This window comes from Leptospira stimsonii (genome assembly GCF_003545885.1).
Classification (GTDB): domain Bacteria; phylum Spirochaetota; class Leptospiria; order Leptospirales; family Leptospiraceae; genus Leptospira; species Leptospira stimsonii.
Genome location: NZ_QHCT01000003.1, coordinates 400,382 through 497,500, shown reverse-complemented (window position 1 = coordinate 497,500; position 97,119 = coordinate 400,382). Strand labels below are relative to the sequence as shown.

Genomic DNA, 97,119 nt, shown 5'->3' with positions numbered 1-97,119 from the left:
GGGAAAGTTCGATCGTAGTCGCACTTTTGGTCCTGGGAAGTTTTGTTCTTTCGTTCAACTCGTTTTTCGAAAGTATCTTTATCTGTTTCGGAAATTACATCTCCTTGTCGTTTTGGAATCCGCTTCCGAATCTGGTGAGGCTACTCGTATTGTATGCGGCCGATCATCTTTCCCAAAGGGCTCTCGGGCATTTGGACATACTCGCGATATTTACCGCGTCTCCAATGTTCGTCTTGGTTCTATTCTTCTTTGTGTTTCCGAGAAACCAACTCTACTGGAGCGGAGCGAAGGAGCAGGTGAAGGAGATGACATCGACCCTGACTTCGTTCAACGGATACGCGTTCTTGGCGTCCATTTTCGCGATGATTTCGGATCGGATGGAAATCTTTTTTTTGAAGTGGTATCATTCTCAGGAATCTGCGGCCGTGTATGGAACCGCCTTACAATTGTTCAGCGGGTTCGTGATCTTATTTTCGGTGATCAATTCTCTCATCTATCCAAAACTATCCCGGCTCGTTGACTCCGAGGAATTTCCGAAATTTCTCTGGAAGTCTATGCTCCTCGCGGTCGGGATGGCGGTGTTGTTGTCTCCGGGATTTTTTCTCGCGGAGTGGATTCTCAACTTATTGTTCCGAGGAAAATACGCGGATTCGATCGGGGTCTTTCAGATACTCTATCCGAATTATATGTTACAACTCGTTTTTTCTCCGTTAGGAATCGCGTTATTCGCGCTTGGACAACCTCGGATGCTCGCGTTTCTTGCGCTACTCAGATTGGTCTGCGGACTTGTGCTCGCGAACGTATTGATACCCGAGTATGGGCCGACGGGCGCCGCATCCTCTTACTTTTTGGGTCAGATCGTATCCTGGCTCATTCTGACCGGATATTTCCTTGCATTCTTCCGAAGATGAGATTCGAAACACTTCTCTGAGAGGGAAGGATCGGGGCGGTTCCGCTCCGCGGACCGGGCTCTCCGCTCCAGTCAATAAATTCAAAAATTCTAAATTAGAAAAATCAAAAGTAACACGCAATTTATTGACTCCGCGTCGATCCCTACCGCAGATCCGAAACGAAAAAACGAATTGGCGAAAATTCGGAATTCTGCTCTGGATCGTATTGCCGATGACAATGATCAACGCGGAATCCTTTCCGGAATATCGACTCGATGATCTTCTTCTTTTACAGGAAGGAAAAAGGGACCTCAAAGGAAAAGGACGGTTTTCGTATCCCACAAAAGACACGGAGAAGATTGAGAAAAACGAGGATGTTTCCTCGCGATTCAACCCGAATCCGTCGACGAATTCTTCTTCTGCGTCGAATTTGGAAAATGCAAAGGATCCATATCCAGCGATGGTCGAAACGAATCGACCGAATTCCACGTTCTATGCAAACGCGACCTTGCTCTATCGGGGGCTGACTCAAGACGGAGGAAAACGGGAAGAACAGGCGCAGAGAAGTTTTTCGAGAGGAATCATAAGTCCCGAGTTTGGCTGGGTCCAGAAAAAAACAAACTTCTATCAGCAGATTCTGGTTTCTCCGTTTTTACAATACGAGGAAAGTTTGATCGGAACCAAAACGGTGACAAGAGGAGCGGACGGAGAATTTTTGTATCTAAGCGGTTGGGAAACTCCTTCCTGGAAACTCGGAGCCGAAGCGGGAAGGGGTTATCAAAGGCTCGATCGAAACGGTTTTCTCTTTGTGGGATTTTTAAACTACGGAGAATTTTTCGCACAGTGGAAACCTTTGGGACTTTCCTTCTCCGCGATCGGCGCTCAGATACAGGATTCGATTTTGTATTCCGAAAGAAATCGAAACGAATCTCCTCGAAGGATTTCCGGAACCAGTTTTTCCCTCTCCGATCATTATGGAATTCAGAACATTAGAATATTCTACTATATTTATCAAGAATCGAGACAAGATCCGGTCAAAGGTGATTGGTTTTTGAAGGAAAATCCTCTCCGTCCTTACGGTCGTTATCAATACTACGGATTCGAGTTTTCTTCCGCACCAAAGGCGGGTTTGAGTTTGGACTTGGACGGAATCGTGGTCAGCGGATTGCGGGAATACGGCCTGAACGCGTTTCAGAGTGATCGGACTTCCGTGTCGACTTTCGGATCCATGTTTGGAACGAAGTTAAACTGGCAAAGGCCGGAAGCGACGTATTTTATAGGGGGTCTTTATTCTTCAAAGGATCCGAATCTCCGAACCGATTCCGATTCCAACGGTTATTCCGGAATTCGAACGGACCCGCGGGGATACGGAGGAAAGACTTCCTTTCTTTTGATGGAAAGTCTGCTTCTCCAGGAAGGGACTGTATTCCGAGAAGACGGGACCGCTTCTCGACCCAATTTCGAAAACAAAGGACTTCAGCTCTTCCAAGTCGGAGCTCGTAAAACTTGGGAGAAACGATGGACTGCCCAGGCGATGCTTCTTACTTCTTCTTCTCCGATGGGAAGAGGTTGGGAGGGCATCGGAACGGCTGGGTTTCAATCAGAACATTCTTATATTCTAATGAGCCTTTCGTATGCGCTTGTCGATCCGCAAAAGCAGGAGAAAATTTTGTTCGATGAATGGACGAAAAAAGCGGACAAAAAGGAATATTCGCGGATTTATCTTTCAGCCGGTGTTTACTTTTGATTGTTGGGTTTCCACGGCCTTTTTAAGGGTTTTGCTAAAACGAACCTCGTTTCCGACCTCGTTGTAGATCAATTCATCCACGTTCATACGGACTAAAAAAATTCCCCTTCCGGAAAGGTGGCTTGCGTTCGGATCGGTGACGGGATCGGGAACCTTTGCCGGATCGAAACCCGCTCCGTGGTCTCTTAACAAAACGTAAATTTTCTGATTTTCAAAGCGAACTTCGAGTTGAACGACCTCGTTCAAGGCGTCGCAGATCTTATCGACGTGATCGAAATAGTTTACGTCCGAGGAAAGAAGCGTAGATTTCTTTTCGTAGTTGATTCCCGCCGAACCGTGTTCGATCGAGTTTCCGAGGAGTTCATAGAGTGCGAGTTTGATCGCGAGAATATCGTCCGTATGAATTCCGGGGATCAACGAGATCGACCGCATCACGAGATTGACGTATTGGTTTAGGTTTTTAAGGCTCGGTTTGATCGCGAATTGTTGTTTCGATTCGGTGAGTTGAAAGTGATTCTTACTGATCAACTCTTGGCTGGAAATAAATAAATTTTCGAATTTCTGGAGGGAATGACGGATCGCGTCCATTCGAAACGGTTTTATAAAAAAATCCACGGCTCCAAGGCGAAGCGCTCGGATGGAAACTTCGATGTCCTGGTTTCCCGTGATCACGATGAACGGAGTGTTGACCCCCATATCTCTGAGTCTGGAAACGAAGTCGATCCCACTCATCTTAGGAAGACGAACGTCGGTTACGATCAGATCAAAAGTGTGGTTTTTACTGATTTCGAGGGCTTCTTCGGCGGTTCCGGCGAGGGTAAGATCATGCAAAGAACCGAATATTTCTCGGAACAAATCTCGAATTACTTCTTCGTCATCTAAGAATAAGATTCGCATGGGACCATTCCGGAATCAAAAATTACATTTTCGAAATGGATCCGTCAAGAGATTATCACTCTAAATTGTCGAGTTTATCAAGATTATAATTTACAAGAATCTTCTGATTTAAGGATCGCAATTGATCTTTTTCAAACGTCGCAATCCGATTTCCCGAAAAACGAAAGACTACATACTCTTCTTGATTCTCGATTAAGATTTCTTTTAAGTCGGAAAGGGAACGAACACGTTTGTCGTTCACGGATTCTAAGATTTGATCCTGAAAATCGTGAAATCCCTGATTTTCTCCGTCCGGAAAAACTCGGCTGATAAAGACGAGGCGATTCTTTTCGGGATGAGACTTTTTGTTATACGATTCGTAGAGGTAGAGAAGTTTTTTATCCGAGTTTTCACGGTATTTGTCTCCGGATTCCTTCAAATAAGCGCCCGTAAGTTCCGTGAAAAACAAACCACCGGAGATGAAATACGAAGGAGGTTTGGTTCCCGACTTCGAGGGAATAAAAAAGAATTCTTCCGAATACGGCTTTAGATTGTATGAGATTTCCTTTCTTTTACCCGCGCGAAAAACTCCGAGAGTAATCTGAGTTCCGGGAGGGGAATGGTGGTGATTGTGAGAAAGGATTCTCGAATAAATTTCCTGACGATTCGGAGCCGACGAAAATTTCTGTCCGTTGATGCTATAGATCGCGTCTCCAGGAAATAAATTGTGAACCGGACCGATTCCTGGAAGCACTTCCGAAACCACAATTCCGAAGGAAGAATCCGGAAAATAGAAGTTTTTCTCGGGAACCGTAAGAGCGTCGTCGAAATAAAATCCTGGATGAGTGATCGGATTACTCGAAGCGCTGTGAAGAAAGGAACTCAGATACTCCGAAGGAATGTTCCATCGACCGTCCGAATAACCGCAGATTCCATTTTTTGAATATAAGAATTTTCTTTCATTTGAATCTTCTCTTTGGTGTTTGCTCATCCGAAGAATGGAGTTCGAGAAGTCCGGATTGGACCATTCCAATTTCTGGAAAAAATGGGAACATCCGGCTTGGTGTGAACCTAAAAAATGTGCTCGTCTTTTTTCGGAAAACTTTCCCCTGTGAGAAAAAAGGGCGAGCCCCGTTTCCGGATCGTGTTTGAAAATATACAAACGGGTTCCCGGTCTTGTCTCCGGGTTCATTTCGGAGAAGAGTGGAAATTCTCCGGGAGGAAGTAGCGCGAGGATAAAATCCTGATTTGCGATGATCGCCGGAATTTTTTTCTCGTAGTGCGCACCTTTCTGCCAAGGGTTTTGATGGGAGAATTTTCGGAAGTGAACGAGAATCGTCTCCGCAAATAACGAATCGGAAAGCGCAAAGCTTAAGAAAAAAACGAAAAGAACTTTTGAAAAAAAGGACTTCGATACGAATTGAGATAGGATCATTCGTCCGCCTCCGCGTCGAAACGCTTCTTAATACGAACATTGATCTTATCGATCGTTTCTTGATCGAGGACGATAGGAAGATTCACTCCTCGAAATTTCAAACTGATCGTTCCGCCGTAGAATTTTTTCCAGAGAGATTTGAAATCTTCCAGACTGGAAGGCGCACGATCGTTGATGGACTCCAAAATCTTATAACGATAACCAGAATACTTTGAGTTCAGCGGATCCGGATAAATTCCCGAAAGGATGATATCCCGGTCCGTGAATCGATAGAGTTCGTCCTGAATATAATAACTGTAGTGATAACGAAGGGAACTTTCCAAACGTTTAGAATCCCCTCCAGCGAGTGCGCGGTTCACCGGTTGGAATAAAAATCCTCCCGAAAGAAAACTCACCCCGGTTCCCTGTTGTCTATAAAGATCGAGTGAGGGAACACGTTTGAGAGTACCTTCGATCTTATAATTCTTTCCGTTCCGATAAAAGAAGATCTTCACCGGATCACCGATGAACTTGTTTTCGATCATTTCTCCGATAAAAACCCCGCTCGGATCCATAATTCCGCCTTCGTCGTTGAGATAGGCTTCGTCGATTTTATAAACGAAGTCCTCCGGTTTCAAAAGATCCGAAAAGGAAGAATCCGGATAAACGGTGTTGATCAGAATTCCGTTCAAACCCTCCGGAATCTTGAGATATTTTTTTAAGGAGGAAGAATAACCGTTTTGAAAACTAAAACCCGGAAACGGAAATCCGTGATAGGTTTCGTCTTCCACATCCTTTAGAAAATGATTGATCACCTCGGGAGGAATCAGATACGCAACGTTTCCTTGGGATTGACTGACCTGAAACGTAACGCCGGAAACTTTTCCGTTTTGAATCGCAGGACCTCCGGAATAACCGGGAACGATGTTCGCGTTGACACGGATCGCCTTTCTATAATCCAAACCTGTAAAGGAATAACGAACCCTTTCGAATCGGGAAACATTCCCGTTTTCTAATGTGATATTGTCGTCTCCCCCCGGATAGCCGAGTATGAGAAGGTTACTTCCGAGAGCAGGAGAGGAATCGGAAATCTCCAGCGGTTCGACGCCGTTGAAAAATTCCTCGTCTTCTATTTTTAAGATCGCGAGGTCGCAGTCGAAACCTAGGTGTTGAACGCTCGCCTTATAAAATTTACTGGAATTGAAATGTTTTACTTTGAGATAACTCGAGTTGGAAACGACGTGTGCGTTGGTAAGAATCCGGTTTCCCGAGATGATCATACCCGTACCGGCGTCCCGGGTGATGGACTTTTCGGAATAGCCGGATTGTTCTTCCTTTTCGGAAAATGTGTCGCTCCGGATGATCACGACGCTGTCGAGAAGGGCTTTGAGATCGGCTGAATTTCCGTTTTGAGCGGAAAGCGAAGATCCCAAAACAATACTTAAGAAAAGTAGAATATTCTGAAATGTATTTTTATTCATTGTAGATTTCCGCGTCTTGCCAGACGATTTTATCCGGTTCGATGGAATGGATTTTCAATTTTCCGAGATACTTGGCGCCTTCCTGGATCTGATCCGTGTCCTTGTCGTCCAGACGAATCTTTCCTAAAAAGTCGGATTTGATCCGGATAAAAGAATAGGGGGAAGAGGGAAGACAGCTCGCCTGAAACGAATAATACGTCGCCTTGTCCCAATAAAAATCGGAATCCTTTTTTAGAAAGATCAAAGGACAGGATGAATCGAAGAAGATTTCTTTTCCGGAGTTTAAGGCCCTTTTTGCCGGGTGTTTGGCGATGCTTAAGAAATACTGAAGACCAAAATTGTCCTTCGGATCTTTTTGAGGGCGGGGTTTATCGGAATGGATTTCCTGATTCGGTTTCTTTTTCGGATCCCAAGAGGAATGTTCTTCGACGCCGAGATCGTAAGACGGTTTTACTTCGAGATACGTTTTCTTACCGATCTTCAGCACTTCTCCAAGAGCGATTCTTTCCGGATTGTTTTTCCAAGAACTCCACTGAGAACCGAGATAGATAAAACCGGGAAATTTTTCCTCCTTACAACTGTAAGAGAGATAGATCACTTTTTCAAAACGACCGGATTCTTCAAAAACGCAAGGAGTGACCGGAACGGATCCGTGTTTTCTCTGGAAGGATCGAGCAAGCGATTCGGAAGGATTCTTTTGGAATTCTCTCAGGAAGGATTTGAATTCTTCTTGTACACTTCGGGTTGGATCGGGTTCGGCGGAAGTGTTTCCGACGATCGAGACCATTAAAAGTAGAATCCAGACAAAGAAGAATCGCTTTCTACGAAACGGTTTCGAAGAATCGGTTCTTAGAGTACGGCCTTTCCTGAATTCTCTTATCATTGTTAAGAATATCGGTTTTTGCTCCCCCAGATATTAAATCCCCTCGAGCAAAGAGATCGTTGGAAACAAATTCCGAATCGTTTTTTAGAATGGAATTCAAAGATTCTTCCGAAATCTGCTCCGAGAGGAATCAAAGAGGAAGATGAATTTTATTCTTCTCTTATGTCCCAAATTTCTGATCTTTTTTAAAAAAAAGTACATCGGAAATCTCAGGCTAAAAATAATGGTTAAATCCAAAGAATAAGACTCATTTCGATAGATAGGGTAGGTTTGCTTGTCCAGCTGGAATTTTATTAAAACTGATCTCAACGATAAAGACTTTTTGATCGATTGCCGTTCGTCTGCGGCGTATCAAGAATCTACTCTGAGAGGAGCGTATAGCTTTCCTTTTATTAAGAAGGCGTTCGCGTCGGATCCGGAATCTCAAAAAAAGATGACCGGTCCCATTGACGAAATATTGAAACTCATACAGAAAGAGGGAGCGACCCGTGTCATCGCCTTTGATGAAGGAATGGGGATGTTCGCATCGAGAATGGTTTTTCTTTTGAGAGCCGCCGGATATCAGAACGTGTTTCTCTATGGAAATCGTTGGCCTTCGCAGGGAGTGGCTCTGGAAAAAGGTTCGAAAGAAATGGAACTCGGACCCGGAGACAAACCGAAAAAGCTCGAAGGAGTCGTAGACAAAGCCTTCTTAGAAAAAAATCTGACTCGCCTTCAGATCTTTGATACAAGAACCCAAGAAGAATACGAAGGAAAACTTCCGCGGCTTACCGCGCCGGAACCGGGTTCTTTGTGCGGTCGTCTCCCCGGAGCATTTTTATGGGATTGGAGAATTCTCTACGACGGTCAAGGGAACTTGATCGAAAAAACTCAGTTCAATAAAAAATTGAGATCCTTTCCGTTTATGCCGGAACGAACCACGGTGATTTATGATTACAACGGCGCGAGATCTTCACTCCTCGCCTTGATGTTACGCGAAGTCGGTTATCTCGACGTTCATACCTATCAAGGTTCTTGGTTCGAGTGGAGAAGATCCAGTCTTCCAAAACAAGCCGTTTCCGTTTATGGACAGAGCGGGTCCAGTGCGGCCGCACCGAGAGTGGGTGGAACCGATCGTAAATCATCTTAGATAAGAATTTCTAAGAATCTTTTCGAGGTAAACGAAAGTTCGTTTCGAAAGAAAGATTGTAAAACAAAAAAGGATTCGGTAAACGAATCCTTTTTTTATAGGAGAACCACAGATTTGTCGTTTGTGTTTCCATCGAAAATCTTCTCAAAATCAAAAAAGAAAATAAAAATCTTTTTTTGAGAATTTTAATCGTTGTGTGAGTTCCCACAAATTACTTTTGTCCGAACTTCAAATCTTTCGTAACATCGAAGATCGTGTGAGTTCCTACATTTTGGTTTCCTTCGGGGGATCAAAATAAAGTTCACTGAGTTGCGGATTCCCTCCGCCGATTTGCAAAACTTCAGATCTTTCGTAACATCGAAGATCGTGTGAGTTCCCACATTTTGGTTTCCTTCGGGGGATCAAAATAAAGTTCACTGAGTTGTGGACTTCCCTCCGCCGATTTGGAAAACTTCAGATCTTTCGTATCATCGAAGATCGTGTGAGTTCCCACATTTTGGTTTCCTTCGGGGGATCAAAATAAAGTTCACTGAGTTGCGGACTTCCCTATGCCGATTTGCAAAATTTCAGACCTGCCGTAACATCGAAGATCGTGTGAGTTCCCACATTTGGAGTTCTTTCGGAAAGAAGCTTGGAAATAAATTAGAACTGGATTTTTGAGAGATCCCTGATACTTCGGTAGTATCTTTTTACCGGGAGTTTCCATGTTCTTACGGTCGTTATCGATTCTTGCGCTTCTTTTTTGTTTTTCCTTTTGCAATCGTCCATTCACAAATTACACCAGGCTTTCGCTTCCGTCGGAGAAACAATTCCGTTTTGGAAAAGGATTCCAAGCCGTTCAAAAAGAGGAAGTCTTGGAGATTCGCTCCTCGCAGGGAATTTTTCTGGAACTCTCTTTGCGATCTCCTTTCTTATCCGCGGCCAAAGGAGAACAGAAAGTAAAATCGAAGTTCGCCTCTTTTCATATCGACGATCGGATTTTATCCCGCTGTAATTCCCAGAGTATAGATTCGATCCTCGCTTCTGAAAAAGAACTGAAAATTTCGGGAAAACTCGAAGGAGAAAATTGCAAGAGCGACTATGAAGTTCGGTTTCTACCGTTAGACGAAACCGCTATGGACTTCCATGTTGTTTTTTCCGATTCTTCATTGAATCGAACGTTTTTTCGAATCCTTTCCGAGGAATCCGAAAACATTTTCGGTCTCGGGGAACAATTCACACATTTCAATCTAAAAGGAAGAGCTCCGTTTTTGTTCACGGAAGAACAAGGACTGGGAAGGGGAGATCAGCCGATCACGGCGGGTGCGAATCTGACTGCGGGAGCGGGTGGAAACGAATATTCCACTTACACTCCGATACCGTTCTTTCTGACTTCCGGAAACCGTTCTCTCTTTTTTGAAAACAGTTCGTATTCCATCTTTGATTTTTCCAAACCGGAAGAGATCACGATCGAATTTCGAGAGAACGGTTTGAAAGGAACGATCTGGAAAGATGTTACCCCGACCAAACTCCTTCAGAAATTCACGCAGAAGACGGGGAGGGTTCCGATTCTTCCGGATTGGGCGTATGGAACTTGGTTCGGAATCCAAGGCGGAAAGGATGTCGTTTTAAAAAGAATCGAAGAAGCTAAGAAGGCGGGAAATCCGATCACGGCTCTTTGGATCCAGGATTGGGTGGGAAGGAGAAAAACGAGTTTCGGCTCCCAGCTTTGGTGGAGATGGATCTCTGACGAAAAATCATATCCCGATTTTAAAAAATTCTGCAAGGACTTAAACGCACAAGGGATTTCTGTATTAGGATATTTGAATCCTTTTCTAGCAAATGAAGGACCTCTTTTTGAAGAAGCGGTTAAAAAGAATTATATCGTAAAAGATAAGAACGGAAAAGACTACGAAATTGCGACCGCGGGTTTTCCGGCATATCTACTCGATCTTACAAATCCGGAAGCCGTGAAGTGGATCCAAGGAATCATCCAAAAAAATCTGATCGGCTCCGGTCTTTCGGGTTGGATGGCGGACTTTGGAGAATGGTTGCCTCTCGACGCCGTCCTTCATTCCGGAGTGAACGCCGAACTCTATCACAATGTGTATCCGGTCGAGTGGGCTCGTATCAATCGAGAAGCGATTCTACAAGCGGGAAAGGAAGGGGAGGTCGTATTTTTTACTCGGGCGGGTTATAGCGGATCGATGAAACATTCCACTCTTTTTTGGGAAGGGGACCAGATGGTGAGCTGGGGAGAACACGACGGTTTGACCTCGGCGCTCACGGGTCTTCTCTCCGGGGGCCTTAGTGGAATCTCTCTCAATCACAGCGACGTCGGCGGTTATACGACGATCAACAATCCGATCAGAGACTACCACCGTTCAAAGGAGTTGTTTCTACGTTGGGCGGAATTGAACGTATTCAGTCCCGTTTTTCGAACACACGAAGGAAATCGTCCCGAAAAAAATCATCAGGCTTACAGCGACGAAGAAACGATCCGAGAATTTGCGAGATACGGAAAGATGCACTTCGCATTGAAAGAATATCTGCAAAGCCTCGTCAAAGAAGCATCACTTACGGGTCTTCCCGTTGTTCGCCCCTTGTATCTGCACTACGGAAATGACCGCAGAACGCACGAGATCAAAACAGAATTTTTGTTAGGCGAAGATCTCTTGGTTCTTCCCGTTTTACAAAAAGGGGAAACGTCCGTAAGCGGATATCTTCCCGATGGAGAATGGGAGCATCTCTGGTCCGGAAAAAGTTACTCCGGAAAACAAGAGATCGAAGTGGAAAGTCCTTTGGGAAGTCCCGCGATCTTTGTAAGAAAGAATGGGGTCTGGTCGCAAAAGTTGAAAGCCGCCCTTTCCCCTTTCAAACGTTAAGCGAAGAAAAAAAAGTTTGCGGTTCCGAAATTGTAAAAGCCGCAAATAAGATAAATTGAATATTCTTGAGTGATGTAATGAAGCTTACTTTTTTTTTCCCAATATTTACGCTCTTCTTGATTTCTTGTAGTACGCGAGGAAGCGAGTCGCAAATTCATATCGATTCCGGAAACAAATTCGATAAAAAGGGAAGACTTGCGTTTCAAATCGAAAGATCGGAAGAACTAAATTCCGTGATACGGATCTCGATGATGAAAAAAGAATCCTATCTTTCCAACGGAAGAGTTTTTAAAGAAGAATTATCGATCACCGATCAGTTTCCGGAAAAAACGATGACGATCGATCTTCCGGAAGGGGATTATGTGGGTTCGATTCGGATCGAATCCAAAAATTCATACGCTCCTTTCAAAAATCGAATCTATTCGACGACCGTCCTCTACTTCGACGAAAAGAAGAGTTCCTCATTTCACGCATCCGAACCATCCGAGTTTCTCCCACTGGACGCACATCTCAAAATGAAACATCCGGGCTATAACGAATACTTTGGATATCAAAACCGGGAAACCTATTACGAATATTCTCCTTTGGAAATACGCCTCGGCTCCGAGAGAAAATTTTTCGTAAAAGAATTGAGGGAAGAAAAACTGAATCTGAAAAAAACAGGACTCATTTGGGCTTGGTTCGGATTGGCTGTCACCAACCCGGCCTTCTATCCCGGGATCTACGCCGCGGTCTACGGAAGTTTCTTCTTGGGACCGGTGATTTTCGGTGTCGCGATCTACGATCGTAAAACGGAAGTTGCGGATCGAGATGAAACGAAGGCTCAAAAAGAGGCTTTTCACCTGACCAAATCCGAAGGGCCGCGGTAAAAGAGACGTTTAAATATATTCACACGTTGATCGATTAGAAGCCCGCCTTTCGTTTGTGATCTCTCAATCCAGGACCGACGGTCCGGAACTCCTCTCTGTGACATCGAATCACTTTCAAGTTTATAGAAGTAAAGGCTTTTGAAACACGAGAACTGTTTCTCGATAAAGAATATCTTGGACATACGATTGAGAGCAATTTAAGAAAAAGAAAAATTCGATATAGGATTCCAAATAAAAAGAATACTAGAACATCCGAAATTATCCGCCCTTAAAAAGTTTCGATGGGTCGTTGAGAGAGTATTTGCTTGGATTCATTCTTTTCGGGCTTCTAAAACCGGCTGGGAATTGAAAGAAAATGATAATATAGCCATTCTCAAGAATGCCTTACTTTTTTTTAAGAATTGATTTAGAGAAGTTTTGCGACGAATTCTGACAAGAATTCAGGTTTTGTTCGTTAGGCGAAACAGCCTAAACTCAGTAGAATAATTTATTTACTAGAGTTGACTTCAGAGGGTGAATTAAAAAACTATAATTAAATAATATGATAGAAACGAAAAGGCTTCGTATAATGCCGTTAACTTACGACCAACTAGTAAAGTATACAAAGTGCGATAACTCTTTAGAAGATGAGTTGCAATTGAATGAAACTTCAAGGACAATTTCTCCTGAATTAAAAGAAGCTTTTGAAAAAACGATCCTCCCGAATGTAGCCAACAAGAGTAAAAACTATTTATTTTCCACACTTTGGACAGCAATTTCAAAAACAGAGAATAAAATGATCGGGGACTTGCTTATAGTTGGAGAACCGGACGCAGAAGGTCAGATTGAAATCGGTTACGGAACGTATGACGAATTTCAAAACAAAGGATTTATGACTGAAATTGTAAGTGGAATGATTGGATGGATTAGAATGCAACCAAGCGTGAAATCAGTCGTCGCTTCGACTGAGAAAACGAATGCGGCCTCTTATAAGGTCCTTGAAAAAAATAATTTCATAAAAATCGGAGAGACCGAAACTTTATCGAATTGGAAGTTGATTTTAGAAAAGTAACAGGCATTTAGGTTAGAAATAGAACGGCTTTTGGCTTGATCGCAAAAGGAAGTTTATCTCAATTTTTAATCTTGCGAAAAATATGGACGCTCTTTCCAAATTGAAAGCGGATCTCTAAAAATATAGACAGTAACGTATCTCATAGGGGCCGGTAATGTAAACACGGTGCGGAACGCGAAAAATGATTCTTTGGGATCGAGATCTAAATACGAAAAAAACGGAACAACGAGGTTTTTTCATTGAAAGCGATGGATAGTATATTCAAAAAGTTGCATCCATTTTGGAGGAACGATTTGATCGCGAGGTTTTGTTCCGGTTTTGGAAGGGTTCTCAATAAGAATCCGCTTTTTTTATCGATTCTTTTTTCTTCCGCATTGACCGCTCAGGAATTTAAAACCGGAGTGCACTTGATCAATCGGGACAAAGTATCTCATACGATCGTTTATACGGAAAGTATGAGTCCGTCTTCTAAGATTTGTTTCGTAAAGAAGTCTACAAAGGCAATGAAAAACGGAATCGTCCCGGTTTCTCAGAGGGAGAACGTAAAAGGTTTTCGGATTCTTTCCAGGGAAAACGATTCGAAGAAATTTCAGACGATCACAACGGCAGTGATTGAGGCGGGAACGACCCTTTCCTGTTTGAGTATGGAACTCGATTCTCTTACTTTCGGAAAAGAAGGATGGAATCAAAAAATTAAGGATCAAACTCTGATTATAGAAAACGGAAGTCTCATGTTTGGAAAAAAGTAGAAATTATATTTCACTCGTTTCGGAGATTGTTTCTTTTTAGGAAAACAAGAACGTCCAAAGTTGAGGTTCAAACGTTTTGAAATTCTTCAAAACAAATGACCCTTAAGAATTATCGAATTTTCCACTAAAAAGGTAAAAGGGTTTATCCAAGGGTATCATTATCCGAAGAACGAGCGGTTTGATTCTTCCATTGACAACGAAAGCGAGTTGCAAAGAGTCTAACGCATACATGGATTCGACTTTGGAAAAGCAAAAAACACCGATCGTCTTCTTTGACGGAGTTTGTAATCTCTGTAACGGAACCGTCCTATTCTTCTTGGATCATAACCCGGAAAAAAATCTTCGATTCGCGAGCCTACAATCTGCGTCTGCGGAGCGGATTCTTGGAAAAAAAGTTCTCCCGAACGATTCTCCATCCTCCGTTCTCTTTTTGGAGAATGGGGTTCTTTACGAAAAGTCGACGGCGGTTTTGAAAATCGCGATTCATCTTTCCTTTCCCTGGAGCCTGGCCCCAATGTTTCGATGGATTCCCGCGTCTTTACGGGACGTCGTTTATGATTGGATTGCAAAAAATCGATATCGGTGGTTTGGAAAGAGCGAAGCTTGTAGAATCCCGAGTCCGGAATACAAATCCCGCTTTTTAGAATCCGAATAACAGAACGATTGTCTCGTTCTTTTTGCAACGCATCAATTCAAAAAGAAGGAGGCGGCGTTTACCGCTTTCCTTTTTCTTCCGAAGAAGGTCGCGTCCGCAATTTTTGAACAATTCAGAAAAACCTTTGGAAAAGTAGGAACTCCTTCTTTCCCAAATAAGAATCAAATCTCAATAGCAAAGTCTGGAATCCTAAAAACGAACCAAATACTCTGAAATTTGAACTATACTTGTTAAAATTCATGAAATCTATATAGAATCATTCTGTATCGTTCATTCTTGCTCGGGGAATCCGGTCGAAAAATCCTTGAATGGAATCCCCAGACGGGAAGACTGACTTCAGAAGTTGTTTTCCGTTGCCGAACATGGAAATAGGCCCCGGACACCGAGGCTCTTGTTGGCGACATATTTGGGAATCTACAATATGAAAAGAAAAACTGGCTACATACTGGCGGGATTGCTTGTTCTTGGGCTCTTGTTCAGCATCAAATCCTTCGCCAATACGAATTTAGAAGAAATCAAATTGGACAATCAGTATCTTCAGACCTACAGAGGCACGGAAGGAATCTGGATTGTCCCCAATCGTGTGAAAGAATCTGTGAGCGACCTGGTCCACAACTTTGGAACCACGGAGCACGAGATCAAACGGGTCAACGGAATCCCGGACAACGAAAGAATTCCGGTCAACGAACCCGTATTCTTCCCTTATAACGAAAATTATACGAGAAGTCTCCTTCTCGAGGACAAAGGAAGAGAGATTCTTCGCACCGACCAGAGAGAATTTATCTGGCCGATCAGCTTCAAACATTCCTTCGTAACTTCTCGTCTGGGAAGAAGATGGAATGCGATGCATTCCGGAGTGGATATCGCCTGTCCTACCGGATCGATCGTCATCGCGGCGGCGGACGGAGTGGTTCTGGAATCCAAAAAGGACGGGGGATATGGAAATAAAATTCTTCTTTCCCATCCCGGAATCAATCAGATCAACACTCTCTACGCTCACAATTCTCTTCTTTATGTAAAAGAAGGGGACAAGGTTAAAAAAGGGCAGATCATCGCTCTTTCCGGAAACACGGGACATACGACCGGTCCTCATCTTCACTTCGAAGTCCGCTATCAAAACGTAGTTTTAAATCCGGAACACTACCTTCCGGTCTTTCAATCATCTTCCGAGGGTCGTGTTGCGATCGCGCGGGAGACCATCGAACCCTAAAGTGTCCATTCGCCGGGATTTTTGGAATCCGGATCTCTTCGAAACCCTTTCCCGGCTTTCTCCCGGGAAAGCCGCATTCGATTTTGATAATACTCTTGTAAGAAACGATTTTGGGGAAGCCGTAATGGAACTCTTCCTTTCGCAAGGAGTTCCGGCGTATCAAAAAGACATCGCTTCTTTCTTTTCGGAGAAGAATCGGGAACGAATTCTCTCTTCAAGATTCAAAGATCCTCTCTTGTTCCGTTCCCTCGTTTTAGAGGAATACGACTTGATCCAAAGAGAATCGGGTTTGGAAGCTTCCTATCGCTGGAGCTCCTGGATCTTTTCCGGACATTCTCCCGAGGAATTAAAGACGATTTCCAGGTCGGTCTGGAATCAGCACTCAGGCGATTCCGATTCACTTTCCGTAAAGATCTACGAACCGATGAAAGAATTGGTACATCACTTACAAACTTCCGGTTGGGACGTTTGGATCGTGACCGCTTCTCCTCAAGAAATCATCCAATCCGTTTCTACCCTTTTTGGAATTCCGGAAGAAAAGGTTTTAGGAATGCAACTTTCTCTTGAGGATGGAATTCATTCTTCTCAAATTTTAGAACCGTTTACGTATGGAAAGGGAAAGGTGGAACGTTTTCAAAACGCAGTCGGTGCGTTGCCCGTTCTCGCCTTCGGAGATTCCGTAAACGACTTTCCTCTTTTAGAATCAGCGAAACTCGGAGTTTTTTTGGATCGAGAAAAAGGAACCGTCCCTCCGCAGGGAACGAAGATCCAAAGTCTTCGAGGATGGAACGTTCTCGAAGGAGTTTCGATCTGAAGTATGAATACGGATCCGAAGGGAGTTTTGGTTCTTGTTTCCGTCTCTCTCGGAAATCCGGGTGACCTAACACAGAGAGCCAAAGAAATATTAGAACATTCTGATATACTCATAGGGGAAGAATCCAGAACGACTTCCACTCTTCTCAAATCGCTATCCATCGAAAAGGAATTCTTTCTCTGCAATGAACATTCCACTCCGGAAGACATTCGCGTTTTGGGAGAAAAGGTGATCGGTGCCGATTGCACCGCCTTGATTTCGGACGCCGGAACTCCGGGGATCGAAGACCCGGGCAGGGAACTCGTCCAAGAAGTTTTGAGAAGAGGAGGAACTGTCAAGAGCGCACCCGGTGCCATTGCTTTTGGGGCGGCTCTTAGCATTTCCGGATTCAAAATTTCTCCTTTCACATTCTGCGGTTTTCTTTCCAGGGAATCTCCGGATCGTAGAAAAGAATTGGGTCGATATTTGAAATTGGGACATACGCTCGTTTTTTATGAAACTCCGTATCGTTACAAGGCCGTCCTTCACGATCTTGACTTTGCTCTGAAAGAAGCAAAGGAAGACAGAAACGTTTTTCTTTGTTTGGATCTCACCCTAGAATCCGAATTTCAATTTCGCGGTAAAATTTCCGAACTTCTAAAAAATCTGGATTCTCTTCCGAAAGGAAATCCTGTAATCGTCGTTTCCCAGAGAAAGGGTGGACCGGTTTTTAGGAAGGACCCAAAAACGTTTCCTAAAAAGAATTCTCAAAAACCGAAAAACAAAAGATAGTTTTTGATTCAAGGGATTACTTTGTTTGAAATAGAATCGTATCCATCCAAGAAAATGTTAGAATAAGAATATTACATATCCGCCATGTCGATCGTTTTTAAGAATTGAGCTCTATTTTGGAATACGGATTCCTCGATCGGAAAGGTCGAAATTTCGGAAACTTTTTGACACTGCGGATTTTTTTCCGAAGAAAACGCTGTGCGTTCTTGTGTTCGAAAGATTGGAAGAAATCCGATTTCCCTTTTCGCATTCTTATTCTTTGGCGTAAACAAGGCGAAAATTTTCACATTCGAGTTTTTTAATACGTTGATTCTAAAAACACCCGAAGGTTCCACGTTGCCGTAGCTCGTTCCGAAATAATCGATTCCAACTCCTTGGATCAAAAATTCTTCCGGATTTTTTGATAGGATTCTTCCCGTGACACAGGTAAATTCCGGTTTCGGTTTGTCGAAGTTCCACCAGCCTGAGGAATCGATTTTGGAATAGATTTGAAAAGGAATCGTATCCGATCCTTCGATTTCGGATATCGCTGTGCTTTCCCGGTTTTGGGAAAGCAATTCCCAGTTTCCCTTCGTATAACGATATATGTTGGAACCGTTTGGATCCGATAAGGCTACCATTTCAACGGTTAGATTTTTTTTGGGTTCGATTCGTTTTCCTTCCTCGTCATAAAAAGCGAGATAAAACATCCCCGTTGATTCTAAAAGTAAATTTGGTCCAATTTGTGTGGGAACTCCCGCAAAAAGAAAATCGGAGTGTTTGTTTAAGATCGTGATCCTTGTTTCCACTTTTTTAGAATGGGAAAAGGCTCCGGCGGGGATTGTGAGTTTAAAATTTCCGGCGTCTATGACGGTTTCCCTATTAGAAAGGAAGGATTGTATGAACGGTTTTAGAATAGAAAATCCAAACGTGCTGGGGTTTGAAGTCGATTTGGAAATTTCCCAGCGCTCTTCTTGTTTTGTTAGTATTTTGTTTCGTTCCTCTTGGCTCAAGTTGGGATCACTCGGGTCTTGCGCATCCATCCCCGAGACAAGAAACAAGGATAAAAAGGATAAATACACTGTAAGTCGTTTCATACGTACGTTATCGATTTTTACAAAACAAACTTGAGAGGTGTTCTAATTTCTCGCGCGGATTTCGAACTCTCTTCATGCTCCGATCGGATTTTTTTTAAAAGAAAGGGTCGGTTGAAAGATCGCTCATAGCGTATTTCATTCGAATGGAAACGAATCAGGCGCAAAAAACCGAGCTTTTCCAAACCCTCTCGATAAGACGAAAAAGAAGGGCTTTGAGGTCTCAAAGGATCAAGGATTTGTTCTTAAATCGATCTAAAGAAGTCTATCAAAGCATTAGAATTTCTTTAAATACTCTGGCATTTCCGGTAAAGTGTTTTCCGTCCAAACCCAATCGCCCACGAGTGAAACGATAGGAGCCGATTCTCCATCCAAGATAGCGACTAATGCTTTTTTTAGATCGTTTTGAGACGTTAGGCGAAATGGAATATTCGGAAATTTGGAGGTAAAGGAGGATTCCTCTTGTTTTGCGACGTATTGAAGAAAAAAATCAGGAAAACTTAGACCCGATTCTTTTTGTTTTTTAAGAAGTTCCTGTAGATCTTTGTCTTGCGATTTTTTCCCCATTCTCTGGAGGATGATCGTAATTCCCCGAACACTCTGACTAAAAAACGAACCCGCGCGGATGATCTTTCGGTGAGGCGGATTTTGAATCGCCCATTCTTCCATCTTTCTTTTGATAAAAGCAAGAGAACCGTAGAACGGTTGAAGATGCGGCCTATAGTAGTAAGCGGAATAGCCTACGCTCAGATTCGGTTTCAATTTTTCTTCGATCGCAATCATCGGATCCAAACAAAATTTCGCGGCATCCTTGATATCGTTTTCCGGTGTTTCGGAAACGGGATAACCCAGGTTTCCCCTGGCGGGAGTGTATACAAAAAGGTCGATCTTCTCGATACCATTTTTTTTCAAACCATCATACAAAAGTTCAAGAGAAACTTTCGGATCGTCCAAGTTGATTTTTGTGATCGTTAGATCTGCTTCTGGAAGGGCCGAATCTTTGCTTGTAGTGGCGATGACCTTCCATTCTTCTTTGTTTTTTTCTGCGAATTCCCGAACCGCTTCGACCGCACTTTGTCCGGCGACTCCGCTCGTTCCGATGATGAGTGCATTTTTTAACATGAAAATTCTCCGTTCGCAGGAGATAGTTCTCAAGAAGTGTTCTTTGTCTTTCTATTTTAAGGAGAATTCGGAAAAAAGAGAAGCATCGATCGATATCCCTTCTAAGAATTTTTGGAAGTCTTGCGGAGGAGGACAGAGAATTTTTTCTTCGACTCCCTCCCTTTCAAAAAAGGAAACTCCTAAAGCGTGTAATAGCGAACGTTTGGCTTTCGGGAATCCTCGAAGATTCGGCTTTGTATTTTTGTTTTTTTCACCTAACGAAGATTTATCGGAAAATCCATAGACCTGATCCCCGACGATCGGAAACCCTTTTTCACTCAGATGAAACCGAATCTGGTGTCTTCTTCCGGTATGAAGTTTTGCAAGAAGGACGGAATAGTTTTCTTTCGAATTCCGTTTTAATACGACGAATTCGGTTACCGCCTTGTCTCCTCCGGAGAACACTTTTTTGACCCTTTTGTTTCCGTCCTTGAGATAACAGGTTTCCGTAAAACGATTCTCGGGAATGATTCCCGATGCAACGCAGAGATAAATTTTTACGGAAGTTCTTAGAATTTGATCGGCTTCCTTGTTTTTTTCAGGATTCTTACAAAAAAATACGAGACCACTCGTATCCAGATCGAGTCGATTTACGGTTCTTAAAAAAGGAAGAGCGAGTTGATTTTGAAGGAGATCGGAGAAGTTTTCTCTTTTGGAATCCTTGGTTGCGTGGACCGGAATCCCGGAAGGTTTTTCGGCGAAAAGAAAAAAATCCGATTGGTAGAATATTCTAAAATTGGAATGTTCTTTAGGCATTCTTCTGTCTTAGGTCCAAGAGAGAACTCCTGAAATTTTTTTCGTCTTTGAGAATGGAAAAGAATGTCCGGTCGGTCGTCTCCACGATGCGCACCGCCTTCCCGACGAGTTCTTTTCCTTCGGAGGTTAGGAACAAACAATTGGCCCTCGAATCCGCAGGATCCTGCTTTCGTGTCAGAAGTTTTTTGGATTCCAGACTACGAATCACTTTGGAGGTCATCATCACGTCGGTCTTCGCGTGTTCAGCGAGTCGGACTTGTGTCGCTTTTTGGCCCGCTTCTTCAAACCAAGCTAAACTCGCGAGAAGAACAAATTGAACGTGCGTTAGATCCAGGCTGAGCAAATTTTCCCGTATTTTCTTTTGCCAGAGATTTGTGATCTGCCAAAAGAGAAAGCCCGTGCTTTCTTCCGCTTTTTCTTCTTTGAATATGGATTTGGATTTCATAACCTTCTTCTCGAGCGTGTTTCATCCTAATTTTCGAACTCGGGTTGTAAAGTGGGATTGTTTTTCCATTTCTGCGAACCGGACGTTGGAACTCCGGCCGTGGTTTTCCCAGATGGAAATTGAAGGGAAACTTCCCCAGGGAGTATTTTTGGTGGTATTCGATCGATAAAATTGTCTCGTTTTTTTGCATTTCACACTTTTCCGATTTGAATTCTTGCCATAGAATTCTATCTATTTGGTATTGGCTTAATAGAATCCGCACAAACCACTTTATAAATATTTTTGAGAAAAAGAATCCTGTATGTTGTTATTTTATAAGAGGCGAATATGAAAAGGGCGTTACCGAGCATCATTCTGACTCTGTTTTTTTCCTCTTGCGCACAAGCAGATAAATTCAGTTTGGATTCTACAAATCCTCTTGCCATTTTAGTCCAAATTGGCTGGACGATTGCTTCCATTCCTTCCAATGCCGATTCCGAATTGCGCTTTGTCGCAGTCGGAAGCAATTGTTCTTCCTGGACGAGCTCGGACGGTAGCAATTGGAAATTCAGTAATTCCCGCTTTCCTGGATGTGTGGATGGGGCCGTTTCCAGCGTGACCTTTGGGAACGGGACCTGGGTCGCCGTAGGAGCTCTTACTGCCAATGGAGGTTGTTCGATTTGGTCGAGCAAAGACGGAGAGACATGGGCTAAAGCAAACTGTGCGGCGGGGACGGTTTCCGTCAGCGGTGCGCCGACCTCGGTCGTTCGAAACCTTTATACGGTCACCTTCGGGGGAGGTTTTTTCTTTGCCGCGGGAGAACATATCGCTTCTCAGACCGGCGTCGGTTTTTACGGACAGATTTCAAGCGACGGTTCTACATGGCAGTTTCTTTCGATTCCCGATGGATCCACTTATATCGGATCCGATTATTATTTTTCTAGTTCTTACAGTTCCGTCCATTCGGAAGTTTATTTTAGCGGCTTGCACAATGTGAATCACGAAGTAGTTCAGATGTCTGTGCCGTCAACAGCAAGTGCTTCGATTTCTATCGCCACTGCTTCTACTTTTAAGACGGGAATTCTCGCCCTCAAATCCGGGAAGATTTTGGTTTACGGAGGGAATGATGATACCAATCCCACCGCGAGTATTACAAAAATAGCAAATACGATCGCCGGGATCGGATCCAGTGCGACTTTGAATACGGGTGTTCCCGGTTTTATCCAATCGGCAGTCGAAGGAACGGATAAGATCATCGTCTTCGGAAATCAATGCACACTCGATTATTACGATCTGACCGCTCAAGTTTGGCACCCGCCGGTCGGAGTGCCTGCTCCGGAAATGTCCAACTGTTCCCGTTTGGATTGGTTGTCTTCCTCGTACAATTCTTCATTGAATTTGTTTGTCGCAGGGGCTCGGGTAACCGGAAGTATTCCAACCGCATTCAGTTATTCTAAAACGGGACTTCCCGGGGATTGGTCAGTCGTTTCGCAACCGGATGCGGGCTCTCCTGGACCAAGTATATTAGGAATTGCTACTAAATAGATAGAAACAAAGAATCTCGAGTAGAGTTCACAGTTTTTTATCTTCGCGATGGGAATGGTCACTGATTCAAAATGATTCGTAAAATGAACGTTTCGATTTCGATTTTTCTTCTTTGCTCTGTGTCTTGCGCCGAGGCGCACAAATTCAGTTTCGATTCTTCCAATCCTTCCGCGATCCTCGGGCAAATCATATGGAGCCTTGCATCTTCGAACACGGAAAAATATCCGTTTGTAGCCACCGGAGAATCCTGTGCGTCCTGGTATTCTTTGGACGGGAACGTTTGGTCTTATAGTTCGACTCGCTTTCCATCCTGCAACGGAGGTAGCATTCGTTCCGTGGCATACGGAAATAAGACATGGGTTGCGGTGGGTACGTTAAGCCCCGGTTCTGGGTGCGGACTTTGGTCAAGTCAGGATGGAGAATCTTGGACTCGTTGGACTTGCGCGAACAACGGGGGAGGGAATTCGAATTTTCAACTCTCCTCCGTGACTTTTGGAAACGGAACGTTTTGGGTGGGTGGAGAAAAAGAAGGAGCAGGAACGAGCGTTCCCTTTTACGGATTAAAATCCACGGACGGCGTTTCCTGGCAATACTTTCCGATCGATACCGGTGGGGCGAACAATACTCCGGACTCCGCGAATACGACATCGTTTGACGGTGTTCATTTGATGGTCTATTACGGTTTTACCAATTCCGTTACGGGGAATATTTCCAAGTACGACTCGGATAAGGGCACTTGGTCTCAGAACGGAGACGGTGACATTCTTCCGAATATACCGAGTAGTAAGAAGAAGGTATTCGCTCTAAAATCCGGAAACGTCATTTCCTACGGTGACGACGCGAACGGAGGAGGTGCCCTCAGTGTTTTTAACGGAACACTTTGGGGACCTCAAACCGCAACGACAACTTCTACGCGAATCAACACGATTGTTGAAGGTGAGGATCGAATATTCGTCTTCGGAAACGTATGCACGTTAGACTACACTTCCGATCCGAGCGGACTTTCGGGGTGGATCGGTTTTTCCGGTACACCGATTGAAGTCGGCGGTTGTCTCGGGTTACACTGGACAGCGGCGACTTACAATGTCGGATTAAAATTAATTGCGTTGGGATCCACTGGAACGGGCGCAAGTAATCCTTCCACGTTTGCCGTTTCCTCAACGGGAGCTCCGAATGATTGGAAATTGATTCCGATCACTCAGAGTGGAATCCCGGGTCCTTCCGTCTTGTCGATCGCGGCCAAAACAAACTAAAGATTTTTGGTTTGAAACCGAAAACCGCATTACGCGGCTTCGGCGAGTCTTGCGAGATACTTCATTGCACCCGGTAATTCTTCCCGAATCTTATTCCCGATCACTCTGGAAAACAAGAAGGAAAGCGGACCCGAAAAGGTAACCGTATGTACAAACTTGGTTCCGGAATTGGTAGGAATTAACTCGTGTCTGAATTCGAGTTTGCAGAGCGGAAGATGGGTGAGATCGGAAAAGAGTTCTTGATCTCTGACTTCCATCAAACGAAACCAAGTTTTTGGTCCGCCTTTCGGTTTGAGCATTCCCTTACTTCCGACTTTGAAATCCCCTTTTAAAAAGGATTCTTCGATTTCATGATCCCAGGTTTTCCAATTGGAAACGTCCTGATAGATTTTCCAAAGTTGGGTCGGACTTGCTTTCGTAATTTCTTCGTGTTGAATCCGTTTCATCGTTTGCCTCAAATTAATTATAAATAAAATTATTATAATCGCGATTATTAAAACAAGTCTATTTTTTTCCAGCGTGGAGTTTTGGATTGACAGATTTCTGCTATATTAGACAAAAATAAAGAAATGAACCCAGCAACGGAAGAATTGGAAGCAGGGAAAGACCTTCCCTCCAGCGAACACATCACGGAAGTCGTCAAAGAAAATCTAAAACTCATCCGCCATACAAAAGGATTTTCCTTAGATAAGCTGGCCTCTCGTTGTGGAGTCAGTAGAGCGATGCTTTCCCAAATCGAACAAGGGAAGAGTGTTCCTACAATTTCCGTTCTTTGGAAAATTGCGAATGGTCTGAATGTTCCGTTTAGTGAACTTCTGAAAGAAAAAGGCACCGAAGGTGTGATCGTGATGAAGGCGGAAAACACAAAGGTTTTGTTTTCCAGTTCGAAGGTTTTTTCCAGTCGGGCTCTTTTTCCTTATAATGGAAATCGGAAAACCGAATTCTACGAACTCATTCTAAAGCCGGGTGGAATCGAAGTCGCCGAATCGCATCAATCCGGAACCACCGAAAACATCGTAGTCGTTTCCGGAAAACTTCGTCTCCGAGTTGGAGAGAAAGTCGTAGAACTCGAACCAAAAGACTCCGTTTTTTTTAGAGCCGATATTCCTCATGAGTATTCCAATCCAACGGATCAGGAAACGCTGATGTATTTGGTGATGGATTACAGAGACGAAATCAACTGATTTCTTAAAAAAAAGATCTTTCCATTCTTTGTCTGAGAAGGAGAATTCTCCGGATAATTCCTTTTAGGACAAACAAAAGAATGCGTTATTCATTTCCTTCCAGGGCCATTTTTCTTTTCGTACTTCTTATTTTTCTCTTCTTCCAATCCTTCCTAGATGCGGAGAGTTTTCCGAATTCTTTGCCGAATGTAGATGCAGTCTATGAGGAACAAATTTCCTGTCACCCGAACGATTGTATTTCCCTGAAACTCGAAGACATTCTCGCGGAAGGTGTGAAGTCGAAAATCTCTCAATTGATGTCCGAGAATGCGGGGAAGATTCTAATCGATACTTCCGGCTCTGCTCGCAAAATCGATTCTTCGGATTTGGATGATATTCGTACGGTTCTGGAGGAGATTTCCAAAAGGGACGGGAAGGTTGCGATCGAAAGACTCCATATCGCGATTCGATCGTTTCAACTTCCCGAACCTCCCTTTTTAAAGGATCTCGGTCTCGTCGGTTGGGACGTTTTTAAGAGAGTGTATCGAAAGATTTATTATAGAAGGACTTCCGATTATCACGCGAAGGTTTTGTATCATCCCGAAACGTTGAATATATTTCTCGTCTACTTTGTTCACCGAAAATACGGAGATATTTGTGATACGGTTTTTTCGAATTGTAACGAGATCGAATATCTCGACGACGACACGTTCGACTTGCAACTCTCGCAAGCGCTAAGAGAATCGGGCGAAAAAAAGATTCCTGTGAAGGTTTCTTTTCGTCAGACCGAGGCAGTTCTTCCCGAAGTAAAATTGGATTTGGATCATTTGAAAGAGGTGAATCGTTCCACAAGAATCTACAAATGGATGGCCGCTGGAAAAGAAAGAGAAGTCAAACCCGTTACGAAATCCAGATTTCTCGTCTTCCAAGCCGTGGTCACGGCCGTGGATTATTCACTGACCGTCTATGATATGATATCCGCTTTGATTTTATACAAACCCGCATCGGAGAGAAAGATTGAGATCAATTATATTGACTCGGAAAAGGGAAAGAAGATCGATTCGGTGATTTTTCTTCCTGCGGACGAATCAAAAAAATGAAAAGTTCATTTTGTTCGATCCTTCACGGAAGAAATGATTTTTCGGACATGATTTTATCCATGGAAACTTTCGCCGTAAGCTTGCTCGGAACGGACTTGAAGTCCGATTTCAAGTTCTTTTCGGAAGATATGATTCTCATTTGAAAAAAAAAGAATCATATTATTTTAATATAGAATTTGCCGTTTCGTATGTGCAAAGAATGAGTAAAAAATAAATTGGAAGAATGAAACTCAAAGCCATTCTTTTTGATTACGATGATACTCTCGTGCAGACGAGAAAAATTCGTTATCGGACCTTGAAAAATCTCGCGAAAGAAAAGTTTCAATTCGATTTGACGGATGTGCAAATCGACGAGGCATGGGGTCTGCCGGGAGATGAATTTTTAAGGAGAATCTACAAAAAACATGCCGAAGATCTGGAGTCGCTCTGGGAAGAGTATCATTCTTTTTGCGAAAGAGATCCGAATCTTACGTTTCCGGGCGCCGAGGACTTCTTACAAAAATACAACTCGCATTTTCTTTTTGGAATTCTTTCCTCTTCCAGCGGAAGAAGAGTTTTGAAAGAAATCGAAGGTTTTTCGTTTTCGAAGAATTCTTTTTTCGCGATTCAAACGGCGGAAGATACAATCATCCACAAGCCCGATCCGAATGTGTTTCTTCCGATTATAGAAGAAGCGCGAAAGAGAAAATTAGATTCTTCTGAGATTCTCTATGTCGGAGATACGATCGGGGATGCGGTCGCTTCGACCGGCGCGGGCTTGCGATTTTTAGGGATGGCTCACGAAGAACATTCTGCAAAACTTTTTCAAAACGAAAATTTGGAATTTGTTTCTTCGTTCTTGGAGTTGGAACACTGGATCGAATCTTCCACTTTTTGAAAGTGAGGAATTTGCCATAAATTTTTCGGAAAACGGACTTAAAGAGCGAAGACAATCTTTTTTTGCGGGAATTTAATTTGTAGGAACTCCTACAGACTTGGTCGTGAAAGTCGCGCGCCCCACCCAAATCTTGGGTGGAGGGGTGGGGGGCGGAAAAATTTCAAGGTGACTTTTCTTTATCAGAAAAACCGAATGCTTGCAAGGAGAATTCTCTTTTTGATTCTCTGTAGGAACTCCTACGAAACCACTCTCGAAAACGCAAAACCTTGCCCCGAGGTCGAAGGGGCCCTAAAAAAACCATCGGAGCTACGACAATGCTCCATAAAAGTCGCGAGCCCCACCCAAATCTTGGGTGGAGGGGTGGGGGGCGGGAAAAATTCCGGAAACTTTCCTATATCACAAAATTCTAATTTTGCAAGAAAAAATTCCCGTGTAGGAACTCCTGCAACACCCCTCCCAAAAAGAGAGGGGCATCGAGAAAAAACTTATTTAACGGAAGAAGATAAACGTGAGAAGAATAAACGTTGGAATCAGAATCGAAAAGGAATACAGAACGTATCCTCCGAAACTCGGCATCTTTACGTTGTTTTCTTCCGCAACGGATTTTACCATGAAGTTAGGCGCATTCCCGATATAAGTCAGAGCTCCCATAAACACGGCTCCCACGGAAATCGATTTCAAAATACTCTCCGCGTGCGGGTCTGCTAAAATCTGAGCCACGTCCGTCATCCCCAAGGTTCCTTTCGCTAAGGATAAGAACGTGAGATACGTCGGTGCGTTGTCAAGAACCCCGGAGAACAAACCCGTTACCCAGAAGAATTGCCAAGTTTCCGTAACACCCAAATCTTTTCCGTGATGTTCCAAAAGAATCAGAGCCGGAATCATCGTAATGAAAATCCCGATAAAAAGATACGCGACTTCCTGAATCGGATGTAGCGTGAACTTGTTGTGTTCTCTTACGTGACCTCTCGTCGTGAGTTTGGATGCAACGATCAATCCGATCAGAACCGCTTCTCTGATAAAAGCGAGATAGGGATTCTCCGCAATTTCAGGAATGTAGTTCTGATTGATAAACGCAACGGACAACACAACTCCCAAGAGCCAGATAAAATTGACCTGACCTTCGAGACTGATCGGATGTTTGTGTTTTTGATCTTTCTTGAGATCTTTTGAGGCTTCTTTTTTATACGCGAACGTATCCCAGATAAAATACGTGATCAGAAGAAGAATTCCCGCAACGAGCAATTCCGGAAGAAGTTTAAACGTCCAGGTGAACGGAACACCGATCAAATAACCGAGGAAAAGAGGAGGATCTCCGAGTGGAGTCAAAGAACCTCCAATGTTCGAAACGAGAAAGATGAAGAAGATGACCGTGTGAACTACGTATTTTCTTTCCGAGTTCGTCTTTAAGATCGGGCGAATCAAAAGCATGGAAGCGCCCGTCGTTCCGATAAAGGAGGCGAGGAAAGTTCCTATGATTAGGAAGATCGTGTTGTTCACCGGAGTCGCTTCGATATCACCTTTCAAACGGATTCCGCCCGAAATATAAAAAAGGGCACCGAGTAAGATGATAAACGGAACATACTCGAAGACGAGTGTATGTACGATCTTACCAAACCAACCGTGAAGAACCAGAATCGCAAAGGAGATCGCACCCAGTGCCAACGCAAGGATCAGCTTATTGGTGTTACTTTCCCACCAGTGAGAAGTCGTGTGAGAAACGATCGGAAGAAGCGCGATGCTCAGAAGAATCAGAACAAAGGGAATCACACTCCAATACGGAAGGTCTTCTCCTTGGACTTCGTGGTGACCGCCAGTCGCCGCTTCGTCATGGGAAGAATCGTGATTCTCGGAAGACTGAACCTGAGGTTGTGTTTCACCAGTCGGTTCGTCGGCCAAGAGCGCCACTGCGGGCAGAGTAAGAAGGATCGCCAGAAGGACGGATGTAAGTTTTTGTTTCATAGCTCGTATCATCTGAAGAATTTTTAGACATTTTCAGGATTTAGAAGCAAGAGTAAAAGGAAAAAGAATCTCTTTGTCTTTTTTTTCCGATTTGTGGCATTCCATTTTGCGAACTTTTTTAGATTGCAGAATTTTTCAAGAAAGAGAATGGTTTCTTAAGCCGCTCCGCAAATAAATTGTGCAAAAACGGAATTTGCGGATGTCAGATGGATAGAAGGTCTTCCCTTAAGGGATTTCAAAAAGAATGGAAGCGTTGTTTACAAAAAAAGCCTGTCTGACCCCGACCGAGATCGAACAGAGATTGAAGTCTGTCTCCATCCAGCCAACGATGCAAAGAATTTCCATTTGCCAGTATGTGCTCTGCGAAGCGGACCACCCCACAGCCGAAGAAGTAAAAGAATGGGTGGACAGCCGTTCCTTTAAGATGAGCCTGGCGACTGTCTACAATACGTTAAACATTCTCGTAAGCGCCGGACTTTTGAGGGAATTCAAATTCTCCTGTCTGGGAAAATCGGTCTACGACAGCAATATCGTGGATCACTATCACTTTTTCGACGAGGCCTCGGGAAAGTTTCACGATATCGATCCATCTCTTCTTTCTCTCAGTTCTCATCTTCCCTCTCAGTTTCAAGTAAACAAGACGGACATCTTGCTTACCGGAAATCTAGATTCTAAACTCAAAGATTGATCGCATCTCCCAAGGCGACGCCGAACGATTCCATTACGGTTTCCGAAAGTGTGGGATGTGCAAAAATCGTAGAAGCGATTTCCTTTGCGGTCAATTCCTGAGTGATTCCGAGAGCGACCGCAGGAAGAAGTTCCGTCACACCGGGGCCGATCAGATGTGCGCCTAAGATTTCTCCCGAATTTTTATCCACGATTACCTTTGTAAAACCGCCGGCGTCTCCCATCGCTCGAGCGCGGCCGTTTCCGATAAACGGAAACTTTCCCACTCGAATGGAATGACCGAGATCGATCGCCTTTTGTTCGGTAAAACCGATCGAAGCGACTTCGGGATGACAATACGTACAACCGGGGATCGCATTGTAGTCGATGGGCGTATAACTTAGGTTATGCGGGTTTCCTGCGTGGATCGAAATCGCTTCCGCGGCCTTGATTCCTTCCATCGAAGCGACGTGCGCGAGAAGAGGTGGCCCATTGCAGTCTCCGATCGCGTAGATATGAGGAACGCTCGTTTTGTATTTTGTATCCGTTTTTACAAAACCTCTTTGTAAAAAAACTCCGATCTCTTCTAAGTTCATCGAATCGGTGTTAGGAACAAGACCGATCGAAACGAGAATCTTTTCAGCCCCTAAGATTTCTCCGGTTTCCGGAAGATTTTTTCCTTTGAGAAGAACCTTGACCTTTCCGTCTTTTAGTTCCGGATTCGAAACACTCACTCCCGTCAAAACGCGGATGCCTCTTTTTACAAAGGACTTTTCTAAGAATGTCGAAACCTCTTTATCCTCCACGGGAAGAATCTGGTCCAGCATTTCGACTAACGTGATTTTGGTTCCCATCGCCGCGTAAAAGTCGGCGAACTCCACTCCGATCGCACCGGCTCCGACGATTAAAAGGGACTCGGGAATTTTTTCGAGCACCATCGCGCTTCGGGAGGATAAGACCGTCTTTCCGTCGAAAGGAAGGCCCGGAAGTTCGCGGGCGCGTGCGCCGGTCGCGATGATAAAGTATTTGGAAACGATTTCTTCTTTGGAAGTATCGGGAAGCCAGATCGTATTCGAATCTTTGAATACGGCGGAACCTTTTTTACGTGTGATCTTATTCTTATTTAAAAGAAATTCCACACCCGAAGCCATCTGATCGGCGACCTCTCTGGAGCGTTGAATGATTTTTGGAAAATCGGGTTTTGCGTCGTTTAGGTCGATCCCGAATTCTTTTGCGGAATGGATTTTTTCCAAAAGATGAGCCGATTCCAAAAGAGCCTTGGTGGGAATACAACCCCAGTTCAGACAGATTCCGCCGGGTCTATCTTTTTCGATGACGCAAACGTTCATTCCCAATTGAGCGCCTCGAATGGCAGAAACATAACCGCCGGGCCCGGCGCCGATGACGGTGAGATCGTAGGATTCTGGCATAAAATTCTCCCGAGCTAATAGATGAGTCTTTCTTTACGTTGGGCAAGGACTTTTTGAAGGAATCGAATCCTCTTCTGCATTTTCGACCAGAAAGAGTTCCCTTTTTTTTGAGGGAACTCGGAAGATTTCCTTTTCGCGAAAAGATAAAAACAATGTTCAACCTCGGATCTCGACTTGTTGTTCCATTGGAATCCGATACGAGATCAAAACGGGAGAACCGATTGAAAACAAGTCACGATCCAAAAAAACGAAAAACACTCTCGATCTTAAGAATTGCCTTTGCGATTTCTCTCTTACTTTTAACAAACTGCGCCAGGACCGAATTTAAAATTCTTTCCGTAAAACTGGAGCGAAAAGAAGCGAACTCAGTTGTTCGGCCAAAAGTAGGAGCGAAAGAATTTTTTTCTTCGTATTTTTGAAAGTTTTGCAAAGAGGAAAATTTTTGTCTTCGAGTTTCGTATTTCCGCTTCGGTGGAATCAGTAAAACTAAAATGCAAAACCGGAATTTGTGTGAACGTTTCCTTCTGCAATCGAAGAAAAATTCTCACGGAAGACGAATGAATTCGTTCCTGTCAGAATTCTTACCATGTTTCGTTTCTATTTTATGGCTCAGACTCAAAAAAGAAAAAGGGTTTTGAGACGAAAAGAAAGAAGGACGATCGATTCTGGTAGGATCGAAAAAGAAAAAGACGCTACGCACTTTTTCGTTTTAAAACGAGAATCATTCTTCCGGCGGAATTCTTAAATTTGGTTTCGTTAAAACCCGAGTAGACGTGCATGATTTCGAATTTATGTCTGAGGATCATCTTTTCGATTTCGGGAAGATAGAAAACACGCATAACGTGTTTATCTCTGATTTCACGAGTGTTGATCTGGTAGATATAATTGACTTCCACCATTGTGGAGGTATCGGCCCTGACCAGACGAAAGCCCCTGTTTCTTTGGATCGTTGCGTTTTGAGATTTGATCTGAGCGACCGGAGTGATCGGTTTTCTTTTGATCGCCCTGAGAGGTTCCGCGTTCCAGACTTCCAAAATTGCAAGACCGGCGGGTTTCAAATTTTGTTCGATGAGTTTGAGAGTCGAGTCGATCTCTTCGTTCGTTAAGAGATAGTTAAACGAACCGAAAAGACTGATGACACAATCCAAAAGAAAACCGGATTGATATTTCTGCATCGGGGCGACGTCGAACTTACAATGAGAATATCTTTTTTTCGCGACGTCGATCATACGCGAGGAAGAATCGATTCCTTTCGGTCTATAACCGAGGGATTGGAAATAACGAACGTGTTCTCCCGTTCCACAACCCATATCCAGAATCGTCATGATTCTGTGTTTGCGGAAAAGACGATCCAAGAACTTGGCTTCGGAATCGATCTTGCGGGCCGGTTTTTCGATATCAAAGTAGAATTCTGCGAGTTCGTTGTACAACTTCATAAAAATTGGTTCAGAGGTATCGGAATCTGCCCGTTAACTATATTAACGGCACTCAGCTTATGAAAATCCAATATTTCGGAATCATTTTCGTTTTTTTTAATCGATCCCTATTCGCACAAACCAAGCAGATCGGTTTTACTCAGGAATTCTTAACCGGGGATACCTTGATTTTGGGAGGAATTTCGATTTCGCTTTTATTCCTTTTCGGTCTGGTTCTCAAAGAAAGTGTTCACAAACCGGTAAGAGAAAAGAGGAAAGAAGAATTTTCTGAAAACAAAAACGCAACTTTGAATCTTCCGGAAATAAAATCAGAAAGGGAGAATCCGGTTTCATCCGAACAATGGCCCAACCATTCTGTAAGACCGAATGAAAATTCTTTTCGACAAAACAGAACGCAGATCACTTGGAAAAGAGAGGTGCCTTCTCATCCGGAGCTGATTCTTGCTCATCAGAAATTTTTGGAACAGCTTGGATCCAAGATTCAAAACGCGGAGCTCTATTTTCTGAGCGGGAACGTTTCCCTCCTTCTGGCATCAAAACGAGGAAGGTTGTTTCATCTTCCCGAATCCGCGGAAGAATGGACTCCATCCGAAAAAACTTTGAAGGAAATCCTTCAAGGAAGGGTGGGTTTTCAGGAAGAATCTGCATTCATTCCTCTTTCCACCGGAATCCTTCCTTTCGGATATCTAAAACTTGCTACCAACGATTGGAAACTTTTGAATCCGAGGGAATTTCAATCCTGGAAGGAAGAATACGAGGAACAAGTATCGATTCAGTTCGAATCCTCGGATCCGGAAACCGGTTTTGGAAATATCCACGCGTTCGAAGTCGACAAAATTCGAGTGGATGAGAATATCCTAATATTTGCAAGTATCACCTCTGAGTCTTCGTTTCCTTATATTCTAAAATGGATGTCCCTCTGGACTTCGAAAATTCTTCGTAAACCGGTTCGTTATTATAGAATCCGTCAGGATCGGGTCGCGTTCTTTTTGTCTCCGGAAGAATGGGAAGTATTCAGTAAAAATCTTCGGGAACTGATCGAATCCTTACAAAAGGAAAGTCACCCGGTCGGTCTCAATCTTGGAGTCTCCATCTTGGAAGAAAGTAGGGAAGAATGGGTCGCCAATGCGAGAAAGGCACTTGGACTTTCGATCGAACAGGGACCGAATAGGTATATTTGTCTGTGAGTATCGATCCCTTACTCGACGAAAAATTCATTCTTACGATTTCGCAGATCTTTCCGGAATATCTGGATAAGACCTTAAACGTCGCCGCGATGAGAGAAGCCTTCGGTCCATCCAAAAACGAAGGTCTTTGTTATGAGAATTGTACGATGGTGGAATTCAAAGGGGAGATCGAAGGCAAATTGTTTCTTGCGATGGACGGATATACGAAACTGAAATTACTTCCTCTGATCGCGAGATCCTTCCATATCGATCCAACGGTGAGAGCCGATGCTCCTTCGATTCTTATGGAATTTGCAAATCAGATCTGCGGCGCTCTGATTTCGGAGATGAGACTCGGAAGATTTGAAACCGATCTTCTTCCTCCGGAGATTCTCAACCACAAACTCGTTCCGATCGATCTCGAAACCTATCGTCAATACATTCTGATCTATTTTCTAAAGGACGCGCGTGAAAAGCAGTATTTAGGAAGAATCTATCTCATTCTTCTTATGAAAAAGTTTTAGACGGTTCGAAATCTGCGATCCTTTCTTTCTACGAATTCGGATTTAGATTCCTTTGTTTGCAAGACCCGATTCTGATTCGAAACGAGAGGTTTGTATTCGATTCTTCTGATAATTCCTCTACGTTCAAAGGAACCTAAAAAAAATCATATTTCGGTCAAAAATTTTTGTAGAGATTTTTACCGCGCCTTAAACCTTACTTTGGAATGAATTCTTCACACCGCTGGAAAGGACTTCCGTTCTTACTCGATTATTCCGGTCTCAAAACTCCCAAGGAAGCGCGCATAACGGAAATTTCTCTGCCCCTTCCGAATTCGATTTCTCTACGAACCAAGGTTTTAGAAAAAGAAAACAATACTTCCGCGCCGATCATTTACCTTCAACACGGGATGAGTGCGCGGGGGATCGACGATCCTAGAATTCTTGCGCTCGGAACCAATCTCGCTAATCGAGGGTTTCGAGTATATCTTCCCGAACTCCCGGAAGTGAAATCTTTGATCATGACGGCCGAAACCGTTTCCAACATCCGATCCGCATTCTTACAAATTCATTCCTTGGAAAAAAGACCCGTTTCCTATCTTTCCGCGAGTTTTTCCGCCGGAATGGGCTTTGTCGCATTAGCAAATTCGGAATGTCAGAAGATTCTTTCTTCGATCCTTTTGATCGGTTCCTACGCGAACTTCGGACAAACTTTCTCTTATATTCTTAAGAATTACGAAAAGGAAAGTTATGCGGTCAACGTTATGATGTTCAATTACGTTCATCTGATCCGCTCCGATGTCGAACTCTTGAAGGAATACTTTTTCGAATCGGCTCTGGATAACGGACTTTCTAGGGAAGGTGATTTTGCGAAAGGACCTAAAATTTTGCGATCCATGAAAGAAGAAGATAAGAGGTTCGTAAAAGACTTTCTGGAGAATCCTGAGTTTCGAATCAGCGCTTCGAAACAGTTGAAGTCTCAAGTTCCCGATTCGTTTATTGAAGAGACCTCTCCCGCCTTTTTTGCAAATCGTTGTATCAAACCCTGCTTCTTACTCCATGGGGACGACGATCCCGTGATTTCTCCGCAGGAATCCAAGGATCTTCTCGAACTACTTCGGAACAATCAATCCTACCCGGCCGTCTTTTTAGAAACCAGTCTCTTAACTCACGGAGATCATCTTCCGTTTTACTCGCGTTTGACGGAGATTCTTCCCATGGCGGAATTTTGGGGAAGTTATCTTTTTTTAGCACATAATCAAATTTAGTCGTGGATTATTCTATCCCGTCTCGTCCTATACGCGGCCAAATCCGTTTCCGATTCTTGCACCGATTATATGAATACTTACTCGCAATGTTCGAGAAAGGTGTTATGATTTCTGGAAGAAAAGAGGATATGGTTTGTTGCTCTAATTGAGAGCTTCTTTTTATTTATGATTTCAGCCCGATATAAGTAAAAAAAAGTTTCAATTCAAGGGAACTTTATATACTACATTTAAGTTCCTTCTCCCTAAGCCGAGATTAGAGAGAGATGAACCTTGATCTTCGGATCAAAGATTGAAATAATATGAATGCGAACGACGAGCCTATGAACACACCTACTCCTGAATCTCAAATTTCACCCATTTCGGTGGAATCTGCAATCAGCATTGCGATTTCTCCGGATCAACTTTCCGCGGTTCTCACCGTAAGACCGTATAACCTCAAAGGGGAACCCGTTTCCAAGGATAAACTTTGGAGCATTATCATGGAGTGGGGAATTCATCGAGAAAGAATGTTAACTGATGAAATTCGGAGAATTCTTACTCTATTGGACGAAGCCGGTAAGAAGAATGATTTTACTCCGATCAAGGTGGAAGTCGCGAAAGGTGTGCCGCCTACGCCGGGTGAAAACGGTTGGGTTCGTTTTTATCATCCGATGGCGAAACGTGTCAAATTACTCGAAGATGGTAGAGCGGATTTTAGAAACATCGATCGATATATCAACGTAAAGATCGGAGAAAAACTCGCGACCAAGTTTGAAGGAACTCCGGGGATTCCGGGATTCGACGTCTTCGGAAACATCATTCCCCCTCCCGCGATCAAACGCCCCAAGTTAGTCGTCGGGAATCATATCGAAGAACGAAAGGTGATGGAGGAAGGAAAGGAACTTCAGGAATATCACGCGACGAGCAACGGTGTGATCTTCGTCACGGAATCTTCCATCAACGTTTCTCCTGAATTACAGATTGCGGGTAACGTAGGACTTTCTACGGGGAATATCCAATTCGACGGGAACGTAATCGTTCGAGGCGATATCGAACCCGGCTCGGTCGTCCAGTGTTCGGGCTCCTTGGTTATTTATGGAAACTTAGAAAGTAATACGATCAAAGTCGGTCAAGACTTGATCGTTCACGGTGGGATCAAAGGTGGGACCGATGATATCATCCAGGTGATCGGAAGGGTGCAAGCGAAGTTTATCGAAAACGCAAGACTCGAAACGGAAGGAGACATCATCATCGAAGGAGCGATTCTCAATTCTACGATCGATACTCTTGGTTCCATCATCTTAAACGGTTCGAACGGAAACCTGGTTTCGAGTAAGGTTCGTACAAACGAAGGAGTTTCCTTGAGTTCCTTAGGTTCGAGCGCGGAATTGGACGTGAACATAGAACTCGGTTTTCATTTTAAGAACGATCGTTCCTTTGAGGAAATCACCCGTAAGATTCAATTGGGAGAAAAGGAAATGGAAAAAATTCTCCCTAAAATCCAACAGATCAAACACTTGGTGCAACGTTCGCGAGGGAATCTTCCCGACGATAAGAAGGCCGCCTTTAAGGCGGTTTTCGAGGACTATAATAAGAAATTAAAAATTTTGAATATGCTCAAGTTCAAACAGGACACGCTCAAAGGCGCCCGATTTAATCCAGGTTCGGTTCGTTTGGCAGTTCAGAAAGGCGCCTATCCCGGCGCGGTGATTCATTATCGAAGGCAGATCGAAAAGATCACGAAGTTTCAATCCGCCTTTATGATGGTTTTTGAACCCGGCCAGGATAAGGCGATGATGGTTTCTCTGCAGAAATAATTCCGCACTTCGATTTAAAAAAAAGTTTTTTAAAAAGACAAATACCGGATTCGTTCAAGCGACCTCCGGTGTTTTGGGTTACGATTGTGTTTATGAATCGTAAAAAAGTCTTTTTTCTTTTCGTTCCCGTTCTTTTTGGAATCGTGTTCTGGAACTTTTGCAATCTCCCCGAAGATCATTTTAAAAAACAAATTCAAGAACCGATCGATTTCCCGATCAATGCGGAAATAGAAAAAGTAAAAGATTCTCAAGATCTCGGCGTCAAAGGGATTCAAACTTTGATTTCGGACGTTCCGGCTCAGGATGAGATCTTGTTGCAGGAAGATCGGGGAAGAGCCTTTGTCGCTTCGATGGACGGTTTTATTTGGATCGTGGATCTTAAGAAGAATCTGGCGGAACGTTTTGTAAAGACGCCCCTTTTGCCGGGAGGTATGGTTGCAAATCCGAAAAATCCGGACCTGATTTATTTTTGTTCTTCCAGAGGAAATAAAAACGATCCGATCGAACCGAACGGTCCGGGAATTTACGAATTAAGAATTTCTAATAAACAAATCCGAAAGATTGCAACCCGTGTTCCCAAAATTCCGGAAACCGTAGAAAAGAATCTGAAAAGTCTCATCGGAAAATTCTACACTCCCGAAAAACAACCGACTCTGCGTTTGACCGAAATGACGGAAAAAAATAGTCGTGCGGTGGAGAAAGCGGACGATCTTGCGATCAGCAACGACGGAGAAAGAATCTATTTCACCGAACCATACGATCACTCGGGGGCGATCCTAGGTGTTAGCGCACAATCGAGAAGCGAAGCGCTAACCTTGGGTAAAAACGGAAATCTTTGGATGATCGATTTGAAAAAGGAAGCCGCAAGTCTGGTAGCGCATAACTACGCTTATTTGGACGGAATCTTGTTGGAATATTCTGCCCGAGAAACAAAAGAAACGTCCATCTTGGTGAACGAACTTTCCAAATTTCGCCTACTTCGTTTGCATTTGATAGGTGATCGATCAGGCGAGGATGAAATTGTAATCGAGGGGTTGCCCGGTTTTCCGGACGGCATGGACCGTGATCCGCAAGGAAGAATCTGGATCGCATTGGCGGTCGAAAGATCCAAGCTGATCACCTGGTTACACAATCATCCTTTTTGGAAAAACGTAGTCTTGTATATACCCGAAAGACTCCAACCGGTCTCAAGGAAAACGGCTCTGCTTGTGTTATCAAAGGACGGTAAAAATCCTTTGTATTACGCCGTGCACGACGGTTCCCGGTTTTCGACTCTGATCGTCGTCGTTCCCGGGATAGATCGCGTCTATCTTTCCGTTTACGAAAAAGATTATAAGGGATTGAATGTGATTCCTTATCCGATCTAAAGTTCCGAGACCGAGACGGATGATACAACAGGAAGAACGGGGACATATCCTCATTCAATGAAGAGAAAACCGAAAGGTTCGGAAAATACAAAGATGAGAAAAAGATATCAACGTAGGAAGCATCCGTTTTTCTCTTGATCCTGTTCCATTGAGTGGAAGAATCATTCTTCCGAATGGGCAAAGAATCGATTTTAATAACCGACATTCACAGTCTGGTCAGAGTTTCGAATCCGAAAATCGAACTTCGATCTGGTAATCCTGAATTTCGGGAAGAGATTCTGCTTTGGGATCGGAAGTCGAAGTAAATGGACTCGTTTCACAAGGATATTCTTTATCTCTGGAATAGTAGGGTGATGTATGCGACAAACGCAATGCAGACGGATTTTCACGTTCACTACGCCGCGACGTTAGCGATCACCCTGGAGAGACCGATTCGGATCGAGACCGAACACGGGAAAGAAGAATACCGCGTTGCCTTGGTCGGTCCGAATACGTATCACCGAACGGTTTCACCCGGTGTGGAGATGATCGCCTTATTGATCGATCCCGAAACATACGAATACGGATCCATTTCCGATTTCATAAAAACGGGAGAGGTAAAACCTCTCGATATCGAAGCGTTTCTTCCGCTGATGGAAAGGTTACGAGATCTATACAACGGAATTCTAAACAATGAAGAAGCCTGGGATTTACATCTGGATCTGTTACAATCTGTGTTTCCCTTTCGAAGATTGGAAAAAAACATAGACGAAAGAATTCGAAAAATTGCATATAAGATCCGTACCGAACTTCCGGATAGTATTCGGATGAAGGAGATCGGTAAAGATTTTTCCATCTCCGAGGATCGTTTGATTCGTCTTTTTAAGGAGAATCTTGGAATTCCTCTCCGACGTTATTTGCTTTGGGTCCGAATACTTAGTACTGTGAAACTTCTAAAGGAAGGAAAAAATTTGACCGAAGCGGCGCACGCCGCGGGTTTTTCCGATTCTGCTCACTTTACAAGAACCTTTAAGGAGAATTTCGGCTTTGTTCCTTCTCTATTTTTCGGACATCTCAAGTCGATTGAGGTTCGATTCTGCGAGCCGGATTGATCTTCTTTTCGAAAAATTTCATTCACACCGGAATCATTCAATTCAAAGCTTTTCCTTTCTGTTAGTATTTTCCGTATCTCGAGTAGGGAACAAACTATGCCAGTGCAAACAAGAACGGGATTCGTATCGAAACTTTCCTCTAAACTTTCCAGATTCCATTCCGAATCGATCAAAACTCCGAGCGAAGACGAAAAAGAGGGTTTTAGAAACGCGCAAAAACTGGCGTATCGGTGTGTGACAGAGATTGAAAAGGAAATGCGGGAAGGTTGGACGGAGATTCAAACCGCAAAGAGGATGGAGGAATTTCTAAAAGACCACGGGGTTCGAGTTTTTCTTCATCGTCCTTTTGCGTGGTTCGGAGAACACGCTCGATTTGACGGTTATAAACGTTTTACCCAGTTTCATCCCGGAAAGAAGCGTCTAACGTCGGACGAATCGTTTATCTTGGACGTGTCTCCCGTCGTCGACGGATATATAGGCGATATCGGCTATTCTTCTTCTTTGAAACCGAATCCGGAATTGGAATTAGGAATGGAATATCTTTTAGAACTTCGAAAAAATATTCCGAAATACTTTGCTTCTTCGATGAGCGCTTCCGAGATTTGGTGGAAGATTGATCGGGATGCGAAAGAAAGAGGATTTGATAACGTTCATTCTTTGTATCCGTTCGCGGTCTTAGGCCATAGAGTTTATAAAATTCGTCTTCCTGAAGTTTCCTTTCCGTTGTTGCCGATCAGTTTTGCAAGTTGGTTTAGTTTACAAGGATCCTTTGAATTTCTTTCGCATAAGATATTGCCGGAACTCCTCACGCCGGATCACGAAGGAGATAAGACTGGCCTTTGGGCAATAGAACCACACCTTGGCAGAGGAAAGGTCGGCTTTAAATTCGAGGAAATCCTCGTTGTTGAAAAAGATACCGCGTATTGGTTGGACGAAGACGTTCCACACGTAAAGAGGGAAAGAAAATCGGAGGTATTGAAATGAAAGTAAATCATACTATTCTAATGGTTCCGATTTTAATTTTCGGATTCGGTTGTAATCCCGGGAAAATAAAGATCGGAGAAGGCGTTGTCTTAGGAGAAGTTCCTTCTCAAATTTCGGAAATAGAATCAAAGGAAGATCCATTTTTAAACGGTCTTAAAATTGAAATGGAAGAACTTCCCGGACACGACGATCTGATTTTCGATTCACAAAGAAGAATTGGCTACGCTTCCGGTATGGATGGCTGGATTTGGAAACTCGACGAAAAAACGGGAAAGGCTTCCCGATGGGTACGTCCCCCTGTCAATCCAGCGGGAATGCAGTTCTCGAACGGAGAGAAAAATAAAATTCTCGTTTGCGCTTCCCGTTTGGGAGGAGAATCCTACGAACCGAAAGATAGAGTCGGCCTGTATGAAATCGATATTGAACGTAAAGTAACAACTCCTTTGCTCTTAGATTTGCCCAAGACGGACACAGAAGAATTCCAAAAAGTTTATACGTTAGCCGAAAGACCCACGGTTTTCTTAAAAGATTTAAACGCGTCCAACAGCAGGCCCTTTTCCCTTTGTAACGATCTGGCGGTTTCCAAGGACGGAGATCGGATTTATATCAGCGAACCGTTTGAAAGAGAAAACGCGGCGATGGGAAGCGGAGCGGTACCCGAAGCGATCGGACTCTTTCCGCACGGTAAACTCTGGATGCTGGATCGAAAGCGAACATCCGTCTCTTTGCTGTTAAACGGCTTTACCTTTGTGGATGGAATTCTATTGGAAGAAGGAAAAACAAAAGGGGAAGAATCCGTGGTCATTACAGAGACCACTCGGTTTCGAATTCTAAGAGCTTTTGTATCCGGTAAGAACGAAGGAACGTTCGAGATTCTTTTTGAAAATTTACCCGGTTTGGCGGACGGATTGGAACGAGACGTGAAAGGAAACATCTGGGTGGGAATGATTAAGCGAAGATCGGGACTTGTCGATTTCGTTCACAAAAATCCCTGGCTAAAACCGTTTCTCTTATCTCTTCCTCAGGGAATTCTTCCCATTTCCAAAAAAACGGGAATCCTCGTTTTGAATGTCGACGGAAAAAGAGCGCTCTACTATTCGATGCACGACGGTTCTAAGATCAACGATATATCGGTTGCGGTTCCTTTTCAGGATCGGGTTTATTTTCCCACGTTTGACAAGAAGTCGAGGGGATTGTATTCGCTTCCGATCGACAAATTTTCGTTAGGTGAATGAGTCGTTTTCGAAACGAAGCGAACTCCTAAAAAAGGGATTGCGGAAATCTTTTTTTAAGGAGCGCTGATTTGTTCGAAGTTGTGCTTTTAAGAAGAAAACAATTTTTTTAGATTCTCTTCCGTAACCGGAGATATGATTCCTCTTTCGGTGATCATTCCTGTGATTAAGGAAGCGGGCGTTACGTCGAAAGACGGATTGAGAGCGGGCATTCCTTTCGGTGCGATGATTCCTTCATTTAGGAACGGTTTTCCGTTTTCGTCCTTGAGAAAACCGAAGGATGTCACTTCTTCTTCCTTTCTCATTTCGATCGGAATCTGGGATCCGTCCCGAATTCTAAAATCCATACTCTTCTCCGTCGCGGCCACGTAAAAAGGAACTCCGTGGTGTTTGGCGACGATTGCCAAAGGGTAGGTTCCGATCTTGTTTGCCGTATCTCCATTCGAAGCGATTCGATCGGCTCCCACGATGACTGCATCCACTTTGCGCGAAGACATCACCCAACCGGCCATACTATCCGTGATGAGATAGGCCGGTATTCCTTCTTCTTTGAGTTCCCAAGCAGTGAGTCTCGCTCCTTGAAGATAAGGTCTGGTTTCATCCGCGTACACCGTGAGTGAATGTCCCGCGTCTCTCAATGACCGTATAACACCTAACGCAGTCCCGTGTCCTGCGGTCGCAAGAGCCCCCGTGTTACAATGGGTGATGATATTCAAAGTCGAGGGAGTTTTTGGAAAAAGGGCGAGAGCGTTTTTGGAGAGAGCGAGGTTGTTGTTCAAATCTTCTTCGAGCATAAAAAGGGCGAACTTCTCGGCTCCTCTTTGTAAGTCTTCCAATGGAAAACGAGAATATTCCGTTTCCGGAAAGTGAGCTAAAAATTCTTCAATCGCGAGTCGGAGATTGACAGCGGTCGGTCTGGATTCTAAGAGTTCGCCGAGTTTTTTTTTGAGTTCGGAAAGGGAAGGTTTCTGAGAAAGTCCGTTGAGATAGAGAGTGATTCCGAACGCTCCTGTGATCGCGATTGCAGGTGCTCCTCGAACCACCATTTCTCGAATTGCAAAAATACAATCTTCCATGGTTTTTGCGATCAAAAAGGAGGTGGTGCCGGGAAGAACTCTCTGATCCAAAAGGGTGAGGGTCCCTTCTTTCCAAAGAATTGGTTTTAATCCTGATTCTTGCATTTTTTTGTTCCCAGCTATAAAGGATGAGGGTCTTTTTTTCGATTTAAAAAGAGTGATTGAAAATCATTCTCCTTCTCCCGGAGAATGGGGAAACCCGGGGTGAATTTTTGCCCCGGCTTTGCCTGCTTGACTCTCTGACCACAGTTCGTATTCTATCCTATATGGCAAAAAGAAAATACCGGAACGGAATCTCGCTTTTCGGTTATTCCATTTTTCATCCGATCAATCTGTTCCTCATTGCAAATGTTCTCATATACATTCTTCAACTTTTTGCCGGTGGTACCGGGATTCTCGAATACTACTTCGCTCTGACTCCTGCGCGTTTTTTTCACGGAGATTATTGGCAAATATTTTCTTACGGTTTTCTTCACGACGTTCACGGTACTCCTTTCATTCATCTTTTCCTAAACATGTATGTGTTGGTGATGTTCGGAGGTTTGATCTGTAAATACATTCCCGCTTGGAAATTTTCGGTCGTCTACGTCGTTTCGATTTTAATGGGGGGGCTTACCGTCGCTCTGGCTCCGGTGCTTTTACAGGTGATGGGAATTCCGTATCCGATGGATCTCTACCAAACGATGACGTTGGGTGCAAGCGGGGGGATCACCGGAATTTTGGTTCTTTTTGGAATTTTATTTCCGGAAACGGAAGTCTTTTTGATCTTCTTTCGTATGAAGGCCCGTTATGCTCCTTGGATCATCGTCGGAGTGGGTTACGCGGGAGATCTGATTTCCTTGTATTACTTTCATTCCCCGTTTTTTATCAGTAACTCCTGTCATTTAGGCGGAGCGATCGGCGCCACTTTGATCGCTCCATGGCTCCTGAAAGGAAACGTTTTCGATTCAGGAAAAATCTTTCCAAATCGGAATCGAAAAGAATCGAATCCGGAGCCGCCTACGGCTCGTTCGATGACCGAAGATTTGGATACCCAGACTCGTAAGAATCGAGAACTTTTATCCCAGCTTGCAAAGATCAATTCCTTCTCCGAGAAAGAAACATTTCTGACTCCCTTACAACAGACGAACGTAAATTTATGTCCACCTTCGACCTTTCAACCCGAGGATCCGTTTTGTCTTCGTTGCGAATGGTTACCGAACTGCGCTCTTCGAAAAAATCGCCTGGAACAAAATTCAGGGAATTAATTGTTTCCAATCTTGGAAAGATGTAGAATCGAGAAAAGGCTCATTTTTTATAAGAAAAATCGTCCCATAAGCTGTTAGTAATGGACGGGATACGAGTTTCTTCCGATAAGAATAATAGAATCTTTCCTTGAGTCCGGAATTCTAATCTTTGGTTATATCGAAGGTTCGTACCGATTCGGGATCGTTTGCAAGTTAAGTAAAGAAAGGGTTTGATCGTGACTCAGAATAAAAAGAGTGCCTTGTTCGATATCTTAAAACGAGAAAAACTTGAGAAGTTGGTCAAGGGAAACCGAAATGCCGCTTCCAAGGCCGCCGCCGGAACGAAAGAGACAAAGAAATCGGCTGGTTCGGAAAATCTCGAAGAGAAAACTGCTCCAACGGAAAAGAAAGAAGGGCAGGGAATGAAGATTTATAAGGCAATAGACGAAGTCAAATTGGATATTCGTTATTATTTCTTAGAAGATGAATACAAAGATAAAGTCGCCGGAATTTACAATAAGAACGAAGGTCATCTGGATCGACTCGGAATCGATCCGAGAAAATATCTGGACTACGCAAGAGAGAGTTTTGATCGTTTCAAACAACTCAATAAAAAAATGCCACTCGAACCTATGAATAAAAAATCCTGGGACTACGTGGAGAAGAGTTTGAACGAACTCATCGCGAAACTTTTAGAGAAGTTCGTAAAATAAGATTAGAATCAATTTCGATCCTCGTTTTTTGGAAACGAAATCGAAGTAAAAAAAAGCCGCAAACGTTTGCGGCTTTTTTTATTTTTGAAGTGGCGAAAGGTTCTTAGTTGAAGAATCTTTTGTTCGCTTCTTCTGGGATGGAAATTCCGGTCAGTTTCGCTTTTTGGATAATTTCCCAGAAATATCTGTACGTCGCACGGTCATGAAGATCTCCCGCATATTGAATCGGTCCCCATTCCGCGTTCTGAGCTTGAATCAGAATTTCAGCGGCGGTTTGTACTTCGCTGTAATCCGGAGCCATCGCGTCTAAGATCGCTTGGATCTGAGTTGGATAGATGGACCACATTCTTAAGAAACCGAAATCGTCATGGGCACGTTTTGCGTCTTTGTACGTTTGATACTGATTTTTCAAGTCGAGGGTTACGTTGTGCGCAGGGATGACTCCGTTTGCGAGAGCGGCCGCTACTAAGTTAGCCTTTCCTCTTCTTAAGAGTTCGTGGTCGAACTGACCCGGGCTTTTCATACAAGAAGCTGGGATCGCTCCGTGATGTCCCGAGATGAAGTCCATTAAACCGAAGTCAAGAACTTGCAACCAAGGAAGAGCCGCGATCTTTTCGATTTCCTGAAGCGCTCCGTTTGTTTCGATAAGAACGTGGATCGGAATTTCTCTTTTGATTCCCGCTTTTTGAACCGCTTTTTGGATATAAGTGATCATCTCTTCCACTTGAGCCGCGCGAGTCGGTTTTGGAATTGTGATGTATGCGATTTTTGCACCAGCGCCCGGAACGATGATGTCTACGTCTTGTTTCCAGTATGCGTTTGTATAATCGTGAATTCTCACGCCGCTCATGTTGTGTTTGTTGAGCTCGCTGTTCTGAAGGCGAACGATCAATTCCGCGTGTTCTTTTTCTTTCCCAGTCTGTGCTCCGTCTTCGCAATCCATGGTGATGTCGAAGAGACCGCCGAGTTTGTTCTGGAGTTCAAGGGCTTTTGTAATCAGCTTTTCGGAACCGGCGAAGTGTTCGCAGGCAGGAATGATAGGGAAAGGCTTTTCTCCTTCGAAGAGCGCCTCTCTTGGATGAGTCAATTTAGACATAGAGATACCTTTAATTCTTATTCGAGCCCGCAAGTGAGGGTGAAAAGGCTCTAAATACAGGTTTCGGAAGCGCAGGCCTCTGGTAAACCGATTTTCGGAGAGGTTACGCCTCGAGGAGTTTTAGGATGACCGCTTTTTGCGCGTCCAGACGATTCTCCGCCTGCTGAAAGATGATCGATCTCGGACTCAAGACGACGTCTCTTGTGATCTCGTATCCGGCGTGAATCGGCATATCGTGCATGACCTTCGCGTTTGTTTTTTCCATAAGAGAAGAATTGATCTGATACGGCATCATGAGTTCCATTCTTTCCTTTTTCTTATCCGCGTATGAAGGATCGTTGAAGAATTCCATGTCGAGCCAGGTATCCGTGTAGATATAATCCGCGTCTTTCACTGCCTTTTCGAGATTCTTCTCCCATGCGAGAGTTCCTTTCGACTTGGCTCTTTCGACTGTACCTTCATGGATGTTTTCTTTTTCCGCGATCGGCGTCGCGAGGGTAAGATGAATTCCCAGAGCGGCAGTGATCCCGATGAGAGAATTGACTACGTTGTTATGAACTCCGATGTAGGTAAGTTTTACTTGGTTTAAGGGGCGATCCGGTTTGTCCAAGGCGATCGTCATGACATCGGCGAGGGATTGACAAGGATGAAACATATTGTCGCATCCGTTGATGACAGGAACCTGAGATCCGTTTCTCATCGCCAAGAGGTCTTCGTGTTTTTTGAGACGAGCCATGATCACGGAGACGTTTCTAGAAAGATATCTCGCTTCCAAATCGATGTCGGAAAGTTGAAAGTTAGACGCCATCCAATCCAGATAGATTCCATGGCCTCCCATCTCGGTCATCGCGACTTCGAAAGAAACTCTGGTCCTTGTGGAAGTTTTCTGAAAAAGCATCGCGAGAGTTCTTCCGCTGAGATGACCCGCGTAGTTGACACGATTCTTTTTTACATGAATTGCAAAGTTGAGCAAATCGACGATTTCAGAATCCGACCAGTCTTCCCAGGAAATCAGATGTTTCACGTTACTTTCAGACATAAGAGATATGTACAGAAAACAAAACGGAAGTTGTTTCGTAAATGAAAATAGATCAGGAGCGCAGAAAGGCCGACCCAAGGGAGGACATTCTGCAAGTGGATGGAACTCTTATCTGGCGCCCATCAAACGACGAAAGTTGTCCTTTGGAAGGCTCCATTCTTTTAGTTCACAAGAGAAAACTTCCTTTTTCGCGGCGCGGTCCTCTCCACTCTAAAAAAAAAACGGGGCGAGAGCGCGCCACAAAAGAGTTAGGGAAAATCTTAAAGAGAAAAAAATTTAGAATCGGCTACTTCCATTCTTGGACCAGTGCCGTCGCTTTCTATGGATCGCAACGGCAGGGACAAATCTTAAAGAGAAAAAGATTTAGAGTCGGCTACTTCCATTCTTGAATCAGTGCCGTCGCTCTCTATGGATCGCAACGGCAGGGACAAATCTTAAAGAGAAAAAGATTTAGAATCGACTACTTCCATTCTTGGAGCAGTGCCGTCGCTCTCAATGGGTCGCAACGGCAGGGACAAATCTTAAAGAGAAAAAGACTTAGAATCGGCTACTTCCATTTTTGGAGCAGTGCCGTCGCTCTCTATGGATTGCAACGGCAGGGACAAATCCGAAACAAGAAAAAGCTCTGAGAGAATCTTCGAATACTAAAACGCGTGAGCCGCCGTTTTTAAGAACCGGATCGGATCCCGAAAAAATGCGGAAATAAATTCTTGAGAAGAATGTTTAAGAAGCGAGTTCCAGTGCGATGAGAAGATCCGGATACTTTGTGGTCTGATGAAATTGAATTCCTAAGATAAATCCATCTTGATCCGGTCTGCGAACCTGTCTTTGTAAACTTCCGTGAAATCGAAATTGGAGGTTTAAGTTGGGGGAAGCGATCTGGCCGCTCAAGGGAGATCCGACGAGGAGGTTCAACTCTTTCTGAGAAGAGATCGTGATTCCGTCTTCTCTGATTTTTAAGATATCAAAAGATTCTTCGAGTCCGTCGATATGAAGTTTCAATCCTTTGAGAACTCTGGATGGAGTGAGGGGAATCCCTTCCATAAAACACCTTTGTCTTTGTAAGATAAAAAAGAATGTAGTCGATTCCTGTTACAATCGATTTACCCGATCAATACGAACGTGAGAAAAAAAGAAAAGTCGGCATTGGAAATTTTTTTAAAGAATCGAGGAAGTTGAAATCGAAAAAGGCGAGGGGCTTCTAAGAATGGAAAAGCCCTGTTGGAGAATTTTGTCGGAGTTCCTACATTTTTTGAGGTTTGAAATTTGGTTGCAGAATTTGCTTTTTTGCGATAGAAGAAAGTCTCCCGAAATTTTCCCGCCACCTCTCCTCCTCCACCCAAAACTCAGCGCGGCACTCTCTACGGATCGCGCCGCAGGTGGGGCCCGCGTCTTTCACAGAGGAGCGTCGGAACTACGACGAGGCGCGCTCTTAAATTACAAGCTCTGGTTCTTTCTAACCTTCCATTCAATAAAAGTTCGCTCGTTCGAACCCCAGTTTAATTGCTGACAGTCGGCTTAGAACGAAAAATCTGGAATTGGGTAGGGCAAATTCTATGAGCGAGATCGTAACGCAGAAACACAATCAAACGATAGAAGAAGAAACCCGTCGAAGACGAACCTTTGCGATCATAGCCCACCCGGATGCGGGAAAAACTACACTCACTGAAAAACTTCTCCTCTACGGAGGCGCCATCCAACTCGCAGGTGCGGTAAAGGCTCGGAAGAATCGGAAGGCCGCCACTTCCGATTGGATGGAGATGGAAAAAGAAAAAGGAATTTCGATTACCTCTGCGGCGCTCCAGTTTGAATACAACGGACACGTCCTCAATCTCTTGGACACTCCGGGTCACGAAGATTTTTCCGAAGACACATATCGAACACTCATCGCGGCGGATACGGCAGTGATGGTTCTCGACGCCGGAAAGGGAGTTGAGCCACAGACGATCAAACTCTTCAAGGTCTGTCGAGATCGAGGAATCCCGATCGTAACCTTCATCAACAAAATGGACCGACCTACGAAGAACCTCTTTGTCCTTTTGGACGAGATCGAAAAGGTTCTCGGAATTTCCGCGGTTCCAATGGTTTGGCCGATCGGAACGGGCGTCGACTTCAGCGGAGTTTATTCCAGAAAAGACAAATCGATTCTTACCTATGTTAAAACTCCGGGAGGAAGTCAAAAGTCTTCCTTTCAAACATCGGGGATCAACGATCCGGAATTGGATTCTCGTTTTGAAGATTGGGTCATCAAGGCATTTCGAGAAGAATTGGAACTCGTAGAAGGTGGAATCTCCGAGTTTAGCGAAGAAGATTTTTTAGAATCCAAAATTACTCCTGTATTCTTCGGTTCCGCGGTAAACAACTTCGGAATCCAATTGTTTTTAGATGAATTTATAAAGATCGCACCACCGCCTATGTTCTTTCCTTTGAAAGACGGATCCAGACTCGATCCAATCCACACTCCCTTTAGCGGCTTTATCTTCAAGGTCCAAGCAAACATGAATCGTCAACATCGGGATCGAATCGCATTCTTAAGAGTCACTTCCGGTAAGTTTGAAAGAGGACTCAACGTCCTTCACGGAAGATTAGGAAAATCTGTTAAACTTTCTTCTTCTTTTGCTTTTTTCGGGCAGGATCGAAACACTGTGGATGAAGCGTATCCGGGAGATATCATCGGACTTGTAAATCCGGGAACCTATGCGATCGGAGATATCGTCGCTACTTCGAAGGTTCCCGATCTCAAAGGGCTTCCCGTGTTCGCACCGGAACTCTTTGCGACGATCTCTTCTTCCGATACCGCGAGTATGAAGAGTTTTCGAAAAGGAATCGATCAACTTGCGGAGGAAGGAATTCTGCATCTCTTTTCTTCTCAGACCGTCGGCGGAGGATTGCCGATCATCGGAGCGATGGGACAACTTCAGTTCGAGGTTTTCAAAAGGAGACTTATGGACGAATACAACGCGCCGTCCACGATCACGATTCTTCCGTATGCAATCTCTTGTTGGATTGCGCAGGAAGACCTTTCGAAAGTTCCCACTTCCGCAAATCTTGTTACGGATCGGGGAGGGCGCGCCGCACTTCTTTTCGACACCGAATGGGACAAGGGATACTTTCAAAAGAAGAATCCGGAGATAACTCTTTTGGATTATCCGCCTTCCGCCTAAAAGAATAAGAATCTTTTTCTTTGGGAAAAGAAGATCCCGTTTCCTCTGAAAGATCCCCTAAACACGGGATCTTTCTCTCACCTCTTCGCCAATCGGTGGCAGACTTTCCCTTATTTCTATAGAATGTAATATCCGAACCGTTTGTTTTCAAAGAATCTTCCGAATGAAAACGAAGTTTTCTTGGATTGCGCCGCCTTTCTTGACAAGAAGTCAGTCCATTCCATCGACAAAAATCAAAATTTTTGTTTTCTAAAAAACGGTTTTCGATTTTGAAAATCCACACATCGATCTTAAAAAAAAGAGAATTTTCAAAGTAAGAATCTGAATTTTTTCAGAGTCATACAATGTGTATTTGCACCAGATGTCTTTGAGGCGAAGCGGTCTTTGGCCACTTCGCCTATTTTTTTTTAAACCCATTTGTTCAAACGGGAAGTCCTTTTTTTAAAGGGCTTTTGCGGAATCGTCGACCGATTTCTTAAAAAGTCTTCATCCTCTTCCCAAAAACCCAATAAAAAGGAACCAAAATCCTTTCGGGATCTACGCCGTTTTTTTCAATTTTCGATCCACGTTATGCGCTTCCAAACGGTCGGCTCGATTTCGAATAAAGCGAAATGTTCAATGAAAGTCTTCATCTCCCACGGAAAAAACGGAATAACCTTCGGCCCAAAATTTTCTTTTACCTAAAATTCTGGAAGAATAACCTTTGAGATGACGAACTACCGTTGCAATTCCGATCGTCGGTGGAATGGAGAGAAGGGCATGGACCCGATTTTTAGTTCAGTTTACGAGATAAATTTTTAAGTTCAATTCTTCGCACTTTTCTCGAAAGAGATTTCGAATCTGAATCATCAAATGCGTATTTAACCAAGGATCCTTTTTTCTTGTTTCAAAGATCAAGTGGTAATCGTTTGCGTAGACGGAGTGGGCGAGTTTTGACTTTTTTCTGAGCGTTGTAATTTGAATGATTTTCATAGATTCTCCTGACTTTGTTGGAACTCCAGCGAATCTTTGATTCAACGTGAAAGTCAACCTTCCTATAAATCGAAGCAGGAAATTTTTTAGAAAATTATACATTTCGGCGAAATCTGAAAGAAAGGTGGAATGAAAGTTTCGATTGAAATGAGAACAAATTTGAATTTTAGAATATTCTAAAATATGCATTTTTTTTTGAAGTAGGTCGATTCTTGAAAGAAAATGTGGGAACTCTTACTTTCAAAGAGATTTCTAAAAAGGATTTATTATTTCCGACAAACAATCTCGTCCTGAAAAATACTTGAAATCGGACTTGAAGTCCCTCTCGAAGAAAATACGGATAAACCTTTTTTTAAGAATTCTAAAATGAAACGGCTTCTGAAAAAAAACCGAAGATCGTTTCGAAGGAAAATTCGATTCTTCTCAGTGAATATTCGAAGAAGAGAATAAAAAAAGCCGGCTTTTGAAGACCGGCTTTTTTAAAAGTAAATTCTAAGTTAGAATCGTTTAAGCAAGATTATCCGCGACCAATTCAGCGATATCTTTTACTTTTACTTCTTCTACTTTTCCTTCGTGTTTCACACCGTCGGTGATCATGGTCACGCAGAAAGGACAAGCCGTGGCGATGGTGGTCGCACCGGTATCCAGAAGTTGTTTTGTTCTCTTGATATTGACTCGATCGTTGTTTTGTTCTTCCATCCACATCTGAGCTCCACCGGCTCCACAACAAAGACCTTTTGTGTGGTGATCGGAAGGTTCGGCGAGCTTTCCACCGGCGACTTTTTTAACCACGTCTCTTGGGTTCTCGTAGTTATCATTGTAACGACCGATGTAGCAAGAATCGTGATAGGTGTATTTTCCGGAAGAAGCGTCTTCCGCTGTTTTTACATCCAGCTTTTTCTCTTTTACGAGGTCGTTGATAAACTCGGAATGGTGCACCACTTCGAAGTTTCCTCCGAACTGAGGATATTCGTTTTTGATTGTATTGTAGCAGTGTGGACAAGCGGTCACAACTTTTTTCACGTTGTATCCGTTCATCGTATCCACGTTTGTCTGTGCAAGAGTTTGGTAGAGATATTCATTTCCTCCTCTTCTTGCCGAATCTCCGGAACAGTTTTCTTCGGTTCCTAAGATTCCAAACTTCACGTCTGCTTTCTGGAGAATTTTTACGAAAGATTTCGCGATGCTCTTGTTTCTCTCGTCAAAAGCTCCGGCGCAACCGACCCAGTAGAGAACGTCTACGTTGGAATCTTCCGCCATGGTTTTTACACCAAGGCCGTCCGCCCAATCCGCTCTCGTGTGAGCTCCTACACCCCAAGGGTTGGAGTTGTTTTCCATGTTCACAAATGCGTTTTGAAGTTCTACAGGGAATTTGGATTCCGCAAGAACCAAGTGTCTTCTCATTTCCATGATAGCGTTGACTTGGTTGTTTCCAACGGGACAAGCTTCGACACAGGCGTAACAAGTCGTACAACCCCAAAGGGCTTCTTCGGAAAGACCTTCGTAGTTGTTGATCACGGCGGTATCCAGTGCGGCAACTTTTTCAGCGGCTACATTAGCGTCGGATTCTTCCAAACGAATCTTTGCAACTTCCGGCATTTTTTCAAGAAGTGCGTGTTTGAGTTCTACGATGATTGCTTTTGGGTTTAGAACTTTTCCGGTTCTGTTTGCGGGGCACTGAACTTGACAACGTCCGCACTCGATACAGGACATCCCGTCGAGAAGGTTCGGCCAAGGAAAGTCTTCCACACGATTTACACCCCAGACCACATTCTCATCTTCTAAATTGATTTTAGAAAGAGCTCCCTTCGGAGTATCGGATTGAAGGAAGTAGTTAAACGGTGCGAAGATCAAGTGCGCGTGTTTGGAAGTCGGCACGTAGAGCATGAATGCGAAGACGGAAAGAATGTGGATCCACCAAGTGATTTGAACAACCAAATCCGCAGTGGAATATTCCACACCGATCGATTTCCAAACCGCACCGATACCTGCCGCGATCAAAGAAGCGTTTTCAGTCGGACTGTCGTAAACTGCTCCCACTGCTTTGGCGCCTTCGCCCAAAAGTGTGGAGATCATAAGAATGGAAATCATCGAGATTACGATTGCAGAAGCAGGAGAATGGACATCGAGTCCTTTTGCTTTTTGAATCCATCTTCTCCAAGCAAAGAATCCGAGGCCGATCAAGACAAGAATGGAAACGACTTGTACGATCGATTCATACAAATGCCCCGCACTTTCTCCGAAAAGAAAACCGACGAGGGAGAACTTATAAGGGTCATCCATTCCGTAACCGATCAAACCCGAAATCATCTGGCTTGTGGTATGGATCGTATAAATTACGAAACCGTAAAAGATAAACGCATGCATGATTCCACGAAGAGGTTCTTTGAAGTTCTTCTTCTGAAGAATCACGTTCTGGAGAAAACTGTTGATTCGAAATCCCCAGTTCGGGTTTTCCAGAAAGTTCTCGGTCCCCGCGGCTTTTCTGGCGTTGAAGATCAGTTTAAGGCGATAAAGAATCGCACGAATAAAAACTACGTTCGCGATAACGAAGAGGATCGTAAAGATCACGTGAAAGGCGATTTGCGAAATTGCCATATTGATGAGTTACCCTTTCTTTTGGATTGGTGAATTGATTTACAGCGTAGGAATCGAGAACCTCCCTGTCGAGGAATTTTCAAATCTTGCATCTTCAGTAGAACGATCGTTCTTGAGATTGAAACTCAATGGTTTTCGAAGCAGATTCTCGTCCACGCTGTAAATCATCGAGTGTGGGAACTCTCACAGTTTTCGAAGCAGATTCTCGTCCACGCTGTGAAACATGGAGTGTGGGAACTCTCACAGTTTTCGAAGCAGATTCTCGTCCACGCTTTGAAACATCGAGTGTGGGAACTCTCACAGTTTTCACAAGGGCGGATTCACCTCCAAATTGAGACGAGGTCTCTTTGAATCAAAGAGTCTTGACAGACTCGATTTTCCTTTTAAAAAAGAAGATGCAAAATAAGGAATCAGTCCAAAGATTGAAGGACGTTCTTTTTTTTAGAATGCCTGAACAGGAGCAGAAGTGGCCTCAATTTTTTCATCGCATCCCACCGATCTTATCTTAGAAAAAGCCCTAGACGGGGTTCGCATTTCTCCCGAAGAAGCCTTGTCGCTTTATAAGGACGCAGACTATCTCAAGATCATGGCCACGGCTCGGACCTTGAGAGAAAAAATTCTCCCTCCCACGCAAGCAAGTTATACGATGTTTCGCGTCGTAAACTACACAAACTTCTGCAATGTGGAATGTAGTTTTTGTTCTTTTATGGATGAGATTGGAAGCGGGAAAGGTTACGTCCTAAGCGCCGAAGAAATTTTGGAAAAGATGGACTACGCAGTGAGCGAAGGCGCCGATCAGATGTTCCTCCAAGGTGGAGTTTACCCGGATCTTCCTTTTGATTATTATCTGAACGTCATCTCTTCCGTGAAAAAGAAATATCCGGACATGCACATTCGTGCGTTTTCTCCCGTGGAAATCATCAACTTAGAAAAAATCACGGGACTTCCTCTCAAAGAAGTATTACAAATTTTGAAACAAGCCGGCCTTGATTCCGTTCCCGGAGCGGGAGCCGAGATTCTTACGGATCGGATGCGCAATATCATTTCTCCTAAAAAGGCGACTACGGAAGAATGGGTTCGCGCGATGGAAACCTGTCACGAGGCTGGACTTCCGGGGAGCGCGAATATCGTCTTCGGTTCCGAGGAGACGAAAGAAGAAGTGATCGAACACCTAAGCGTCGTGCGAAATCTCCAGGACCGGTCCGGAGGATTCTTATCCTTTATTCCTTGGACGTTTCAACCGCAGACAAAACGTTTTAAAGTGCGCGCCGTTTCCACGCAAGAATATCTAAAGGTTCTCGGGATTTGTAGAATCTTCTTAGACAACATTCCTCATATCGAAACCTCCGTAATGGTTCTTGGAAAGGGAGTCGGACAACTTGCGTTGACGAGCGGAGCCGACGATATCTCTTCCGTCGTCATCGAAGAAAACGTCCTTCGTTCCTACGGACTCAAGACCGAAAAAGAAGCGATCAAGTTTTTGAAGGAAGGCGGATTTGTTCCAAAACGAAGAGACCTTCTCTACAACTACGATCGATACGGAAACGAATTGGCGCAGAGTCTTTAGAAATTTCTCTTCGAGGGAATCTTCTTTTTTTTCATCTTAAAAAAGAGGGAAATTTTTCTCCGAAGGACTGTTCTTCTAAAGGGACGTGGTCCGAAAATCTTCGTTTCGTTCTTTGAGATGGATCTCGCCAAATTCTGCTGGAGAAACGGACTTGAAGTCCGGATCAACCTATATTTACAAAAAATAGATTTGTCGGAACAAAGAATGGCTCTTCCCATACGATTCCGAGATAAGAATTAGAAAAGAGAAGAATCCGTTTTTCGAAGGAAAAAGGTCTTATAAAGAGAACGTCTTTCCAAACAAAAGGAAGATGAGGAGAAAGAGATGAAGATTTTGAATAGCATTCTGGTGTTTTCCTTGGCATTTACCTCCTGCACACACGAGGTAAAAGAGAGAATTCATGTGGATACGGGTGTCACCGTAAAAACCCTCGGACCTCATCAATACGAACTTGTCTCAATCGGTCAGGCGTCTTCTTCTTCTGTCGAAGAAAACGACAAGTTCAAAATGCAGAACACTTCCTGCACAGCGGCCAAGACGATCGCCACTCGAAAGCTGGAGGAACTCGAACCGGATCAAAAGAACAGACAGTTTTTTTTGGAACTCAAGAATACGAAGTATTTAGAAGAAGGCGTTTATTGCGAGATCACCTATCACTACGAACTTCCAACTCCTAAGAAGTAAAGGATTTCGGATTTTCTTTCGGAAAATAGCGAACAGGTTCGATAAACGAGACCCGATTTCTTCCCTTTTTTTTGGATTCGTAAAGAGCTGAGTCGATCGAGTGATAGATGTCGTCGAAACTGAATTCTCCTTCGGGGCCGAAGATGCAGGCTCCGATGGAAACTGTGATTTTTACGGGATCGCCTGTTTTTGTATGATACGATAGTTCCTTGGTGGAAACGTCCAATCTGAGTTTTTCACAGAGTTGGGAAAGGTCTTCTCTTTTGATCGCGTCGAGAAGAATACAAAATTCGTCCCCTCCGATTCGGGAACAGACGTCGGTGGCTCTGACTCTGTGTTTCATCACTTCCGAAATCGTTCTCAAAGCCTGATCTCCTGCAAGATGTCCGTAGGAATCGTTGATCTCTTTGAGATAGTCCATATCCAAGATGATCATCGCGAGAGAGAATCGATAACGTTGCGCTCTCTTTAAAAAAAGTTCAAACTGTTCGATCAGATATCTTCTATTGTAAAGACGAGTGAGTTCATCCACCTTCGAAATTTTTTCGATCTGAATGTTTTTGTCTCGGAGTTTGCTCACTGCCTTTTGTAATTTTTTCTTTGCACGATGATCCATCACTCTCCAGAAATTGATCAGAAGATTCCCGATCACACCTGTCGTAAGATAAATCAGAATGATCGCAAAGTCGTGTTGCAAAGGTATTGCAAAACCGGTGATCGTCGTACAAACTACGAGAGAAAAATAAAAGAGGGAGTTGAAAAAGATCACCGTGGTTCCCGTAAACCAGAGGAGAATGTTTCCGCTCACGACCAGGGCGGTAAAAAAATGGAAGTAAAGTCCCATTCTTTCCGAATCCAAAAAAACAAAGGGGAGCAAAGAGAATACGATGGTTCCTGAGGAGAGAATACTAAACCTTTCAATGCTCTTCCGAAAAAAATGCTTCCATTTTATAAGTAAGAATGCGAAAAACCCGGAAAGAAAAATCACCGTCAATCGAGAGAAAATCAAGAGACGATTTTCTTCACCAAAGGGATGGGCTCCATCGGGAACCAATGCGGAAAGAATACTGATCCCAATGCAGAGAAAAAAATAGATTACGGTCGCTCTTCGGATGTCCGGTTGATAGATTTTTAGATAATCATCCGGGAAGGGATTGAAAAAAACTCTTCGAGCGAGGAGTCTAATTTTTTGATTGTTTCCGAATGAATATCTCATTTCTCTTTAAATTGCAAAACAGGATCTCGCTCCCCATTTTAAAAATGGCTCTGTTTAAACAATCAGGATTTCTGCGAGTTCACCTACAAAGGAATTCGACCGAATTTGGAAAAAAATAACAGTGTCGAATTTTAAAAAACGACGATCTTTCGTGGATTTTTTGTCAGAACGGAAGGAAGGGGCATTCCTTCGCCACCGAGGGAGCGGACCGATTTACCGTTGATTCGAAGAGAAACTCCTCGAATCGGTAGATTCTCCATCAAACTATATGTGAGCTGGTCGATTCGATCCTTGAGAATTTCCGGACCCGCGTCTCGTTCTAAATCTGCGCTGAGAGAAATTTTTAGGATTCCGTCTTCGATTTTGTAATCGGAATCATACGCGAGACGAGAAGGAATCGAGTTGAGAATTCCTTTCTCTTTTTCCGCAAGGACGGGGCCTGCAATCAGGGAATTTAAGATCAGCTTCACGCGGTCCCCACCTTTGGAAAGACGAAGAACCTTCACCAGCCTCGAATGACTTTTACTTCCCTTTCCATAAAACTTGAGAAAGTAGAGGGCCAGTTCTCCTTTTTCGGTTGGGAGAACGGTTGTGGATTCTTTGCCCTGCGATTCTGAAATTTGAGGGTCCATCACAGGCACGAGATTCTCCTCGTTTAGGTCTTCTTCGACGGTGTTTGTATTTTCGGAAGACGAGGTCTGTACGTCTCCGTTTTGTAGGAGTTCTCCGAGGATTTCGTCTTCGGCTTGATCCATCATCTCTTTGTGATTGAGATTTCCACGATTGGAATTTTGGGATTCCGGATTCATCTTGCCGATGTTTCGAAAACCTTGAAAGCCGGTTCCCGAAAGAGAAAATCCGGAGCCGGTGCTTTTATCCAAAAGCACTAACGTAAAGATAATCCCTGTAAGAATGAAGATGAGATTTTTTCTTTTTTCAGAATCCGGCACTCTATCATTTTCGGAAAGAATTCGGATTCTATTCAGCCAAAATCAGAGGAGTTTTGCGAGATCGGAAAGGTTTTTGAGTTCCATCTCGAAGTCCGGAATTTCTCCCGGATTGGCGTGTCCGTAGGTGCAAAAAGCAAAAGGACAACCGTTTTGGCGAGCCGCTTCGTGGTCGGAAAGCCTGTCTCCGATCATAAGAATTTTCTCCGCTTCGAATCCGTAGAGTTTAACGTATTCTTTTAGAATTCCACCTTTGGTTTTGATCCTTTCGTTGTCGATGACTACGATCGGATCAAAGAAGGGAAGAGCTCCGGCTACATCCAGGATGGTTTCTACGTACTGCCTTCTTCCGTTGGACGCGGCTAAAATTCGAAAACCCTTCCGGGAAAGAGATTCGATCGTCTCTTTCACCTGAGGATAAAATTCTCCTTCTCCGTTTCGGATCCTCTGACAGAGAAAACGGAGGACGCTGTCCGAAATCGAGTCTCTTTGTTCTTCTTGAAGTTGGGGAAGAAGATTGAGGAAAATGGTTTTGACCGGCTTTCCGATCTCGTCCATAATTCTTTCTCGCGAAGGCAATTCTATGGGAATCCCCGAACTTTTGGAAAAATGTTCGATCGAATCCTTATAGACTTCGAGAATGATCTCCTCGGAGGAAAACAAGGTTCCGTCTACGTCGAAGGCGAGGGCCTGCAGAGAATCGCTGGAAAAAGAAGACATTTCTGAGGACACTTTCTGAAAACCGATCCTTTTGGCATTTTCTTTTTCCCTTTGCTTGATTTTCCCCGGACGCGGAGAAAATAGGAAGTATCTCCTCCATGAAAACCTCGGACCTCGGTCAAACTGGCGCTTCTTCTTCGAAAACGATTTTGCAAAATCGTGCGGAACTCTTTTCATCCTTTGTCTGGACCGATTATAAGGCGCAACTGCAGAATCGGGTCCAAGGTGAAAAATTGGAGCGTTACTTCGAGCTGAGTTCGAGCGAAAGAATCGGATTACAAGAGACGATTCGACTGAACGTTTCCGCGACCCCATATTACATTTCTCTTACGGACCCGAACGATCCGGAAGATCCGATTCGAAAGATGATTCTTCCGAGAGAAGCAGAATCGATTTTTTCTCCGGAAGAATCAAACGATCCTCTTCACGAAGAAAGACTTTCACCGGTGAGAGGTTTGACTCATATGTATCCGGACCGGGTACTTCTTTTTACCAATCACGAATGTTCGGTTTATTGCAGACATTGTATGAGAGGAAGAAAGGTTTCCGATTCCAAGGAGAGAATGACGACTGAAAACTTGGAATCGTGTTTTGAATACATAGAATCCCATCCTGAAATTAGGGACGTTGTTTTGTCCGGAGGAGATCCCCTGAACTTGAGCGATTCCAAGATCGATTGGATTTTGGAACGACTCGAAAGAATCGAACACGTAAAAATCTGCAGGTTAGGGACAAGAAATCCCGTGACACTGCCGTTTCGAATCACATACGAACTTTGTAATATAATAGATTCTCATAATAACGATCGATTGTCCGTCTTCTGCAACACGCAATTCAATCACGCCAAGGAATGTACTCCCGAAGCGAAAGAAGCGGTTCTAAAACTTCTCAAAGCCGGTGTGAGCGTCGGGAATCAGTGTGTGCTCCTAAAAGGGATCAACGATTCCGGAGAAACTATGTTAGAACTTCATAAAAAACTGTTGGAGTTACGAATCCGAGCGTATTATATGTACGATCCCGAATTGATTCCTGGTTCCAGAGGTTTTAGAACCCCCCTTGCGAAAGGAATCGAGATTGTAGGTTATCTTCGCGGAAAGATCGCCGGAATGGGAATCCCTCAATTTGTGAACGACCTACCTGGGGGAGGAGGAAAGATTACCCTGACTCCGGATTGGTATCTCGGTTATTACAAACCGGAGAGGACGCACGTCTTTCGATCCGCGTTACGCGGGACGTATCACTTGAGTCCGGAACCTCCCGATTCCACAATGGAAGAACAATATCCTGAAATCTCCCTCGAAACCTGGGAAAGAATTTTTCCAGGAAGTTTCGGCGCGAAAGAAAAACATTCGTATGAATGAGAAAATTCCGACCGTCCTTGCATATGCCGATCTTCACGAGTTTACGGGAGAATTTCCGGATTCTTACAAACAAGAATGGGAATCTTCCGCTTCCGTTGAGAGAATTCTTGAATTGTTAAACGAACTCGGAGAAACTACCGAACTCGTGGTTACTCCGAAAGATCTATTAGAAAAATTGAATTTATACTCATCGATTCCTTTTTCTAAACGGCCGGTGATCTTTCATTTGATGGAAGGGTTTCGTTCCAGAAATCGGGAAGCTTTGATTCCTGCGTCCGCCGAACTTTTCGGATTTCCACATACAGGTTCGGACGCCTTCGCCCAAAACGTTTCTTTGGATAAGAATCTAACGAAACTATTTGCCAAATCCTTGGGAATTCCCGTCCCAAATGGATTCTCCTTATCCTATGAAGATCGAAAGAATTTCGTTTTGCCGAAAGAGGTCCCGTATCCTTGTTTTTTGAAACCTTCCGGAGAAGGTTCAAGCCTCGGAATCGGAGAGGAGAGCCTGGTTTTGAACGAAGACGAACTCTTTACTCGTTTAAAGGATTTACCCGAGGAATACTTCCCTTACTTAGTGGAAGAATACTTAAAAGGTTCTGAATATACGATTTCCGTAATGGGATCTCCCGGTTATGGGTATCGTGTCAGCGGCGCGGGGAGATTGGTTTTGCGGGAGGATCTGAAAGTGGAAGACGTTTACGGAGAAAAAACGAAGTCGAAGGATAGGATGCCGGAGGCCTTGGTTTTTGATTGTCCGGAGAAAACGGAGTCGTTCCTCCAGGAGCAAAGCGTGCTGATTTGTAAATCTTTAGCCACTTCCGGTCCTGCACGTTTGGATTGGAAATGTAACGGGGAAGAAAAACCGTTTCTTTTGGAAGTCAATCTGACGCCCGGTCTGTCTCCGTTTTATTCCACTTTTCCGATTTGTTATCGTCAGGGCTTAGGGGACGAAAAAACCTTGTTTTCAGAGATTCTCAAGATCGCGAGATTGGAATCGGAATCTCCTCGGTTTTTATATTCCAAGTTCAAGACGACTCATTCCAGTCTCACGAAATCGTAGAAAAAGAATTTATGCAGACGTTTCATTCTTCTCAAACTTCCGTTTCTTTTCGAACTTCCCTGGAAGAATCGGTTCGTAAACATCCTGTTTTAACTTCTAATTTTTGGTTGGAATCCAAGGAAAGAAGAATGGAAAAGGAAGACCTTCTTCTTTGGTTGCGTCAGGAATATTTTGTGAGCGTGGATTTCGTAAACTGGTTTCTGAACACGGCGGCGATCAGCGAAAGTCTGGAAGCGAAGATTGTTCTCGTTCAAAATATCTGGGAAGAGTTGGGCGAAGGAACGGCGGCCGATTCTCATGTTTCGATTCTTAGGAAATTTCTTTCCGATATGGGAGAGGTGGTTTTTGAATCACACTGTCTTCCTGAAACCAAAGCCTATCTCGATTTAATGAGAAGAATAACGACTACGGATTTTTATTCGGCACTCGGCGCACTCGGCCCTGCCAACGAGTATTTGCTTAAATTAGAATATTCAAGAATGTTTATGTCTTACCGAGAGTTGAAAGGTCGATCGTCACTTCCGGAGGGGAAATTCTTCCAAGTCAACTTGGATGCGGACGAATCTCACGCGGAAAAACTTTTTCGTTTGATCGAATCCGTCGCAGATACTGAGGAAAAGAAGAATAGGGTGATGGAAGGAAATCGCCTGGCACTGGATGCGAGGCTCGTTTTTTACGAAGGGTTATCTGCTTTTCAAAGTCTTTAAGAGGTTCATTCCGATCATTCCAAAAATCGGTATCAGAGGAAGATAGAGAAGGGGCGCGATCCATCGAAATCCTCTGAGAGAATGGCTGAGTTTTCGGACCGCAAAAAAACCGGGGTAACGCCTTCCGTCTGCGATCATCTGAACGTTTCCTTCTGCAACTTGAATGTTTAGGTTCGGATGAATTTCTCTGAGTTCTTTTTCGGAAAATTCTCGGAATGATTGAAAACGGATCTTAGGGTTGAGGTTATACGATTGGAGCTTCTGGGCTAAATCCTTGCAGAAATTGCAATCCCCATCGTATAAAAAGACAAGTGCGTTCATGTGATTTCCCTTCTTGGTCCATTCTAAAAAATGAATGCGTTTTGTCGTAGTTCCGACTTTCACCGTGCAAGTTTCTCGGCCCCACCCTGACCTTGGGTGGAGGGGTGCGGTGGCGGGAAAACCTCCCTGAAATTTTCCCTTAACAGAGGAACCCACTTTTTGCAAGTTGGATTCTTCTTGTCGTAGTTCCGACTTTCACCGTGCAAGTTTCTCGGCCCCACCCTGACCTTGGGTGGAGGGGTGCGGTGGCGGGAAAACCTCCCGGCGATTTTCCCTTAACAGAAGAACCCACTTTTTGCAAGTTGGATTCTTCTCGTAGGAACTCCTACAAATCATCCATTTTAACATTTACAAAGTTCGTTTGTTCGGCAAGTAGACATCGGAGAAATTCGCCGACTACTTCGGATTGTTAGACGGTGCTTCCAAATCCTGAGGAAGATTTTTTAGAAAATTACAAATCGGTTGAATGTGTTCTTCCAAAACTCCGATCCAAAAATAAATCCAGATTCCTTCTTTTTGCATTCCGTCGCAGACCTTCATATACCACTTGGAGATGGAATTTTCCTTTCGTGCTCTCCAAAAAAGGACCGGAAATCTTTGAACCATTTGATCCCAGATATCCCTTCCCACTCCTTCTCCTCTTGCGATTTCGTCTACCGCGAACTTGGAAAGAAAAAAACCGTAAGGAGTCTTTTTTACCAGAGCACATCCCTTGTATTCGGATTCGAGAAGAATCCCTGCAAATTCCTGTTCCCAAAAATTCGGCTTCAAAGGTCTCTGAAATGCTCTTTCAATCAGGTGATTGATCTTTTCTTTCGGAACCGAATTGAGATCGGAAATAAAATCGATTCGATTCTTTTTTCGGATGAGAGTTCCGCTTCCTTTGATCGTGAATAATTCTTTCAAAATAGAAGAGGCGGACGTGATCGCGATCCCGAATTCGGGATCCATTACGTTTTTATAAAGTTCATTGCAGGCGTGAAAAAGGACTGAATCGATTGGGTCGGGTTCGATCGTGGAATCGACGTCGTAGATCGAAATTTTTTCTCCACCCGAATAAATTCCACCACGAGGATTCAAGTAGATGAGTTTTTTTGTCTTTAGAGAAGAACAAAGGTTGTTTAAGAATTCGAAAAGAGCCTTCCCTCTTTCTTCCGCGATGAATACGGGAAGTTTTTTTTCCGTCAGAGCTAACGCAACCGAACTTTCTATCTGATTGAAATGACGAAAGAGTTTTCCAGGTAGAGTCGAGTCCGCTTCCTCTTTGGATTGGTTTCTGTAAAAAAGATTTGTGTATGAAATTCCGTCCTTATCCAATACCACAACCGGATAGAGTTCCAATTTGTGAAGAAGTTTGAGGTTGTAGAGAAGCGCTTCCGCAGATTCCATCAAAGTTCCCGAGTCTGCATAGATTACGGCGAACTTTTCTGGTTCGATGGAACGAAAGAGTTTTAAAAATTGGAATGAATCCTTCGTGTTCTCAGTGACTTCTAAGAGTTTAAGAAGAATTTCCTGGTGTTTCATTCCAAATCGATTGGATTATTTGCCCAGAGTGTAGGCAACTAATTTTCCCTTAAGCTTCCCGATTGTAAGCGATTGTTCCTTGTCTTTCTTCAACTTCAGAAAACCCAAAAGGGACGTATCTCCGCAAACAAGCGCAAGCACATTCCCCGAGAAATGGTCCTTGAGTCGTTTTCCCCAGGCCAAATAGATTTCCTTTGCTTCTTCCTTGGTCCCAAGACGAACCCCGTAAGGTGGATTCGTAACGATATATCCGTTTTGAATTCCTTTTTCATTCTCCGAAACCGTTGCATCGGCAGTGAAAAACTCGATGAGATGATCGACGCCGGCGTTTTTCGCGTTTAACTTCGCGAGATTCAAAGCTTTTTCGTCCGCGTCCGAAGCGAATATCAGGGTTTTTGAAACCTTTCCCGCTGCTTCCTTGAGATTGGGTTCTCCAAAAAGTTTTTTAAACGGAAGGGAAGAATCCAAACTCCTGTAATTCGTATATCCGCCGTATAAAAGTTTCAAGGCCGCCTCGATCACGATCGTTCCCGAACCGCAGAATGGATCGTATAACACGGATTTGGTGTCCCAGCCCGAATATCGAACCAAAGCGGAGGCGAGAATTTCGCGAATCGGGGCTTCTCCACCGATTCTTCCATGACCTCTTTGTTGTAAAGGTCTCGTATTTAGACCGAGGGAAAGTTTTGCGTGATCGGAATGAGAGCGAAGATAGAATAAAAAATCGGGTTCGTCTCTGGAAACTTGCGGAGTATCCTTCCCCTTGGAACGGAAACGATCGAACATCGCGTCCTTGAGTTTGTAAGTCGCATAACGTGAATCTTTTAAGGAATCTTTCGTGGTGGAATCGATTCGGAAAGATTGTTCGGATGAGATGATTTTTTCAAAAGGAAATTGAAGCGCCTGATTATAAAGGTCTTCGGGACTATCGACTCTCCAATAACGTAAAGAAATGCTGATACCGGATGCGATTCCAGTGGTAAGAATAAAATCCTTTAACGCCTTCGCCGATCCCTGAAAGAAAACGCCTCCTCGATTTTCGGCGACCACCGTGAGTCCCGCTTCCAGGATTTCCTCTCGAAGTAAACCGGAAAGTCCGTCCGGACAAGAAGCGTGATATTCGAATGTGTCCGGTCTGGAAAAATCCCATTCCGTTTTGGATGGGATTTCTTTTTCTCTGGAACGGTCCGTAAAAGAAGATCTTCCCTCGGGTTTACGAACTTTTAACCTCAGGGATTTTTTGGGAGCAGGACCTCTAAAATTCGTCACTCGATTTGTTGCGCCAGATAGTTTTCAACGCCGATTTGACGAATGATTTCCTGTTGTGCTTCGATCCAATCGACGTGTTCTTCTTCCGAAACGAGAATTTTCTCAAAAAGTTCGCGGGTTCCGTTATCGTTGTTTTTCACCGCGATCGCAATCCCTCTGTTAAATCTTTCGACGGCCGCGTATTCCAGTTCCAGGTCCGCTTTGAGGATTTCCTGAATATTGTTTCCGACGTTGATCTTCATGTATCTCTGAAGATCGGGAACTCCGTCCAGATAAAGAATTCGATCGATGACTTCGTCGGCGTGTTTCATCTCGTCAATCGATTCGTGTTTCATAAAGTCTGCGAGTTTTTTGAAACCCCAATTCTTGTTCATCTTTGCGTGAATAAAATATTGATTGATAGCTGTGAGTTCGGCGGCAAGAACTTCGCCAAGAATTTCGAGAACTTCTTTGTTTCCTTTCATCTTTTTTCCCCTTCCATCCTTTCAGTATAAAAATCATTCTTAAATTTGCAAGGATAGTTTATAAAGTCTTCTGAAAAGTCGCTCGCCTCGTTTTGATTTATTTTTTTTGATTTTCAATCTCACAATTTTCAAAAAGATAGACCAAGTGTCTTCATCCGCTTTCATCATCGATTCACAACTCAGTCGCTTCGGTAAAACTGAACTTGATTATCATTCTCTTTCGTATCAAACCGCGATTCAACTTCTCAAAAGAAATTCTGATTTTGAACCTCAATTTCTTATCTTTGCGGCGATGGCTCCGGAACGTTATACAGGAGAGATTTTTCTTCCCGCAAGAATCAAAGAAAGTTTAGGCCTGAAGAATCTTTTCGTCATCCGCACGGAGACCGCATCCTCGAGTGGAGCGAGTGCGTTGCATACCGCGACCTATCTTCTGAGATCCGGTTCGTTTCAAAGAGGAATTGTGATCGCAACCGAAGTGATGAGCCGTCTTGAAAGAGAAGCAAACAATCTACTCTTGGGAAGTGTTTTGTCCGAGCGCCAAAGGGGATTTGCCATGTCCATGGCCCAGGGTGGGGGAATGATCGCGACTCGGTATCTCTACGAACACGGATACGATCGGAAGGATCTCTTTACACTTTCCAAAAAACTCCACGACAATGGACTTCAGAACCAAAACGCGCATATTCGAAAGAATATTACGGAAGAAGAATATTTTAAATCACCCCTTTTTACGAGTCCGCTCTGTTTGTATGATATTTCTCCTCTTTCGGATGGCAGTTGCGCTTTGCTCCTGAGCTCTGAAAAAACGAATTCTTCCAAGGAATTGAAGATCGCCGGTATGGGACACGGAATCGGAAACCTTTCTTCTCCTCCGGGAGACTTGAGTTTTCCTTCGAGTGTTTCTGCATTCGCCGGCGCCTACAAAGAAGCCTGCCTAAAACCGGAAGACATACATATCGCCGAACTTCACGATGCGTTTACTCCATTCGAGTTGATCGGAGCCGAGGACGCCGGACTTTTTCCTCGAGGAAAAGCGCTACGTTATGTGAAAGAGGGAAAGACCCATCCGGACGGACAACTTCCGATCAACGCTTCCGGAGGTTTGAAAACGAGAGGACATCCGGTCGGCGTTTCCGGTTTGGCTCAGATTGCGGAACTTCAAACCTGGATGTATAAGGAGGAACGTTTTCAAAACGGACTCGCTCTTTCCATCGGAGGATTGGGAGTGAACAACTTTGCAACGATTCTTTCCAAAGGATAAGAATGGAATTTTAACGTGAATGAAAAAATACTTTTGATTCAAACGGCGTTTCTCGGCGACCTAATCTTAACGACCGCATTCTTTCGAGAAGTAAAACGCAAGTATCCGAATTCTCATCTCACCGTTGTCGTCAACAAAGGCACGGACGGTGTTTTGGAAGCGAATCCTCATATCGATCGCCTGATTCCTCTGGATAAGAAAGAATTTAAAAAATCTCTTTGGAAATTTATTTCGTTTCTTTGGAACTTAAGAAAAGAAGAATATACCCTTTGCCTCCTTCCCCATTTTTCCTTTCGGTCCACATTGATGGGTTTTGCGAGCGGAGCGAAAGTAAGAATCGGATATGAAAGCGCCGGTTTTTCTTTCCTCTTAACAAAACGGATTCCGCGACCTTTGCGGGGAAAACACGAGGTGGAAAAATTATTCTCCTTAATCTACGATGAAAAGGAATACGCAAATCTTTCCAAACGACCGGAGTTGTTTTGGAAGGAAGAATCGATTTTTCGTGTGCGTGTATTGATGAAGGAGAACGGACTTGAACCGGGAAACTTTATTCTTCTGGCTCCGAGTTCGGTCTGGGAAACAAAGCGGATGCCGGCTCCCCAGTTTCGTGCGTTAGGTGAACGACTTTTCAAAGAATCAGGAAAGAAAATCGTTCTCATCGGATCCAAAGGGGATTTCGAACTCTGCGAGGAAGTCGGTTCCGGTTTCGGAATCAATCTCGCAGGAAAGACGAATCTTCAGGAACTTTCGTTTCTGGTTTCCAAAGCCTCCCTGATGGTCAGCAACGATTCTTCTCCGATTCATTTTGCCTCGGCCTTTAATATTCCTACGTTAGCCGTCTTTGGAGCGACCGTTCCGGATTTCGGTTATACTCCTTTGGCGGATCGTTCTTTTGTTTCCGGTATTTCCGGGCTTTCTTGTCGTCCCTGTGGAATTCACGGCGGAAGAGTTTGTCCGGAAGGACATTTTCGTTGTATGAGAGAACAGGATCCCGACAAATTATTTTCAATCGCAGTCCAATTAGAAAAGGGAATCCAACCATGACACATTCAATCTATCGGGAAAGAATCAAGGAAGTTCAAAAAAAACTCAAAGAAGGCGAGGTTCTGATCGTCTTTGCGGCTTCTCATTCCATCAGAAATCGGGATGTGGAGTATAAGTTTCGTCAGGATTCCGATTATTTCTATCTGACCGGCTTGGACGAAGCGGACGGAATTCTTATATTAAAGAATTCTTATAAATCGATCTTTATGCTTCCGAAGGATAAAGAAAAAGAAATTTGGACAGGTATTCGGATCGGAAAAGAAAATGCGAAGTCGCTCCTGGCTCTCGACGAGTCATTCGATACGAACGAATGGGAATCGAAGTTAGACGAAATTCTCGTCAATCAGCATACGCTCTATCATTTTTTCGGAAGGAACTTGGTTCGGGATTCTAAACTGATCCAGTGGATCTATTCCCTCAATCAACGTTCGAGAGAAGGGAAGTTCGGCCCGAGAAGAATCGAATCTCCCGATTTTTTACACTGGATGAGAATGTTCAAAACACCCGCGGAAATTTCAGCGCTACAAGAATCCGCAAGAATCACCGCGCTCGGTCACGAACGTCTGATGAAAGAATCCAAACCGGGAATGTTCGAATACGAACTGGAAGCCATCTTAGAATCCGAATATCTCAAACAAGGAGCTTGGGGAGGAGGATACGGACATATCGTAGCAACGGGTAGAAACGCGACGATCCTTCACTATACGTCTAACAACTGTCAGTTGAAAGAAGGCGAGCTCGTTTTAGTCGACAGCGGCGCTGAAAAAGGATATTACACAGCGGATGTTACGCGTAACTTTCCGGTCGGCAAAAAATTCTCACCCGAACAAAAGGCTGTCTACGAAGTCGTTCTCAAGGCTCAGAAGGAAGCGGTTTTACATACGAGAGAAGGTGTGGAATTTGTCGCGATTCATAATCAAGCGGTAAAAACTCTTATCGAAGGGTTGAAAGATTTGGGAATACTGCAAGGTTCTTTAGATTCCATTTTGGAACAAGGGACATTCAAAAAATATTATATGCATCGGACGAGTCATTATTTGGGTATGGATGTTCACGACGTTGGGACGTATTATCAAAGCGGGTCGTCGAAGAAGCTGGAAAACGGTCAGGTAATCACGATCGAACCCGGATTGTATTTTGATCCGGAAGATCCTGAAATTCCGGAACGTTTTCGCGGGATCGGCATCCGAATCGAGGACGACGTTTTGGTCGACGGTCAGAGTTCACGGAATTTGACGGAGATGATTCCGAAAGAAATCTCCGAAATAGAAGCCCTCAAACGTTAAACCGAAGTGGTTCAGGATATATCCAGGCCATCTCCGTTTTGATTGAGGAATTGTTTTATAAAAAGAAATTCTTCATTCCTAAAAAAGCCAATTTTTCCTTGTCTTAACCGTTAGAAGAACGTTCGTTGTATTGTTTTTCAATACACAAAGAAAGTTCTGAATTCGGAACCAAATAAGAACTAAGGAAGAGTTGTTTTTATGTTTTTAAACAAACATGTCCTCGATCCGGATTCTATAGAGAAGCGCCTTTCCTTTTCTTATCCTTGTTTCGTCCAAAACCGGTATGTGCAAAAAAAGTATGTTCCCTTTTTGATTCTTACTCTTTTGGTAAGTCTCATCCTCTTTCCTTTTTCGGTTTTTCCGGAAGCGATTCAAAAAATTTCATCCTTTGATACGATCACGAGTTTGGACTCCGGTTCCCAACATCATTGGGAGATTACGACTTCACCGCTGGATCCAGTTTCTTTTTCTAAATCCTATCTCGAAGGTAAGAAGAATTCCACTCCATTCGAAATCTATAATGCTCCCGGCGTTCATAAATTAAAAGATGAATCCGTTCAGACGGTTTATATCGTAAAAAAATTCATCGCTCCGAAAGAATGGAATGCGCCGAGCCTTTCCGTTCGTCTGGGGACAATCAATGATAAGGACAGGACATACCTCAACGGAACTCTGATCGGAGCCACGGGAGATTTCGACGAAAAATATCCGCAAGCTTACGATAAGATTCGTGTCTATTCGATTTCCAACGATCTGATCCGAAAGGGTGAAAAGAATATTATAGTGATTCAGGTGAAAAAGTTCTTTGATCGAGAAGTGGGAATCGAGCAGGATCGAACCGAAATCGGGGATACATCCTTAATTCTGAAAGACCTTCTTCGTGCGGAGTATATTAAAACATTCTTATTGATGATTTATCTGACCGTGGGTGGATATTTTCTTTTTTTATACGTCAGACGTCGTTCGGACCAGGAGAACTTATATTACGGTCTTTTTACGATTCTTTTCTTTCTTTATCAATTTTTAAGAAATCAGATCAAATACGACCTTGGAATCGAATTCATTTATATGAAGAAAGTGGAATATTTGATTCTCACCATATTGATTCCGATGTTTTCCAATTTTGTTCGCGTCTATTTTAAGTATTCTCGCAATCTGTTCTTGAACGTCTTAGACGGAAGTTACGCAACCTTTGCCGTGTTCTATCTTTTTTCCAATAACGTAATTCACTACAATCTCCTCAACAAACACGTGGTTCAATACGGCTGGATTCTTTACGTAGGTCTGATTTCGTATTATCTCGTCCGGAGAATCGCGCAGAAGGATCGGGACGCACTTTTTATTCTTTTCGGCGTTTTGGTCGTTGTGGTAGCGGGTGTTTTGGATACACTCGGAGCTCGCAATGTGATCGTTTTTCCGAGGGTCGTCGGATACGCGTTTCTATTTTTTATTTTGAGCATCGCAACGATTCTTGCAAATAAGTTTGTACGTTTGAACGAGGAAGTGGAAGAATTAAACGAAGACCTTGAAAAAAAAGTCGAACAAAGAACCGAAGAGCTCAAACTGTCTTTAGAGCAAGTCAATCGTCTGAAAATACAACAGGATGCGGATTACTTTCTTACTTCTCTTTTGATCAATCCTCTTTCATCCAATAAAAATACGAGCGAGGTCGTTAAGACCGAGTTTTATACAAAGCAGAAAAAATCCTTCGAATTCAAGGGGAAAACCTACGAGATCGGAGGAGATATTTTGATTTCGGGTAACGTGGAACTCAGTGGAAAACGTTATGTGGTCTTCGTGAACGGGGATGCGATGGGAAAATCCATCCAGGGAGCCGGCGGAGCTTTGGTTATGGGAACCGTTTTTAATACGATCCTGACTCGATCCGGGATCAGTTCTCAGAAAGATAAGTCTCCGGAACGTTGGTTGAAAGAGGCGTTTTTAGAACTTCAGAAAATTTTTGAATCCTTCGACGGTTCCATGTATATCTCGATCGTATTGGGATTAGTGGAAGAATCCTCCGGGTTGTTGTATTATATCAATGCGGAACATCCATGGACGGTTTTATACAGGGATGGAATCGCTTCTTACATAGAGGATGAACTCACACTTCGAAAAATCGGAATCCCCGAAAATGAAGAACACCTCACGATCAAGACGTTCCGGATGTTGCCAGGTGATACGATCGTAATCGGATCCGACGGACGAGACGACCTTTTGATCGGTAAAGCGGAAGATCGGATCATCAACGAAGATCAAGATCAGTTTTTAAGAAGGGTAGAGGAGGGATACGGAGACCTAAGGGAAGTATATGAAAAAATTCTAAAGTTCGGAACTCTTGTGGATGACTTTACTCTTCTGAAAATCACCTTTCATCCGAAGACAGAACTACCTTCTAATTCCAACCTGCCGACGGCGTCTTTTCAGGAAACCTTGGATCGAGGTAGGAATCTACTCGAAAATAATAGAATCGAAGAAGGGTTAGACACGTTTGAAAAGGCGCTTGAGCTGTATCCGAAAAACGAAACGATTCTAAAATTGCTTGGGAGATTCTATCTTAAAGAAAAAGATTATGCGAAGTCGATCGGATACTGGGAAACACTTCTGGATCAAAATGCGGATTCGAGCGATTATTTATATCACGCATCTCTTTGTTATAAAATGTTGAAGTTTTACCAAAAAGCGGCGGATCTTGGGGAAAGGGCCTTTTTGCAAGATCCATCGTTTCTTAGGAATTTAATCAATCTCGCCGATATATACAGAATATTGAATATTCTTCCTCGCGCGAATGAATTGATCGAAAGGGCTTTGCTGATCGATCCGAAAAATGGAAAAGCTCTTCAGTTGAAAAATTCGCTCGGAACCGCGTGATCGTATTTATTCTCGCGATTCGAAGCGAAGGCACCGAGTTAAAATCCGCGATTCGATTTCTCGCGGAAGTTGGGTGTTCAATGGAGAGGAATTCTAATTTTCCTCAAGATAGATCCGAATCGCCTCTTTTAAGACGGAAAGTCCGATGGAAAGAGAATCCTCGTCGATATCGAATTTAGAACTGTGATGCGGATGAATGAGTCCTTTGGATTCGTTCATCGATCCTATAAAAAAATAACAGCCGGGAACTTTCATGAGGAAGGCGGAAAAGTCCTCTCCTCCCATCGACTTCGTGTGTTCTTCCGTTATGCTGTTCTCTCCGAGAATGTTAAGCGAAGCCTTACGAACGATATTCGCCATAAAAGGATCGTTGATCGTCGGGTGATTGGTTCTCTCGTAGTGGATGGAAACCTTGGCTCCGAGCGCGGACGAGATTCCGTTGACAACACGTTCTAACTTTTCGGGAACTTCTTCAAACATCTTCTTGGAATATGTTCTAACAGTCCCTTTGAGTTCTGCGGTTTCCGGAATCACGTTAAACGCGTTTCCAGCGTGAAAACTTCCAACCGTAACGACGCAAGAATCCAACGGATCCGTGTTTCGAGAAACAATCGTTTGAAGAGCCGTCACGATCTGAGCTCCTACGACGATCGGGTCTACAGTATGTTGCGGCATCGCTCCGTGTCCGCTGATTCCCGTGATCGTAATCGTAAATTCGTCCACGGCGGCCATCATCGGACCGTCGACGACGCCGACCTTTCCCACTGGGATATGATTCCAGACGTGAAGCGCGAGCGCCGCATCTACGTTATAATTTTCTAATATTCCTTCATCGATCATCTTGTCAGCGCCTTGTCCGCCTTCCTCGGCGGGTTGAAAGACGAGAAGAACTCTTCCTTTGGGAAGAATCGAACGAATGTCCTCTTTGATATCGGAGGCGAGTCCCATAAGAATGGAAGTATGTGCGTCGTGACCGCAGGCGTGCATAACCCCGTCGTGAACGGATTTGTATTCCGCTTTGGATTCCTCAAAGATTGGGAGCGCGTCCATGTCCGCTCGGACGAGAAGCGTTTTTCCCGGTTTACCGGAATCGACTAACGCGACCACTCCGGTCTTTGCGATCTTATCCTGAAAGGAAAGTCCGAGAGACTTGAGATGATCGATCACAAATCCGGCGGTTTGATTTTCCTCGTAACGGAGCTCGGGATGTTTGTGGATCTGTCTTCTGTAACGAATGAGTTCTTGGGTTCGGCTGTCGGTCACTGTGAGTTTCATACTTCTTCGACCATTCTACAGCGTAGAATCGTTTTCGGAAAGAATTTTAGATCACTCGGGAATACTCAGACAATTCTCTTTTCCAGACTTGGGTTCCGCAGTAGTGGTCGCCTTCCGGACAATAGGGTTTTACTTCGCCTTGAAGTCGAATCCAACAAGGGGCCTTGATCCACTTTGCGATCTCGGGATGCACTTTCATGACGTCCGTGAGTTCGTCCACGGATGCTTGGAAGATTTCTTCTTGGGCGTTGTAACAAGTTCTGGATCTCCATTTGTGATGGAGGTTGAGAAGATCTCCGCTTTCGTAAAAACGGATCGGGAATGCGTTCGGCAAAAGATAGGTCGCGTATTCGGGAGAACCGCCCGCGTCTAAGAATCGGTTTACCTTTTCGAAAATTTGATTCATATCGGAATCGTATTTTTCTTTGAGCTGTGGATATTTTTGAACCACAAAAGGAGTGATGTAGTCGGGAGTTCCCGCATACTGGGACATGAGGACCGGTCTTCCGCCGGGAACCATTCTGTGTCTCTGATCTTGACTGTCTGCGGTGTGCGAGATTCTTTTTTGAAAAGAATACTGAACGTTAAAGAGGGCCCTCGTGATCGGACTCAGGGAACTTTCGTTCAGAGTGGAAGTTAAGTGTTTATTCTTTGAAGGATTTAAAACGAGATCGATTGCGTCTTGATCTCCGAGAGAAGATTTAGGAATTCCTAATATAGATCGAACCGATTGTGCAAGAATTTCAGGTCCATTGGAAGAATGGGATACAAGTTTCGAATACCTTCCTCCGAGTTCGGAGTCATATTCTTTTATAAATGCTTTTGCGGCTTCCGGATGAAATTCTCTCTTTGCGGTGCCGAACATAGAATCAAAAAAACGATACTCGGTCGTTTCTTCGAGAGGAAGGGGATCGTCCATTTCGTCCGCGTAGAGAGGATCCACCGCACGGACTTGGTTGACCATTTCGGTGACGACGGCTCTTTGTTCTTCGGGAACGTCGTAAGAATTCATCAATCGATAGTAACGATGAAGCGTAAGTCCGTTGATGGAATGATAGAGATACGTAAAAGTCCCGAGAGGTAGCAGATAACGTGCCACTTCGAGACATTTTTTCTTGATCGGTCCCTGCCATTTGTCCGGATAGTTGGCGCGTGCTTTGTAGATATTGAAATATTCTTCCTGGATAAAAGGATGAAGAATTTCGTTATAAGAAAAATAAGCCTGGCTTGCAAAGTCGACTGCGTCGAGGTAGAGTTCTAAAAGTTTTCCACTGAGTCCTGGAGGAACGTAGTAATTCTCCTTTTTGACTTCTACATATCTTTGAGATACTTGTTCCGAGTTATAAAATGGATGAGAGTGTAAGAAGGACCAGACGAATTGTCGGGAGACTTTGTCGAGAGTGAAGATAAATTGAGGATGTTGTCTTGTGGTCAAGTGACCGGCTTTTTTGGTAGACTTTGCGACACGATCTCGGATCTCGATCGATTTTTCCGAAGAAACCATATCGGAAGGGAGAAGAATTCCTTTAGAAGAATAGCAGGTTCTTGCAGTAGCGATCGCAAGATTGAATGGGTCCTTACTGTGATCAAGTAGTGAAACGATTGGTTTTTGGGTTAGCATCGAAACTCCGGACGGGACTTGGGATCCCCGGTAGAACAATCCTGAGGGGAGAAACCTGACCGGAAACTCTTTTTTTGGACATAATTCGCGATCCATAGAGAGCGAATTAGCCAAAAGGCCGCGGAGCGTAGCCGTTGGCTCTTTGTAAAACACAAAGACCGCGATCCATAGAGAGCGAATTAGCCAAAAGGCCGCGGAGCGTAGCCGTTGGCTCTTTGTAACACACAAAGACCGCGATCCATAGAGAGCGAGGTTTGTCGGAGTTCCGACAAAACTGGGAAGAGACGGATTCTTCTTGTTAAAAGTGATTTTCTGTGATAGAGGAATTCTGCCCGATTTTTTCCCGCGAGCCCACCACCTCCACCCAATCAGGGTGGGGGCGCGCACTTTTCACGGAAGAGCCGTCGTAGTTCCGACAAAACCCTTTTTCTAAGAAGCCTTCCTCATTTTTTCTTCTTTGTCTTTTTCGACTTTGTCGGACGAGATTTGGATTCCGTTTCGGAATCTTCTTCTTCAGTTATAATTTCAGTAGCTTCCGCCTGAGAATGCATCCACTCGTTGTTGTCCTCTCCAAAACTCGCGTTGGCTCCGAAGGTCTGTTTTTCTAAAAGCCTTCTCTTCGCCGATTTTTTCTTCTCTTGAGATTCGTAAACGTTCAACAGATATTCCATCACGATCGGAAGAAGAACACGAGAGAAAACGGTCGCGACGATGACCCCGAAGATAACGACGGTTGCCAGAGGTCTCTGAACTTCGGCGCCGGCCATCGTCGAAATCGCCATCGGAATAAACCCAACCGCCGCGATGACCTCGGTTGTCATAACGGGACGAAGAGAATGGATTCCCGCGAGATAAACCGCATCCGCAATCGAAGCTCCCTTTTCCAATTCTTCACGTAGAGTCGAAGCGTAGACGACCCCGTTTAAAACGGCGATCCCGCTCACGGCGATAAAGCCGACCCCCGCAGGAATACTGAACGGAAGACCTCTCAAAACAAGACCGATGATCCCGCCGGAAACGGCGAGCGGAACGACGATAAAGACGCCTAACGCGTAGTAGATGCTCCCGAACGCGGCCATCAACATAAAGAAAATAATTGCAAGCGCGATCGGAACGACCATTGCGAGTCTTTCTTTTGCACGAGTGAAGTTCTCGAACTGACCACCCCAATCCGTTCTATAACCGGGAGGAAGATTTTTTTCGATCTCTTCGGTGACTTTCTGCGCTTCGTTTACGAAACCTACGAGGTCTCTTCCTCGAATGTTCGTTTCCACCATAATTCTTCTCTTCAAAGATTCTCTATAGATCGCGGCCGGACCTTCCACAAGTCTGATTTCTGCAACTTGAGCGAGAGGAACCGTGGAACCCGAAGAAGTAAAGACCGGAATATTCTCCACCTGCTCCAAATCGGTCGCGTCGATTTTCAAACGAACCACAAGATCAAAACGTTTAAAACCCTCGAATACCTTTCCGGTGTTTCTTCCCAAACGAAGCGCTTCCACGGTCGCGAGAATTTCATCGGCTTGTACACCGTAACGCGCCATGTTCTCTCGATCCACTTTGATCTCGACAAGAGGAAGACCCAAAACTCTCTGCACTCTTAAGTCGGCGACACCTTTGACACCTTTTAATTTTTCCGCGAACTGGCCGGCGATGTCCTTGAGTTTGACTAAGTCATCTCCGTAGATCTTGATCACGACGTCCGCTTTAGAACCGGAAAGAAGAGCGTTCACACGGTTCTCGATCGGTTGAGACAAACTCACAGTACTCGAAGGGATGTATTTTAGAATTTCATCCTTCATCTTTGTCATGAGTTCTTCTCTGTCGTCTGCGCTCACCCATTCCTTGCGGGGTTTGAGTTTTACCATCGCCTCGCCTTCGTCCGTTCCAATCGGCTCTGCTGCCGATTCACCTCGACCCATCTTCGAAACGACGCTGATCACTTCCGGAAATTTTTTGAGAACGGCTTCCATGTCCGTGTTCGTATCTCTCGAATAGTTGAGAGAAGTGGAAGGAAGACGTTTGATATCGACTGCAATTTCCCCTTCGTCGATTCTTGGTAAGAATTCGGAACCAAGAGTCGAACCCAGAAGAAGAGAAAAGACGACCACACCGACGCCCGAGTATAGGAATTCCTTCTTTCGAGACATTCCAAAATCCAAAAGCTCTTTGTATTTTTCCGTTATGATGTCCCAATACTTGCTGTGATGAAAAACGGGCTCTTTAAAAAGAATACTCGCGGCCGCAGGAAACGTTGTCAGTGAGAATAAGAGGGCGGCTCCGAGGGCGAGAGCGACCGTGATCGCCATCGGCTTGAACATTCTTCCTTCCACACCTTCCAAACTCATCAGAGGAAGATAGACGAGCATGATGATCGCGACTGAAAATGTGGCGGCCCGACCGACTCGAACACAGGCGTCCGTGATGATCTCCTCCGCGGCGAGTTCTCTGTCTTCGAGTTTTGTCTGCATCTCATAGAAGGATCGTTTTAAAATAAACCCATGAAGAATGGATTCTAACATCACGATCGTTCCGTCCACGAGAAGACCGAAGTCCAAGGCTCCCAACGACATGAGGTTTCCCACGATTCCAAAAGCGTTCATAAAAATAGTCGCGACGAGCATCGGAATCGGAATCGCCAAAGCGACGAGTAACGCGCCCTTTACGGTTCCAAGCGCGATGATCAAAACGATGATAACGAGTACTGCGGCTTCCGCCAAATTCGTAAAGATGGTGCCTAACGTTCTTCCGATAAATTCGGAACGATCGTAAAAAGTTTCGATTCTCATTCCGGGAGGAAGTCTTTCTCGGATCTCTTCGATTCTTACCTTTACTTTCTTAACGACCTCGAGAGAATTCTGACCCATGAGCATCATCGCGGTCGCGCCAACAACTTCACCTTTCGCATCCTTCGTCACGAGACCGAAACGAAGAGCCGGACCGATTTCGATCTCCGCAATCTGACCGAGCAAGAGAGGTATTCCGTCCCCTGCCGTGGTTACGGCCGTGTTTCGTAAGTCCTCGATGGATTTGTACTGACTTTCTCCTCGAATCACGATCTGTTCCGCGCCCTTGGATATATAACCGCCCCCGATGTTCTGGTTGGCGGATTCTAACTTATCGTAGATTTGCGAAAGGGTGAGGTTGTGAACCGCGAGCCTTCTCGGATCGATCTTCACTTGATACTGACGAACCTGACCACCGATGATGTTCACGTCGATCACACCTTCGACCGACTTCACTTCTCTTGCGAGTTCCCATTCCATATATGTTCTGAGTTCTTCGGGAGAATGTCGATCCGATGTTAATACGAACTCGTAAATATCACCAAGACCCGTTGCGATCGGAGAGAGCTCCGGTCTTCCGTATCCGGGAGGAATGATGGCTTCCGCTTGTTTGATTCTTTCGTTTACGAGTTGTCTCGCAAAGTAGATATCGGTTCCGTCCTTGAAGATGACCGTAACCGAGCTCACACCGGTTCTGGAAATGGACCGAATCTCCGTGACGTTCGGAAGACCGGTAAATTCCATCTCGATCGGATATGTGATGAACTGTTCCACTTCGAGAGGGGAAAGCCCCGGCGAAGCGGTGACCGCGGAAACTTGAACGTTCGTTACGTCCGGGATCGCGTCGATGGAAAGATGATATGCGTTGTAGATCCCAACGAGTGTGATCATAAAGGTGAGAACCAATACCAAGGCTCTGTTCTTAATGGAGGCGCGGATCAGTTTATCAATCATGTGTGTTGAAGAACTCTCAAAAAGACGTTATGGACAGAAAACCCCCTCAAGGTCAGAGTTGAAAGGTTTTTTTAGAAAGAATCTTTCGGAAGAACGGAGTTTGGAGCGAATTAAAAAAAGAACCTTTTTCGATTCCTTCAGGTCACTGTCGAACTTCGTGTAGACGGATTCAGCGATGAGATGACTTTGTAATCAATATGCAAAAAGAAGAATAGAATTCCGTATTCTAAGAAGATCCATAAAAAAGAATCCCGATACGGAACCACGGAGTAAGTAGAATACGAAACGAGCACCAAAGCAGACCAAACGACGGGTGAGACGTTTTTTGAAAATACGGAAAAAACGATCAGAGGAAGAATATACCAAGGATGAACCGTCGTGGAGAGAAAAAGAAAAATCCAATAGATCGATTCCGCTGTAAAAAAGAAATCACGAAGACTTTTATCTTTTCTTCTTTGATAAGAATACGCGAGAAGAATGACTAACGTCGCCAGGCCGCAGATTTTTCCGGCGAGATAGAAATTTCCGCCGGTGGCTCTTAAAAATTCCCGCAAGAGATAGTAAACACCTCCGTTGAATTCGAAAAGTTGAAAGAAAACGCCGATTCCGGATTCACTCTGTTTTTCAAAAAGATCCTCCCAGAAAAAGAAAAGAGCGGCTAACGTGACAACGATCGTCGAAAAAGAAGTCCGAAAAAGGAGTAAGAATTTTTTTCTTTCCCAAATGATAAAGCCGACCCAAGGCAAAAGAATCAAAGGTGTGATTTTACTTAGGATTCCAAAACCCAGAAAAAAAATGTGTAGAAGAAAATCTTTTATTTTTTGTTCCTCATTCCATTTCCAAAAAAAATAGACCGCACCGATCAAAAAGAAAAGAAGAACCGGTTCCGGGTGTGCATTCCCCGCAATTTCTAAGATCGGGAGAGGGTTCATCCAATAAATCAAACTTCTTCGAAGCGGAAGTCCGTTTCTTTTTAGGATCAGACAAAGAAATGAAAGGACCCCGCATTCCGAAACAATCAAGACGGATTTCCAGATCAGAATTCCTGCCGAAATGTTCTGAAACCATAACATTCCTTTGGCGCTGATAAAATAAAAAAATTGAAGGAGGGGAGGATAAACCGAATAGAATTTCGCTGAGTTCATGTCGCTTAACAATTGTGTCGCAATGATTCTCTTCGAACCGTCGAAAACGTAAAGATCCAAATCTTTGGGAAGAACGGAAAACGGAGAGATTCCTTCCTGGATCAGAAGACCGTCCCACAAAAACCGAAGAACGTCTTCGGAAAGAATCGGATCCGAAAAAAACATCACAAACCGCAAAACGAATCCGAAAACGATCCAGGTTCGAAGCGAAAATCGGAAATTCGAAAGTTCGGAAAAGAACATTCGAATTTTAGAAACCGATTTAAAAGACTTGGAGAAAAATTCTTCGATTTCCTGAGAAAATACGATCCAAACATAGGCGACAAAAGCCGGAAGATTTGCCAGGAGCAAAAGATAAAAATCTTTTCTTTCTCCTAAGAATTGAAAAGCGAGACTCGGAAGAAAGAATAAAAAGAGAACGAGGTTTGAAATCATTTCGTAAATTGAAGTTTTGCGATCGTATAAAGAATTTTCCAACCGGCTTTGATCGATCCGGAGATCGTTCCGCTTACTTTAGAAACGCCGATTCTTCTTTTATAACTGACCGGAACCTCGACACAATTCATTCCGAGTTTCGCGGCCTTGATCTGCATTTCCACAGTCCATCCGAAATTCCGATCTTGCATATTCAATTTTTTGAGGGAATCGAAACGGATCACACGAAACGGTCCGAGATCGGTAAACTTCACCCCGTATAAGACGCCGATCAAAAACGTAGACAACCAATTTCCGAACTTCTGAACCGGCAAAAGGGAACCCTTTTCCGCTTTGCCCAAGGCTCTGGAACCAATCACGAGTTCTCTATTCGGATTCTGGAATTCGTTTAACAAATCGGTGAGTTCGATTGGAGAATCCGAATAATCCGCGTCCACGAACGCCACAAGATCCGGAGGATTGGATGATCCGAAAATTCTGTCCAGCCCTTTGAGGCAGGCCGCACCATATCCTTTTTCCGACTCTTGTAGAACGACCGCGCCGTTTTCTGAGGCGATCCGTGAAGTATCGTCCTTAGAACCGTTGTCCACCACTATGATTTCTAAAATATTCGCCTTCTCCGTCTTTTGCAGATCGTTTAGAACTAAGGCGATCGATTTTTCTTCGTTTAACGCCGGTATGACGACGGTAACCGTATTGTGGATCACAGATTTCCCCGTTTGGATGCGGAAAGTAAATCCGTCTTGGAAGTAAGCCGGATCTTGCCCGTTTTCAGATCCGTTTTGGACTCGTAAAAAACGTTCGAATACGGATAGTGTTTTTCGATCTGTTTCAGTTTTTCTCCGATTTCCGAGGGCGCGTTTTTTGCGTTTATCCTCATGTGTTCTGCGTTATCTTTTGTTAAACGGACATGCAGAATTCTTAAAATTCCAAAAGCAGGAAGGGAGTCACGGTCGATTTTCAGATCTAAGACCAGTTTTCTTTTTTCACCGGAAAGAATTCGATTGTCGTTCACGAGTTTTGCCTCCGGATACCATTCCCAACTCTGTCCGATTTTTTGGACTTCTCTAGCAATTTCTTTCCCATTCGAGTTTTGAAGAACGGCTTCGATTAAAAGATGTCTTTCCGGATCTCCCGTAGGAACGCTATGACCTGCGAACGAGTTCTCTATCGTTAGATTCAATCGGGCGTTTTCGTTTTTGATAAACGACCATCGTGGCTCTTCTACCTTGAGTCCGCTCTGATATCCTTTCCATTGCGCGTCAAATAGTTCGAAGGTTTTCGGAACCCCGCTACCGATAAACGTATGTCGGTGAGAATTTCGTTTTTCTTTGTTAAAAGAGGGAAGGACGACGCTTCGATTGATCGAAGGCATGTGACAACTAACGCAATCTTCTTTCGGAAAGTGAATACTTTCCTTATATTCGTCACCCGTCTTGAAATAGCATACGAGGGACATATTGAGTTTATAATCTTGGTTGTGACAATCGTTGCAACGCGCGTGTAATGCCTCCCTGTTTTTTTCCACGGGATGAGGAGCGTTCGCTCCGGTCGGTCCGATGAGGATCGTATTTCCTTGGGAATCGGATTTGAGATGACAGGTCCCACAACTGATTCCTTCTTTCTCCCATTGAGCGTTGAACTTCTTATTGGGAACGAGAACCGGTTGGAATACGTCCCCATCTTTAAGGTGGGTTGCGATTTCCTTTCTCTGACCGGAAAGTGGAATATGGCAATTCAAACAAAGCCACTGCGGAGAATTCGGTTTGGAAAGTTCCGCTTGAAATTGAAGATCGGTGAACGCGTTCGCGTGCGTGGAAGTTTTCCATTCTTGATAATGGTCTTCGTGACAGCTTCCGCAATCTTTTGCTGTGAGTCCGGCGATGCCGGGAAGTGGTTGTTCCACTTTCGCTGGCTCCGCCCATGCGCGGTTCTGGAAACGAACCTTTACCGAGACGAGATCGGAATCGTTTTTGCAGACAAAAAAGGAACAGAGTGTGACAGAGATTCCGATGACGATCCAAATATATCTCCATGAATCTTGAATATTCAAGAATCTGTATTTTCTCTGAAAAATCATTTTACGGTGAGAGGAAAATCCTTTTCGTTTCCCGCCGACCATTCCCACATGGATCCGGCGTAATTTTTCGCGTTATAACCTTCGTTTCGAAGAACCGCGGTCATCCATGCCGAACGGATCCCTCCAGTGCAATACGTAACAATCGTGGTTTCTCTTCCGATTCCGAGCTCCTTGATTTTGGCCGAAATTTCCTCCGAAGATAAAAGAGAACCGTCTTCGTGTAACAGATTTTTATAATAGAGGTGTTTCGCACCGGGAATATGTCCTCCTCTGGATTCTCCGTAAGGAGTTTCACCAAGGAATTCCCTTTCTTCTCTTGTATCTAAAAAAATATAATTCCGATTCTTGAGATTGGATTTGATTTCAGTAGAAGTAGCAGTGAGTTTCGGATCCGCTTTGATTTGAAAAGAACCGAAATTTTTCGGTTCGCCTTGGTTGGAGACGGGTGCTCCGAGTTGTTTGAGGCTGGAGTAACCTCCGTCCACCAAAAAGGCGGATCGATGTCCAAGGGATCGAAGCATCCAGACGATTCTTCCGTCTTCTCCCCAATTATTTTTGGATTCGCTGACGACGAGTACGGGATGTCCATTATCAATTCCGTAAGATTCCAATTTTTTCTTGAGTATGTCCATCGGAAGAAGGTTACCTCGGAACGGAAGCTTGGGCACGGAAAACTCTTCCCAGGAAACCGAACGAGAGCCGTTGATATGCTCTCTATAAAAAACGGAACGTGATCTCGTATCCAAGACGACGCTATTCGGTAGAAGTGCTCTCGCCTCTCCGGGAGTCAGAATCCAAGATTCCGATTTTTGTGCGAAGAGGAAACTTGGAACTAAAAGAAAGAGAGCTAAGAATACAGATTGAATTTTCATCGTTCTTTCCTATCGGTTCGAGGATCTTTTCATCCTATCATTTAGAATGTTCTCAAACCTGGATTTCTTTTTTTGTCAGAAGAATTCGGCATTTCTTAGGCGACAAGCTTGATTTCGTTATAACAGAAATTTTAATGTTATAGCAAAATATTTAAAATTATTGCGGAAATGAAGGTGACTCTTTTACGTGAAAAATAGGTCCAAGAATCGGACCTGTCGTTATCCAAGAGGATAGGAGGAACGGATGATACGCATTGGAAATTTCCCGGATTCGGTCAATGAATACGCCGCCCGATCGGTGGCCGGTTTAGTATTGATTCTCACTTTAGCTACGTTATTCACACAATCGATTTGGTTGAATCTTGCGTTGTTCTACGGATTTACAGCTCGCGTTTTATATGGGCCGAAGTTTTCCCTCTTTGCAAAACTCGCCATCCATGGTATTGTACCCTTGTTTCGTTTAGGAGAAAGACCCACACCCGGACCTCCGAAACGATTCGCCCAGACGATCGGGTTTGGGTTTAGCCTAACGTCTCTCGTTTTGTTGAGCCAAGGCCAGATTTTTGAATTTCAAATCGTGCTCGGGATATTGGCCTTTTTTGCGGCTCTCGAATCGATCGTTGGTTTTTGTGCCGGTTGTTTTGTTTTCGGATATTTGATGCAATGGGGAGTCATTCCACAGGAAGTCTGTGAGAAGTGTAACAATCTAACCTTCAAACCGAAGAACTGATTTTATAAACAAGAGGAAAGGTTCTTTCAAACGATCCTTTCCTAATTCTATTTCTCCTGAATACTTATGAAAGAAAGGAAATACTATGTCTAAAGAAAGTTACTACGTACCGGACGATCTCAAGAAATTCGGAAATATCGGAGAATTCCAACCGAACCTTGCGAAAAAATTTTTTGATTATTACGGAGACGTCTTTGCGGAAGGGGCCTTGACGGCTCGGGAAAAATCCTTGATCGCACTCGCTGTTTCGCATGCGATTCAATGTCCATATTGTATCGATGCTTATACGACGGACACCTTAGAAAAAGGTGTAAGTGAAGCCGGATTGATGGAAGCGGTTCACGTTGCCGCGGCGATTCGCGGAGGCGCGAGCCTCGTTCATTCCGTCCAGATGATGAACAAGGTCAAAGAACTCGGAATGTAATCTTTCGAAGAGATATTAGGAAAAAGAAGAATGAAATCCTTAAAATCACGCGGAAGTGAACTCGCTTCGCCCGAACGACAATTTCGTATCTTGAAAGAGGTCCTGGATCGGAAGAATCTTCCTTCTTTTTCTGAAAAACTAGAACAGTCAAAAGTGGGATCGTTGTATCCGATTCCTACCGAGATTTTTCAGATGAACCTTGGTAAACTCTGCAATCAAACATGCAAACATTGTCATGTGGACGCGGGTCCGGATCGAAAGGAGAATATGAGCAAGGAAATGATGCTTCATTGTTTGAGCGTTCTTGCTACGAGTTCGATCCCGATCGTCGATATCACGGGTGGAGCGCCCGAGATGAATCCTGAGTTTCGTTGGCTCGTACAGGAGCTTCGAAAGCTCGAAAAAAAAGTGATGGTCCGTTGTAATCTCACGATCCTTCTCGCGGGAGCACGTTATGCGGATCTTCCCGATTTTTATGCTGAGAATCGAGTAGAAGTGGTTTCCAGTCTTCCATACTTTGAAAAAAGAAGAACGGATTCGCAAAGAGGAGAAGGGGTGTTCGATCGATCGATCGAAGCGCTAAAACGTTTGAATTCGGTTGGTTACGGAATACCCGATTCGGGTCTGATACTCAATCTGGTTTACAATCCTGCAGGCGCCTTTTTACCCGGGGCACAAATCTCCTTAGAGAAAGAATTTAAGAATTCTCTTTATAAGGAACACGGAATTCATTTTAATTCTCTATTCACGATTACGAATATGCCGATTTCTAGATATTTGGAATATCTACAGGAAAGCGGCAATCTCGAAAACTATTTCGAAAAACTCGTGAGTTCTTTTAATCCCTCGGCGGCATTCGGTGTTATGTGCAAGAATACGCTGAGTGTGGGATATGACGGTTCTCTCTACGACTGCGATTTCAATCAGATGTTGGAGATGAAGGTGGAAGGAACGATCCAGAACATCCGTGATTATGACGGAGCGAGTTTATTACAAAGAACGATCCGAGTTGGAGAACATTGTTACGGTTGTACGGCAGGAGCTGGTTCGAGTTGCGGCGGTGCGACCGCTTGAAAAAGGGGAGAGTAATCTACAAGAATTTTGTCCTCTGCGTTTTTTTCGATTCGAGTGATTCTATCTAAAGTCAAAAACTTTTCCTGATTGGTGACGACCGGGGTTTGCAGATTTTGATTGAAGTGAAGAAACGGTTTTCCTTCCTCGAGCCTCGATTTGACAAAGAGGTCGTGATTCGTTTTTCTTTTTTCAGTGATTCGATTGAGTTCTTCGGGAAGAGAAGCGAGGTTTTGGAACGGATTTTGGAGAAGATTGGAATCCAGATCAAAACCGATGGAGTTCCTACAATTTCCAATGGAGGCAAGGGTAGTCGTACCAGTTCCGAGAAAAGGATCCAAAACCAGATCACCTTTGAGGGAATACATTTGTACGATTCGATTTGCGAGTTCCAGAGGATATGCCGCGCTTCTTTCCCTTCCCGCGAGCGAATCCAGACCTTGTTTTTTACCTTTAAAATCCCAGAGATCGGAGAACCAAAGATTGCGTTCTTCCCAAAAAAACGCGCTCTGTGCCCTGGCCAATTTCTCGGGCTTGGACGTGAATCTGCGTTTATTTCCTTTTCTGAATATTAGAATATGCTCATGCTCCAAGGTTACATACGCACCTGCGGGCAACATTCCCGAACCCATAAATTTATTGGGAGAATTAGTCTGTTTTCTCCAGAGGATTCCGGGAAGGCTTTGAAAGCCGATGGAATTACAACTCTGAATCACACGGGCGTGGTTCATAAAAATTTGAAAACCGGAATCGGTTTTCCGAGTCGCGTCTCCGATATTGACTATAAAAAAGCCGCCTTCTTTCAAAACACGAAAGGATTCTTTCCAAACCTTATCCAACTCCAAGTGCATTTTTTCAAACGAAAGACTGGGATGAGTAAGGAGGTTCTCTCGGATCTCATTCGAAAAACCGAAAAAGAGTTCGTCCCACATTTCGATCATCGGATAAGGTGGAGAGGTGAGAATCAGATCCACAGTCTGAGAATCGATGGGAAACGTTTCTCTCGAATCTCGATTCAGAATCTGGTGGCTTGTTCTCTTCATAATCCAATCCGTAGAATTCTTCCGATCCGTTTCTTTGTCCACTCAAAACGTCAAGACCTCCAGTGATAAAACGACCACTTTTGATTTCGAATTTTGCCTCGACTCACATCGCGGGATCGATTGCGCTCTTGTTGTATATATCTCTTTTTCTTTTTTGGAAACGACTTCCCGGAACTCAGGGGTTAGTCCTTTATCTAAGCATCTATTTGATTCTTTTTGGAATCGTTCTTCTTCCGTTCTTAAAGAAAGCGGACGACTCGGATAACCTTGCGGGGACATGGTTTTGGGGAATCCTGTTTCGTCTAACTGCGATTCTAACTTTCCCCGTTTGGGAAGACGACTGGGCTCGATTTCTATGGGACGGATATCAAACCCTGGAAACCGGAACTCCGTATGGAAAACCTCCCGTAACTTTTTTTTCTCAGGAGAATCTTCCTGCATGGAGTACGGAAATTTTAAGTAGAATCAATCACCCAGAAGTGCCCACGATATACGGACCGTGTTTGCAGATCCTTTTCTGGATCTCCGCTTTTTTGTTTCCCGGTTCTCTATTGGGTCTCAAGTGCATTTATTTTCTAATCGAGATTCTCGGGTGGTCTTGGATGCAAAAGCACCTAACAAAAAAAGACTTTCGAATCGTATTCTGGTTTCCATTGCTCATCATCGAAACCTACATCCAAGCTCATCCCGATTTTCTTGGGCTCATCTTACTCAGCGGCGTATATATACTAAACAAAGAGAAGAAGTGGTTCTGGATTGCAGGAATATTGTTAGGAATCGCTTGCTCCGTCAAAGTCTTCGCCTGGATCTTATTCCCTTTTTGTCTTCTCCGAACAAAACGAGTTCCATTTTTGCTCGGATTTGTGACCGCTTTTTTATCACTATATTTATTCTTTCGGATCCAAGGAGGAGTCGGTGGTGATGGGCTTTCGATTTTTCTGGAAAGCTGGGAATTCAATTCATCACTTTACGCTTTTCTAAAGTGGATTTTGGGAAGAATTGTCTTTGATACCATCGCGCCGTGGATGATCGGATTGATATGCCTCGGTCTTTGGGGACTCGTCGGTTTGTATTTTCTAAACCGCTCGGATTCGGATGAGGAAAGAAGGATCGGTGATTCTTTTCTCTGGTTCTTTCTTTTCAGTCCGGTCGTAAATCCGTGGTATCTCCTGTGGTCACTTTTCTTTTGGATTCGAAGCAGAGACCTTTCCGGAATCGTTTTTTCCGGCGTAGTGGTTCTTTCGTACGTTTCCGGAAAGACGCTTTCGTTCGCGTCGGGGCTTCAGCTGTACGAAAATCCACTCTGGATTCTCATTTTGGAATACACTTTGGTGGGACTTACCTTCTTTATTCCAAGATTTTCGCCAAAAACGCCATAATTTTTAGCAATAATTCCACTATATAAATCTAACTTGTATGTTATATTGAAATACCTATTGACTTTCTAATATATTAGAAGAATTCTCTGCTTGGCGGGTTCTTTAGTGGATCCGTCCTAACTCTAACTTTCTCTGAAAAAGACCCTTTTCTACCCCGGGATTCCCGGGTTTTTTTTAAGGGTTGGAGCGATGCGAAATTTCAAAGCGAGATCGAACGAAACGAGAAAAGAGGTGGCTTCCTTTGCAAACAATTATGGCTCGCAGTGTAGATAATTCAGATACGACTTCTTCGGAAAAAGTTCCCGATGATTTTTTGACCAGTTTTCTCGGAGATAAGATTCGAAAGCGAAGGTTGGAGTTAGGTCTGTCTATGGAGAAAGTCGCCCAGATCGCACAAGTCAGTCGGGGAATGCTGGGGTTGATCGAGACGGGTAAGACAACCCCGAGCATCGCGATTCTTTGGAAATTGTCCAAGGCTCTGCGAACCCAGGTCGCGGAATTTTTACCCGACGTTTCGATGCACAGTCCTAAAATCCTTCGCAAAGAAGAATCCAAGCTTTTGACTCTTCATAAAGAACGACTGAGCGCGCGCGTATTGTACAGAGATTCGGAAAATCACCTCGAGTTTTTGGAAGTAGAATTGTCCCAGGGAAGTTTTCCCCTGCCGATCTGGTTTCAAAAACAAAAATCGCAGACGGTTTCTTTGGTAAACGGGGAGATCGGGCTCGTTTTCGGAGGAAAGAAGAATCTTCTCTCACCCGGAGATACCGCCGTCTTTCTCGCTCAAGATCTGCAGGAAATTTTCAATCCATCTTCCTCCAAAGCTCTTCTGTTTTGGATCAGTTCTTCCGTAAATCTATAAAATTTGGATCCCTCGCGGATCCAAATTTCTCCTTCTTCCCTAAAGCTATCAAATTATAAATCAGTTCGGTTTAAACAATTTCGCATTAACGTTAGACGTTAAGCGAAATGTCCGGAAATATATTTAGCAAATTGTAAAAAGGTGTGTTTAATATAGTAAATAATTAATCTGTTAAAGCAGAAAACTATTGGAATTTCAAACCTCCGCTTCGAATGTTGGAAAAACTTCCTTTTGGGAATGAAACCCCGCTGGAAGGAAACAAACGTAAGGAAAAACACCATGAAACGCAAACTTGGTAAATTTGGAATTGTGCTGGCTCTTGCGGGGTTTCTGGGAACCTGCAAACCATCGGAAAAAAAAGACGATACACTTCTTCTCGCGATCGCCGGAATCATTGCCAACGGAGTTAAGGTCAATACTGCCGCAGAACTCGCTGTGGAATCCAATGATAACTATGATAATAACGAATTCGGTCTCGTAACCGCCACGACGATCAACCGTTGGCGATCGGATTGGGCGACGCAGAAACCTGCATCGATCACGGGGAATCTAATCATTCTTCAATCCAATGTAGGCACCGCAGGTCAGGAGTTTATCAAACCGACCAGCGGAGTTTATGTTTATTCTTGGCCAAACGGTGGCGGAACCGATATCAACTTCAGACAAAAAAGAAACAACGGTCTCTTTGAAAACGTCCAAACAGGTCTTCCGGATGGAGCCAGAACGGATGCGTTTTTGAAACTCTATCGGATCGATCTTTCAAAAGATCTCGTGGTTTTTGCGGCGGGTGCGGATTCCGGTGCGGGTACTTCGGCGTCTCCAAAGGGCGGAAACTACCAAACCCTGGGTAGAGGTTTGTATTGGCTTAGATATTGGGGAGCGGATTCGAAACACGTCGCTGTCTTAGACGGACCGATCAACACACAATTCTCCGCGTCGGACTTGACCGCTTCCGGCACGGAAAGTTCTCCTCCGAACGACGGAACGTATTCCGTAAAAAATCTGCGTACTGTGGACAACTCCGTGCTCGTTCAGCCGGTAGAGAACGTCATCAAGATCGTTAGAAATCCGAATTCTCACGGAGTGACCGGTCTGACTTCTTCCGTTTTTATTGCCGATGCGAGACACAACACTACTTCCACCGAACGCGAGTTTGTTGGAACCGCCGACGGAACTAACGCCGCCGAGGTAGAAGCGGCGAAAAAAGCGCTCACCGAAGGACATTTGAAAGGCGCGTTCTTTGCTCCTTGGTTACAAGTAGTTGATCAAACCACGGGCCGATTTAAATCGAAGGCGACGATCGCGGCTCTTTGGTCCAATCCTGCCGGATGGGGGCATGCAGAAAACGGTTCCGTGAGCGGTTATCAGCAAGGGCAAACGTATCTTCATTATTGCAGAACGAACGCGAGATCGATGGTCACAGGACTTTCCACTTTCGTAATTCTGGGAAGACCAACGGTGTTCTATGAAAATTCCTTTATCGAATGGAACGGACTCTCCGCAAACCATCCCGATCCGACGAAAAGAACACTTCCTTCCGGATCTCCTTTTGCGACGGATACTGCGGATCTAACTGTGAGTACGGGAGGCGCAGGAGGCGGACCGACGTTCAACGCCGCCAACGCCGCAAACTACAAAACCGTCATCAATCCGAACGCGACTACTTCGCGTCAGACGCTCATTGACGATTGGAATTATAAGATTCAGTAGAATGGAATAACGAAGAATCTTTTTTGAAACGTCGCGGCTTCACGGCGCGACGTTTTTTACACTTTTTAATAAATACATTTCGGAGAAGTTGCAGTGAGACGAACTCTTATATTCGGCATTCTTATCAATCTATTTGGTCTTTTTGTTTTTCCTTCCTTTGCTTCGGGAGGATTTAGCGGAGGTGGAGTCGCTCAGATTCCTAAAGGAAAAGACCGCGAAAAATATCATCTGGGTAAATCAGTTTACAATCGTGAAATAGAAATCACGGCAACCGCAGATCCGGCTAAAGTATCGGCTCAAAAGATCCGCCTTGAATACCTACAAGGTTCTTTGCCCAACAGCGAAAAACAGAGGATCAATCTTGAAGAATTCGCAGGTAAATTGACGCCCGAACAGTTGGATTCTCTTGAATACTTCGTGAGCGTTCGATTTAACGTAAAGCTCGAAGACAAAAAGGAATAGTCCTTTCTTTTTCGAAGTCGATGAATTCGGGGTTAATACACCCGATTCTTATAAATTAAAGAATTTAGAATATTAGGTATATATCATGAAACATAGAATCAGAATTCTATGCGGTTTATTATTTTTTACCGCGTTCGGAATTCAAGCCCAGCAGGCGTGGTCCCCGTATCAGAGACAATTGTGGGTGAGGACCGTTTTTATTCATTCGGAATACGATTCTGCATATCTTGCCAATACGAAGGCGAATTACGACGACAATATCAGAATTAGTACCGGAAATATCGTTTTGGAATATGGAATTACGGATCGTCTTACGGTCGATTTCGGAACCGGATTCGGTAAATTAGGGAGAGCTAAATTAGTAGACCGTTATGGAGGTCTTATGCAGATTCCCGAAAGCCCGGATAAATACGGTTATCTCGATACGAGAATCGGGATTCGTTATAAGATTCTCGACGAATTCGATTACGACAAGTGGTGGATTCCCACAATCTCTGTGAGAGCGGGCGCCATCAAAAAGGGAGACTATGACCGAAACCCGCAATCCTTAGGGGACGGTGCGAACGGAGGGGAAGCTAATTTATATCTCGCAAAGGATTTTGATTTCTACGGCATAGGCGCTCTGGGAGAACTCAGCTATCGAAGAAGGGAGAATCCAGTTCCGGACGATATTCTTTATTACTCCGGACTCTACTTAAGATTTTTTGAAAGTTTCTTTTTTACGATCGGAGCACGAGGACAAAAAGGGCAAGGAGGTTATGCGTTTGCGGATCCCAGACAAGCTCCTCCGTTGAACTATCTCAACCTAACGGTTCCAGATACGATTCCCGGGGTCAATCTCTATGATCTTTGGGTTCAAAAGGAACGCCCTGCTTGGGGAAGACGGGAAGACTATCATAACGTGGAAGCCTCTCTCGGTTTTACCGATTCCTACGGGAATTTTTATAACCTTTATTATTCTCAGACGTACGCGGGATATAACACCGCTAAGTTGCAGACGATCGGTTTTATCGTTAACTTTCCGTTTAACCTTTAGGAGTAGAACACAGATGAAATATACAAAACTCATTCTTTTTTCATTATTAATCTTCGGTTTTGTCTGGAGTTGCGGGAACAAATCCGGCAATTACGATTTTATTCCGGCCGCGTTTAAGATTCGCCTTCCTTTGATCATAAAGATCAATTCGGCCGAAGAAATCGCAAACGCTTCGGCGGACGATTATAATCAGAATAATTTCGGTTTGATTACTTATTCCAAGCTCAACTCTTGGGTTCAAGATTGGCCGAATCGAAAACCGCTCGGGATTTACGGAAAACTATTTATCTTTCAGGTTCAAACGGGGACACCGTCCGGACAATACGTGTTTCCAAAAACGGGTAGCGGAGTGTATGTGCACTTGTTAACCGATGCGGATACGACGTTCGGACAAACTCGAAACAACGGGGTGATCGATACGGAAACGATGGTTCCACAAGGTTCACAAATCGACGGATTCTTAAAAAAATACGGTATCGATCTTCAGAACGATCTTGTTGTCTTTTCCGCGGACACTCCTACTACGGCGAATCTGCAACAGGCTTTGAGAGGATGGTATGCTCTTCGTTACTGGGGTGCTCCCGCAAAGAGTTTAGCAATCTTGAATGGAGCCGTTTCTTATCACGCTTCACAAGGGAATCTATTTACGACTCTTTTTCTTTCTCCTCTAAATCCCGCGGGAGGAAAGGGTGTTCAATCCCTGCTTACGGACAATACAATTCTGCAGGCGACTTTGGGTGATGTGATTCATATTTTAAAAAATGGGAACTCTAACTTTTTGAAGGTCACTCCCGTTCCAGTCAAAGGAGTTTTCTTTTTGGACGCGCGGTCCGTCGCGGAATATACGGGAACCGCATCCAGTACAACGGGGCCAAGCGGAAAAACCTGTGCGACCCCGCCTTGTGTTACCGGGATCGAAGGTCATATCAAAGGAGCAGTCAATATTCCATTTGCCAATCTATTAGAAGATACGAATATTACGGTTCAATTTAAGACAAAGGCACAGATTCTGAACTTGTTTTCTGCGGCGGGGTTCGTGTCCGGTCAGACGATTATCACCTATTGTAGAACTAACGTGCGTTCAACGGTAACCGGCTTTGCTTCCGTTGCCATCCTCGGAATTCCAACGCGCTATTACGACGGTTCTTGGGTCGAATGGGGATCGCTCGCGACGGACAATCGTGCGATCAGCGATGATCTGAAATGGTCCAATCTCCCGGCGGTTTCTCCTTGGAAAACAAATCTGAGTATCCTTACGGACAATCTCACCGCCAATCCGGATACGAACGTTGCGAAATCGAGTTTTACTACCGCTCAAGCTTTTTCCCGAAGTTCCAATCAATTGATCGACGAGGATAAATCGTATTTGAGCAACACGAGTGGCAGTAGCGGAAGCGGCTCCGGAGGTAGTTCTGGCGGCGGGGGGGGAGGAGGCGGCAACGCTTGCGGCGGTTGATTTCCATTCTTCTTAAAATTCAAAATGAAGTCGGAGTGATCTGGCTTCTCTTTTTTTGTTTAGGAAATTGCGAAAAGACGTTTTTAGAATCGCACTGGTCCACACCGATCGCCTTGCAAGGAAAGGCGCCTTCTCTTTATGGAGAGTCGGAAAAAAGTCTCGACCCGGAAGATTGTGGAACCTGCCACAGGGAACAATTTGAAAAATGGAACGAGAGTTTTCATTCGAAAGCGGGAGGTGCGGGTCTGCAATGGCAGTTAAAACGTCTTGGAGTGGAAAAAGCAGAGGATTGTTTCTCTTGTCATTCTCCGTTAGCCGAAACTCAAGCGTATTTTAAAGAATCGAAATTTGCAATATCGAAACCTTCCGAAGAAATCACTTCCTATCTGAGTAAAGGAAAGGAGGAAAGGGGAATCCTTTGCGCTTCCTGTCACGTGAGAAAACACGTTCGATACGGACCACCTCCTCGCTCGGGTATCGATCAGCATCGATCTTCACCTCACGGTGGTTATGTGATCCGAAATGAATTTGAAACGTCCGAATTTTGCGCGCCCTGCCACGTGAGAAAACACGTTCGATACGGACCACCTCCTCGCTCGGGTATCGATCAGCATCGATCTTCACCTCACGGTGGTTATGTGATCCGAAATGAATTTGAAACGTCCGAATTTTGCGCGCCCTGCCACGAGTCACCCGAGACGGGAAAACGACTCAATGGCAAACGTTTGATGGAGACGTTCACCGAATGGAAGAAAAGCGAATACGCAACCAAGGGAATCACATGCCAAAATTGTCATATGGAAAATCGGTCCCACGATTGGAAGGGGATACACGATCCTGAGACGACAAAAAAAGCGATCGGTTCTTCGTTCGAAGTCAAATTGGAAAAAGAAAGAATCGTCGTTCTCGCTTCTTTAAAAAATACGGGCGCAGGTCATAAGTTTCCTACGTATTCCGTACCCAAATTGTTTCTTTCCGTGACCTGGATTCGGAACGGAAACGTGTATCGCTCTCTTTCGGAAAAAACGATCGGGCGAGTGACGGATATCGATCTGGAAACGGAATTCGAAGATACAAGGCTCGCGCCAGGAGAAGAAGCCGTTTTAACGGCTGATATCGACCGGTCCGAGTGGAAGAAGGGAGACAAAATTCGATTTCAGGCGATCGTCGAACCAGACGAGTTTTATGCGAGAATGTTTCAGGATAACTACGATCAAAGAAAGAAATATCTGATTTCCGGTCCGGAAGAACTTCAACTTTTGGATGCTTTGCGAAAGGTAAAGAATACGCGTTATGTGCTCTTTGAACACGAAAAAACCATGGATCGACTATCCTTCCAGTAAAAATCCGTCCACCGAACGAATCAAAAGAAGACCGCCTCCTTTCGGAAGTTCGTTCACTCGAAACTCGGGATGATTTTCCCAAATGTCCAAATCGCAGAGGATGAGATCAAACTGTTTCCAGTCGGAAACGCTCGATCCCGGCTGAAGAATTTTCACCTTCTCCCGTTTGAGACTTTGTTTGATCTTCGAGGGAATCCGATCTACGGACCCGTTTAAGTCAACGATCGAAAGTTTGGAATTGTAATTCGAGGCGAGTCTTCTTGCGATTTGTAAAAGATTCAGATCTTTTTCGGCGCCGAAAAGAACGTGGATATTCTTCACGTCTTCCAATTGGGATGAGAATAAAATTCCGGTATTACACTTCGTTTCGTTGAGAATGGTTCTGATTTTTCCGCCGAGAATATCGTCCGAGAAAAAAGAGCGAGCGGCGCCGATGAGAAGAAGTTTGTAGTTTCCGTCTTCTACGATACGAATGATATCTTTCGTGATATTGGTCGAGGTTTTGTAGATCGTTTGGAGATGAATATCCAAATCCTTGGAAAGTTCTTTCAAAGGAGTGAAACTGGAAGCCTCGTATTTTTCGGCGTGCGATTCGGAAATGTTTGAATCGGGAGAAAGATGGACGGCGGTGACTTCTCTTTCCTTTTTCTTTTCGGGAAAAAGTCCATAAGCGATCTTTAATAGTTCCAGACCTCTGGAATGTTGCGCGAAGGATATTAGAATTCCCTTACCCGCTCTGTAGCGCGAAAACGTTTCCTCTTTGGAAAAAAACCAATCTACGATCTTAAGCGCGGGTCCGGTCATAATCGTCGTCGTCAATGCCATCAGAACCATCATGGAAAAAATTTCTTCCGATAAAACTCCAAGGTCGTAACCGATGTTGAGGACGATCAGCTCCATCAATCCTCTTGTATTCATCAGAATTCCGATGGAGAGGGAATCCTTCCAATTCTTACCGGATAATCTGGATGCGATCGCACTTCCGCCTAACTTTCCTAAGATGGCGACAAAAAGAATCAAAAAGAAAATCGGCCAAAGGCCGGAACTCGAAAGGAGACCGAATTTTGTCCTGAGCCCAGTAAACGCGAAGAAGAGTGGGAGTAGAACCGTGAGACTGAAATCTTCGATTTTGTCCACAAGATTGCTACGAAGTTCCTTTTTGTCGGGCATGACGACACCCGCAAGAAAAGCTCCGAATAACGCGTGTATGCCGATTGCCTCCGTGATCCATGCGGAAATAAAGATAAAGAGAAAAAAGAATGCGGAGATCGTTTTGGTCATCGATTCTTTCGTCGTGTATAGATTTCCAGCCCTTCGCATAAGCGGAAGAATCGCCTTCCACATCACGACCATATACGTGCCCGACATAAGAATGGTAAGAAAGCCGGAAGAAAAAGATCCCGCATTGACGATCGTCACCACGACCGCGAGCACGCACCATGCGGTTACGTCATCGGCCGCGGCCGCAGTTATGGCAAGACTGCCTAACGTGGTTTTGGTCCATCCTTTTTCCAAGATGATTCTTGCAAGGACCGGAAACGCCGTGATGCTCATTCCGATTCCCATAAAAAGACAGAAAGCGATAAAATCCACGTTCTCGGGCGCCAAAGGAATATAGATAAAATAAGCAAGTCCCGCTCCGAGGAGAAAGGGAAACATGATGCTCGAGTGTGAAATCACGATCGCTGACTCGGCTTGATTCTTCAAAATTTTGAGATCGAGTTCCATTCCGATCACAAACATAAAAAGGAGAAGTCCCAGTTGACTGAGAATCTGAAGCGTCGCCAAGGAATCTTTCGGAAAAAGAAGGAGGAAACCTTCGGGAAACAACAATCCAAGCAGGGAAGGCCCTAATAGAATTCCGGCGAGAATTTCACCGATCACCGCGGGTTGTCCCACGAGAGTGGCGACTTTCCCAAAAAAACGCGCCGCGAGCATGATTACGATCAATTGAAGAAGTAATCGGGAAAGCGGTTGTTTGAGATGTCCTGAAAAAATCTGAGCGACGGATTCGAAGTCGAGAAGTCCAGGTCTTTCTATTCCGTTTTGAATCGGAGTTCTTTTTTGCTTATCCTTTGGATTTTCCACGTCCTGTGAAGAATGAAAACTCTCCTTTTTGACTTCCAGATTTTTTCCGGACTGAAGAATGAAGGCGAGGCATAATACAAAAGAGAAAATTAGAAAAATATAAAATACCGATATTTTTTTCATACGGGGAATCCTCGTCTGGGAGCAGTTTCTTCCCGAATTCTGGATTCGTCATTCAGATTTTAGCCGGGAGGAGGACGTTTCTACTTTGATATTTTTCGCTTTTAAGATAAAAACCTTCAGAGAAAAAAGGGAAGGATTCGGACCGGAAACCGTGAAACTTTTTTGTCTTTTCAAGAGTGGATTTTTTCTCGAATCGACTTCGCTTAACAAATTCGATTTACGGAAGAGGGGAAAGCAGAAGTGATTCTTCTTGAAGAACCTTCGATGCGAGTTTGGCCGCTTCCAGAGGAGCCGCGGGTTGACCCGTCGTGCGAACCCGAGTGAATATCAACCACTGCGCGCCTTCTTTTTGGAAGAGGGCCCAGAACCAGGAGTT

General features: G+C 44.1%; 84 protein-coding genes and 1 pseudogene (2 of these 85 only partly in view). 49 read left to right on the top strand and 36 right to left on the bottom strand.

Features of this window, described 5'->3' with window-relative positions; translation table 11 throughout:
• Together DLM75_RS13720 and DLM75_RS13715 are read left to right on the top strand one after the other, a co-directional pair.
• Positions 1 to 911 carry the 3' portion of an oligosaccharide flippase family protein gene (locus tag DLM75_RS13720; RefSeq protein ID WP_118969054.1) on the top strand. The gene continues 376 nt to the left of window position 1, outside the view, so the window shows 911 of its 1,287 coding nt (coding positions 377-1,287); its start codon lies beyond the left edge, outside the window; its stop codon occupies positions 909 to 911.
• Positions 912 to 927: 16 nt separating this feature from the next.
• Entirely contained in the window at positions 928 to 2,637 is a 1,710-nt protein-coding gene (locus DLM75_RS13715) for a hypothetical protein (protein ID WP_118969187.1), read from the top strand.
• Here DLM75_RS13715 and DLM75_RS13710 read toward each other — a convergent pair.
• From DLM75_RS13710 to DLM75_RS13695, 4 genes are read right to left on the bottom strand one after another with little or no spacing between them, the layout of a single operon-like run.
• Positions 2,617 to 3,534 (bottom strand): ATP-binding response regulator, encoded by a 918-nt coding sequence (locus DLM75_RS13710; RefSeq protein ID WP_118969053.1) that lies wholly within the window; start codon positions 3,532 to 3,534, stop codon positions 2,617 to 2,619. The genes DLM75_RS13715 and DLM75_RS13710 overlap by 21 nt on opposite strands.
• Positions 3,535 to 3,589: 55 nt before the next feature.
• Positions 3,590 to 4,948, bottom strand: coding sequence for a PDZ domain-containing protein (locus DLM75_RS13705; RefSeq protein WP_158586475.1), 1,359 nt, complete (start codon positions 4,946 to 4,948; stop codon positions 3,590 to 3,592).
• The gene (locus DLM75_RS13700; RefSeq protein ID WP_118969052.1) at positions 4,945 to 6,408 is read right to left on the bottom strand and encodes a S1C family serine protease; all 1,464 of its coding nucleotides are present in this window, start codon (positions 6,406 to 6,408) and stop codon (positions 4,945 to 4,947) included. Before DLM75_RS13700 ends, DLM75_RS13705 begins: the two co-directional genes overlap by 4 nt.
• Positions 6,401 to 7,291 (bottom strand): LIC11113 family protein, encoded by an 891-nt coding sequence (locus DLM75_RS13695; protein ID WP_118969051.1) that lies wholly within the window; start codon positions 7,289 to 7,291, stop codon positions 6,401 to 6,403. Before DLM75_RS13695 ends, DLM75_RS13700 begins: the two co-directional genes overlap by 8 nt.
• A 274-nt stretch (positions 7,292 to 7,565) precedes the next feature.
• On the opposite strand from DLM75_RS13695, the gene DLM75_RS13690 reads away from it, so the two are divergent.
• From DLM75_RS13690 to rsmI, 10 genes are all read left to right on the top strand, one after another.
• Complete coding sequence (locus DLM75_RS13690; RefSeq protein ID WP_118969050.1) at positions 7,566 to 8,420, top strand: sulfurtransferase; 855 nt, start codon at positions 7,566 to 7,568, stop codon at positions 8,418 to 8,420.
• 704 nt (positions 8,421 to 9,124) lie between these two features.
• Positions 9,125 to 11,284, top strand: coding sequence for an alpha-glucosidase (locus tag DLM75_RS13680; RefSeq protein ID WP_118969048.1), 2,160 nt, complete (start codon positions 9,125 to 9,127; stop codon positions 11,282 to 11,284).
• A 77-nt stretch (positions 11,285 to 11,361) separates the two neighbouring features.
• The gene (locus DLM75_RS13670; protein WP_147456639.1) at positions 11,362 to 12,153 is read left to right on the top strand and encodes a hypothetical protein; all 792 of its coding nucleotides are present in this window, start codon (positions 11,362 to 11,364) and stop codon (positions 12,151 to 12,153) included.
• A gap of 219 nt (positions 12,154 to 12,372) precedes the next feature.
• Positions 12,373 to 12,558, top strand: a complete 186-nt coding sequence (locus DLM75_RS25030; RefSeq protein WP_429945474.1) for a transposase — start codon at positions 12,373 to 12,375, stop codon at positions 12,556 to 12,558.
• Positions 12,559 to 12,694: 136 nt separating this feature from the next.
• Entirely contained in the window at positions 12,695 to 13,204 is a 510-nt protein-coding gene (locus DLM75_RS13665) for a GNAT family N-acetyltransferase (protein WP_118969045.1), read from the top strand.
• Between the two features lie 293 nt (positions 13,205 to 13,497).
• Positions 13,498 to 13,953 carry a hypothetical protein gene (locus DLM75_RS13660; protein ID WP_158586474.1) on the top strand — a complete coding sequence of 152 codons (456 nt, stop codon included), beginning with the start codon at positions 13,498 to 13,500 and terminating at the stop codon, positions 13,951 to 13,953.
• A gap of 229 nt (positions 13,954 to 14,182) precedes the next feature.
• On the top strand, positions 14,183 to 14,608 hold the full coding sequence (locus DLM75_RS13655) for a thiol-disulfide oxidoreductase DCC family protein (RefSeq protein WP_118969043.1): 426 nt from the start codon (positions 14,183 to 14,185) through the stop codon (positions 14,606 to 14,608).
• A gap of 421 nt (positions 14,609 to 15,029) precedes the next feature.
• Positions 15,030 to 15,818 carry a M23 family metallopeptidase gene (locus tag DLM75_RS13645; RefSeq protein WP_118969041.1) on the top strand — a complete coding sequence of 263 codons (789 nt, stop codon included), beginning with the start codon at positions 15,030 to 15,032 and terminating at the stop codon, positions 15,816 to 15,818.
• 1 nt (position 15,819) lies between these two features.
• Positions 15,820 to 16,632 (top strand): HAD family hydrolase, encoded by an 813-nt coding sequence (locus tag DLM75_RS13640; protein ID WP_118969040.1) that lies wholly within the window; start codon positions 15,820 to 15,822, stop codon positions 16,630 to 16,632.
• A gap of 3 nt (positions 16,633 to 16,635) precedes the next feature.
• Entirely contained in the window at positions 16,636 to 17,403 is a 768-nt protein-coding gene (rsmI, locus tag DLM75_RS13635) for a 16S rRNA (cytidine(1402)-2'-O)-methyltransferase (protein ID WP_118969039.1), read from the top strand.
• A 71-nt stretch (positions 17,404 to 17,474) separates the two neighbouring features.
• Here rsmI and DLM75_RS24695 read toward each other — a convergent pair whose 3' ends face one another.
• The 4 genes from DLM75_RS24695 to DLM75_RS13615 all read right to left on the bottom strand — a co-directional run bounded on the left by DLM75_RS24695 (position 17,475) and on the right by DLM75_RS13615 (position 20,838).
• Positions 17,475 to 18,479 (bottom strand): hypothetical protein, encoded by a 1,005-nt coding sequence (locus tag DLM75_RS24695; protein ID WP_241547919.1) that lies wholly within the window; start codon positions 18,477 to 18,479, stop codon positions 17,475 to 17,477.
• Positions 18,480 to 18,752: 273 nt separating this feature from the next.
• Positions 18,753 to 19,598 carry an SDR family NAD(P)-dependent oxidoreductase gene (locus DLM75_RS13625; protein ID WP_118969038.1) on the bottom strand — a complete coding sequence of 282 codons (846 nt, stop codon included), beginning with the start codon at positions 19,596 to 19,598 and terminating at the stop codon, positions 18,753 to 18,755.
• A gap of 51 nt (positions 19,599 to 19,649) precedes the next feature.
• Entirely contained in the window at positions 19,650 to 20,393 is a 744-nt protein-coding gene (locus tag DLM75_RS13620) for an RluA family pseudouridine synthase (protein WP_118969037.1), read from the bottom strand.
• A complete protein-coding gene (locus tag DLM75_RS13615; RefSeq protein WP_118969036.1) occupies positions 20,386 to 20,838 on the bottom strand; it encodes a MarR family winged helix-turn-helix transcriptional regulator in 453 nt (150 codons plus the stop codon). The genes DLM75_RS13620 and DLM75_RS13615 overlap by 8 nt, the downstream gene beginning before the upstream one ends.
• 327 nt (positions 20,839 to 21,165) lie before the next feature.
• Here DLM75_RS13615 and DLM75_RS13610 point away from each other — a divergent pair, with 327 nt between their 5' ends.
• Together DLM75_RS13610 and DLM75_RS13605 are read left to right on the top strand one after the other, a co-directional pair.
• Complete coding sequence (locus DLM75_RS13610) at positions 21,166 to 22,362, top strand: hypothetical protein (protein WP_118969035.1); 1,197 nt, start codon at positions 21,166 to 21,168, stop codon at positions 22,360 to 22,362.
• Between the two features lie 71 nt (positions 22,363 to 22,433).
• Positions 22,434 to 23,615: a hypothetical protein gene (locus DLM75_RS13605; protein WP_118969034.1), complete on the top strand. Its 1,182-nt coding sequence runs from the start codon at positions 22,434 to 22,436 to the stop codon at positions 23,613 to 23,615.
• Between the two features lie 29 nt (positions 23,616 to 23,644).
• On the opposite strand, the gene DLM75_RS13600 is transcribed toward DLM75_RS13605, so the two are convergent.
• Positions 23,645 to 24,061: an SRPBCC family protein gene (locus DLM75_RS13600; RefSeq protein ID WP_118969033.1), complete on the bottom strand. Its 417-nt coding sequence runs from the start codon at positions 24,059 to 24,061 to the stop codon at positions 23,645 to 23,647.
• A 123-nt stretch (positions 24,062 to 24,184) separates the two neighbouring features.
• On the opposite strand from DLM75_RS13600, the gene DLM75_RS13595 reads away from it, so the two are divergent.
• The 3 genes from DLM75_RS13595 to DLM75_RS13585 all read left to right on the top strand — a co-directional run bounded on the left by DLM75_RS13595 (position 24,185) and on the right by DLM75_RS13585 (position 26,755).
• Positions 24,185 to 24,799: a helix-turn-helix domain-containing protein gene (locus DLM75_RS13595; protein ID WP_118969032.1), complete on the top strand. Its 615-nt coding sequence runs from the start codon at positions 24,185 to 24,187 to the stop codon at positions 24,797 to 24,799.
• Between the two features lie 80 nt (positions 24,800 to 24,879).
• Positions 24,880 to 25,878: a hypothetical protein gene (locus DLM75_RS13590; RefSeq protein ID WP_118969031.1), complete on the top strand. Its 999-nt coding sequence runs from the start codon at positions 24,880 to 24,882 to the stop codon at positions 25,876 to 25,878.
• A gap of 223 nt (positions 25,879 to 26,101) precedes the next feature.
• On the top strand, positions 26,102 to 26,755 hold the full coding sequence (locus tag DLM75_RS13585) for an HAD family hydrolase (protein ID WP_118969030.1): 654 nt from the start codon (positions 26,102 to 26,104) through the stop codon (positions 26,753 to 26,755).
• A gap of 489 nt (positions 26,756 to 27,244) precedes the next feature.
• Here the strand turns inward: DLM75_RS13585 and DLM75_RS13580 are convergent, their stop codons facing one another.
• A complete protein-coding gene (locus DLM75_RS13580; protein WP_118969029.1) occupies positions 27,245 to 28,717 on the bottom strand; it encodes a sodium:proton antiporter in 1,473 nt (490 codons plus the stop codon).
• Between the two features lie 244 nt (positions 28,718 to 28,961).
• Here DLM75_RS13580 and perRB point away from each other — a divergent pair, with 244 nt between their 5' ends.
• Positions 28,962 to 29,405: a peroxide-responsive transcriptional repressor PerRB gene (gene perRB / locus DLM75_RS13575; protein ID WP_118969028.1), complete on the top strand. Its 444-nt coding sequence runs from the start codon at positions 28,962 to 28,964 to the stop codon at positions 29,403 to 29,405.
• Here the strand turns inward: perRB and lpdA are convergent.
• Together lpdA and DLM75_RS13560 are read right to left on the bottom strand one after the other, a co-directional pair.
• Positions 29,395 to 30,813: a dihydrolipoyl dehydrogenase gene (lpdA, locus tag DLM75_RS13570; RefSeq protein WP_118969027.1), complete on the bottom strand. Its 1,419-nt coding sequence runs from the start codon at positions 30,811 to 30,813 to the stop codon at positions 29,395 to 29,397. The genes perRB and lpdA overlap by 11 nt on opposite strands.
• Before the next feature lie 692 nt (positions 30,814 to 31,505).
• Entirely contained in the window at positions 31,506 to 32,249 is a 744-nt protein-coding gene (locus DLM75_RS13560) for a class I SAM-dependent DNA methyltransferase (protein WP_069607759.1), read from the bottom strand.
• 59 nt (positions 32,250 to 32,308) lie between these two features.
• On the opposite strand from DLM75_RS13560, the gene DLM75_RS13555 reads away from it, so the two are divergent.
• The 8 genes from DLM75_RS13555 to DLM75_RS13520 all read left to right on the top strand — a co-directional run bounded on the left by DLM75_RS13555 (position 32,309) and on the right by DLM75_RS13520 (position 41,656).
• Complete coding sequence (locus DLM75_RS13555) at positions 32,309 to 33,436, top strand: hypothetical protein (RefSeq protein WP_118969025.1); 1,128 nt, start codon at positions 32,309 to 32,311, stop codon at positions 33,434 to 33,436.
• Positions 33,427 to 33,939: a chemotaxis protein CheX gene (locus DLM75_RS13550; protein ID WP_118969024.1), complete on the top strand. Its 513-nt coding sequence runs from the start codon at positions 33,427 to 33,429 to the stop codon at positions 33,937 to 33,939. Before DLM75_RS13555 ends, DLM75_RS13550 begins: the two co-directional genes overlap by 10 nt.
• Positions 33,940 to 34,142: 203 nt before the next feature.
• Positions 34,143 to 35,183 carry an alpha/beta hydrolase family protein gene (locus tag DLM75_RS13545; protein ID WP_118969023.1) on the top strand — a complete coding sequence of 347 codons (1,041 nt, stop codon included), beginning with the start codon at positions 34,143 to 34,145 and terminating at the stop codon, positions 35,181 to 35,183.
• A gap of 299 nt (positions 35,184 to 35,482) precedes the next feature.
• Positions 35,483 to 36,979: a FapA family protein gene (locus DLM75_RS13540; RefSeq protein WP_118969022.1), complete on the top strand. Its 1,497-nt coding sequence runs from the start codon at positions 35,483 to 35,485 to the stop codon at positions 36,977 to 36,979.
• 92 nt (positions 36,980 to 37,071) lie between these two features.
• Entirely contained in the window at positions 37,072 to 38,346 is a 1,275-nt protein-coding gene (locus tag DLM75_RS13535) for an SMP-30/gluconolactonase/LRE family protein (protein ID WP_118969021.1), read from the top strand.
• 305 nt (positions 38,347 to 38,651) lie between these two features.
• A complete protein-coding gene (locus tag DLM75_RS13530) occupies positions 38,652 to 39,437 on the top strand; it encodes a helix-turn-helix transcriptional regulator (protein WP_429945468.1) in 786 nt (261 codons plus the stop codon).
• 96 nt (positions 39,438 to 39,533) lie between these two features.
• Entirely contained in the window at positions 39,534 to 40,421 is an 888-nt protein-coding gene (locus tag DLM75_RS13525; protein ID WP_118969020.1) for a M24 family metallopeptidase, read from the top strand.
• Positions 40,418 to 41,656, top strand: coding sequence for an SMP-30/gluconolactonase/LRE family protein (locus DLM75_RS13520; RefSeq protein ID WP_118969019.1), 1,239 nt, complete (start codon positions 40,418 to 40,420; stop codon positions 41,654 to 41,656). The genes DLM75_RS13525 and DLM75_RS13520 overlap by 4 nt, the downstream gene beginning before the upstream one ends.
• A gap of 86 nt (positions 41,657 to 41,742) precedes the next feature.
• Here DLM75_RS13520 and mtnA read toward each other — a convergent pair whose 3' ends face one another.
• Positions 41,743 to 42,834, bottom strand: a complete 1,092-nt coding sequence (gene mtnA, locus DLM75_RS13515) for an S-methyl-5-thioribose-1-phosphate isomerase (RefSeq protein WP_118969018.1) — start codon at positions 42,832 to 42,834, stop codon at positions 41,743 to 41,745.
• 161 nt (positions 42,835 to 42,995) lie between these two features.
• Here mtnA and DLM75_RS13510 point away from each other — a divergent pair, with 161 nt between their 5' ends.
• Positions 42,996 to 43,976 carry a rhomboid family intramembrane serine protease gene (locus tag DLM75_RS13510; RefSeq protein ID WP_241547918.1) on the top strand — a complete coding sequence of 327 codons (981 nt, stop codon included), beginning with the start codon at positions 42,996 to 42,998 and terminating at the stop codon, positions 43,974 to 43,976.
• Positions 43,977 to 44,191: 215 nt separating this feature from the next.
• Entirely contained in the window at positions 44,192 to 44,668 is a 477-nt protein-coding gene (locus DLM75_RS13505) for an LIC11177 family protein (RefSeq protein WP_118969184.1), read from the top strand.
• Between the two features lie 103 nt (positions 44,669 to 44,771).
• Here the strand turns inward: DLM75_RS13505 and DLM75_RS13500 are convergent, their stop codons facing one another.
• Together DLM75_RS13500 and DLM75_RS13495 are read right to left on the bottom strand one after the other, a co-directional pair.
• Complete coding sequence (locus DLM75_RS13500; protein ID WP_118969017.1) at positions 44,772 to 45,764, bottom strand: HpcH/HpaI aldolase/citrate lyase family protein; 993 nt, start codon at positions 45,762 to 45,764, stop codon at positions 44,772 to 44,774.
• A gap of 103 nt (positions 45,765 to 45,867) precedes the next feature.
• Positions 45,868 to 46,803, bottom strand: a complete 936-nt coding sequence (locus DLM75_RS13495) for an ornithine carbamoyltransferase (RefSeq protein WP_069607748.1) — start codon at positions 46,801 to 46,803, stop codon at positions 45,868 to 45,870.
• Positions 46,804 to 46,844: 41 nt separating this feature from the next.
• Between DLM75_RS13495 and DLM75_RS13490 the strand changes: the two genes are divergently transcribed.
• Complete coding sequence (locus DLM75_RS13490) at positions 46,845 to 47,192, top strand: hypothetical protein (RefSeq protein WP_118969016.1); 348 nt, start codon at positions 46,845 to 46,847, stop codon at positions 47,190 to 47,192.
• Between the two features lie 334 nt (positions 47,193 to 47,526).
• On the opposite strand, the gene DLM75_RS13485 is transcribed toward DLM75_RS13490, so the two are convergent.
• Complete coding sequence (locus DLM75_RS13485) at positions 47,527 to 47,847, bottom strand: hypothetical protein (protein WP_118969015.1); 321 nt, start codon at positions 47,845 to 47,847, stop codon at positions 47,527 to 47,529.
• Positions 47,848 to 48,359: 512 nt separating this feature from the next.
• Between DLM75_RS13485 and DLM75_RS13475 the strand changes: the two genes are divergently transcribed.
• Positions 48,360 to 49,967 carry a peptide chain release factor 3 gene (locus DLM75_RS13475; protein ID WP_118969013.1) on the top strand — a complete coding sequence of 536 codons (1,608 nt, stop codon included), beginning with the start codon at positions 48,360 to 48,362 and terminating at the stop codon, positions 49,965 to 49,967.
• A gap of 615 nt (positions 49,968 to 50,582) precedes the next feature.
• Here the strand turns inward: DLM75_RS13475 and DLM75_RS25025 are convergent.
• The 3 genes and pseudogenes from DLM75_RS25025 to DLM75_RS13460 form a co-directional block, all read right to left on the bottom strand.
• Positions 50,583 to 50,729: pseudogene (locus DLM75_RS25025) on the bottom strand (transposase); the annotation flags it as partial.
• Positions 50,730 to 50,744: 15 nt separating this feature from the next.
• Positions 50,745 to 50,939, bottom strand: a complete 195-nt coding sequence (locus DLM75_RS24120) for a hypothetical protein (RefSeq protein ID WP_147456638.1) — start codon at positions 50,937 to 50,939, stop codon at positions 50,745 to 50,747.
• Positions 50,940 to 51,446: 507 nt separating this feature from the next.
• Positions 51,447 to 53,537, bottom strand: coding sequence for a heterodisulfide reductase-related iron-sulfur binding cluster (locus DLM75_RS13460; RefSeq protein ID WP_118969011.1), 2,091 nt, complete (start codon positions 53,535 to 53,537; stop codon positions 51,447 to 51,449).
• A gap of 466 nt (positions 53,538 to 54,003) precedes the next feature.
• On the opposite strand from DLM75_RS13460, the gene mqnC reads away from it, so the two are divergent.
• Positions 54,004 to 55,104: a cyclic dehypoxanthinyl futalosine synthase gene (mqnC, locus tag DLM75_RS13455; RefSeq protein WP_118969010.1), complete on the top strand. Its 1,101-nt coding sequence runs from the start codon at positions 54,004 to 54,006 to the stop codon at positions 55,102 to 55,104.
• A 324-nt stretch (positions 55,105 to 55,428) separates the two neighbouring features.
• Complete coding sequence (locus DLM75_RS13445; RefSeq protein WP_118969008.1) at positions 55,429 to 55,788, top strand: LIC11299 family lipoprotein; 360 nt, start codon at positions 55,429 to 55,431, stop codon at positions 55,786 to 55,788.
• Here the strand turns inward: DLM75_RS13445 and DLM75_RS13440 are convergent.
• The 3 genes from DLM75_RS13440 to DLM75_RS13430 form a co-directional block, all read right to left on the bottom strand.
• Entirely contained in the window at positions 55,778 to 57,004 is a 1,227-nt protein-coding gene (locus DLM75_RS13440) for a GGDEF domain-containing protein (RefSeq protein WP_118969007.1), read from the bottom strand. The genes DLM75_RS13445 and DLM75_RS13440 overlap by 11 nt on opposite strands.
• A gap of 131 nt (positions 57,005 to 57,135) precedes the next feature.
• Positions 57,136 to 57,954, bottom strand: a complete 819-nt coding sequence (locus DLM75_RS13435; protein WP_118969006.1) for a GerMN domain-containing protein — start codon at positions 57,952 to 57,954, stop codon at positions 57,136 to 57,138.
• Positions 57,955 to 57,996: 42 nt separating this feature from the next.
• A complete protein-coding gene (locus DLM75_RS13430; RefSeq protein WP_118969005.1) occupies positions 57,997 to 58,671 on the bottom strand; it encodes an HAD family hydrolase in 675 nt (224 codons plus the stop codon).
• A gap of 98 nt (positions 58,672 to 58,769) precedes the next feature.
• On the opposite strand from DLM75_RS13430, the gene DLM75_RS13425 reads away from it, so the two are divergent.
• Genes DLM75_RS13425 through DLM75_RS13415 form a run of 3 tightly spaced genes read left to right on the top strand, consistent with a single transcriptional unit; the run spans position 58,770 to position 61,802 of the window.
• Positions 58,770 to 60,032: a KamA family radical SAM protein gene (locus DLM75_RS13425; protein WP_118969004.1), complete on the top strand. Its 1,263-nt coding sequence runs from the start codon at positions 58,770 to 58,772 to the stop codon at positions 60,030 to 60,032.
• Positions 60,025 to 61,095: a D-alanine--D-alanine ligase family protein gene (locus tag DLM75_RS13420; protein WP_118969003.1), complete on the top strand. Its 1,071-nt coding sequence runs from the start codon at positions 60,025 to 60,027 to the stop codon at positions 61,093 to 61,095. Before DLM75_RS13425 ends, DLM75_RS13420 begins: the two co-directional genes overlap by 8 nt.
• An 11-nt stretch (positions 61,096 to 61,106) precedes the next feature.
• Positions 61,107 to 61,802: an iron-containing redox enzyme family protein gene (locus tag DLM75_RS13415; RefSeq protein ID WP_118969002.1), complete on the top strand. Its 696-nt coding sequence runs from the start codon at positions 61,107 to 61,109 to the stop codon at positions 61,800 to 61,802.
• Here the strand turns inward: DLM75_RS13415 and DLM75_RS13410 are convergent.
• The 4 genes from DLM75_RS13410 to bfr form a co-directional block, all read right to left on the bottom strand.
• On the bottom strand, positions 61,779 to 62,123 hold the full coding sequence (locus DLM75_RS13410) for a DCC1-like thiol-disulfide oxidoreductase family protein (protein ID WP_118969182.1): 345 nt from the start codon (positions 62,121 to 62,123) through the stop codon (positions 61,779 to 61,781). The genes DLM75_RS13415 and DLM75_RS13410 overlap by 24 nt on opposite strands.
• Before the next feature lie 396 nt (positions 62,124 to 62,519).
• Positions 62,520 to 63,647: an acetylglutamate kinase gene (locus tag DLM75_RS13405; RefSeq protein ID WP_118969001.1), complete on the bottom strand. Its 1,128-nt coding sequence runs from the start codon at positions 63,645 to 63,647 to the stop codon at positions 62,520 to 62,522.
• 15 nt (positions 63,648 to 63,662) lie between these two features.
• Entirely contained in the window at positions 63,663 to 64,916 is a 1,254-nt protein-coding gene (locus tag DLM75_RS13400; protein WP_118969000.1) for a THUMP domain-containing class I SAM-dependent RNA methyltransferase, read from the bottom strand.
• Positions 64,913 to 65,380: a bacterioferritin gene (gene bfr, locus DLM75_RS13395; RefSeq protein WP_118968999.1), complete on the bottom strand. Its 468-nt coding sequence runs from the start codon at positions 65,378 to 65,380 to the stop codon at positions 64,913 to 64,915. Before bfr ends, DLM75_RS13400 begins: the two co-directional genes overlap by 4 nt.
• Positions 65,381 to 65,486: 106 nt before the next feature.
• On the opposite strand from bfr, the gene DLM75_RS13390 reads away from it, so the two are divergent.
• From DLM75_RS13390 to DLM75_RS13375, 4 genes are all read left to right on the top strand, one after another.
• Positions 65,487 to 66,644 (top strand): thiolase family protein, encoded by a 1,158-nt coding sequence (locus DLM75_RS13390; RefSeq protein ID WP_118968998.1) that lies wholly within the window; start codon positions 65,487 to 65,489, stop codon positions 66,642 to 66,644.
• Between the two features lie 15 nt (positions 66,645 to 66,659).
• Positions 66,660 to 67,691, top strand: a complete 1,032-nt coding sequence (locus DLM75_RS13385) for a glycosyltransferase family 9 protein (protein ID WP_118968997.1) — start codon at positions 66,660 to 66,662, stop codon at positions 67,689 to 67,691.
• Positions 67,688 to 68,977, top strand: coding sequence for an aminopeptidase P N-terminal domain-containing protein (locus DLM75_RS13380; RefSeq protein ID WP_118968996.1), 1,290 nt, complete (start codon positions 67,688 to 67,690; stop codon positions 68,975 to 68,977). Before DLM75_RS13385 ends, DLM75_RS13380 begins: the two co-directional genes overlap by 4 nt.
• 198 nt (positions 68,978 to 69,175) lie before the next feature.
• Complete coding sequence (locus DLM75_RS13375; protein WP_118968995.1) at positions 69,176 to 71,848, top strand: SpoIIE family protein phosphatase; 2,673 nt, start codon at positions 69,176 to 69,178, stop codon at positions 71,846 to 71,848.
• Positions 71,849 to 71,941: 93 nt separating this feature from the next.
• Here DLM75_RS13375 and DLM75_RS13370 read toward each other — a convergent pair whose 3' ends face one another.
• The 7 genes from DLM75_RS13370 to DLM75_RS13340 all read right to left on the bottom strand — a co-directional run bounded on the left by DLM75_RS13370 (position 71,942) and on the right by DLM75_RS13340 (position 83,016).
• Positions 71,942 to 73,123 (bottom strand): M20 metallopeptidase family protein, encoded by a 1,182-nt coding sequence (locus DLM75_RS13370; protein WP_118968994.1) that lies wholly within the window; start codon positions 73,121 to 73,123, stop codon positions 71,942 to 71,944.
• A gap of 46 nt (positions 73,124 to 73,169) precedes the next feature.
• On the bottom strand, positions 73,170 to 74,744 hold the full coding sequence (locus DLM75_RS13365) for an FAD-dependent thymidylate synthase (RefSeq protein WP_118968993.1): 1,575 nt from the start codon (positions 74,742 to 74,744) through the stop codon (positions 73,170 to 73,172).
• A 443-nt stretch (positions 74,745 to 75,187) separates the two neighbouring features.
• Positions 75,188 to 78,484, bottom strand: a complete 3,297-nt coding sequence (locus tag DLM75_RS13360) for an efflux RND transporter permease subunit (RefSeq protein ID WP_118968992.1) — start codon at positions 78,482 to 78,484, stop codon at positions 75,188 to 75,190.
• Between the two features lie 137 nt (positions 78,485 to 78,621).
• Positions 78,622 to 80,064 carry an MptA/MptB family glycosyltransferase gene (locus DLM75_RS13355; RefSeq protein WP_147456637.1) on the bottom strand — a complete coding sequence of 481 codons (1,443 nt, stop codon included), beginning with the start codon at positions 80,062 to 80,064 and terminating at the stop codon, positions 78,622 to 78,624.
• On the bottom strand, positions 80,061 to 80,771 hold the full coding sequence (locus tag DLM75_RS13350; protein WP_118968990.1) for a glycosyltransferase family 2 protein: 711 nt from the start codon (positions 80,769 to 80,771) through the stop codon (positions 80,061 to 80,063). Before DLM75_RS13350 ends, DLM75_RS13355 begins: the two co-directional genes overlap by 4 nt.
• Positions 80,768 to 82,117 (bottom strand): multiheme c-type cytochrome, encoded by a 1,350-nt coding sequence (locus DLM75_RS13345; RefSeq protein WP_158586473.1) that lies wholly within the window; start codon positions 82,115 to 82,117, stop codon positions 80,768 to 80,770. The genes DLM75_RS13350 and DLM75_RS13345 overlap by 4 nt, the downstream gene beginning before the upstream one ends.
• Positions 82,118 to 82,140: 23 nt before the next feature.
• Positions 82,141 to 83,016 (bottom strand): sulfurtransferase, encoded by an 876-nt coding sequence (locus tag DLM75_RS13340; protein WP_118968988.1) that lies wholly within the window; start codon positions 83,014 to 83,016, stop codon positions 82,141 to 82,143.
• A 244-nt stretch (positions 83,017 to 83,260) separates the two neighbouring features.
• Here DLM75_RS13340 and DLM75_RS13335 point away from each other — a divergent pair, with 244 nt between their 5' ends.
• From DLM75_RS13335 to arsS, 3 genes are all read left to right on the top strand, one after another.
• Complete coding sequence (locus DLM75_RS13335) at positions 83,261 to 83,746, top strand: DUF4395 domain-containing protein (protein ID WP_118968987.1); 486 nt, start codon at positions 83,261 to 83,263, stop codon at positions 83,744 to 83,746.
• 85 nt (positions 83,747 to 83,831) lie between these two features.
• Positions 83,832 to 84,170: an arsenosugar biosynthesis-associated peroxidase-like protein gene (locus tag DLM75_RS13330; protein ID WP_118968986.1), complete on the top strand. Its 339-nt coding sequence runs from the start codon at positions 83,832 to 83,834 to the stop codon at positions 84,168 to 84,170.
• 30 nt (positions 84,171 to 84,200) lie between these two features.
• Complete coding sequence (arsS, locus tag DLM75_RS13325; protein ID WP_118968985.1) at positions 84,201 to 85,244, top strand: arsenosugar biosynthesis radical SAM (seleno)protein ArsS; 1,044 nt, start codon at positions 84,201 to 84,203, stop codon at positions 85,242 to 85,244.
• On the opposite strand, the gene DLM75_RS13320 is transcribed toward arsS, so the two are convergent.
• A complete protein-coding gene (locus DLM75_RS13320; protein ID WP_118969181.1) occupies positions 85,193 to 86,284 on the bottom strand; it encodes a DNA-methyltransferase in 1,092 nt (363 codons plus the stop codon). The two genes, arsS and DLM75_RS13320, sit on opposite strands and share 52 nt — an antisense overlap.
• A gap of 62 nt (positions 86,285 to 86,346) precedes the next feature.
• Here DLM75_RS13320 and DLM75_RS13315 point away from each other — a divergent pair, with 62 nt between their 5' ends.
• The 7 genes from DLM75_RS13315 to DLM75_RS13285 all read left to right on the top strand — a co-directional run bounded on the left by DLM75_RS13315 (position 86,347) and on the right by DLM75_RS13285 (position 94,532).
• Positions 86,347 to 87,663: a hypothetical protein gene (locus DLM75_RS13315; RefSeq protein ID WP_147456636.1), complete on the top strand. Its 1,317-nt coding sequence runs from the start codon at positions 86,347 to 86,349 to the stop codon at positions 87,661 to 87,663.
• Between the two features lie 253 nt (positions 87,664 to 87,916).
• The gene (locus DLM75_RS13310; protein ID WP_118968983.1) at positions 87,917 to 88,525 is read left to right on the top strand and encodes a helix-turn-helix transcriptional regulator; all 609 of its coding nucleotides are present in this window, start codon (positions 87,917 to 87,919) and stop codon (positions 88,523 to 88,525) included.
• Between the two features lie 279 nt (positions 88,526 to 88,804).
• Complete coding sequence (locus tag DLM75_RS13305) at positions 88,805 to 90,235, top strand: rhodanese (protein WP_118968982.1); 1,431 nt, start codon at positions 88,805 to 88,807, stop codon at positions 90,233 to 90,235.
• Positions 90,236 to 90,328: 93 nt separating this feature from the next.
• Positions 90,329 to 90,697, top strand: a complete 369-nt coding sequence (locus DLM75_RS13300; protein ID WP_174715088.1) for a hypothetical protein — start codon at positions 90,329 to 90,331, stop codon at positions 90,695 to 90,697.
• Positions 90,698 to 90,782: 85 nt separating this feature from the next.
• On the top strand, positions 90,783 to 91,733 hold the full coding sequence (locus DLM75_RS13295) for a hypothetical protein (protein ID WP_118968981.1): 951 nt from the start codon (positions 90,783 to 90,785) through the stop codon (positions 91,731 to 91,733).
• A gap of 13 nt (positions 91,734 to 91,746) precedes the next feature.
• On the top strand, positions 91,747 to 93,189 hold the full coding sequence (locus DLM75_RS13290; RefSeq protein ID WP_118968980.1) for a sulfurtransferase: 1,443 nt from the start codon (positions 91,747 to 91,749) through the stop codon (positions 93,187 to 93,189).
• On the top strand, positions 93,177 to 94,532 hold the full coding sequence (locus tag DLM75_RS13285; protein WP_118968979.1) for a multiheme c-type cytochrome: 1,356 nt from the start codon (positions 93,177 to 93,179) through the stop codon (positions 94,530 to 94,532). Before DLM75_RS13290 ends, DLM75_RS13285 begins: the two co-directional genes overlap by 13 nt.
• On the opposite strand, the gene DLM75_RS13280 is transcribed toward DLM75_RS13285, so the two are convergent.
• Positions 94,518 to 96,743 (bottom strand): cation:proton antiporter, encoded by a 2,226-nt coding sequence (locus DLM75_RS13280; protein WP_118968978.1) that lies wholly within the window; start codon positions 96,741 to 96,743, stop codon positions 94,518 to 94,520. The two genes, DLM75_RS13285 and DLM75_RS13280, sit on opposite strands and share 15 nt — an antisense overlap.
• A gap of 217 nt (positions 96,744 to 96,960) precedes the next feature.
• Positions 96,961 to 97,119: the 3' portion of a penicillin-binding transpeptidase domain-containing protein gene (locus DLM75_RS13275; RefSeq protein WP_241547917.1), read on the bottom strand. Its footprint extends 705 nt past the window's final position; only the last 159 of its 864 coding nucleotides appear in the window; its start codon lies beyond the right edge, outside the window — the gene reads right to left on this strand; the stop codon is at positions 96,961 to 96,963.

Excerpts from the sequence above, each read along its gene's own strand:
- DLM75_RS13335 (WP_118968987.1), top strand. The coding sequence starts at position 83,261 with ATGATACGCATTGGAAATTTCCCGGATTCGGTCAATGAATACGCCGCC.
- DLM75_RS13375 (WP_118968995.1), top strand. The coding sequence starts at position 69,176 with ATGTTTTTAAACAAACATGTCCTCGATCCGGATTCTATAGAGAAGCGC.
- DLM75_RS13485 (WP_118969015.1), bottom strand. The coding sequence starts at position 47,847 with ATGGAAGGGATTCCCCTCACTCCATCCAGAGTTCTCAAAGGATTGAAA.
- DLM75_RS13490 (WP_118969016.1), top strand. The coding sequence starts at position 46,845 with ATGAAAATAGATCAGGAGCGCAGAAAGGCCGACCCAAGGGAGGACATT.
- DLM75_RS13665 (WP_118969045.1), top strand. The coding sequence starts at position 12,695 with ATGATAGAAACGAAAAGGCTTCGTATAATGCCGTTAACTTACGACCAA.
- DLM75_RS13415 (WP_118969002.1), top strand. The coding sequence starts at position 61,107 with ATGCAGACGTTTCATTCTTCTCAAACTTCCGTTTCTTTTCGAACTTCC.
- DLM75_RS13420 (WP_118969003.1), top strand. The coding sequence starts at position 60,025 with ATGAATGAGAAAATTCCGACCGTCCTTGCATATGCCGATCTTCACGAG.
- DLM75_RS13545 (WP_118969023.1), top strand. The coding sequence starts at position 34,143 with ATGAATTCTTCACACCGCTGGAAAGGACTTCCGTTCTTACTCGATTAT.
- DLM75_RS13520 (WP_118969019.1), top strand. The coding sequence starts at position 40,418 with ATGAAAGTAAATCATACTATTCTAATGGTTCCGATTTTAATTTTCGGA.
- DLM75_RS13615 (WP_118969036.1), bottom strand. The coding sequence starts at position 20,838 with ATGAAATCCAAATCCATATTCAAAGAAGAAAAAGCGGAAGAAAGCACG.
- DLM75_RS13510 (WP_241547918.1), top strand. The coding sequence starts at position 42,996 with ATGGCAAAAAGAAAATACCGGAACGGAATCTCGCTTTTCGGTTATTCC.
- DLM75_RS13405 (WP_118969001.1), bottom strand. The coding sequence starts at position 63,647 with ATGAAACACCAGGAAATTCTTCTTAAACTCTTAGAAGTCACTGAGAAC.
- DLM75_RS13360 (WP_118968992.1), bottom strand. The coding sequence starts at position 78,484 with ATGATTGATAAACTGATCCGCGCCTCCATTAAGAACAGAGCCTTGGTA.
- DLM75_RS13330 (WP_118968986.1), top strand. The coding sequence starts at position 83,832 with ATGTCTAAAGAAAGTTACTACGTACCGGACGATCTCAAGAAATTCGGA.
- DLM75_RS13535 (WP_118969021.1), top strand. The coding sequence starts at position 37,072 with ATGAATCGTAAAAAAGTCTTTTTTCTTTTCGTTCCCGTTCTTTTTGGA.
- DLM75_RS13425 (WP_118969004.1), top strand. The coding sequence starts at position 58,770 with ATGAAAACCTCGGACCTCGGTCAAACTGGCGCTTCTTCTTCGAAAACG.
- DLM75_RS13495 (WP_069607748.1), bottom strand. The coding sequence starts at position 46,803 with ATGTCTGAAAGTAACGTGAAACATCTGATTTCCTGGGAAGACTGGTCG.
- DLM75_RS13680 (WP_118969048.1), top strand. The coding sequence starts at position 9,125 with ATGTTCTTACGGTCGTTATCGATTCTTGCGCTTCTTTTTTGTTTTTCC.
- bfr (WP_118968999.1), bottom strand. The coding sequence starts at position 65,380 with ATGAAAGGAAACAAAGAAGTTCTCGAAATTCTTGGCGAAGTTCTTGCC.
- DLM75_RS13555 (WP_118969025.1), top strand. The coding sequence starts at position 32,309 with ATGAAAATCCAATATTTCGGAATCATTTTCGTTTTTTTTAATCGATCC.
- DLM75_RS13340 (WP_118968988.1), bottom strand. The coding sequence starts at position 83,016 with ATGAAAATTCAATCTGTATTCTTAGCTCTCTTTCTTTTAGTTCCAAGT.
- DLM75_RS13525 (WP_118969020.1), top strand. The coding sequence starts at position 39,534 with ATGCCAGTGCAAACAAGAACGGGATTCGTATCGAAACTTTCCTCTAAA.
- DLM75_RS13460 (WP_118969011.1), bottom strand. The coding sequence starts at position 53,537 with ATGGCAATTTCGCAAATCGCCTTTCACGTGATCTTTACGATCCTCTTC.
- DLM75_RS13410 (WP_118969182.1), bottom strand. The coding sequence starts at position 62,123 with ATGAACGCACTTGTCTTTTTATACGATGGGGATTGCAATTTCTGCAAG.
- DLM75_RS13370 (WP_118968994.1), bottom strand. The coding sequence starts at position 73,123 with ATGAAACTCACAGTGACCGACAGCCGAACCCAAGAACTCATTCGTTAC.
- lpdA (WP_118969027.1), bottom strand. The coding sequence starts at position 30,813 with ATGCCAGAATCCTACGATCTCACCGTCATCGGCGCCGGGCCCGGCGGT.
- DLM75_RS13580 (WP_118969029.1), bottom strand. The coding sequence starts at position 28,717 with ATGAAACAAAAACTTACATCCGTCCTTCTGGCGATCCTTCTTACTCTG.
- DLM75_RS13445 (WP_118969008.1), top strand. The coding sequence starts at position 55,429 with ATGAAGATTTTGAATAGCATTCTGGTGTTTTCCTTGGCATTTACCTCC.
- DLM75_RS13610 (WP_118969035.1), top strand. The coding sequence starts at position 21,166 with ATGAAAAGGGCGTTACCGAGCATCATTCTGACTCTGTTTTTTTCCTCT.
- rsmI (WP_118969039.1), top strand. The coding sequence starts at position 16,636 with ATGAATACGGATCCGAAGGGAGTTTTGGTTCTTGTTTCCGTCTCTCTC.
- DLM75_RS13280 (WP_118968978.1), bottom strand. The coding sequence starts at position 96,743 with ATGAAAAAAATATCGGTATTTTATATTTTTCTAATTTTCTCTTTTGTA.
- DLM75_RS13305 (WP_118968982.1), top strand. The coding sequence starts at position 88,805 with ATGAAACGCAAACTTGGTAAATTTGGAATTGTGCTGGCTCTTGCGGGG.
- DLM75_RS13365 (WP_118968993.1), bottom strand. The coding sequence starts at position 74,744 with ATGCTAACCCAAAAACCAATCGTTTCACTACTTGATCACAGTAAGGAC.
- DLM75_RS13310 (WP_118968983.1), top strand. The coding sequence starts at position 87,917 with ATGGCTCGCAGTGTAGATAATTCAGATACGACTTCTTCGGAAAAAGTT.
- DLM75_RS13695 (WP_118969051.1), bottom strand. The coding sequence starts at position 7,291 with ATGATAAGAGAATTCAGGAAAGGCCGTACTCTAAGAACCGATTCTTCG.
- DLM75_RS13440 (WP_118969007.1), bottom strand. The coding sequence starts at position 57,004 with ATGAGATATTCATTCGGAAACAATCAAAAAATTAGACTCCTCGCTCGA.
- DLM75_RS13645 (WP_118969041.1), top strand. The coding sequence starts at position 15,030 with ATGAAAAGAAAAACTGGCTACATACTGGCGGGATTGCTTGTTCTTGGG.
- DLM75_RS13475 (WP_118969013.1), top strand. The coding sequence starts at position 48,360 with ATGAGCGAGATCGTAACGCAGAAACACAATCAAACGATAGAAGAAGAA.
- DLM75_RS13605 (WP_118969034.1), top strand. The coding sequence starts at position 22,434 with ATGATTCGTAAAATGAACGTTTCGATTTCGATTTTTCTTCTTTGCTCT.
- DLM75_RS24120 (WP_147456638.1), bottom strand. The coding sequence starts at position 50,939 with ATGAAAATCATTCAAATTACAACGCTCAGAAAAAAGTCAAAACTCGCC.
- DLM75_RS13620 (WP_118969037.1), bottom strand. The coding sequence starts at position 20,393 with ATGCCTAAAGAACATTCCAATTTTAGAATATTCTACCAATCGGATTTT.
- DLM75_RS13655 (WP_118969043.1), top strand. The coding sequence starts at position 14,183 with ATGGATTCGACTTTGGAAAAGCAAAAAACACCGATCGTCTTCTTTGAC.
- DLM75_RS13625 (WP_118969038.1), bottom strand. The coding sequence starts at position 19,598 with ATGTTAAAAAATGCACTCATCATCGGAACGAGCGGAGTCGCCGGACAA.
- DLM75_RS24695 (WP_241547919.1), bottom strand. The coding sequence starts at position 18,479 with ATGAAACGACTTACAGTGTATTTATCCTTTTTATCCTTGTTTCTTGTC.
- DLM75_RS13700 (WP_118969052.1), bottom strand. The coding sequence starts at position 6,408 with ATGAATAAAAATACATTTCAGAATATTCTACTTTTCTTAAGTATTGTT.
- DLM75_RS13710 (WP_118969053.1), bottom strand. The coding sequence starts at position 3,534 with ATGCGAATCTTATTCTTAGATGACGAAGAAGTAATTCGAGATTTGTTC.
- DLM75_RS13295 (WP_118968981.1), top strand. The coding sequence starts at position 90,783 with ATGAAACATAGAATCAGAATTCTATGCGGTTTATTATTTTTTACCGCG.
- DLM75_RS13560 (WP_069607759.1), bottom strand. The coding sequence starts at position 32,249 with ATGAAGTTGTACAACGAACTCGCAGAATTCTACTTTGATATCGAAAAA.
- DLM75_RS13320 (WP_118969181.1), bottom strand. The coding sequence starts at position 86,284 with ATGAAGAGAACAAGCCACCAGATTCTGAATCGAGATTCGAGAGAAACG.
- DLM75_RS13540 (WP_118969022.1), top strand. The coding sequence starts at position 35,483 with ATGAATGCGAACGACGAGCCTATGAACACACCTACTCCTGAATCTCAA.
- DLM75_RS13590 (WP_118969031.1), top strand. The coding sequence starts at position 24,880 with ATGCGTTATTCATTTCCTTCCAGGGCCATTTTTCTTTTCGTACTTCTT.
- perRB (WP_118969028.1), top strand. The coding sequence starts at position 28,962 with ATGGAAGCGTTGTTTACAAAAAAAGCCTGTCTGACCCCGACCGAGATC.
- DLM75_RS13355 (WP_147456637.1), bottom strand. The coding sequence starts at position 80,064 with ATGATTTCAAACCTCGTTCTCTTTTTATTCTTTCTTCCGAGTCTCGCT.
- DLM75_RS13595 (WP_118969032.1), top strand. The coding sequence starts at position 24,185 with ATGAACCCAGCAACGGAAGAATTGGAAGCAGGGAAAGACCTTCCCTCC.
- DLM75_RS13290 (WP_118968980.1), top strand. The coding sequence starts at position 91,747 with ATGAAATATACAAAACTCATTCTTTTTTCATTATTAATCTTCGGTTTT.
- DLM75_RS13380 (WP_118968996.1), top strand. The coding sequence starts at position 67,688 with ATGACACATTCAATCTATCGGGAAAGAATCAAGGAAGTTCAAAAAAAA.
- DLM75_RS13670 (WP_147456639.1), top strand. The coding sequence starts at position 11,362 with ATGAAGCTTACTTTTTTTTTCCCAATATTTACGCTCTTCTTGATTTCT.
- DLM75_RS13530 (WP_429945468.1), top strand. The coding sequence starts at position 38,652 with ATGGACTCGTTTCACAAGGATATTCTTTATCTCTGGAATAGTAGGGTG.
- DLM75_RS13500 (WP_118969017.1), bottom strand. The coding sequence starts at position 45,764 with ATGTCTAAATTGACTCATCCAAGAGAGGCGCTCTTCGAAGGAGAAAAG.
- arsS (WP_118968985.1), top strand. The coding sequence starts at position 84,201 with ATGAAATCCTTAAAATCACGCGGAAGTGAACTCGCTTCGCCCGAACGA.
- DLM75_RS13430 (WP_118969005.1), bottom strand. The coding sequence starts at position 58,671 with ATGTCTTCTTTTTCCAGCGATTCTCTGCAGGCCCTCGCCTTCGACGTA.
- mtnA (WP_118969018.1), bottom strand. The coding sequence starts at position 42,834 with ATGCAAGAATCAGGATTAAAACCAATTCTTTGGAAAGAAGGGACCCTC.
- DLM75_RS13600 (WP_118969033.1), bottom strand. The coding sequence starts at position 24,061 with ATGAAACGGATTCAACACGAAGAAATTACGAAAGCAAGTCCGACCCAA.
- DLM75_RS13705 (WP_158586475.1), bottom strand. The coding sequence starts at position 4,948 with ATGATCCTATCTCAATTCGTATCGAAGTCCTTTTTTTCAAAAGTTCTT.
- DLM75_RS13585 (WP_118969030.1), top strand. The coding sequence starts at position 26,102 with ATGAAACTCAAAGCCATTCTTTTTGATTACGATGATACTCTCGTGCAG.